The organism is Bradyrhizobium sp. CCBAU 51745, assembly GCF_028128715.1.
Taxonomy (GTDB): Bacteria; Pseudomonadota; Alphaproteobacteria; order Rhizobiales; family Xanthobacteraceae; genus Bradyrhizobium; species Bradyrhizobium manausense.
In genome coordinates, this window is sequence record NZ_LBJP01000079.1 from 1 (window position 1) to 115,343 (window position 115,343).

A 115,343-nucleotide genomic window follows, 5' to 3' on the forward strand; every position below is an offset into this window, starting at 1 on the left:
CTTGACCGGCTCCGCCTGGAGGTCGTGCCGCCCGGCTGAGCGGACCTGATGGCTCCGGTTCTGGAAGTGGCGGATATCTTCCGCCACTACGGCGAAGCATTTCGGCAAGCCCGTGCCGAGCATTTGGGCCGCGTCGAGCGGCGCGTCATGGGCGCGATCACGGCATGCCGGACGGCTGTGCTCGGCGGCCACGTCGAGCAGTGCGATGACTGCGGCGCCACACGGATTGCCTACAACTCCTGCCTTATGGGCAAAGCCGGTAATGGGGAGCTGCCAATCGCGATCACCGTATTTTCCTGTGTATTGCCGCTCTCGAGCTCTCCATTACAAGTCGCCCGTGCGGCCCCGTTGGGTCGGCCACTGATGGCCGGTCACATACGGAGATGGACATGTTGGAGACGTACTTCTCGGCAGCGAAGATGCTGGGGCATCTGCGCAGTGGGCCGAGCGGGCCTTACCTTGACGGGTTTGCAGCGGCACTGGAGCGACAGGGCTATGGCCCCGAGACAGCGGTACGCTATTTGCGAGCGGCGGCTCACATCGGTCATGTTATGGCCGAGCAAGGCGCGGGCCTAACGGACGTTGATCTCGCCGCGTTCGGCGAGCACCTGCGCACCTGCCGGTGTCCACGCGCCAAAGGCGGCCGGCGCAACCACCACACCATCTACGGTGCCAGGCTCTTTCGTCGGCACCTCGTCGAGCGCGGCGTTTGCCGGTCCGCGGCCGTGGGGCCAGCATCCGCCGAGCCGCAGCTGGTCGCCGACTTCAAGACGTGGCTGCGCAAGCATCGCGGCGCATCCGATCCCACCGTCAGGCTCTACGCCCACGTCGCCGCGGGCCTTATGATGGAGCTTCGATCTGACCCGGCCGGCTGGAGGCCGAACGATGTCCGCAGCTACGTCCTGGAGCGCGCGAGCAATAGCGGGAGTGGCACGATCGAGAAGATGACGACGAGCCTGCGGGCTTTCCTGCGGTATCTCGCAGTCGCAGGCCGTTGTCAGGCAGGTCTCGATGGCGCCGTTCCGGCCTACGCTCATTGGCAGCTTGCCGACATGCCCCGGTATCTGTCGACCGAGCAGGTCTACCGGCTGATCGCTGCCTGTGACGGCGACGCCGGCGCGCGCCGGCGTGATCGTGCGATCGTTCTTTTGTTGGTGCGCCTCGGCCTGCGGGCCGGTGACGTGGCGCAACTGCGCCTCACCGATATCGAGTGGCAAACAGGGTCGCTGCGGGTCTGCGGCAAGTCGCGCTACGAGGTCCGGCTGCCGCTGCCGCAAGACGTCGGGGATGCGATCGCCGCCTACCTCGAATGCCGGCCGTCTACCCGCCGGAGCGATCTCTTGTTCCTGCGCACGATCGCGCCGTGCCGGCCATTCCGACGAGGCGACGGCATCTCGTCGGTGGTGAAGCGCATCATGAAGCGGGCCGACATCGTGGCGCCGGTCAAAGGGGCCCACGCTCTGCGGCACACCGCGGCGACCGAGATGCTGCGCCATGGCGTGCCGCTCGACAAGATCGGACTCGTCCTTCGGCATCGCGGCATCGACACGACGGCCTATTACGCAAAGGTCGACGTCGCGCTGCTGAAGCAGGTTGCTCAGACCTGGCCGGAGGCGCTCTGATGCTCGACGCCATCGAGACCTATCTCGCGCTCCGCCGCGCCACGGGCTTCGCGATGTCGACCGCGGAGTACCTGCTGAAGAGCTTTGCCGCCTTCGCGGCCGAGCGCGGACAAACGTACGTCGAGACAAAAACAGCGATCGACTGGGCCGCGCTCGGACCATCCGTCGCGCAACGCGATGCACGGCTCAGAGCCGTCTGTCGCTTCGTACGCCACGTCCGGGTGGAGGACGTGGGGCACGAGCTGCCGCCGGCAAATCACTTCGGCGCCCGCAAGAAGCGTCGCACGCCGCACATCTACACGACAGACGAGATCAGTCGGCTGGTTGAAGCTGCGCTGCGGCTTCGGCCAATGCGCGGCTTGCGCCCGCACACGCAAGCGACCTTGATCGCGCTGCTCTCAGCCACCGGGCTCAGGATCTCCGAAGCCCTGAAGCTGACGATCGCTGACGTGACCCGCGACGGTCTGCTGATCCGCGAGACCAAGTTCCGCAAGACGCGACTGGTGCCGCTGCACGACACGGCAGCCGCCGGCTTGCAGCGATACTTGGCACGTCGCGGGCCCGGCTCGGACGATGATCCGATGTTCATCGACCAGCGCGGTCGGCCGCTGCGCTACATCGCCGTCAAGGAAACCTTCGATAGGCTGGTCGACAAGGCTGGCATCAGATCGAGGTCGGATCACTGTCCTCGCCTGCACGATCTGCGGCACGCGTTTGCGGTGCGCGCGCTGCAAGGCAGTCCTACCGGCCGAGGCCGCTGCGGGGCGCACATGGCGGCACTCGCGACCTACATGGGTCACGTCAACATCTATGCGACCTACTGGTATCTCGAGGCCACGCCCGACCTCTTGCGCGATGTCGCCACGGCCGGCGAAGCGTTCATGTCCGAAGGGAGGTCAGCATGACGCCGATCGCTCCCCTCATCGAGACGTTCCTGCGCGACACACTAGCTTGCCAGCGGGGCGCCAGCCGGCACACGAGCGACTCCTATGCCTCGAGCTTCCAGCTGCTGTTCGTGTTCGCCGCCGACCGGCTCAAGGTCAAACCATCGGCGCTGACGCTCGAGCAGATCGATGCCGGGCTCGTCTGCGCCTTCCTCGAGCATCTTGAGGACCAGCGCAAAAACGCGGCCGTGACGCGCAACGTTCGCCTGGCGGCGATCAAGTCGTTCTTCCGCTTCCTCGAGTACCGGCAGCCGGCAGCGCTCGAGCAGATCCGCCGTGTACTGGCGATCCCGTTCAAGAAAACTGACACGCGCCTGGTGCCCTACCTTCTGCGCGAAGAGCTCCAAGCCGTGCTCGACGCTCCCGATCCGGCGACACGCGATGGCATCCGCGACCGCGCAATGCTGCACGTGGCCGTCTGCGCAGGGCTGCGCGTCTCCGAGCTGACGGGCCTCAAGGTCGATGACATCGACCTGCCTTCGATGAGCATCCTCGTGCTCGGCAAGGGACGCCGGGAGCGGACCCTGCCGTTGTGGAAGCCGGCGGCCGCTGCACTGCGCGCCTGGCTCGCCATCCGTGGGCAGGTCGCGACACCTGAGGTGTTCGTCAATGCCCGTGGTGAGCCGCTGAGCCGATGGGGCTTTGCCTATCTGCTCAGGCAGCACGCCGCGACTGCGGCTCGCAAGCAGCCCGGTCTCGCCAAGAAACGCGTCTCGCCCCATGTGCTCAGGCACACCTGCGCGATGGTCGTCCTGCAAGCGACTGGGGACATCCGGAAGGTGTCGCTATGGCTGGGCCACGCTACGCTGACGACCACCGAGGTCTACACGCGCGGCGATCCGACCGAGAAGCTCGATGCGATGGAGGCGATCGTGCCGCCCCACCTGCGGCGCGGCGTCTTCCAGCCCACCGACAAGCTGATAGAACTCCTCAGGCGTACCTCGTAATGGAGAGCGGGGCTGGCGGTGATTAGTGCAGGAGCGCGATCAAGTTGCCGCCAGCTCCCCATTACCGGCTTTGCCCATAAGGCAGGTAATGGGCGTCGCCCATTACCTGTCGCAATCGGCATTGCCCGAAGTGCCAGGGCGCGGCGCGCGCGCAATGGCTTGCCGAGCGACAAGCCGAACTCCTTCCCGTGCCATACTTCCACGTCGTCTTCACCTTGCCGGCGCCGGCCAGAGAGATTGCTTTCCAGAACAAGGCGGTGGTCTATGCCATTCTGTTCCGCTGCGCGGCCGAGACGCTCACCACCATCGCGGCCGACCCCAAGCATCTCGGCGCTCAGCTCGGTGTGACCTCCGTCCTCCATACCTGGGGCCAGACGCTGCAACACCATCCGCATATCCACTGCGTCGTGCCTGGTGGTGGACCTTCGCTCGACGGCACACACTGGGTCGCTTGCCGGCCCGGCTTCTTCCTGCCGGTGCGCGTCCTCTCCCGGCTGTTCCGCCGTCTGTTTCTGCAAGAGCTGCAAGCTGCCTTCGCGGCTGGCCAGTTGGGCTTCTTTGGCGATCTCGTCCATCTCGCCGATCCCGCCGCATTCGCCGAGCGCCTCGCTCAACTTCGACGGACAGACTGGGTCGTCTATGCCAAGCCGCCATTCGGCGGGCCCGAACAGGTGCTGGCTTATCTCGGCCGCTATACGCATCGCGTCGCCATCGCCAACAGTCGGCTGATCTCGCTTGCCGACGGCAAGGTGAGCTTTGCCTGGAAGGACTATCGGCAGAATCGTAAAGCCAAAGTGATGACGCTTAATGCCGATGAGTTCATTCGTCGCTTTCTCCTGCATACCCTGCCGGACGGCTTCCACCGCATCCGCCACTATGGCTTCCTCGCCAATGGCGGGCGCAACGATAAAATCGTCCTCTGCCGTCAACTCCTTGCCGTCCGCAACGCTCCGACTGATCAAGAAGCCGGCGACGATCCCCTCACCAAATGTGAGATCCCCGTCTGTCCGCATTGTGGCGGCACCATGCGACGCGTCGATGTCGTCCCGCGAGCCTGCGCCCGTGACCATCCGTTTCGTTGTGACACGTCATGACCAGCGCCTGCACCATCCACCCCTTCCGGGATCACCTTCTCGGCGGCAACGTCCGATGTCGCCGTGGCCGCGCTCGTCACCGCTCACCCCGCCAATCGTTCGGCCGCGCATCCCGGCGCAACAAATCCCTCGTGGCATCGCGCCCACTGCCCGATCAATCGGGCCGCTCACACCTGCTCAATGTCTCGTCGGCGCGCGCCGAGCACAGGCGCACCTTCTCCGCAACTGCACCTGCTGCACTATCGCCATAGCACGGCAACTCCGCGGCTTCGTTCAATCCGGCTTCTATGAGGTCGCACGCTACGACAGCGCGCGCGGCTTAAGTCTGCCCCGCGACCTCACAGAACCCTCAAGATTCTCATGTGCTGAAAGAATGGATTCTCGTCTATCAGAACGCACGCCGCGCCGGGCGATGAGCTTTCCCGCTCATGGGTCCGCTCGCCTTCGGACCAAGTCGCCTCCGTATCTACTATTCGGCTCTCGTCGGCATCGGCGCGAGGCTGTACATCGTTTCGTGCGCCGGGTCTTGTGAAGGCGAAGTCGATCGAAATGTGGTCTGCGAAGTACTGCGAATAGAAAGGCCCCCGGCGGGCATGCCGGAGGCCTCTTGGAGGTCTACCTAAATGTATTTGAGCCTCTGTTGTCTCCTTCTGCTAAGATAATGAAACTCACCAGTTACGATGAACACGCAACATCATCTGAAGACTGTGTTGGTCCTTCAGTTCGTACACTGCGCCCGGCTTGGCGACACCCGACTGCAACGGCAAGGTCACTGTGCTTCCGCTCGCGTACTTCTGATCAAGCATGGCGTATGCAACCTCGGTCGAGAAGGTCAGATTCTTAACGGGCGTCCAGCGGGTGGCCACGCCAATCACCGCATAGTTGAAGTCAGGGTTGCAGCCAGCCATGCCACTCGACAATGCAAGAGTTGCGACGAATGCGCCGCAGATGTAGCTCTTCGCCGTGCTGTTGTACCGAACAGCACCCCAACCGCCGAAAATTGACGAATTCCAGTACGGGTTCCAGTTGTGGGTGTAGCCGCCGTTGAAGCCGTAGCTCGTAGTCAGCTGTTGGCTCGCACCTGCAACGAAGACCGAGTCCGAGAGGCCGGAAATACCGACGCTCTGGTAAGCACCAGCGAGCCCCGTACCGCTGTACATCGCGAAGGTATAGGGACTATACGGTTGGAAGTTGTAACCGGTTGCGCCATTTGTATAGACGCCCTGGATGTTGATCGTATCACCGGGACCCGTGGGGATATTCTTAATCGACAACGCGAGCTGGCCAGCCCAGCCCCACTTGTCGCTTGGATGCCCCGTCGTCTCATCGGCTCCGTAATAGCCAGCGTGATTATTATGCGCGGCCACTGACGCCTGGAAAAGTCCCCACGCCTGGTCGACACGCAGCATGGCGACGAGATCGGGAGACCGCGAACCACCGATGTCGCCCGCACCATAGGTGCCAGCGGCAAGGCCCGTGGCCGTCGCTCCGCTCACGTTCCAGATGTTTGTAGTATTTCGAACGACCTGCTCCTCGGCCGAGAAGCTAGCCGTGATGCCTTGCCCAAAGTCCGCCGTATAGGCAAACTGATTGACAGCCTCCCACCCGCCGCCGCCCGGCAAGCCGTCGAAGCCGTTTGCAGGATAGTTGGTCCAAGGTGAAGAGAAATTCGACTGTGCTCTACCGAAGGTGAAGCCGGCGAACTGTATGAATGCGTAGTAGACGGAGAGCGAACCACCGGAGATCATGCCGCTACCGCTTCCTGCGGGATTGCTTCCGCTATAGGCCGTTGAGCCATTGATGGCTGCCGTGCCGGCACCGCCGTAGCCGCCAGCAGTCCAGGTGAACGCGAGCTCAGCGTACGTACGAAGGAGACCATACTCAGTCGCGGTACGGGTATCCATGTTGAGGTCAGCGCGGGATTGGCTTGTGTAGTAATTGCTCAGACGGTTGTGCGCGGCAGCGACGCCGCTGGTCGCGGCTCCCCAGATGCCATTTGAGCCCAGGACGGTTGTGGCACGCACGTAGCCACCGAGCTTGATACAGGTATCGCTACCAGGAATGTAGTAGAAGCCAGCACCATACAGAGAACAGATCTTCACGTATTCGATCGCCTTGGCCTTCATGGGAAGGTCGGCGGCCTGCGCTCCGCCCATTGCGATCACACCCGCCGCCGAACCCAGAAAGAGGCTCTTCGCCATCTTCATAAAAAACCCTCCAGTTGCTTACCCAAGACGGGCTAGTCTCGCTTCAGCGGAGATTAGCCGCCTTTGCCCCCAATCATTCTCGACCTACAGGGCCTTCCTCGAACATCACCGATAAATTGGACCGGCGAGGTCGCGGCGCGGACCATTCCGCCGCTCGCATGAACAAGTTGACAGATTGCGTTAGTCAGCGGCGCGAAAACTTTGTACAAAGCGGACAGAAGCTAGTGTGCTTTGAGCCAACGTGATGTAATCGCCTCAGAAGGGTACGATATGTACCGCGGCGACTCGTAATCGTACTTTTCGTACGCATCAGTCATCTTAGGCGCGGTCAGTGCAATTGCTGTTCGTGAGCCACGCCTCCGGTCCGCCTTAGTGATGAAGCTACTGAATGTGAGAGTCGCTCACTTGACGCGATTACGTGAATGTCGCCGTCCGAGTCTGCGCGTCATCATTGTCGGTTCCGTCTGCTTGGGATACGAACCGTCGAATTGGCAGCTGCCATGCAGACGGAAACGCAGCGAGTCGTTCCTGGATCTCAACTGTAGGGAGCAATGTCCAAGCAATTGGATCAGTTGCACTGATCGTGAGTTGCGGAGCCCGCAACTCACCGCAGCGCGGCCGAAGGACATTCTATTCTTCAATCAGCCGAAGTGTGCTTCAGGTGTACATGAGCAAATGTGCAATGATTAAATCGTTCAAAGAGGCCGTCGCATTCAACACATTCGTGCTCGGAGCGGCCCAGCAGGCTGAACGGGCCCAGCCGTCTTATAAGTATAGCGAGGAGGCAATACATCATGGTCATGCTTGCTGCGGCGCTATTATTATGCATGCAGCTCGCCTTCCCCCAAGGGCGGCCTCATCCATCCCATTCCCGCTTCGATAAAAAGTGGCCTGGCAGCAGACGTGCTCGATCGTCATCTTGACGGGCAGGTGATTGGGACTACCGCACCGCTTCGAGCTTGGACTGGAAGTACTCGAGCAAACGATTGATCTGATGTCGGGCTTCACATCGCGCCTATGGCGTCCGCCTCCACACTGCTAGCCCGGGCCCTGCGTACAAGAGCAACTTGAATTCGGGCTCCGCATGTGGCCGTGCCGCACTATGGTTCCCGTTTAGTAGCCCAAGTGCTCGTTCACGGCCGCCGCTGCAAGGCTCGGAAGTGAGATTCGACGCCGCCCCACGCGCTAGCCATAGCAGACACTGCGGTCTCACTTGGAGCATAAGCTTCTGAAATCAGCTTGTAACAGCTGCATGCCGTTGCCTCGAGGCGCTGCCTGTCCCAGATGTGCAACATGCCGCGTGTCTTTCGAATCAACCCCTGCTGTTCAAATCGAATCAGCGATTCCGTTACACCAGGGCGACGCAATCCCAACATCGAAGAGAGGTAGTCATGTGTAATAGGGAGGACATCAGCATTCAAGGCGTCGCTAGCGAAGCAGAGCCAGCACGCGAGCCGCTTTTCCCGATCGTGTCGAACGCCGCACAATCCGGTCTGAGCGCAATGCAAGTTCTGCGCTTGAGCGTACCGAAAGAAATGCTCCCGAAGCTCGGAGCACTCGGACAGGACGCCTCGCAAATCCTCCACAAGAATTCTGTGCGCACTCCCGGGAACGAGCACAACAGATTGACGGGTGGCAAGATGCCCTCCGGCTAAAAGCGAAGCGCCGACCGCCCCCCGATATCCCATTACCGCTGTTTCAAGGACGCTTCCCGCTGCGACGATCCTCAGCGAGATGAGACCGGACTCTATGAAGTAGATATGGTCAAGGGGCCTTTTGGGCTCTTGCAGTACCGTGCGTTCTCTCAGAACGACCGGCTCAAGGTATTCTCCTATTACCGCGAGTCCTTGAAGAGAAGCGCTTGCGAGAATCGCGTTTCGGACGAAAGGCCGCGTGTTGGAACGCACCGCACCAGGACGGTGCAGCTTTGGACGTGTAGCAGACGCCTGTTTGAGAGCGGCAGCTTCGGAGCTATCGCGCCCGCCGAGAACGGACAGGAATTGATCGGTCATACTGCGGCCCGTCTCTTGAAAACAGAAACTCTTAACGGTCAACCCTTTTTGACCTGCGTCTTCTTAAGTTTAGCAGTGGGCCGTTTGTGGTTCCTGCAATCAGGCGCCAAATGGTGAATGAATCCTGCGTTTAAAGCCGCTGCTATGATGTATTCCACCCCGTAATGTTTTTTTGGAATACCAGCGTCATACATTGTAGGCAGCATTCTATGGAGGGGCGGCTCAGCTCATCAGGTGCCGTCCCGCCCGCGTGCGTTCGGATCGAGAGAGCTCGGATGGCCGGAAGTCTACTACCCGTGCCTAGGTTCGGAAGTGGCGCGCAAGCATGGAGAGACGCTGCGGCACATTTTACGATGATGATCTCCCGCGAATCGACGCTCGCCGAGGAATCTGCTAAGCTCTCAATCACGGCAAGGATTGACCCGCTTCCATCCGAGACGGGCACGTCCAGCTTGACACGAATCCAGTCGAGAAAGTCATCCGTTCAGTTCTGCCCGACCGGAAAGAAATGCTCTCTTCACCGGTTATGAACTCGGCGCTGAAAACTGGGCCCGGCTCGCGTCGATCATCGCGCGCTGCAAGCTCAACGACATCAGATCCGGCTGCCTACATCCTGAAGCGCTCGAGATGATCTTGGGACGGCCATCCCCAATAGCGGTATCGAAGCCCCCCTCCGGAGCGATTCTGCAGAACGTCGACTCAGCACAAATAGGATTACGGCTAAGCGCGTACAATGCTTCTCGTTTCTTGTCGGCAATAGCGTCTGACGCTGTGCTGACCGAAGGCCCTGCTTAGCTGTTCGGTCGCTGCACGTCTGAAGTTGACAGAATCTGGCTACTTGCCTTCAAGCTCCCGACGGCATTCGGAACGCGAGGCTCCGCTCCTTCATCGAATGCTTGATCTCCGGTGCTATGAACTGCAATTAAGCTCACGGATCAGCCGTCGCGCTCTGCTCCGTGCAAGGTGTTTGTTAATGGATTCGGAACGGGTTCGGATGTTCCTGGAAGTCGCGCGTGCCGGGCAGATCCGGAAAGCCTCGAAGCGGTTTGCGGCTCAACCATGCGACGGGTGCCCGCCAACTTACCGCGTTGGAGGAGCGTCTTAGCGCCAAGTTGATAGAACGCCACATCTCAGGTTGCACGCTCACATTCGCTAGCGAGGCCCGGGCGGCTGCAGCAGAACACGCAGAGAGTGAGCTTCTCAAGGTCGGCGCAAACATCAACGGCGCTGCCGAAAAATTACGAGCACGGTGCTCGTTGGAGCACCAGACGCGTCGGCGCACGATGCGCCATCTTCGTTCATTCAGGCGTGAGTGATGAACGCATGGCCGCCATTGCTCGATTGGCGCACAGATGAATCGCGTCGATGGCAACTATGATGATTCTGTAGCCGCGACTACCCGAGTTGCGGCAGGACCGAGTTGGACATTGGTATCTGATACCTCGTGGACCCGGCTAGGAGCGCATCCGGGCCTGGTAATGCAGCGCTACACTGCCCTCCTCAGCGATGCCCTGCGTCAGTTGCCTGAACGTCCCTCATGCTTTCGTTCAGTCAGGTGTAGATGGAATTGCCGCTGCCGTTGCCGGACACCTCTCGATTTTGCTGGACCATGACCGTGCTTTCTTCGTTGTTGTCGACCCCTCGCGTGCAGCGTGTCTTTTTGAAAGCGCACGAGTAGGGCGTCCTGTGAAGGTGGCTCATACGCAATCGACCGTGATGGCAATGCCTCATGTTACGAGCCTTCGCTTATCGCTTGGCGTGTACTTTCGTGTACAGTAGACGCCTTCATGACCGTCGACGACGATGACGCGATCAGCGCGATGAAACGTCTGGCAAATCCGACTGATAGCGATCTGGCAGTTGTCGCAGGCGAAAGTGGTGGTGCTGGTCTCGCAGCGTTACTGAAGGTTGCTTCCAATTCAGACTTGCGTGCCAAAATTGGTCTTGATCCGGATGCACAAGTATTCTTGATCAATACCGACGGTGCGACCGATCCTCCTGGTCGGTGTGACACCAGCGCACGTGACTGCGAACGCTCTGCTCAAAAACAGGTCGAGGAGTGGAGCGAACTCTGGTTGACCAATGATTGTCGCCGCCACAACTGCCCACTTGTCGATCTTGACGCAAAGCTCTTCCTAATGATCTGGGCCGCACGAAGCAATAGCTCACGACATATCTCGCATCCAGTCTCGTCTAGCTGCGCGCGACATCCAACCGCTGCGCGGACAGAGACCACGCATTTATGCCAAGATGGTCTTTGCGATGAAAGCGGCATCTTACGGACGCGCAGACCGTATCGTCATGCGCACCCCGTTCTCGAAGCCCTACGTGTTCTTCAGCGCAACGCGGAATTCGGCTTCGGTCTTGGCCTTGACCTCGTCGAGCGAGACGCCGTCGGCCAGCTCGATCAGCGCCATGCCGCCATTGCCGTGCTTGTCGATGGTGAAGACGGCGAGATCGGTGACGACCATGTCGACGACGCGCTCGCCGGTCAGCGGCAGGTTGCACTTCTTCAACAGCTTCGGGCCGTCCTTGGCCGAATGCTCCATCACCACGACGACGCGCTTGACGCCGGCGACGAGGTCCATCGCGCCGCCCATGCCCTTGACCATCTTGCCGGGGATCATCCAGTTGGCGAGATCGCCGTTCTGGGCCACCTGCATGGCGCCGAGGATCGACAGATCCATGTGGCCGCCGCGGATCATGCCGAAGGAATCCGCGCTCGAGAAATACGAGGTCGACGGCAGCTCGCTCACGGTCTGCTTGCCGGCGTTGATGAGATCGGCGTCCACCTCGTCCTCATAGGGGAACGGGCCCATGCCGAGCATGCCGTTCTCGCTCTGCAGGCTGACGTCGACGCCGTCAGGAATGTAGTTCGAGACCAGCGTCGGGATGCCGATGCCGAGATTGACGTAATAACCGTCGCGCAACTCCTTGGCGGCACGAGCGGCCATCTGTTCACGGGTCCAGGCCATATGACTCTCCTAAAGGGGTTGCGAGTTAAGCCGCGGGCCGCGGACGGGTGTTGCGGAATTCGATGCGCTTCTTGGCCGTGCCGACCTCGACGATGCGCTTCACGAAAATGCCGGGCGTGTGGATGTGATCGGGGTTGAGTTCACCGGCTGGAACCAGGTGCTCGACCTCGGCCACCGTGATCTTCGCGGCGGTCGCCATCATCGGGTTAAAATTGCGCGCGGTCTTGCGATAGATCAGGTTGCCGGCGGTGTCGCCCTTCCAGGCGTGCACGATGGCGAGGTCGGCGAACAGGCCACGCTCCATCAGATACTTCTCGCCGTCGAACTCCTTTACTTCCTTGCCTTCGGCGATCAGGGTGCCGACGCCGGTCTTGGTGTAGAAGGCCGGGATGCCGGCGCCGCCGGCGCGGATGCGCTCGGCCAGCGTGCCCTGGGGGTTGAATTCGAGTTCCAGCTCGCCGGCGAGGAATTGCTGGGCGAACAGCTTGTTCTCGCCGACATAGGACGAGATCATCTTCTTGATCTGGCGGGTCTCCAGCAGACGAGAGAGTCCGATGCCGTCGACGCCGGCATTGTTCGAGACGACCGTCAGACCCTTCACGCCGGAGTCGCGGATCGCATCCGACAGCGATTCGGCGATGCCGCAGAGGCCGAAGCCCCCCGACATGATCATCATGTTGTCTTTCAGAATGCCGTCGAGCGCCGACTTGGCGTCGGGATAGACCTTGTTCATGAATTACCTGACCTTACAGAAGGGCTTGACGGCTCGAACGTGCTGAGCATCTGGTATTTGCGATGGAGCTTGCACACATGGCACAGGCGAACGATTGATAACGCGGATCTTCGCACGCATCCCTAAGTCTAGTGCAACGATGGCGGCGCGCATCACAATTGAACACTTCGGACCGGCACCGTTTGTGTCGCCGTAGCGGCTGGCGCACAGACACAGTTGGCGCCGCCTCGCCCGAAAGGCTCTACGTAGTATGACCGGTCCTGCGCTTTCCATTGCAGGTTGGAGAGGAGACGCTCCCGATGGTTATTTGGTGCGGCCCTTTCATTGCATCCGGCAAGAAGTTTGTTGCTGCGCGAACTCATTCGTTTTGGATCCTTCGTCGCTCCTTCGCGAGGACGCCATCTACAGACGACATTTACGTCAGATTGAGGAGGAAGTCGGCCAGCTCTTGGCTTTGATGTGCATAAATCCGGCGCATTTTCTTCTCTGGTGCAGGAGTTCATCAGAGATGCTTCAAACGCCCGACAATTGAAGCGCCGTATAATCGGGCAGTCGGCCAGGAGCAGCGCGACGCACCGGACGCTGCCCACTCCGTCTCACCGGTAGACGCAGATTAGGAACCAGTTGGCCGGCGTCGTGATGACGACATCGTCCAACAATCGGATTGACCGCAGGTGTGTGCAAAACGTTTGCTAGATCATCGATCCATCTGGGCAAGACGCCACACTAGCGGTCACCTACATAGGTGCGCTGGCCCGTTGCTCCTGTAGAGAAATGCTGCTCCATCGAGAATCGAGGGGAACTGGCCGCGCCCGGCGAAGAACAATCAACGGTTGATTGGAACCCGTCCATTAGCGTCCCAGTGCTGCCGGCAGCAGCTTGGCTTCAGCACGAAGACCACATCACCACGGCGAGCTGCGACTTCGCATGGCGCCATACGCGGTACGAGTCTTGGGACTCCGCTGCTTTGGCGTGTTGACTTGTTTGGTGCAGCGACGGGCGTCGATGTTGAGTGGCAGATCACGATCGGTAGTGGCGCGGTTTTGCACGCGATGGTGATCGTCGAAGTCCTGTGCCTCGTGGTATTGGATCGCGGGACAGTCCCAGATCGCAACGTCGCCCGGCTGCCAACTCCATCGCACCGTGTTTTCCGGCGCGGTGATGTATGACTGGAAGAGGCGCAAGATTTTCTGGCTAGTATATTTCTGAAAGCCAACGAAGCGCTGCACAAAATCGCCGCTAGCGAGCGAGCGCTTGCCTGTCTTGGGGTGGACGCTAACTACCGGATGCTCCGTCTCGAAACTCGGTCTGGTAAACACGTCGTCCAAATGTTGTTTGTCTGCCTCCGCGAGTTCCGCTTTCATCGCATAGCCCTGCGAATTATTGTGAACCGCCCAGAGCTGATCGGCGAACATCCGCAGTGATAGCGGAAGCGCCTGATATGCAGTCGCCATATCCGACCAGACGGTGTCACCGTAATAGGACGGATTTATCACCCTGCGCAGGTGGCAGATCTTCGGATAACCCTCAAGCATGATCACCGTTTGCTGCCGCTGGTCGGCGCGACCACCGCTGCGGACCGAAACCGGCTTCAAGATCGATGGCATCGCCTTGGCGATGCCGACTTGATGATCCGGAACCAAATCGTCTAGCCGCATGGCTAAGCGCTCATGCTCGGCAGCATCGAGTTCCTGCTGATCACGAAAGAAGAGAACCTTATGCTCGAGCAGCAAGTCGTTGATGGCGTGGATGACCTCGTCTGACAACTCATCCGATAGCCTAACATTCCTGATCTCGGCACCAAGTCCGACCGCGCGCCTGACGACGTTTACTTTTGGCACTACATCGTGAATGGTTGTTGTATCGCTCATAATGACTTTCATAGTCTCGATCCTCAACGAAGCTCCGCCATGCGCTCGTCGCGGTAGCGACGTCGGAGATATTCGAGATCTGTCATGGCGCTATGGATGGTAGGAGCGATCGATGTATAGTCAATGACACGAAACCATCTTTGTTTTCGACGACAAGCAATGATCACTTCGTGAAAGACGCAGGCGTTGAAAAATGTTCGTTGATTGTGGTTGGATCGAACAATTCACGCGGCGTAACAGACACAATCGTGAGATCAAAGCGAGAAACGCATTTGAATCGTGGGTTCTTTGATGAGCGCGAGCGCATTGCATTGGCTCGCTCGTTCAAGCAATTTTTACTCGATACCCGATGGCATCCTATCGTCACGAATGTGGCAACGAGCCACCCGCAGAAGTCGGCGACGACTATGCCGCGGCATCGCGAATCTCAAATGAGGAACGCGCGTTCTAGCCCTTGTGGAACAGTCACTCCAAGTTCTAGACAAAACCTGGCGCGTTTTGTCGAGAAGAAGAGTCAAAGTAACCGAGGCGTGACCTTCGCGAATAGCATAGTAGGGGCGCATCCTCTAGATCGCTTGGATGCGATCGCGAGAGTGAGCCGAGTTGAACTTTGAACCTGCACAGCGGTCGATCGACGATTTTGCACTTGGTGACTCGACCACCGATTCTCAGCTTCACCGCAACTGGGAAGCTCTTGACCAATTCCGGGTCCTCATCGCTGCTCAGGGCATTTTTACGGATCGACTCCTGCTGCAGGATGCGCTCTTAGCTAGAGGCGCTCTGGACATCCGACCGCGCAAGTGTCCGTCGTCCGACATCTACCATCTCTCTCCGAAAGCGCCGCTAGGATCGGCTGGATTAGACGCGGTCGCGATTTTGGTGCTCCGGAGGCCGTGGAAGCTTGGATGTGCAACGGCTCTGGCGCTCGGATCGCACACTCTCTCGATCAGCGTGTTTTGAATAGCTGATCCAGCGTCGAGCTGATCGAAGTCTATAGGCCGGCGGATAGGCCCTTTCGTCCGGCGCGCGAGACTCATGCGTTTAGAACGAGCGTATTGCTACATGACCTATTTAGGTATCTCCTAATCAATCACAGACCATCTGAATTTGCCCGATCTACAGCTGCTACGGTTTCGGTTGTCTGTTGGGTCGGTCACTTCGCTTGCGAAGGCGCTATGTTCAATCCCCCGCAGAACAACCAATTAACAGCCGCCAACACAGTCAAAAGTGGCTTTCTCAGGCTGCGCAAGCGACGCGCCTTCAAGGAAACGCATCGGCAGCGTCTCAAATTACGGAATAGATCTCATCTAAGTCTTCATGCGTTACGAATAGGGCGGCATTACGTAGATTGTGTTACCGAGCGTCCTCAGCAGCAGATCTCGGCTCTAAAGAATGCGTGAAGTTTCGGACCAATGCCTGCGAGATAGCCTTGATCGCTCGTCTTCGACTCGGTACTGTGATGGTCCCGGTCCGACGAACGTTCGTAAAACGCGCATCTGCGCGGAATGACTTGATCTCCTGTCTCATCGCTGTCAACTAACGTATGGCTTGCACTTCCATCCAGAATCGATACTTACACAGCAAGGGGGCGTGTTGCCGATGAACTTCTTGCGGCTCGCAGATAGGTCCAGAACATAAGAGCTGGAGACAAGTCGCGCGCCCCGCAGTTTAGATGGCGGAAGCAATCCGAGCTGCTGCGCGTCCTGCGGCTTGAGCCCGAAGCGCCGAACTGAATACGGTCAACCGAAAGAGTCTGCCTCGCGACTTCGCGATCGGGCCAAAGAAGGCGTGTGTGGAACAGGTCCTTCGCTGATAAATAGGGCTTGCTCGCCTCGAGCGGCGGCTCGACGCACGCCGGATAGTCAATCGACACAGTTACGTCGCTTGGCATGCAATCGACGCAAGTAACGGCAGCAAATCCATCGGGCAGGCTGAGAATACCACGATCGCTGCCATCTCTGCCCGGAGTGTGACGTGATCTCCGGGCTTTGAGGCTGGTGGGCGCCAATCGAGCCGATTGCCTTGAATATCGGAACGGGAATATTCGTAAAGAGTTTCAGAGGAGACTCCCTTTCGCACAAGACCTATCCTGCATCGCGACCGCTAGATTATCGGTTCAGTTGCCATGATAGTTGAAGTGGCCGAGCAACTCGCAACGATGGCCGTCGCAGGCAGCAATCAAAGTATCATGAATGCCGACAATAACGTAAGAATCGGGGACAAAGGATTCGCCGCAGCTGGCTTAAGCTTCTTGATAGACGCTCGGGTACGCTCCATCGACGTGAACTCGGACGTCTCGCTTGCATTGAACGCCCTGGTATCGACCACCTGACTGCCACGGCTATTCGTGATACGCACCATTTGGGCCTTGTCGAGGCGAACGGCTATACCGCGCGTGGCGTAATACGAATTTGTTCGACATATTGATTCTCCTGCACGGCACGAACGGCCCCATCCATTAGAGATGAAGATCGGCTGCCGAACCTAAGCGGTGCATACGATATCGCGAATCGCGTCGGCAGAAACCGCGTCAACGCCGCCGCCGGCTAGCTTCTATATCCCGTCTTCTTTAGAAAACAGCACGCCCATTACGTTTGGCTCTTGAACGACTTCATGCGAGCGATGCGCTCGTCGCGCAATTGGGTACGACGTACCTTGCCTGCATCGTCACGCAATGGCTCATCAACTAATTCTATGGTGCGCGGTCTCTTATAACTCACCAGCCTCTCGGCGAGGTGCGCCAGCAGCGCCTCGGCATATAGCCCCGGTCGAGCCTGAACAATGGCGTGAATGGACGAGCCAAGGTCCTCGTGTGGCAGGCCGATGACAGCGCTCGAGAACACCAGCGGATGCTCATCGATCGCTGCCTCGACCTCGGCAGGGTAGACGTTGGCGCCCCCCACGAGGATCATATCGGTACGCCGGTCAGCGAGGTACAGGTATCCGTCCGCGTCGAAATACCCGATGTCGCCGAGGCTCTCCCAACCGCCAGGTAGGGTGCGGGCCATCGCACCACGGTAATGGTAGGAAGGCTGCGAGCTTTCCCCGCGGCGCATGTAAACCTCACCGATCACGCCAGGTGGCAGCTCCTTTCCGTCGGTGTCGCAGACCTTCATTTCACCGACGGCTACGCGGCCGACCGAGCCGCGGTGATCGAGCCACTCGCTTCCGGTAATGGTGGTCCAAGCTTGGCTCTCGGTGCCGGCGTAGAGCTCCATGATTACGTCGGGCCCCAACCAACCGATGAAGGCCTCTTTGAGCCACGGAGGACAGGGCGCAGCCAGGTGCCAGAGAGTCTTCAACGATGAGACGTCATAGCGGGCTCGCACTTCGTTGGGCAGTCGCCAGATCCGATTCATCATAGTTGGAACCAGATAGATCCAGCTCGCCCTGCGCTGCTCAATCTCGGCGAGTACACCTTCCGCGTCGAATCGCGGCATAAGCACCAGATGGCCATCCTGAGTTATCGCATCCAAGGCGCATCCGAAGGGGCCGTTATGGTAGAGCGGTGCCGGAATCAGAGCCGTTTCGCCTGACCGGAAGCGCCAGACACCGGTTGCATCCGTCGGCTCGGCCGATGTGAGACCCGGTAAGCCGGAGAGAATGAGCTTCGGCCTGCCTGTCGAGCCACCCGAGGTCGCAGCCTGCTTCACCGGGGCCACGCGCGGCTCTATCGGTCGGTCATCATCTGACAAGGCGAGCAGGTCGCGGACTGTGACACGCCGCCGGTTCGTCTCCAGACCCGGCAAGGCGATCACCACCGGCGGATTCGCCAGATCAACGATGGCCTGCAGCTCGGCACTCGGCAGGCGGAAGGAAACAGGCTGAGGTGACGCGCCGAGCTTCCAGACCCCCCAGCAGGCCTCGATGAAGTCGACGCTGTTGGGCAAGCCGATGGTGATGAGGTCACCGAGCTTGACGCCCAGCTTCTGCAGCGCGCGCGCGATTCGGTTCGCTCTCCCCTCCAACTGCCAGCACGTGAGGGTGATCTCGCCACAACTAACCGCCGGCGCGTCGGGGGTCGCTTGGGCCCGGCGATATAACTTCTCGCCCAAGGAGATCAAATCTTCAGCCATTATTGGTCCGACCTCGCCTTCACTCGACCGGGCTGCTCGCACTAGCATTCGCCGCTGCTAACCTTAAGATAGATAGAATTAGCTCACCCTTGCGGGAGAAAATCGCCAACTCTGGGGGCAAAGCACTCAGATCAGGCGGATTTTGATGCTTTGACGCAGAAGTTCACCGTCCGTCTAAAGTTCAGGGTTTTTTGGCGTAAGGTGACCCACGCTTTGCAGCATGCCATCCACTATCTCAGACGAGAACGCGCTCGGCGCGAGCGCATTAGCATTCATGTTAGTCGCTAGTTATCCCGTACTCATGCATGTGGCGCGGGCACAAAAGGCGTCGATTTCCAAGAGGCTCTGGCGAAGCCGCTTTCACAACAAACCGGGCTGAGTAATCGGGTTGGAAATGCCTGGTGCGCTTCGCGATCGTCAGCCAGCATTACGAGGGCCCCATTACATTTGCGGGCGCGATAGCTTGAGCCGGGTGAGAAATGTGCTGCAAAGGTGTGGAACCGCCATCAGTGCAGATACAATGGCGCACCTTCAGAATTCAAGAAGTCGACCATTGAGACGGGGCGAAGCGCAGTTCATCACCTGCCCAAAGTAGCCGCCGACATCGTCTGCCTTCACCTCCGGATTGGCGATCGCGCATGCATTCCAAGATGTCGCCGCGGACCGCAGCACTTGGCGCATTCACGGGCGGATAGTCGATGATAGTGGCGATGACATCATGACTTTCGAGCTTCACGACCTGAGCCATGCGATACCACCGCATTTTGTGTGCTATCTTCTTGGGCACTCATCAGTCCTCCGAGCGATGCGAGCCGTCAGAGGTGATGGTCTGCATTTCCAAACAATGTATCGATCATCGTGACGCGCTTGAAGTAATGGCCAACGCTGTACTCCATTGTCATGCCGATGCCGCCACGCAATTGAATCGGACTGGTGGCCAATCGCTTTTCGCTGACTGGCCGATTTGGACTTTTGCCGCCGAGATCGATCGAGCGCGCTTCGTCGCATCCCTGCTGGCTGCCAATACATCGCCATGGAGCGCGACTGCTCCAGTTCGACAAATTTGTCGACGGCTCGATGCTGAAGTACCTGGAACGAACCAATTGTCTTGCCAAATCGCTGAGAGTCTTGAGATAGTTGAAGCGTGATCGATGGCACCTTTCGAAGCTGCCGACGGCTTCGCCGCAAGAGCTGCGACCGCCTCGTCCCGCACCCCTCAGAATGACGCGCCCGCGGGATCTCCCGTTTACATCCCGCCTCAACGCGGACGTTTTCCAACGTGATTTCGGCCGCATGCAGCCCATCCTGCGTTCGATAGCCGCGCAAAATCTCCTGAATGCGGGCCCTGACACCCCCTCGGCCAGCCGCGAACGGGCTTGTCTCGCCTCCTCAACGAATAAAGAACGTCAGAGGCCGAGAATCGCCTTGGCGATGATGTTTTTTTGGATTTCGTCAGAGCCGCCGTAAATGGAGACTTTCCGGACATTGAAATAGGCGGGCGCGATAGCTGCGGCCCAATCCGGGCCAATGGGCGGACTATTATGGGCTTGGATATCTTCGTCCGACTGATAAGGCTGCGCATATGGGCCGACGACGTCCATCATAAGCTGCGCTGTTGTCTGCTGGATCTCCGAAGCCTTAATTTTCAGGATAGCGCTCGCAGAATCGTGGGTGACGCTCCGGCCTTTGGATGCGTTAGCTACCGCTCGAAGCTGTGTCACCTCCAATGCCTTTAGGCGAACCTCAAGGGCCGCGATCTTTTCGCGGAAGGCGATCTGGTCGATCAGCCTCTCGTCTCCGATACGGCACAGAGCCGCAAGTGTTTTGATATGCCGGACACGCTCTTTCGAAGAGCCAATCGTGGCGATGTTGAAGCGCTCATTTCCAAGAAGGAACTTGGCGTAGTCCCAGCCCTTGTTTTCCTCACCAACAATGTTTTCGGCGGGGACGCGCACGTTGTCAAAAAAGACTTCGTTCACTTCGTAGGTGCCATCGATTAGTTTGATTGGGCGCACGGTAATTCCGGGCGACTTCATGTCGACGAGAAGGAAGGAGATACCCAATTGTTTTCTAACGTCCGGATTGGTCCTGACCAGGCAGAAAATCCAGTCGGCATGTTGGGCGAGCGTCGTCCATATCTTCTGGCCATTAACGATGTAGTGGTCGCCATGCCGGACAGCCCGCGTTTTGAGCGAGGCGAGGTCGGACCCCGCGGCAGGCTCTGAGAAGCCTTGGCACCACCAATCATCTCCGTTCGCAATGCGCGGCAAGTAGTACTTCTTTTGCGCCTCAGTGCCGAAGGTATAAATCACAGGGCCCACGAGAGTCGCGCCGAACTCGGGCAACCCCTTCACCGGATACATTTGCAACTCTTCACCGAAGATATAGAGCTGGGTCGGCGTCCAGTTGGTGCCACCATATTCTCTGGGCCAGTGGGGCACACCCCAACCCCTCCTGTGCAGAATGCGCGTGCAAGCGACCATCTCATCTCTGGACAGGCCACGGCCCTCGATGATCTTGCGCCGAATCTCCGGGGGGACGCTCTCGCCCAGAAATTGACGCACTTCTTCGCGGAACTCCCGCTCTTTCTTCGTGAATGCGATATTCATTCAATTTGTCCTGAGAGCATTCTGTTTAGGCCGCTGTTCCTGTGTATTTTTCGAGAGCTGAAGGATTGGCGGCCATAGACACAACGATCAATGGGCGACGTGCGCGAGCTCTTATTCGAGCTCGGTACCCACCCACCAAATTTCCGCTGCCAACCAGCAGCAGTGCGTGAGGAGAAAGGAGAGGTAAACCGAACTGATGCACAAAGGCTGCAAAAGTTGGCTCGTCATCAGAGAAATTCTGCAAGAGGAGTATTTCCGTGATGTCGGCTCCTATCACGGACGAGCATGCCATGGGGCGATTCTTTTGCCTGATCATCACCACTCAAATAACAGCAGCAGTGGACCTACTGCCAACAGGAGAACGAGCGTGCCCAAGCCCTCGACTGCCTCCGCCCGCGCCCTCGTTGAAAAGCCACTGCCGCCGATTATGTTTGGCTCCGCGGGGACTTGATTCGTCGCGCAGCCGTCGACCTGCCTGAGGCTGCAGTGTTTTGCAGGAGCCCCTGGAACTACTCGCGATTCCACTCGTCCGCCGTCGGTTGACACGTGGCAGGCGCGTGACGCGCGGGTGGTCGGTCTTGATAATCGACGAGCCATGGCAGCTCTCTTCGGTAAACGACACCCTCTAGTGCGGCATTCGGTAGGCGACCATTGCGCGACGTGCCTGTCTTCCCGGTTCTCGCCGGCTTTCGAAGATGACGCCGTCTGGCTGGCGAGCACTGACCAGTCGCCTAGGGTAACACGTTAATTTCTTTAGAGCGCCGGGCTGATTCTGCAATAGATCTCGACAATGCCGGCCCTTGCGTTGCGCAGGCGGTGAAGACACCGGTTGTGGCGCGCTACTCGAGATCGGAGCCGCCGCAGACGTGATCTCAACCGGAACAAGCGCCGGCGCGCCATCCCCGCTCAACTTGCCTTCGCGCGCCAACCGGCGCCACGTGAACAATTGGCTTGTCGACAGCCCGTTGCGTCGTGCCGTCACCAACACTAGACGTGGCCCACCATAGCTCTCGGTGACGATCCGCTGCTTTTCTTCCAATGTCCAACGGCGTCGAGCGCCCGTCGAGACGACTTCAAGTCGGGAAACCTTAGGCATAGGCATATGGTCAGTCATACGCCTATGTCTTCATCCTCCATCAAACCGCGCAAGGCGGTCCTCGCCGGAGCGATACTCCGCGCCGAACGTTTGAGCGGCACCTCGGGCAGAGGCCAAAATCTGCTGCTCTGCGAAATCCCGCAGCGCTGGCAGCAGAGTTCTGACGGCCCCCTTTTTGATGCTGAAGTTCCGGACCGGCAGCGAACTTTTGTGATGGAGATCACGGGCCGTGGATCGCGTTAAGCGCAGGATGAGCTTGCCCATACTGGATTTCCCGCAGCCGCTTTCGCGAGCCACGCACAGAGTCTCGCCTCGTGCGACCGAGAAGCTCACACCATCGACGGCCTTCTCGCGAGCAACTTCACGGCGCAGCAGTCCGCGGTACACAAAAGTAGTGTTTTTGGAGGTCGTTGACGTCCAGCACGGGTGTGTTCATGGGTTTTCTCCCCCTGAGCTCGCGTCGGCTGCTCGGCGGCGCCGGTCTCTCAGCAACCCATCGAATGTGCTTCCTGCTGCAGCTCGAAAGCCGGTTCTTCGGCGCGCCCGCGCGCGGTCAACGCGCAGCGCTGTACGAATGCGCAGCCCTGGATCGGTTAGTTTGAGCGTCGGCACAAGCGCGGCGATTTCGGTTAGCTGGCGCGCTCGCGCGATGTTCGCCTGCCGCCTGGACATCCAGGCAAGGAATCCGCTCGTGTGCAATGCAGCGGTCGCTCGAACAGCTCCGTCACCTGGGCCTTCTCGATCTTGCGCGCCGCGTACATCGCCAAATCCCTGGGGCGCCTCGATGGGTAGGTGGCAAAGCCTATGCCGGTCTCAACATTGTATAATTCGACGCGCTCGTTGAGCAACAATCCCGCCGCGTCCATTAGCGCACATGTTAATCGAAATCGAATCTTCGTAGTGCAGATCGGCTTCGGTGACATAGGCGCGGTGCGTTTCATCGAGGTAAGTTGCATTGATCACCTAGCAGGAGTTTGTGTAGGGCACTCGCTGAGCCGCTTCGCTCAGGGAGGCGCGGATCCGATGCCGACCCGCCTGAACAGATTCGGATCACGGTCGCGTTGCCTTTTTTGGAAGTCAACGGTACATCGCCGATGAAAACTGAATTCGCGCCGGCCAAAAAGCATAGCGCCTGCAGTTCGTCTGACATGTGCTTCCTCCCAGCGTACAATCGCACTGCGCTCTCTAGCATGATGATAGGGGCTCCGCCGCTAACCGCGCTAGCGCCATCGGCTCGGCACGCTCTGCGGCTCCGTTGACCGGCACGTCGTTGACTTCGTTAAGGGTTGATCGGCACGCTCTCGGGGTGACTAGGCGATTGGCGAGCAATACGAGCATGCTGAGCCGATCCTCAGGCTGCTCGCCCAAGCCGATAGTGCCGCCGCAGCAGACCTTGATGCCGGCATCGCGCACATCTGCTGGCGCGTCGATGCGGTCCTGCAAAGTGGGGGTTGCTAATATCTTGCCATAGAATTCCGGCGAGGTGTCGACGTTGTGATTGGAAAGTCGAGCCCAGGCGTCGGTGAGCCGTGCGGCCTACATCTGCGTCAGCCATGCCTAGCGTAACGCAGGTTCCATGCCGAGCCCCTTAACCGCGCTGACCATGCCGCAGACCTTATCAAGATCGCGATCTTTTGGAGTGCGCCCAGCCGCGGCCATCGCCAACGCTCTCGACCACCACCGCATGACGTATATTGCGACCAGCAAGGACCGGCAGAGGCACCAGCAGCAACGCGATCGCTGCAATCGTCGGGTCAATTTCGTGACGAATATTCTCCTACATCTTTTGCGCCACACGTCTTATAAAGCGAATAACTATCCAACACAACCACACCGAGCGGCAGTAAATATGTTGCTCCTGTTCCCCATCCTTGAGACGTGTATCCACCGGAAGGAAGCCGATTTGAGGTCTCCTCAAGTTGCTGAACGGATCGATTGGAACCGCCCTAGCGCCTGCTCCGATCCTGGCTGATTCTTTTGGTCCGCAAGCCGCCTTGCAGCTCGCTTACCCCGCTGTCAGCTTAACGAGCTCCTCTTCCGTGCGCAGGCAACGAATTTCAGCCCCTTTTGACAGACGGCGCACGGGTGTCGGCTCGACGTCGCAGCGACCCGGGATACGGACAGGACAGCGCTCGAAGAAGCTACAGGTTTGTTCCCGTCCGGTACGCGCAACACCCGTCGTGGCCTCCTTGAAAAACCTTTCGCTCATTCGGTCTAGCCAGCCCTGCCGTAGCTCAGGCACCGATGAGATAAGGAGATCAGAATAAGGATGCAGGGGGCGTCGGTGCAGTGCTTGGCGGCTACCATGTTCCATTATCTGTCCGGCGTAGAGGATCATCACTTGATCGCACACGGCTTTGACAGTGGAAAGATCGTGGCTGATAAACAGGTAGGCGACGCCGATCTCGCGCTGCAATTCGGCAAGAAGATCGAGAATTGCGGCGCCGACTACCGTGTCGAGCGCGGACGTCACCTCGTCGCAGAGGATCAGCGAGGGCTCGGCGGCGAGCGCCCTTGCGAGATTGACGCGTTGCTTCTGACCGCCCGAGATCTCGCTCGGGTAGCGCTCGGCTATGGTCGCCGGTAGGCGCACCATATCGAGGAGTTCGGTGACCCGGCGCCGTCTCTTGTCGCCAGTCAGGCCGTGATAGAACTCAAGCGGGCGGCCGAGGATACGGCCGATTGGGCGCGCCGGGTTGAGGGCGGTATCAGCACTCTGGAAGACGATCTGGATGCGTCGCAGCTGATCGCGAGTGCGCTCGGCCGCTGCGCGCGGCAGCGGCATACCATCCAGCTGCACCTCGCCCCGCGCCGCCGGCAACAGGCCGGCAACAACACGCGCAAGCGTACTCTTGCCGCAGCCCGATTCGCCGATGATGCCGAGCGTGCTGCCGGGCTTGATCGAGAGGTTGATGTCCCGCAGCACCGGCAGTGCGGGGATGCCGTCCCTGTCGACCTTGCCATAGCCGGCGATGACGCTCCTCACCTCAACGACCGGCGGCGTAGCCCGCCGCTGCGTGGTGGCGGCTGCCGCGGCCCGCACCTGAGGTTCGGCAGCGGCGAGGAGGCTCTTGGTGTAATCGTTCTTGGGCGAGGAGAGGATGCGCCCCGTCGCATCAACCTCGTGGATAGTGCCGTCGCGCAGCACGATGATGCGATCCGCCATTTGCGCAACCACTGCGAGATCGTGCGAGACGTAGACCGCGGTCGTGCCGCGCTCCTTGATCGCCTTCTTGAAGACGCGCAGCACCTCGATCTGGGTCGTCACGTCGAGCGCCGTGGTCGGCTCGTCGAAGATGACGAGCTTCGGCTCGGTGACAAGCGCCATGGCGGCAAGCAGGCGCTGTAGCTGCCCGCCGGAAACTTGGTGCGGATACCGCTCGCCGACCTTCTCCGGATTTGGCAGGACGAGCTCGCGGAACAACGCGACCGCCTTCGCCTCGGCCTCGACTACCGGCATTACACGGTGGATCTGCGAGCTCTCGATCACCTGCTTGAGGAGTGGGCGGGCCGGATTGAAGGAGGCTGCCGCGCTCTGCGGCACATAGGCCATGTCGCGCCCGCGCAGGGACGCCAACTCGCGCTGGCTCATGGCGAGCACCTCGCGCCCGTCGAAGGTGATTTTTCCACCAACGATGCGCGAGCCCGCGCGGGCATAGCCCATCAGCGAGAGTGCAATGGTAGTCTTGCCCGAGCCGGATTCGCCGATGAGGGCAACGACTTCGCCTGGCTCGACCGTGAAGCTGACATCCTTGACGATCACGAGTTCGCGCCCGTAGTCGTCGCGCGCCGTTACGCGCAGCTTCTCGATCTTGACTAGCGGGGCCATTTCAGTGCTCACCGCTCGAGGACCAGCGGCCCGGCAAATTGTCGATAAGCAGGTTGACGCCGATCGTCAAGGTCGCAATGGCAACCGCCGGCATAACCACCGCGAGCGCGCCATCGGCGAGTCCAGCGACATTCTCGCGTACGAGCGAGCCCCAGTCGGCATCCGGCGGCTGCACGCCGAGACCGAGAAAGGAAAGGCTGGACAGAATGAGCACCGCGAACACGAACCGCAGGCCAAAATCGGTCAGTACCGGACCGGCGATGTTCGGCAGGATCTCCTCGCGGATGAGATAGCCGGTCCCCTCCCCGCGGGCGCGCGCTACCTCGACGAAATCGAGCGTGCTTACGTTGACGGCAAGCGAGCGCCAAATGCGGAAGGCGCCGGACGTAAAGATCAAGGCGACTGTGCCGATTAGCACCGGTATCGACGAGCCGAGCGCCGCGATGACAACGAGGGCTGCCATCTTGCTCGGGACCGAAATGAGCGCGTCGAAGAAACGGCTGAGCGCCATGTCGACCGCTCCGCGCGAAACTGCGGCCAACATACCGAGTGCGCCGCCCATCAGGACGGCGAAGAAGGTCGCCACGGCGGCGACGCCGAGTGTGTAGCGCGCGCCAACGAGGATGCGGCTCATCACGTCCCGCCCGAGAAAGTCGCTGCCGAGCGGAACGGCCCAGCTCATCTGGCCGAACACGTCGTCGTCGACCAGCGCGCCTACGTCATGAGGTGCGACGTAGGGCCCGATGATGGCCATCACCACCCAGAAGGCAACGATACTACCGCCAATTATCCCCGCGAGCGGCAGGTGGGGGCGGCGGCGCCGCCGGGCCGGCGATTCGATGGCGGTGACTGTTTGATCAGCGCTCATCGATAGCGAAGCCTTGGATTGGACAGGATGCCCGCAATATCGGCGAGCATCACCAGGAAGAGATACGCCGAGCAAAAGATCATCACACAGGCTTGGACGAGCGGCATGTCCCGGGTCGAGACGGCATCGACGAGAAGGCGCGCGAGGCCAGGATAATTGAAGATTATTTCGACGATAATGGTACCGCCGAGAAGGTACGACAGGCTGAGAGCGACAGCATTCGCGATGGGACCAATCGTGTTCGACAGAGCGTGCGTCAGCACGATCCGCATCGGCCGCGCCCCCTTGAGCACCGCCATTTCGATGTAAGGCGAGCGCAGCGTGTCGATAACGGCTGCGCGCGTCATGCGCATCATCTGCGCAATCATTACGCAACTCAGGGTGAACACCGGCAGCGCGAAGAGGCGGAAGAACTGGTCAAAGGAGACGATCCCGTCCGCATAGGACAGCGCCGGAAACCAGCGCAGGTGTACGGCGAAGACGATCACGCATAGCGTTGCAATCAGGAACTCAGGTACCGCTACGATCGACATTGTGAGGAAGTTCGCGGCACGATCGAAGAGGCTGCCGCGCCAGATCGCCGAGGTGATTCCGAGGACGAGCGCGATCGGCACGCATACGAGCGCCGTCACCCCAGCGAGCATGAGTGAGTTCGGCAGGCGGCTAGCGATCAGCCCCGCCACCGGCAGTTTGTTGACGAGAGAGCGGCCCGGATCGCCCGAGAGCAGCCCGCCGAGCCACAGGAAGTAGCGGATATAGGGGGGCTGATCGAGGTGGAGGGCGTGGCGCAGGCCCGCGACAGCCTCGGCGGTCGCACTTTGCCCGAGCACGGCCTCCGCGACGTCGCCCGGCAGGACTTCCGTGCCGACGAAGACCGCGACTGAGACGAACCCGAGTGTCAGAATCGCAATCGCGATCCTGCTTGCGAGTAGTCGAACCAACGTCGTCCTCATGTTGGCCATCCCGGCGCCACGCTTCGACCCGCACGGCGCCCGTTCGGAGGATGCCGCAACAACGGTCATTGGTCGAGCCAAATATTTTCGGCGAAGTTGAAGCCCATCATGCCACCGGTCGGGATTGGACGCAGCCCTTTCAGCTTATTAACATGGGCGTCGAGATAGCTCGCGAACACCGGAATGCAAACACCGGAGTCCTCGTGCACGAGGCGCTGCATTTCGCTGTACCGCTCGCGCCGTCTCTCGGTGTTGGTCTCCGCGCGAGCTTCGAGCAGTAGCGCGTCGAAGCGCTCGTTTCGCCAAGCGCTCTCGTTGAAGGGCCCCTGCGAGTAGAAGAACTGGGTGAATGTAACATCAGCGCTCGCTTTGGGCGGATTGCTGCTGAAGAATATCGGGTGCTTCGCCCAATGGTTCGACCAAAATCCGTCGGCGGGCACGCGCTGCAATTGAAGGTTGAGTCCGATCTGCTGACCGACCTGCTGCAGGACCTGCCCCATCTCCTCTGAGTTCGGGGCGGCGGGTGACACGACAACGGGGACGGCCTGGTTGGCAAAGCCCGAACGTTGCAGATAGAAGCGCGCCTTATCGAGATCGAAGGGGCGCTGCGGCAGCCTCGCATCGTAGAAGCGGTTGGTCGGGTCAATCGGCTGATCGTTGGCGACTACCGCGAAACCCCGGTAGACCGTCCGGCGGATCTGCTCGCGGTTGAACATGTGCTTCACCGCCAGCACGAAGTCAGGATTTGATCCGGGCGCTCCGTCGAGGCGCAGGACAAGATCATGGTAGGCACCGCCCTTGGTCTCAAATAGGGTGAGGTTCGAGGCGGAGATGATCCGCGGCACCAAGCGCGGGCTGACCGTGCCGATCAACTGCATATCGCCTGCGAGCAGCGCGTTGACGCGCGCCTGCTCGTCCGTGATGCCGAAAACCTCGATCTCGTCGAGATAGGGCTTGCCGGGCTTGAAGTACTCAGTGTTGCGCACCGCGAGCGATCGCACGCCGGGTTGAAATTCCTGGCACTTGTAAGGGCCGGTGCCATTCGCCCTACGGAAATCGGTAACGCCGTCCTTAACGATCGCGCATTGCCAGGTGCCGAACATGGTCGGCAGATCGGCATTTGGGCCACTAAGACGTATGCGCACCTCGTTCGGCCCGGTCGCGGCGATCTCCTCCATAGGTGCGACTAGGGTACGCATGGCCGAGCCAATTGCCGGATCCTTGTGGCGCTGCAAGGAATAGACGACGTCGGCGGAGGTCAGCGGGGAGCCGTCATGAAACCGTACGTCTCGACGCAGCTTGATAGTCCACACTGTCGCGCGCTCACTCGGTGCCATCTCCTCGGCAAGATCGAGTTGCGGGGTCAAACTCTCATCGAGAGTGGTGAGCCCGTTATAGAACATAAACGCGCGTGAAAAGTCTGTCTGGGTCATCCCCTTGGCGGGATCCATCGTCTCTGTAGCCGAACTCCCGTTGGTCGCCGCCTTGATCCTACCGCCACGTCGCGGGGTTTCTGCGTGCGCCGTCTCCGCCAACATCGCAAAGGCGCCAGCGGCCGCGACTGACATGCCAGCCGCAACGAGCAGTTTCATCACATCCCGCCGCGACGCTCCGCGCCTCAACGCCTCACTCAAGCGCAACGCTTCGGCCGCGACCGTTTCGGCCTTCTTCAGTTCCTTCACTCGTGAATCAGACATGGATAACTCCTGTTGGCGTTGCCCGACAGGCTCCTTGAGCCCGCCATGTTCTCGGCCGCGCCCTTTGACTCCTCGACCTGGGCCGACAGAAGGCTCTTCACTTTGGAAATGCTACCAGCCTCCAACGCCGAGTTTCGCTAATGGAAGGCCTAAAGACACCGAAATTATGCGCATAGTTGCAAAAATTCGCAAAAATCATCTCTTAATCGGGTTTGGCTTTGGAAGGCCAGCTCGGCGCCGGGCTGACGCGGACGTTGAGCTTGGTCCCAAGCTAGTTAGGCGGCCTACTCCAAAATTAGTTTTGGTTCACCATGCTTCGTCACCTCGTGTTATTCGCCGCTAAAGACAAAGACCACATTGAGCAAAAGATCGAAGGCCAATCGCTCTAATGCAGACCCACTCGAAATTGTAACCGCAAGACCGGCCAACTCGGCAACGACAGGGTGAGTTCGAGAGAGGCGGAACTCTCAGCTTACGAAAGCGATCAGCTATACTAACTAGCACTACTTTGGCACATTGATTGACTGAGGTTTTTCAAGGATTTGTTTTCGGCAGTACGGACACCACGGAGCCGGGGCCCGGACGCCGGTCGGCTATGCGGACATGGACAGCAGCAAATCGGGCTTTCAGCCTTTCGTCCCGCAACGCCAGCTCACGGTTTTCCACCTGGCGAAGGTCAGCATTTGTTCTGTCCGGGTCGAAAGCCGAACCTTGGTATTCGGCCAAGTCGCAGGCACGAATGTCCATATCCGACTTGCCTAGTCGATGTGCTGGTCCGTGCACCCTACAACGTTCAAGCAGCAGATGCTCGCGCAAGCTTCTGATGTAACCACCTAAAGATGCGGTCGCAGAGGCAACGAAGTTTTCTATCTCGTCCCTTCGAGCGCGATTATGGGAGGCACGACCAACTCGAGATCAATGCGCCGCTTACAACTAGCTGCGATCGATCGCCTCCCAGACGCCGACGATGGCGCGCTCACCACCGACTACAAGAGCTGAGCACCTGAAACTGTCGAGCCAATTGCGAGCGACGCATCAAAGCTAGACGGTCTTGCGCTGGCGGCCGGTGCGACGCTCCTCTAGTTTCCGCCTACGGCCTCAACCCGATCGAGAATGCCTTCGTCACGCTCAAAGAAAATTTTACGAAAGGCTGCCGAACGCACCGTCGGTGGCCTCTGGGATGCTGTCGGGCGCATCATCGACACCTATACTCTACAAACTACTACTTCGTCGCCGCAGGCTAGGCAACCTGATCGGCTAACGCTCTAGCCGATAATCTGTCTCGATAAGCGCCGACCCGAGTTGTGTCGGCCCGAGCCGACAGAAGCAAAAGCAGTACCACAAGAAGATTTTCGATCGACCTTGGTCGAAATGTATCCTTAGCTTGTGCATCGCCACCATCAGTTAATCGCCTGGCGACTTCAAAGGCTGTTAGCCGCAAAGCCAAGGCTCGGTCGCTTCATCAAAGTCGCCATCCTTGATATTCAGGTCGGCAAGACGAGCATTTTTCGATTCAACGAAACGCTGATGGAAGCCTGGGCTTACATCCATGCGAGTACCAGCAACCCGGACAGCAGGCTTTATCCCAAGGCGACCGGACGAGAGGCCAAGCTTTGCTATATGGGCCACGCCTTGGAGAACCGGCATGGCCTGGCGGTTGGTGGCAAAGGTCACGCGTGCCAATGGTACCGCCGAACGCCGAGCTTCGGAGGCGATGCTGAAGGCGAGACGCAAAGCCGCAGGCCGTCGCACCACGGCCGGTGAGGACAACGCGCATGATACGGTCGACCATGTCTCCAATTTTTCGCGCCGTCGGCGTGACGCCACGCGTGAGGCAGAACCAGGCCCTCACTAAGACAGGCCAGAGCCGCAACAGCGCCGTCGACGAGCGAACCGCGCGGCATCAGCGCTACGGCATGCCGCAGCCTGGCGATGGTCAAGTGCATCTTCGCGTGGGGCAAGCAGTACGGCACCATGTGAAAGATCAACCATCGTGGTATTGCTTGGGTCGCCGCCGACTTCCTGCTCAATCTGATTGCATAGAGCCTGCGGACATTCCAAAACTGCTTGCCGCTCAGGCGCCACACGTCAGGCAGGCGCAAACACCAACCTAGAAATTCCGTTCGAATCTGCCGCCTCCAACAACGACCGGCGAAACTCTCGATTTCAAGGTTTTTCAGCAGAATGCTAGATCGATGATACCTTCAGCGCATGAATGCGCTCGCTTGAGTCGCGAGCACGCGGCTATCTCGTTTTGCTCTATCGATCGACAATAGCACGTTCATGCACCTGGTTTCGCCGAGGTGAGTCACCTGCTTTTGGCCGCCATAGGGCCTCAGGCTATACGATTACGACTTCGTCCAACGATCAGCGGGACGGGCCGTTTTCACGGCCGTACGCACGATCCCTCTGGCGGCAGTCTGAGGGTAGTACTGAACTCGTCGTCGCCTTGCACGCTATTGTGCTCGAGATCGGGACAAATTAGTAGGAGCCATCAGTCACCGCGAGATTCGGACGACAACTAAGCAGCCGGTTTCTACTGAGCCCCGAGAACCGCGCGCGTGGCATAGCTGAGTGCGGGGCAAGTGCAAGTGAGATACCTCGCGAATTTCTCTCCGAGGGAGTCTGATTTGCGCCTCATCCAACCTGAGGCCCATTTGATACGAAACGCTCTGCATTATTCGACATACAAGCAGAATTTCGGCCGCTTTTGCTCCTGGATTAAAGGAAACGAGCGTCACATTTGGCTATGGTTTGGGGCATGACATCGCATGCTTCACGGCGTGGTCTAGCAATGCGGATCAACGCATCAACCATTCAAGGCAACGACCGCCCTCGAACTGTGATTGTTTGATTTCTTTTGAGACCTGATCCGACATTCTGGTCGGTCTCAGGATTGACAAAGTAGCGCTAGCGACGGCTCGCCAGCTTGCGTCGGCTGTTTCAAAACTGGAGTAAACGAATGTCGAAATCTGAAAAACCGGGCGCAAGCAAGATTGCCAAGGTTACCTGTATCGGCGGCGGCGTAATCGGAGCTGGTTGGGCCGCGCATTTCATGCGAGCTGGGCTTGATATCGTGGTATATGACCAAGCTGCCGAGCGTGAGGGCTATCTCCGAGAAAGTCTCGCGAGAGCCATGCCTGCCCTCGCGGATCTGGGGATGGCGCCGGGTGCTTCACCTGCACGGGTCTCCTTCACTAGCGATTTCGAAGAGGCGTTAAGAGGTACCGATTTCGTCCAGGAAAGTGCGCCCGAAAATATCGAGGCGAAAATTTGTTTGCTTTCAGAAATTGACGCGCTTGTGGCGCCTGATGTGATTATTGCCTCAAGTTCTTCGGGCTTCCTTGCCTCAGACTTAAGGAGAGGGGCGCGGCATCCCGAGCGCATCCTTGTCGGACATCCCTTCAACCCGCCTTTTCTGATTCCACTTGTTGAGATAGCCGGAGGCGATGCAGCTCGAGAGGCGGCGGACAGGGCTACCGCATTTTATGAATCGACTGGCAGCGAAGTGGTCGAGTTAGACCGCGAGATCGAGGGCTACATCGGCAATCGTATCCAATACGCCGTTCTCAGGGAGGTTCTCTACATGATGTCGCAAGGGGTGGCCAGTCTGGAAGCAATTGATAGAGCCATCGCCGCAGGTCCAGCTATCCGCTGGGCTGTAATGGGGCTGTCTTCTTCTTTGTACCTCGGGAAGAGCGACCCGTCTCAATGGAGCAAACTCGTGGATAGTATCGGTCGTGACATGGACGGTTATCTAGCGCCGGCGAGCTTCAAGCCTGACCCGACGGTGCTGCGGGACTATGCTGAACAGGTCTCCAACGGGATCGGAGCGAATGGGCAGGCGGGGCTGATGGCCTTGCGCAATGCCGGCGTGGTGGGTATCCGCTCTGCTTTAGCGCGTGTGAAAGCAGGTCTTGGTGGGGGCGAAATATGACCTGGATTAAGACTTGGGAAGGGGTCGTAGAGAAGGACTGGTTGGACCAGCTTGATCACGTCAATTTCCTGACCTACCAGCGCATAGCCGATCTCGCCAGTGGCGAAATCTGGCGCCGCGCAGAGGGGAGTGCTGAGTCGTCACCGGATCTTCAGTTCGTAATGACAGAAACACATGTTTGCTATACCCGCGAACTGCGGTTGGGAGCGCCGGTTGAAATCCGTACATCGCTGATCGCGTGGGATACGAAGCGGTTTCATCTTTTTCATCGCCTGGAAAGCGCCAGCAATCTCGTTTGTACGGTCGAGACAATGAACCTATGCTTCGATCCAACCAACCGCAGAGTGGCCCCGTTCCCAGCCGCAATCAGCAGCTATTTCTCGTCATGGGGGAGCTCGCCAGATGATGTCCATGCGCAATTGTCGATTGGCCGAAGGCCATCTCGCAGTTGATTACCATAACTGATTTCTGACCGGCGCCCGCTTGCTCGGGCCGGAAAGAAAAAGTGCTCATTTGGGTTGCGCTCGCACGCAAGCCGCTGGTTTGCCTCAACGCCTAGAGATCGGCACACTGTCCAACCGCGCCATCACTGCCGGCAAGCGTCACATTTCTGGCCGGTCGCTGCGTTGGTATCAAGCGTCCTTTTTGAACTCTCCAGCGGCACGTCGGTAGCGCTGTCGTCGGAGTTGGTCAGGATTGCGGAGACGGCGCGAGTGCCATCGGATTACGCCTACCAAGGGCTCAGCCGTGCAAGCCGGGCGCTGATTCCGACGCAATCCGGCCACCGATCCGGATGGAAGTCGGCCGCCCCGTTGAGACCGGCCTGACGCTCTCGAAGGCGGCGATCGAATCGCCGACCAGCCCTCCTTTGCGGCCAAGCAAGACGAGGTCTGATGGCCCGGCGAGAGAGCGCCGATGGAAAAGGTTCGAGAAGTTTGAGACTGTGGCACGCCCTTGGCGTGAGCGAACGGCAGATCGTGCCGCGACTGGCGCGCATCGGCTGGTCCATGTCTTCGTCGCCGTGCTGGGAGCGTCCAACTACACCTCCGCCGAGGTGCGGTGGTCGGAAAAGGCTGGCCGACTGGATCGGGTTACACGTCAATGCCTTGCGCGCGATCGGAGGCGTGCCGAAGGCGATCGTTTGCGACAATCTTAAGGCCGGTCACCGCCACCTGCCTAGGAGCCGGGCATCAACCGCACCTACCAGGAACTGCTCGAGCATTACGCCACCGCGAAGCCGCGCGATAACGCGAAGGAAGAAGTGGCGTGCAAATCGTCAAGCGGTTCGTACTAGCACGGCTGCGCAATCGGCGCTTCTTCTCGCTTGACGAAATCAACGCGGCGATCCGCGAGAGGGTCACCGACCTCAACGCCAGGATCATGCGCAAGCTCGGTGCGAGTCGGGACGAGCTGCTCATTGAGATCGAGAAGCCGGCGAGCCCTGCCGCCGATGCCGTTTCAGTGTGCCGAGTGGAAGAAATGTCGGGTAATGCCCGACTATCACGTCGAGATCGCCACTACTACTCGGTGCAAGCCTCCGTTAGAACGCCGTCGTCGCGGATATCGACATGAAGGCCCCACGCGGGTTCGACAAGCCGCTGTTCCAAAAGCTCGTCGTCGGCGAGTGGGTCGACCGGGATCAGAACCTGCTCATCATCGATCCGACCGGCGTCAGCAATAGCTGGATTGCTTCCGCACTCGGCCACAAGGCCTGCCGGGACAACCGCTATGCTCGCATCCTCAGGACCCTGCGCGCGTCGGCGGTGATCTCGCGTGCCTCGACCAGCGTTGGTACGGGAGCTTCGATCGCCGCGATCGTGACCTCTCCCCTTTGTGAATAAGTCTCGGCCGATCGTCATCAGGCGCGCGATGGTTCTGGCCCACGGAATCCTCTGAAGGTTTCGCGTGTCGGCCTTTTCACCCCATCGTGCGGGTTCCCCACTCGCTGAGACGCGGAGCGAGGCTCGGAAGCCGTGCGCCGTTGAGCGACGAGAGCTATACGTGCTGCGCCGATCGCTCAGGCCCGAGAATCGATGGAAATATGCATAAACTCGTTAGAAGTCGCTGGTATTATGCCGAGTTGACGTGGATTGAGCCGAAAACCGGTCGTCGGGTAACTTAAGATACGATGGTTTTGACGCGCGGACATGAGGGCGGGCCTTTCCGGAAGATCGGGCGAGCCTGGGCTGCCCTCAACGACGTGCTGGTCGAAATAAAAGCCGGTGCCGGCAGCCCACCGGTCCCGAATTCATAGGAACTGAAAGGAGTCTTTGATGTCTCGGAAGGTCATCATCACGTGCGCAGTAACTGGGGGCAATAGTGCAGTCCTTGCGAAGCATCCGAATATTCCAAAGACGCCGTCACAAATTGCGGATGCAGCGCTGGAGGCCGCGAACGCAGGCGCTGCTGTTGTTCACATCCACGTTCGCGATCCAGACACCGGACTCGGATCGAATCGATACGAGCTCTATGAGCAGGTGGTGAAGAAGCTTCGGGACGCGGCGACTGACGTCATCATCAACTTGACGTGCGGAATGGACGGCGAGCTGGCGATCGATTCCGTTGATCCCATAACGATTGGCAAGGCGTCCACACTTAGGGCTCCTATGGGACGCTGTCTCCACGCCATCAAGCTTCAGCCAGAGCTTTGTACCCTGGATTGCGCCACGCTTTTGTTTGGGGACCGCATTTATGTTGCGCGCATGTCCGATCTGCGCGAGATGGCGACGCTTATGCGCGAAGCAGGAGTAAAGCCTGAACTGGAATGCTTCGATCTAGGCCATATTGAAACCGCAAAGAAACTAATCTCGGAAGGCTCAGTGGATGGTCCTGGCCTGTTTCAATTCTGCCTCAGCACTGGGAATGGCGCTCCCGCTACTCCTATTGTTCTGCAAGCGATGCGGGAGCTTTTGCCTTCAGGTGCGATCTGGGGTGGATTTGGATGTGGCCCGGATGAAATGCCGATGGTCGCACAGGTAGTCTCGATGGGGGGGCATGTGCGAGTAGGATTGGAAGATAACATTTATCTTCGACGTGGTGTATTGGCATCAAACGCCCAACTTGTCGAGAATGCGGTAGGCATCATTGAGCGGATGGGAGATAGCGTAGCAACACCGGCGGAGGCTCGGAAATTTCTTGGGGTTGTGAAACGCGGATAACCGCAGTTTGTTTCCAGCATGGTGTTGAGCCATGCTGGAAGTCGAATTTGACCGCATTGCCTCACTAAAAATTTAAGCTGACGACTTCGCTGTCGAGTGTTGGAGCGGAGCTGCCGAATCAGTTCGGTGGCGGCTATGGCAGGGAAGATCAGCATGCGCGCAACGCTCGAGATCAAATCAGCGCTGGCCAACCGTTATCAGTCGAGCGGGCGGTTCGAGGAGGGACGGATTCTAGACGCGCCATAACGGCTCGCATCGCTAGCAGGCGGTACGTGCACTTCGACCACGCGAGACAGTTGGGGCGGGCAGGTCGAGACACCTCAAAGAGCGGTCAAGGACGCGTTGACCGCGCTGTGAAAGGCATCGGCTCGGGTATGTGGCACGGCTCAACGATCCCGACCTTGCTGCCTGCTCTTGAGCAACATGGCCGATTGGAGCTTGGCCAGTCGGATCGTGATCGTGTTCTGGCCATCAGCGCCCCCACCATCGATCGCGTGCTCGGCCATGACTGGAACGGCCCGGTGCCCGGCTTCTAAGGATATGATCGCCCCCGGCGGCACGGCGGTGACTGACTCGTTCATCCCTGACGTGGTCGCGGTTGAGCGGAGTGTTTGTCACTGCTGACGCGTAAAGGTTGGCTGGTCGTCGAGGCGATTAGACTAGCCGCGCACAGATGCCTGTTCGCGTGGCCGTGAGCGGCGTGGACACTTCGACAACGTCAGCGCCTTCATGAACGATGTTATCGTGAAATGGTGTCGCGGACAGAAGCTTGTTACGTGAACAGAAGCAGCACCAGCGTGGACCGATGGTCTGCTCGCTGCACGCTCGGGAGGCGGAATGCATCGGTGAGGTTAAGGCCCACCGGCCCTACGAGTTCGGGGGCAAGGTCTCCGTTTCCGCCACCCTATCGCACGCCAGAGTGTCCAGTTCGTCGCTCATGTGGGCGCTGCCCGGCAGTCCTCATGACGGACAAACATCGAGACCATCGTCCCGGACGTGCAGGCACTGATCGGCAACATCATCGCCTTGTTCTCGACAAGTGCTATCGCCGCCACAATGCGCCACCCGACTACAAGTTCAAGGTCTTAATCTCAGGGCAGAAGCGGCGGGTCACGTCGAATATGAAGTGCAAGCTGCGTCGGCGTTACGCCGTCGAGCCGGTCACCGGCCAGCTCAAATCCGAGCACCGGATGGGACGCAATTTTCTCTGGCATCACGAGGGCGCCGCCGCCAATGCCATCCTCGCCGCAGTCGGCTACAGCTTCCGCCGTCTGATCCAGTGGCTCGCGCGCCGTCTCAACCCGCGATGACCTTGGGCTCATTGCCACATTGGACGATGCATTACGAGTCGGGTCAGGATCCTGTCTGGTGCTTCAGGCCTCAGGTCCAAGTGCTTGGCCATGCCCCGCGCCCTTAGCTAGGCGGCCCGTCGCGCAACAATAGAGATCTCATATTGCGAACGAGAGCTCGCCCTTGGCGCTCTCGGTGTGGACCCGAGCGCGCGGTGCGGGATGCTCCGAAGAGAGAACGGCCCCCGCCTCCACTAGGTACGCCTCGCCATTGGTCCTTATTTCCGAGCAGGAACGCGCCCGCAGGTTCGCCAAGAACATCGGACGGGTCAGCGCATACGATCTCGAGTACAACTTCGGCCCGCGCGCAGACCATCCTGTATCCGACAGCCGCGGCGCATCAGGCTGGCGCGTCGATACATCATCACTGTGGGCCAGCTGCACTATCTTCCTTTCCAAACAGGGTCGCGTTTTTCGGCGAAAGCCCGCGGGCCCTCCAGCCTGTCCTCCGAGCAGCTGAGCGTTTCGACAGCCGCGAGCTGGCGACGCGAAACTCGGTTCATCGCGTCTTGAAACGTGAGTGTCTCGGCCACGCGCACCGTTTCCTTGATCGCGGCAAAGACCAGCGGTGGTCCGCTGGCGAGCAGCCGCGCAATCTCCCAGACGCGTTCCTCAAGCTTCTCCTTGGGCAGCACCTCATTGACGATACCCCAGCGATGCGCCTCTGCTGCGTCCATCCAACGACCGGTAAGCAGTAATTCCATGGCGATGTGATACGGAATGCGTTTCGGCAACTTGATGCTTGCCGCGTCGGCCAGCACGCCGGCGCGAATCTCCGGTAGCGCGAAGGAGGAATGGTCGGAGGTGTAGATCAAGTCGCAGGAGAGCGCCAGTTCGAAGCCACCTCCGACAGCCATGCCGTTGACGCAGGCAATCACCGGCTTGTTGAGGCCGCGCAGTTCCTGCAACCCACCGAATCCGCCGATGCCGTAGTCGTTGCTGCCGGGTTCATCCGTAGCTGCTACCGACTTGAGATCCCAACCGGCGCAGAAGAACTTGTCACCGGCAGTTTTGACAATCGCGACGCGCAGTTCAGGCTGGTCTCGGAACGCCTTGAATGTGTCACCCATTAGCCGCGACGTTTTGTTATCGATGGCATTGGCTTTCGGCCGATTGAGCGTAACCTCAAGGATCGCCCCTTCGCGGCGAGTGGTGATGACGTCAGGCATTCTATTGTTCTCCTTTATCTCCAAGCACCAGCAGCGCGTCAGCCATCCAGGCGCCCTTGCCTTCTGAACAGACGATCAGCGGGTTAATGTCCAATTCCTCGATCTCGCTGGCATTCTTCTGAACGAATTCAGCAATTGCGGTGATGGCTTCGATAGCGGCCGCGATATCGGCCTTCGGCCGACCCCGATAGCCTTCGAGTAATTGATAGAACTTTAGGCTGCGCACTGCGGTCTCGATTTCACTGCGCGTCGTGGGCAGCATGAGGGTCACGCTGTCGCGGAGCAATTCGACCAGAACGCCGCCGGTGCCAAGCGTCATGATCGGGCCAAACATCGGATCGCGGGTGAAGCCGACGATAAGTTCGGCAACTGCGTTGCGCACCATGCGTTCGACATAGAGGCCAGTGCCGAGCGGCAACAGATCAAGCGCCGCCGCTCTGACAGATTCCTCATCCTTGAGATTCAGCCGCACCGCTCCGACTTCCGATTTGTGTGCGACGCCTAGCGCTTTCAGTGCTACAGGAAATCCGAGCGTCGTCGACACGATCAGCGCCTCCTCGGCACTGCGGGCGCGCCGGCCTTTCGGCACTGGCAGACCGGCTTTGAGCAGTCTTTCCTTGGCTCCGGCTTCGTCAGATGTCACACGCAGGTCGGTTGACGCACCTGCAGCCGTGGTGTCAATTGGCTCCGCCTGTGGCTTGCACCACGCCGAACCAATGAACGCGCCCGCTTCGGCGGCTTCCATCGCTTCAGAAATGCCCAATAGAGGTGCTATGCCCCGCTCAATGAGTCCGGCAGTGTACTCTTCAGGCATGTTCTCGGGCAACGAGGAGACGATCGCGCCCTTCGCCTTGTTGGTCTTGAGCGCCGCTTCGAAGGCGCGTATGTTTGGCCAATAGCTGGCGTTCGAGCAGCGGTCGGGACGCGGGAAGTCGAGCACCATCATGTTAAGGTCAAAGCCACCCGACACCATTGCAGTGAAGGTCTCGGTCAGCGCCGGCTCGTTGTTCCAGATGAAGGTGTGGTAGTCGAGCGGGTTGGCCACCGCGACCAGTGGCCCAAGCGTCGATTTGACACGGGCGCGGTGCTGATCGGTGAGGGGGGGGAAATGTACAAGACGCCCTTCGGCGCTGTCAGCCATGACCGAGGCTTCGCCGCCTGAGCAACTCATCGACGACAGGCGGAAGCCGTGCAGCGGCCCTGTTACGTGCAAAAGCTTCAGCGCTTCGATGAATGTGGGAATGGATTCGACCCGGGCGATACCGAGCCGCTTCAGGAACGCACCGGAAGCGGCGTCCGAGCCGGAAAGCGAAGCGGTGTGTGATAGGGCCGCCTGGCGCGCCTGCTCTGAACGGCCAACTTTGATCGCTGTGATCGGCTTCTTCAACTCGCGCGCCCGTGCGGCCAGCCTTTCAAAACCGGCGACGGAATCGAAGGCCTCCACGTGTAGGCCGAGTGCCGTGACACGATCGTCCTCTACCAGGCCAAGCGCCATTTCGGAAAGACCGGTCTGCGCCTGATTGCCGGCAGTCATCAGAAAAGCGATCGGTAAGCCACGCTTCTGCATCGTCATGCTGATGGCCATGCTTGATGACTGCGTGATAATTGCGACGCCACGGCCGCCTTCGGCTAGCCTGATTCCGCCATGCTGGTCGGGCCATAAGAGTGCACCGTCGGCATAGTTGATCAGGCCGTAGCAGTTCGGGCCGAGAAGTGGCATCTGCCCGGCTGCCGCGACGACCTCGGCCTGCAGCCGTTCACCTTCCTGGTCATAGGCTGCGACTTCGAGAAAACCGGAAGCGTAGCAGACGGCCCCGCCGGCACCGCGCGCGGCCAGAGCTGCGATCACCTCTATGGTGAGGTGCCGGTTCACACCAACGAAAGCGGCGTCAGGTGCATCGGGCAGGTCGGCCACCGACCGGTAGGCCTTGCGGCCGGCAACCTCTTGCTTGGTGGGATGCACCGGCCAGATCTCGCCAGCAAAGCCCATGCTAATGGATTGCGCGACAACGGATGCGGCCTGCCGCCCCCCGAACACGGCGATAGATTTCGGACGTAGAAGGCGTTCCAGCCTATGCATCGATCAGTTCCCAAATTCAGGTAGCGGAGTTCGCCCTGGATGCGTTCCAATGATTGATCGTGTATCAGGCAGTACCGCGGTACGTGGCATCGAAGAGAGAGCTTGCCCCACTGAACGGGATTTCACGGGCGTCCTGGAATTAGGTTGATCGCGCATTGATATTCAAGCCTGGTCGGGACCAAAGAGCCGGTACCCAGTGAAATCGCAATGGGAAGAAGGCTCTACTTTTTTCGAGTCCGGCCACTCCCTTAAATTCCTTCCTCAATTCGATTGCTCACTGAGGAGCCCTCCGAGCCCGGCAAGACGCCTTAAATGGAAGTCTGTATCGCCGAACGAGGCATCTAACATGGTGACATGTTTGAAGTAGTGACCAACGCTGTACTCCATGGTCATTCCGATGCCACCATGGAGTTGGATCGACTGTTGTCCGATCGCCTTCGCCGAGCGACCAATCTGGGCCTTTGCCGCCGAAACTGCGCGCTCGCGGTCGGTAGTATTGGGTTCATCTACCATCATTGCGGCATACATGGCCATCGAACGGGATTGCTCTAGTTCGACGAACATGTCGACCGCCCGATGCTGCAACACCTGAAACGTGCCGATCTTCCTTCCGAACTGCTCGCGCGTCTTGAGATATTCGAGAGTAATGGCGTTCATTTTGGAAAAGGAGCCGACGGCTTCTGCGCAAATTGCTGCAATCGCCTCGTCAGCCACTCGCGAAATAACTGGGAACGCCCTTGCCGGATCACCAATGACATTGGCGGCCTCAACGTGCACGTTCTCAAGCGTGATCTCGGCCGCACGGAGGCCGTCTTGTGTCGGATAGCCGCGGCGTGCAAGACCTGACGCATGGGCGTTGACCAGAAACAGGCCGATCCCATCCTTGTCCCGCGTCTCTCCGGCTGTTCGGGCCGATATGATATACTCGTCAACGGAGTCGCCGTGAAGAACTAGGCTCTTCGTACCGTTCAGGATCCATCCGTCCCCGTCCTTTTTCGCCTGCGTCTTAATGTCGAAAAGGTCATAGCGCGACTGCGGCTCAGCATAGGCGAAGGCCAATTTCGTTCGGCCCCCCGCGATCGCGGGGATGATTTTTGACTTCTGCGCCTCACTCGCCCCGTGCCGGAGGATGCCGCCTGCGAGGACAACGGTCGCGAAATAAGGTTCGAGTATCAGCGCCTCGCCGAAGGCCTCCATAACAATCATGGTGTCGACTGCACTGCCGCCGAAGCCGCCATATTCTTGACCGAAGGGCAATGCAAGAAGCCCGAGGTCGGCATAGCGTGACCACATCGCTTCACTATATCCGCGCTCCTCCGCCTGATACCTGCGGCGGTGCTCGAACCCGTAGCTGTCGAGTAGCAGCCGCTCGACACTCTCTTTGAGAAGCCGCTGCTCCTCGGAAAGATCAAAGTCCAACGTGAATTCTCCTGAACTGGGGGCCGCGCCAGCGGCCATTGAGGTATCAGAGGCCGAGGATCGCCTTCGCAATGATGTTCTTCTGGATCTCGTTGGAGCCCGAGTAGATTGAAGCGGCGCGGCTTCCGAAATATGTGGGCGCGGCGCTTGCGACCCGATCGGGGCCAATCGGTGGCTCATTGCCACTCTCGAGCTCCTCTTCCGAGAGATAGGGAAGCGCCAAAGGACCGGCTACATCCATTAGCAGTTCCGCGGCCATCTGCTCAATTTCCGAGCCTCTGAGCTTAAGGATAGAGCTTGCAGGGTCTTGCGAGCCCTTCTGCTGCTTCGATGCATTAGTGACCACGCGAAGCTGCGTCAGTTCAAACGCCTTCAATTGGACCTCGACTGCAGCGACCCTCTCGCGGAATGCGGCTTGGTCGATTAGTCGCTCATCGCCGAGGTAACACTGCGCGGCAAGTCTCTTGGCGTGCCGGATGCGCTCCTCGGAAATGGCTACCCCGGCGTCGGCGAAGCGTTCATTACCAAGAAGAAACTTGGCATAGTCCCACCCCTTATTTTCTTCGCCGACGAGATTCTCGACCGGAACACGGACGTTGTCGAAAAAGACCTCGTTAACTTCGTGACCGCCGTCGATTAACTGTATCGGACGCACACTGACGCCTGGCGTCGTCATGTCGATCAGAAGGAAGGAGATCCCTTGCTGCTTTTTCACATCAGGATCGGTCCTGACCAAGCAAAAGATCCAATCAGCGTATTGCGCCCACGTGGTCCAGATCTTCTGCCCATTGACGACATAGTGACTTCCATCACGCACTGCTCGTGTCCTGAGTGAAGCGAGATCGGAGCCCGCGCCCGGCTCAGAAAAGCCTTGGCACCACCAGTCCTTCGCGTCGGCAATGCGCGGCAGATAGTATTTCTTCTGCGCCTCATTGCCGAAGGTATAAATGACGGGGCCAACCAAAGACTCGCCGTATCCAAACTTAAACCGCGCGGGAAGCGCTCGCACCTCTTCGGCGAAAATATACTGCTGCAAGGGAGTCCATCCCGCTCCTCCATATTCTTTGGGCCAAGTTGGAACACCCTTCCGATTGAGGATACGCGCTCCCGTAGCCTTCTCGTCTTTTGACAACTGACGGCCTTCGGCTAATTTACGCGGTATCTCCGGCAACATGTTTTCACGCAAGAACCGCCGCACTTCTGCGCGAAAGCCCCGCTCTTCTTCAGTGAATGCGAGATCCATTGATTCTTCCCGTGACTAAATTCGGATTCGAACTGTTGCGATTGAGGACCACTGACAATGCGGCCGCAATTGAGACGTTGATGAGCTAGGGAATACGGTCGAATAAAGTTCGTTCACACAGCGCGAGCGCCTCTCCGACGCCGTAGCGATGTGAGCGTAGCTCCTGTAGTACGACCACCAGGCATCGTCGCGCTTCGCTTCGAGCACCGAGATGGTAAGGTGTTCCGCCTCCACGTGCTGCTCCGGCACAAATTCCTGCACAAGCTCCACGTTGCGAACGGCGTCCGCGAGGTTCTCAACCACTTCCGCAGGCAGCGAACCTTGCGTCAGTCGCTGGTACGCCCGCCGCGCGGCCGGCCGTAGCTGCTGCAGGCGATAGACGGCGTTGGGTGCGGGATCGTACACCCGCACGTCAACCCCGTTTAGAACAAATCGTGCGGCCCACCCTCCACGGATCGTCACGCCCCTTACCAACCCAACCTTTTGCGGCAGTTTCCCTGACAGAAATGTTGAGCTTTCAGACGACGTTGCACTCTCAGGCATGACGCTTCTCGCAAACCTCATTAGGGCGTAAAAGGCCCATTCCGATCCTATCGAGAATATCTCTCCACCAGACGGAACGTGGCCGCCGATCGCCGACGGAAGCTGCTCCGGGCCCGCAGCACACCCGATCCGCGCTTCGCAACGGGGACAGCACCTGTGACAGCGCAGTAATGAACACCTCTGAAACCACTTCCACCACTACGCCAGTCCAACGATACATTTGACCAAATAGTACCGGCCCTAGGCGCACAAATTGACGAATATAGACGGTCCGTAAGCCGAAATCAGGCGCTCGATCGCCCCAAGTTGAACTTTTGCCTCTTCACCATCGACGCTGCTCAAAGAAAGCTGCCGGAAGGCGCCTGACCTTTCGTAAGGGATTAGCCAGGCAATGGTCTTGCTACTTGTGGTTAAACGAACGGCAATTGCAGGCCGGAATCACTTCGTCAGCGCCGTCGGAATCTCCTGCTCCTTAACTGCGGCGCCGATTGCGGGAAGTGACGCCGTCGGCCCTCAAGTGAAGCGGTGCAATGGTCGCCGTAATTAGCCCGAGTTTAATTTTGAAGTAAGTGGTGGGGGAGCTACGTCAAGTAACGGGCGACCAAACAGCTAGGTCCCGTCTTCGCACAACTATCCGCTGCTTGCCATCCCCGCAATCGTGGCGGACGCACTCATCACGCTCGCCAGCGATAAAGCAAGGTATCTAATTCGCCGCCGGCCCAGGATACTCTTCCGTTGGTGCGGCATTGGCGTGAACGTGTGTGTAGGCATAGCGATCGAAGCCGCACGAGAGGGTAACTTGTCGAGCCCGTTGCGAATGGACGTCGATCGACAGCGCCGATCAACGATCAACCTCTGTAATTTGGGTAATTGGCCATCCGATTCAAATTCTTCCTCTTCCTCCCACGATTAGTGCAGGTCGATTTTTGTCGTCGGACGAGCATCACGAGTCTTTCAATCTTATTGTCGACCGTTTAGAGTAACTTGACGAAATTCAAATCTCCCTTGTTTGCTTACCTATCGATCTCCATCCGATAAGTCCTGCGCCTCCCTTCACGCGTTCTGAGCGGGCCGCAGGCTCAAACTGCGCTTCTCAAGTCAGGGTTCAAATGTATCGCGGTGGAACGGGCGACCGGTTCTGCATTGCTCCTCAAACTTGTAGGCTATGGATGATTGATGACCAGGCGCGTCTATCGGCGACGACTGGGCATCTTAACCGGGCAATAACCACGGCCACAATTGGTCCACGATCTCGGTAGGATGTACGCGAGAACTCGCGCTTAACCTCAAGGAGTTCACACCGGGATCGCGAGCAGGCAGCATATAGTACGCGACAATTCAACTTGACCTGTCGCAAAAAACCCGCCGCTATTCACCATGCGATTCAGAGATGATCCGAAGGGCTGAATGCCAGCGTCGATTTTGGTCAACACTTCATCACGAGCCACCTAGCGACTTCAAAGGCGGCTAGTGCGAAAAGCCAAGCGTCAGTAGGTTCATCGATGCCGTCCTTTTTGATATTCACCCGGGCAAGAAGGCAGTGAACAATTCCGATGCTTGCCGATCGTGGCCCTAGTATGCCGACCTGCGTTAGATATCTTTGAGATTGTCAAGGAAGACCGCGGCGCCTCGCCATGTGGACGCCAGGTCGCCCTCACGCGGCGACAGACAGTACACTCCATTCGTTCGCCCGTTAGTGCGATTCTTCACATCCGCTTCACTGTCGACGAACATTGGTCGCCCGATTGCGAATTAGATGTACACTGGCAAGGATTAGAGTTGTTATCAAGACTATGAGCGTCGATACCGCCGCGATCGTTGGATCAATCTGAAAGCGTAGGTCGTCCCACATGCGACGGGGTAAAGTGACGGCGTCAGATCCCGACAAAAACAATGCTACGACCGTTTCGTCGAATGACGTGATAAATGCAAATAACATCCCGACCAGGACGCCTGGTCGAACCAGCGGCAACGTCACCTGCCAAAACGTGCCGGCAGGAGTGGCCCCGAGACTCATTGCTGCCTGTTCAAGCTTCGGATCGATGCCCGCGAGGCTGGCGCTCACGCTGGTCACAACAAATGGCACGGCAAGACAAGTGTGCGCCAGCACGATCGCTACCGGACTGCCGACGAGGCCGTATCGGGCGAAGGCGTAGTAGACGCCGATTGCGATCACGATGACAGGCACCACCAGTGGCGAGAGAATGAGACCTGTCGCAAGCACGCGAATGGCTCGCGGCAGGCGAGCAATCCCAATCGCAGCAAGCGTTCCTAGGCTCGTCGAAAGCATGACGACCGCAACCGCCACCCAAACACTGAGCCAAGTTGCATCGAGCCAATCGGCATTGCCGAAGTACGCCCGGTACCATCTGAGGCCAAATGCCGGCGGCGGAAAGGTCAGGTATGTGGCTGATGAAAACGAAACTGTGCACACGACAACGATCGGAAGCGCGATAAAAATGAGGATCAACATGACGATCAGGTTCGCTAACGGTCGGAGGACGCTCATCGCATATTCATCCGGAATGCATTGCCCACGCCCGGTAACAACTGGGCCAGTGCTATCAGTAAGAGCGCCGTCGCGAGCAGCACGCTCGAAAGAGTGGCTGCGTACCCCCAGTTTAGCTGCTCGACTTGCTGAGCGATCAACATAGAGAGCGTGATATCACGCGAACCGCCTACCATTGCGGGGGTGATGTAGAACCCAAGCGCCAGGACGAAAACCAGTAGCGCGCCTACACCCACGCCTGGCATGGATAGCGGCAGCGTGACTTGACGGAACGTCGCCCACGGTTTGGCGCCAAGGCCAGAAGCGGCGCGCGCCAGCATGGGATCTATCTGCCGAAGCGCATTGGCAATTGGCAGGATCATGTACGGCAGCAAGATGTGTGTCATCGCAATCTCGGTAGCCAAAGTCGTGTTGAGTAGTTGGATCGGTCGATCCAGCAGACCCAGATGCATAAGAAAGTCATTAATCAGGCCATTGCGGCCGAGCAGCACCATCCAAGCGTAGCTGCGCACCAAAATTGATGTCCAAAATGGCAGCAAAACCACGATCAGAATGAGAGGTGCGGTTGAACGGGCCCGGGATAGCGCGAGCGCCACCGGGTATCCTAAGATGAGCGTGGCTAAAGTGACCACAAACGAAGTCTTGAGAGTGAGCCAGAACACTTTCAGAAAGACAAAGTCGAGGGGGAGTGCAGCGTAGTGATTCAGCGACCACGTGGGATCGTTCAGGCTGCGCATCAGCATCGCAATGACGGGAATAGCGTAGACGACTGCCATGAACCCTAACAAGGGCGCGGACAGAAGCAACGGAACGACCCACGAAATCGTGTGTTTCGATGCGCGCCCAAGGGTTGTCCGGGCGATACTAAATGACCGCGCCGACATGAGTTTTTCGGACATGGCTCTAGACAACGATAGTGTCGGCAGGCGACCACGTTATATCTGCGCGCTCGCCGGGAACTCGGCGTCGAGTGGCCGCACTTGAGGGCTCCTTAAGTATCAGCGAGGTGCCTCCGTCCGTTTCAAGCAAATAGCGGCAACGCTCGCCACAAAACACCGCCTCTCTCACAGTTACGCTTGTTCGGTTGCCGACGACTCCAGGCCCAACAAGCCCATCGGCGAAACGTAGACGCTCGGGCCGTATCGCCACGGTTATGTTAGCGCCTATTGGCGGACGCTGCGATGTCATCGCTCGTATCAACGCACCTTCGCACTCAACTACTACGACATCACTTTCCAGCCCGCGTACGAGTGCCGGCAAAAAATTCGATTCGCCAATGAAGCCGGCCACGAATCGGTTAGAAGGTCGGTCATAGAGAGCCTCGGGGTGACCGACCTGCACCACCTTGCCTTCGTGCATAACCGCGACGCGGTCAGACATGGTAAGCGCCTCATCCTGATCGTGCGTCACAAGGATACAGGTAATCCCTAGCTCCGCATGCAATCGGCGCATCTCCAACTGCAGATTCTCGCGCAGCTGCTTGTCGAGAGCACCTAGAGGCTCATCCAAAAGTAATAGCCGCGGCTTGAAGACGACCGCACGGGCGACGGCAACACGCTGTTGCTGCCCGCCGGACATTTGCCGGGGATAGCGGCCGCCATAAGCCCCTAGGTGCACTAGCTCGAGCGCCTCTCCTACAAGTCTCGTCCGTTCCGCTTTGGGTACTCCTCGCTGCTTTAATGGAAAGCCGATGTTCTCTGCCACGGTTAGGTGCGGGAAAAGTGCGTAGTTTTGAAAAACCATTCCAATGTTACGACGATAAGGCGGCATGTCGACCACCGACACGCCGTCGATTGCAATGTCACCAGCCGAAGGAGCCTCAAAACCCGCGATCATCATGAGCGTCGTAGTCTTTCCCGATCCGCTCGGGCCTAACAGTGTGAGGAATTCGCCGGATTGAAGGTCCAGTGACACTCCAGTTACCGCTCCTACTTTGCCATAACTTTTCTGCAGGGTATTGAGCGATACCGAAGCTCCGCGGCTAGGGTGGTGCCCAAGCGAGATCGAAGACCCCGACCGAACACCGTCGTCTTTGGTGAGAGACAAGCCGTTCACATCACGTAACGATGAAAGAGCACGCATTAACTCAATAGCCATTTGTTGAATTTCGCGACCGCAGCTTCTCGATTTGCAATCCACCAGTCGTAATTGTAAGGCACAAGCTGTTTCTTGATCTCGGGTGCACTCGGAAGCATCGCAAGCCGCTGTGGCGGGAGGTACTCGATTGCACCTTCGTTCACCGTTCCAAAGGGACCGGCGAGTGCGAACCGCGCCTGAGGTCGCGCCATTGTCGAATATGCCACGAATTTCATGGCGTTTATCTTATTTTTAGCGCCCTTAGGAACCCCCCATGCATCGCGCTTGGCCAGACCTTGATTCCAGCAGATCGCCACCGGCACGCCGTCCTTTTGGAGCTGTTCCATGCGGCCACTGAAAACCGTCGTCATCACGACTTCGCCGTCAGTGAGCAACTGCACGGGCTGGGCACCAGTGTCCCACCATTTGATAACGTGCTGCTTGATCTTGCTGTAGCTTTCGAGAGCCTTATCGACGTTGATGGGATATACCCTTTCGGCCGGTACTCCGGCTGCCATCAAAGCGAATTCCATTTCCGGGTTGTTTGAGCCTACTGCGCCGGTCAGCGCGCGCCCGCCTGGGAATTTCTCAATGTCCCAGAAATCGGCCCAATTCTTGGGAGAAGCTCCCTTAAAGGCGTCGTTGCGATAAGCGGCTACCTGAGCCCAAAGGTTAAACTCCAGCCCATACTCAAAACCATGCTCCTTCCTTACGCTTTCGTCGACCAGCGAGTAATCAAGCTTCTCGAAATAATCGCCGTTCTTCATCAGATTCATAATCGAGCCGCGGCTAGCATGCATCACGTCCCATTCGACATTTCCCGTGTCAACCATCGCTTTCAGTTTGGCTGCGTCCGCAGTAGGAAAGGCACGAACCTTAATGCCGGTCGCTTTTTCGAACGGGCCGAAAACAGCTTTTTGTAGTGCGTCCTGCGTTGCACCTCCGAAGCTAGCTAGGCGGATCTCCCCCGACCCCTTCAGACCGCTCGGGACCTCGGTATCGTCTGGCCATGCACCTTCCGCGAGACACGATCGCATCACGAAAGGCGCGGCGACAACCCCGGCCGCTAATTTGAGTGCCGATCGGCGGCTCAAACTGGAGATTAAATGTTGGCTCACGAGCGTCTCCTCAGCTGTTTGCTCTCCTCATGAAGGCAAACCTAATTCACGTTCCGCTCCGCAACTTCTTATCTGAAGCTTGGTAAAGCGGTGAATGCATATCAGACCTGCGACCCCTTCGGCGGAAGGACCAGAAGTTTTCAAACTGACCAGACCAGTCCGGATTTAGCGATGTAGGCGCGGCTAATGGCGCGCGAGACAGGCAGCGATAGTACCGACCAGACGACTGGCGGCCTCTGTTTGAACTTGCCCGAACCCAACAATGAATCCTTGTCGCGCTGGATCGGTCAAATAGCACTGCGACAAGGCTTGGACGAAAACTCCGGCCGCACGTGTACGCGAAGCGGCTTCGATATCGCTAATCCGCGCCGCAAGCGACTGAGTGAAAAAGGCGACGAAGTGCAGTCCGATGCCGGATGTGGGTATGTCGAGGTGATCTGCGAGTTGGTGGCGAAATTCGTGCACGACCGCGTCATGCCGTTCGGCATAGACTGCGCGCATCCGACGCACGTGGCGGATGAGCAGGCCGCTTCGTAGAAAATTAGCCAATGCGAGCTGGAGGTGTGTGGACGTGTGGAGGTCGATGCGGGCCCGGCCTCGTGCAAAAATATCCGCAAAGACCTTGTTCGCGACGAGATAGCCGATACGCAAGCTCGGAAACATGATTTTGGAGAAGGTACCAACATAGATCACTCGGCCCGTTTTATCGAGCGACTTCAATGACGCAATCATGTTGCCCGGCTGACGGAATTCGGAATTGTAGTCGTCTTCGATGATCCAAGCATTTTGCTGGTATGCCCATTCAAGCAGTTGAAGGCGGCGCTCCAGACTTAGCATCATGCCAAGCGGATATTGATTTGACGGCGTGACGATGGCGAGTCTCGCGTTTGGCGCGCGCTTGATCGCTTCAGAGACGATCAGACCACTTTCGTCGACGGGAACCGGAACAAGCTGTCCTCCGGCGGCGCTGCAAGCCCAGCGCGCTTCTGAGAAGCCCGGCTCTTCGAGCCACACCGCATCCCCCGGATTAAGGAGCATCCGTGCGAGCAGATCGAGACTGTTGGCCGTGCCAGATGTGATGACGATCTCTTCGGGCCTGCAGAGGAGCCCGCGAACGGAACCGAGGAAATCCGCCACTGCGTCCCGCAGCCTCGGAACTCCCTGCGGCGCTGGTGCGAGCAGGAGCTGCCTTTCTGGTGTGCGCCAAGTTTGCCGCACTATGCGCGCCCAGGCATCGAACGGGAATGATCCGATCTCCGGCGCGCCGGGACTGAATGGAGACATCGGATTGATTTCATAGTCCTCCGAGAGAAGCAGTTTCCAGACGTTCGAAAACTGGTCGACGCGCAAGCGCGGTGTAGTGCGGTAGGGGGAGCGGGTCGAAGGAGGCTGATGGCCGCAAACAGGTGGTTCCAGCGCCACCTTGAAGCCGCTGCGATCTACAGCCTCGAGATATCCTTCGGCGCACAGCAGCTCGAGGGCGTCATTGACGACCGAACGTGAGCAGCCGATCTCGGACGCGATAACGCGAGAGCCGGCGAGGAGTGATCCGTTCGACAACTCACCGCCAAGAATAAGCTCTCGAAGATATTGCGCGATCTGCTGGTGGAGTGGGATCGCTCGGGCTCTCTCAAGTCTCAGCCCGGCTAGCGATTTGCGCATCGACAAGGGTTTCCGCTCCGCCATAACCTGGTATTCCCAAGGATGCGTTTTTTGCAAACCTATCACATCCAAAGTACGAAATGCCAGTTGTTGCGATTGTATGCTGGTCTGTCGAAAACATAATAATCTGGATATTTTGCAGCAGCAACCGATGCCATAACGTCAGCGATACCCTGCGCCGCGGGCTGGCAGCCGCGGGCTCGCATATGCCGCAAGCGCTCCTCCTTTAATCCTCCAGAGTGCCCCATGACGAAAATGAAGATGCAGACAGCTTCGCCCTGTTCGAGTCAAGGATCGATCCGCCGGTTCTATGCACCATCCGATGCCGTTCGCTTGCCGACGGTCGCGCGCGCGGAGGGCGTCTACATGTGGGACGCCGCAGGGCGGAGGTATATCGATGCTTCGTCTGGGCCCGTGGTGAGCAACATCGGGCATGGCAATCACCGTGTGATTAACGCGATGTACGAGCAGGCCAAAAAGGTCACCTATGCCCATCGTACTGTCTTCGAAAATGAACCGAACATCTTGCTCGGTGATCTGGTCACCAAGCTCGCGGGACCAGGGCTTGAGCGTGCTTACTTCGTTTCAGGTGGATCGGAAGCGACCGAGACAGCAATCAAGCTCGCCAGGCAGTATGCTGTTGTGCGTGGCGACGCAGAGCGCTGGAAGGTCATTAGCCTCGACCCTGGCTATCACGGCGCCACCTTGGGCGCCTTTGCGGTCAGCGGCGATCCGCAAACGCAAACGGTATTCGGTGCCTTGGCTAAAGGGATGCCAAAGGCACCGGCGCCGTTTAGATATCGGCTGCCACCGAACCATGATTCGGACGGCTATGCGCGATATTGCGCCGCAGCGCTCGAAGAGCTCATCGTCCGCGAGGGTCCTCAAACCGTCCTCGCCTTTATGATGGAACCAGTCGGCGGGCTAGCCACGGGCGCGTTGGTCGCGCACGATGAATATTACCGGACCGTACGCGAAATCTGCTCGCGGCACGGCGTTTTGCTCATCTATGACGAGGTTATGAGTGGTGCCGGCCGCACCGGCACTTTTCTCGCGGCGCATCATTGGCCTGATGCCAAGCCAGATCTCGTGACCCTCGCGAAAGGCATTGGAGCAGGCTACACCCCTCTCGGCGCGGTGCTCGCCCCTTCTGCCATGGTTGATACTGTGGTTGGCGCTGGCGGATTCCTGCATAGCTACACCTATGCAGCCAACCCTCTCTCGTGTGCGGTTGGGCTCGCCGTCGTGTCGGAGCTGATAGACCACAATCTGATGGCGAATGCGGGCGCGATGGGTTTGCGAATGCGCCAGCGACTTGAGGAGTTGCAGGCGACAAGCGGCATCATTGGGGATATTCGTGGCAACGGCCTCCTGATGGCGATCGAGATAGTCGCGAACAAGGAGACGAAGGAAATGCTGCCGGCGGCGCGGCAGGCCGTCTATCGGATCGTTGAACTCGGCATAGAGCGCGGGCTGCTGCTTTACTCGCGGCGAACGGCGAACGGAAAATTTGGGGAGTGGTTGATGATCTCGCCGCCCCTGACGGTCACGAACGAGGAGGTCGACGAGATAGCGCGCCTGATCGGTGAGACGCTGGCCGCTTATGAGAAAGAGCTCGCGTCATAGAGACCAACTGTTGCACCGAAGGCGGCTCGATGTTCTCCGCGCCGTCACTGGCAGTGTACTACAGAGATCCGAACGCCGTTGCCTCTGAAGCATAATAAGAATCTCGACTTCCAACGTGGTGCGACAGTATCGCCTTTCGCGATCACACTGCCTGGTCAAGTCAATAGATTGCCGCCATCGGCGTGGCAGATGCTGCAGCGCAAGGACAGGGCGCAACGAATGCTCTCAACTGAAAAAGGGCGATCTAAACTCGCCCCCACTTTAGTCGACACCGATGGAGTTGGCCGCACGTCTGTTCCTTCACCATACGCGATGGCCGCCAGCTGCAAGATGACCAAACTCTCGACAACGAGACCTCATGCGCACATGATCGCGCAGGGGAGCTCAGATCATCAAAACCTTTCCGAATTCGGCGATGTTGAGGAGCCCTGAAGTGAGAGACCACGCACCCAATTTTGAGGTTCCACGGCGCTCCACCCAATATGCACGCGATCAGATGGTCGCGACCTCGCATCCGCTTGCCACTCTTGCCGCGCGTGACGTGCTCAAAGCCGGGGGGAATGCGTTCGATGCAGCGGTTGCAGCTAATGCCGTTCTTGCCGTTGTCGAGCCTGCGATGACTGGTATCGGCGGAGATGGTATGGTGATTTTTTCCACGCCTGATCACCCTCGACCGCGAGCCTATAGTGCTTTGGGAACGGGCATCGCTGATCCAGCAAGCGGCGTAGGTGCCGCGAGGACCGCCCTCCCCGGCTGCGTAGACATTTGGGATACCCTGGCGCGGGATTTTTGCTCGTGGTCGTTGGCTGACCTGCTCGCCCCTGCAGCTGCCTTCGCAAAGAACGGCTTCGTCGTCTCGGAGAGAACAGGATCCGACTGGACCCGGTTCGCCAGCACGCTGAGTGCCGATCCAAACGCGGCACGCCATTACCTCAAATCCGACGGACAGCCATTTCTCTGCGGAGATGTATTCGAACATCCCTTCCTTGCGGAGGTCCTGACCAAAATCGGTCGTGAAGGTCGCGCCGCCTTCTACGAGGGGGAAGTCGCGGCAGAATTGATAAGGGCATACAACGCGTTGGGGGCTAACGTAACCGCCAGGCACTTGGCGGACTATCGTGGTGCTTACGTGGAGACAATTTCATTGCCATATCGAGGATTCGACGTTCACGTTTGCCCACCCCCCTCGGCTGGCGTTGTAGCCCTACTCATATTACGCCTGTTCGAAAGATTGGGTTTCGCCGACAAGACAATGCAGCAGCGCACGCGGCTCCATTTGCTGATCCAGGCGGGAAAGCTTGCCTATGCCGCCCGTGATCGTATCCGTTACGACGCTTCGACCGGCCAATATTGTGCCAACGTATTGTTTGACGACAAATTTGTTGACGAGTTAGTGGTCAAAATCGCTACAGGTCCAGTAGATCACGAAAAGGCCTCTCCATTGTTTTCGGGCTCCCACGAGACCACCTATCTCACGGTCGTCGACAAAGCTCGCAATGTCGTGTCGTTCATGTCGACACTGGTCGACTTCTTCGGCTGTCAAAAGGCCACGCCGGATTCTGGTATTCTACTGAATAGTCGAGGCGAATATTTCACAACAAACGCACAGGATCCAAACCTCTACGGGTTCGGCAAGCGTCCGTTATCTTTTTCCATCCCAGCTATGGTCTGCCAGCAGGGCAAACCCTTTATCAGCGGTGGCGTGGTAGGAGGAATGTTCCAGCCGATGGGCCTAGCGACCGTTCTTTCTCGCATAATCGACCAGGATATGTCCGCTCAGCAGGCCGTCAGTGAACCGAGAATCTTCGGCCGCCCCGATCAAGTGGAATACGAGAGTGGATTCTCTTCGGAGACGGTCGCGGCTCTTGCCAACCTTGGGCACAAGTTGGTCCCTCGGTCTCAAGGGCCATTCGCACATGAGGGGCCTCTTGGAGCAGCTCAGGTGATAGTCTTGCGCGGTGGCATTCTGGAAGGCGCGGCAGATCACCGAAAAGACGGGCTGGTCATTTGACGCGATCAGCCCAGGAGGCACACAGACGCGTGTCACAGATCTTCTGTTGTTAGCCATCTGAACGTGCTGCAAGGTGAGACGCGGTCGTGAATGAATATCCATTCAGTATAGAAGAATACCAAGCGCGCCTTTCGCGTGTCAGAGAGCGCATGGCAGAGCTGACGATAGACGCGTTGCTGGTAACGGTACCTGAAAATATATTTTATCTTTCGGGATATCGCACTACGGGGTACTACGTCGCTCAGTGCTTAGTCATTCCGCTTGCAGGAGACCCATATTTCGTTGTTCGAAATATGGAGCTTTCAAACGTAAAAACGCTTTCCTGGTTGAAAGACGGTTACCCAGTTCCTGACATCGCGAACTTTGGTGATGAACTCGCGAGCCGTATACGGGATATCACGGAGAAAGGCTCGCGCATCGGCTTCGAGGAGCAAGGGTTCTTCCTGCCATCTGCTTTGCTTGCGACCATACGCAATAGCTTAGTTGACCGGAAGCTCGTGCCAACCAGTGGCATCGTTGAACAAGCAAGAAAAATAAAATCACTCCAGGAACTCGCCTACATGTCCATGGCTGCGAAGGCCGCTGACGCCGGCATGGAAGCAGGCTTGGAGGCTATCGTGGCCGGGCGAACAGAAAATCATGTAGCTGGGGCCGCTTATCTAGGGATGATGCTGGCAGGAAGCGAATACCCCAGTTCGAGCCCATATGTGGTTACGGGGCCTCGTTCAGCTCTCGGGCACAGCACCTCCGAGCGAGGGGTCGTAAAGCGCGGGGACGTCGTATACCTAGAGATTGGTGGTTGTTGGTTCCGCTATGGTGCGGCCATAATACGCACCGTCTCGGTGGGACGGCCCACGTCGGAACTTCAGAAAGCAGCCGATACGGCTCTCGGGGCCCTCAATGCTATGCTTGATTTTGCCAAGCCGGGCGTAAGCTCTGGAGCGGTCGATGCTGTCGGACGAGGAATCGTAGAGCGAGCCGGCCTCGCGAAATTCTGGCCACATAGGGCGGGATACTCTATCGGCATCGGGTTTCCACCCGGATGGGGTGAGGGTCACATAATAGACCTGAAGCCGCAGGATCCCAGAATACTTGAAGCGGGGATGACGTTTCATTCAGTTCCCGTAATTTACATTCCAGGGCTTGGTGCCGTCGGCTTTAGCGAGACCTGGACTGTAACCAGTGCCGGTGCGCAAGTGCTTACCAACACGGCCAGGAAGCTAATTGCGATTTGAAAGTCTGCTATGCGCGAGAGCGTGAAATTCTGACATGGCGAGTGGGTCGATCCTTATCGGTCTGAAGACGCTGAAGTGATCAACCCGATAGCGACTTCGCTAAGAATGTCGCCAGCGTGGTCAGTGGGCAATTCGCGCCAAACCTGCGGCGAGCCCGAATGCTGCTGCCAAATGACATGACCATCGCCCGCGAAAAGATCATTGGCGACTGCTTGGAGCTGGCTGTTCAGATCTCCAAATTGCGGTATGAAGCGCCGCGCCACCGCCGCCTTTCATGTGATCGCAGAGGATTTCGATTGGCACTCCGCCGATCTGTCACACATCGGCGGGAACGAGCCGTTCCACTTTGACACCTGGTGTTTTGGGGGATGATCCGGCATGCGCCCGAGCTGCAGGCTGCCCCTGACGAGACCTTCAGTGCCTTTTGGGCCTTCCTTGAGACTGTGCTGGAGGTTCAAGGCCGGCGATCGGAGAACGGATTTCGATGCCAGGCCGACGGCCATAGGCGATCCGCGCTCGTCGACGGACTATGGCTCGAGCGTTGCTTCAAACCAAAGTCCTTCAGCTCGAAGGAGGCCGTGCGGCTAAGCCTCGACTTAGTAAAAGGGGCTGGTGCGAACCGGATAGAGATCGGCAGACCCGTGTCGGCCGTTCTGCCGCCCGTAAAGCTGGCGCTAGTGCCTGGGCGAGGAGAAGTGAAGGCCTTGCTCCAGGAGAGCCTGTCGATCGCGGTGAGGACCGACGCGGTCAAGCCGTCGGAGCTGTCGGCAGTCTTCATCGGCGTGCGCGATCAGAAACAGCATAGCGGTGGACCGAAGTAGCGGCAGCGCGCTTAAATAACGGCTTGGGCCCATGACTCTTAGGTCCGCTATTATGACAGTTCACGAGGCAGAGTTCCTGCGATTTATCGGCATAAGTTGAAGCATTCATCTACCGACATTGATTTCAGAGCCAAAACCGGTCACGACAGTGCTCGGCCATGGAAAGGCGTTGCGGTGAGAGCTATCGACATTGGTTGTGAAGGGATTTGAGAACGAAAGGCGCCGGCGCAAGCCAAAACAACTCGGGATCTACTTAGTGTCGGCGGCAGGGGCGGCGGTGCACACAGCGAAAGGAATGGAGTCAGCCGCTATTCCAGGGACCGCTATTTGGACCGCCGAATGCGCGACGTACCAATCATCAGACGATCGACTGTCAGAATGCTTAGAGTTTTTCGTCTCTCTCCGCGTGGCCGACGTACCGAACGTGACAATGCGATCCGCATTTTTGGGCTTCATCGAAGCATGCGCTCGGCGCCAGTGCATTGTCCACGCCTTACAGCTTGACGACGGACGAATTTCCTGCAGCCATGATCATCTGCATTCTGAGTAGTCATCATCCTCTATCGGAAGGTCAAAAATTCACCGCATCTCCCCCCTTGAGCGACAAAAGCTCACGAGCTTCGTCAGGCGAGGCAACCGTTCGGCCAACCCCTTCGATAATTGTCCGAGCGATCCGTACTTGCTCGGCACTACTGGTCGCCAACTTGCCTGGACCGCTCCAGAGCGAATCCTCAAGGCCGACCCTTACATGCCCCCCTATGGCGGCGGCGATGGCCGCCACTTTCATTTGATTGCGGCCGGCTCCCAGCACAGACCAGTGATAATCTGATCCGAACAAGCGGTCAGCCGTTCGCTTCATCATCAGGATATCCTCAGCGTCGGCACCGATTCCGCCCAGGATGCCGAACACGCTTTGCACGAAGAACGGCGGTTCTATTATTTTTCGATCAGCGAAGTGCGCCAAAGTATAGAGATGACCGATATCGTAGCATTCGACTTCGAAACGAGTCCCGGCCTCGGCGCAACTGGTTAATATTTTCTCGATGTCTGCGAATGTATTTCTGAAAATGCGGTCTCTGGACCCTTCGAGATATGGCCGCTCCCAAGCGTGCGCGAATTTCTTAAACCGCTCGAGCATCGGATATAGTCCGAAATTCATCGATCCCATGTTCAGAGACGCAACCTCTGGCCTGAAAGCCGCGGCGGGCCTCAAGCGCTCATCAATCGACATCGTAGCAGCGCCGCCGGTGGTTAGATTGATCACGCAGTTTGATTGCTGCTTGATGACGCTGAGGAACGGCAAGAAGGACTCCGGACGCTGATCCGGAGAGCCGTCGACCGGATTGCGCGCGTGCAGGTGAACTATGGCGGCTCCTGCCTCTGCCGCGGCAATCGCTTCGGCGGCGATTTGCTCCGCGGTCACCGGAAGATGTGGTGACATCGAAGGGGTGTGGATCGATCCAGTCACAGCGCAGGTCAGGATCGTACAATTGGATCGAACCATAGAATCTCCCTAGGCCCCGTATTTCATCTGACCGACGACGCGCGTCAGTCCGCCTCGATTGCCCACACGTTCGCAACCGCCAAGAGCTCGGTGTTAAAGATGCGATGTGCCACAGCTCCTTCAACCGAGTGGTGGGCCTTCAAGATGCAATGGTATACCTTGTATATTTAGTAGAAGTCAACGGCTCCTGATCCATCACAACGAGTTGGCGCGCTGGACTTTTTATTCTGTACGAATATCCGGCACGACGAAGAGACGGAATGCTCGCAGGCTCGACATGGGCGGCCATTCCATGCGCCTGGAGAACAAGGTCGTCTCTACACCGCTTGCGGGGTTGATCCGAATGGCCAAGATCGCGCTCAAGCGGGCGATCTGCTAGCCGATCCCAGGCCGTCTCATTGTGCGGAGGTTGCGCATCGAGACGTGGCCACGACTGGCGCGCAAGCGCTCGAGTCTAGTAAGCGCGGACGGACCAAAGAGCGGCCTTATGGGCACAAAGCTAATTTACCGTGAGATCACTTCTTTCTCTTAGAGGAGTCTGATGGCGACGAGCCCGTGACCGCGTGGCGAAATTGATAAACAAAGTGATCGGCTCGCGAAATGGCGCGCCCGACGAACAGCGATTCACCGCCTCGTCCGATAGCGGAACATTGTGTGGTAAGCACCGGGAAGCCGGGCACCACTTTGAGAAGCGCGGCCTGCTCCTCTGTGGCCGTCGAACCTTCGACCTGGTAGTCCATGTACTCGAAGGCGGCGTGTGCTTCGATCAACGGCGTTACCAGGCGTTCGCGGATCTTAGGTATTAAAACATCGGCAAACTTATTGGGAAACCAAGTCGTATCAAGCACGACCGGCTCATCATCCGCCAGAATAATCTTATCGAGCCGATATCCCATACCTAACTTCTGAAGCTCGACTGGGCCACCATCGCTGACATCGACCAGCGTCAATTGAAGGACTTGGATGCCGAGCGTGAGGCCCGCCTTGCGAAAAGTATCTTCATAGTCCATCCCGATAACGCGGACGATCTTGCGCTTGCTTGCGACGAAAACACCAAGGCCCTGTCGCCCGACGAGACGTCCCTCGAGCGAAAGGTCGCGAATCGCGCGCCTGATGGTGATCGTGCTGACGCCAAACTCTCGGGCGAGTTCTAGGGCACTCGGCAGCTGAGCACCGGGCTTATATGTCCCGGCATCGATAAGATTTCTCAGTTTTCGAGACACCGACCGATAAAGGAAGCCGTCATTCTCTGCCAGACGCTCCGATTCAGATGTCTGCCGCTTAGCCATCATCAAAGCCTATTTCGCACTAGTAAACACCGTCGCAGCAAATGGCCCTCTGCCTGTCACCCCCCCTGCATAATGTCATACCGTCGCCTGGGACTGGTCAGCCGTAAGTATAGTAACAGTTTTAGCGAGCCGATTGACAACGCGCTCTAACCTAGAGCCCCTTATCAACTGTTGGTAGGCCAACTTGGGAAAAGTCGCAACTTCGATGGCAGCACATAGAATTACGCCCACAATTGCGCGTTGGCTGGCGCTATCGATACTCCGTCGTGGCTGAGCACCGGGCGCGGCGGTTGACGCCAGGGGCGAAAGCTCCGCCAAGCCAATCAGCTTGCCATGGTCGCAAAGTAGTTTTGGGCGAGCTGCTTGTCATCAACCTCGAATGGCGACAAGTCACTGGGCCAAGAAGCGAAACTGCAGCCGTCACGCCGGTGCCAAGAGAATAGTCGGTTGGGACCAAGGTGCGTCGCGATCATCTCCGAGGTAGGTTAACGCGTCAAAGACACGAACCGGCGTTGACCGGTCCGGTTTTCATTCGGCCTGCTCGCCCTACCCGATCGCTATCTGGCAGCCATGGCGTACGCAACGGAGACCCCGGCCAGACTCTCTTCAGCCGCCGCTGATCGCCCAGGATATCTGCCGCCGATACGGTCGGCCAGTCCGAGTCTTCCTTTAGCCCGGTCTTTGCCATCAGCCTGCGAGCAGACGCGCAGGCTGATGCGTAAACGACCCGCTCGTCCAAGCGGGTGGAATGGCCACCCCTGACGATGACTTGCCCATCGCAGATCACAGTATCCACCGATTTGGAGTGCGCGACCAGAACGGTCTCGAAGACCGGATCGGTGCCGGGGCAGGGTTCAGGCAAGTCATTGCGCACCAAGTGTGCCCGCTTGCCGGGTTCAAGGGAGCCGATACGATTTTGCCATCCCATGGCCCTGGCACCGCCCAAGGTCGCGTTTTCCAATACGCCGCCGGGCGAGATGTAACCACCTTGTGCGACTCGCGAGATAGGCGACCAAATGTCCAGAGCTTGCAGAGGTCGCGGCCGAAACCAAGATTGGCGCCCCGCGCGTGCAACTCCAGCATACGTTGCCAGGCCGACTCACCGACACCGTTGAACAGACAATGGCCGGGACGCCAGACCACGGACATTCCCGTCCATCTCGTCGTCGCGCAAACTTTTCATGTGTACGAAGCTGACATTTGGCTCGAGGACGCCGATCTCCTCGAAATAGACAAGGGGGTGCTTGCCAATGCGCTTATCTTCGGTCTCAATCACCTGGTGCTGGGTGTAGATCACCCACCCCGTTGTCGTCGGCGCACTTCTCTGTTGCACGCATCAACGTATCCGACGCCGATCCGGAGCCATAGACGGGGATGCGTCCACCGATCAGGGCGTTGGGGGTCCTTGTTTCGAAAGCGCACCAAACGTCGATACACCTCATCAACGCCTTTCGAGTCTCGCAGGGCATTTTTACAGACCAAACTCAGTTTCTACGCACCCTGACGCATCAGTTTAAATTCCACAAGTCGGTCCGAGTTGGCTCAAGTCTCAACTACGACGGTTGTATCTTGACGGCTGAAGAGCACTTGCTGTTCGCCCTGCGCAATGATCCTGACGAACTGTTGCGCGTCAGACAAGGCGGCGCCCGCCGAATCTTACACTTGAGTTGGCAGCATCAATGCGAAACCTCTCAAATCACAAGCTCTCAACGGAACGTGGGACGCGCCTGGGATCCAGAGCCTGCCACTCACCGGGGCACGCAGCACAGCGGACAGTTCAGCACGTTTTCGAAGGACAGGAAGCTGGTCGAGCTCACGCACTGCCGTTTCTGACAATTGGCATCGCGCCGCCGATTGATCGCATCGCGCTAGGGCGAGCTACGCTATCTGCCCTTCCAGATCGGATCGCGCTTTTCGGCGAAAGCCCGTGATCCCTCCAGCCTATCCTCCGAGCAATGGAGAGCTTCGACACTCGCGAGTTGGCGACGCGAAATCCTATTCATGGCGTCTTGGAACGTGAGGACCTCCGCAACGCGCACAGTCTCCTTGATCGCGGCAAATACGAGCGGAGGTCCGCTGGTGAGTAGTCGCGCAATCTCCCAAACGCGCTCCTCTAGCTTTTCCTTAGACAGCACCTCATTGACGATACCCCAGTGATGCGCCTCTGCGACATCCATCCAGCGACCAGTGAGCAGGAGTTCCATGGCGATGTGGTAAGGAATGCGCTTCGGTAACTTAATGCTTGCCGCATCGGCCAGCACGCCGGCGCGAACTTCCGGGAGCGCGAAGGCAGAATGGTCGGCCGCGTAGATCAGGTCGCAGGAGAGCGCCAGCTCGAAGCCACCGCCGACTGCCATGCCGTTGACGCAGGCAATCACCGGTTTGTTGAGGCCGCGCAGCTCCTGCAATCCACCAAACCCGCCGACGCCGTAGTCGTTGCTGCCGGGTTCGTCCGCAACTCCTGCCGATTTGAGATCCCAACCTGCGCAGAAGAATTTGTCACCGGCCGACTTGACAATCCCGACGCGCAGCTCGGGATCGTCTCGAAACGCCTTGAATGTATCGCCCATCAGTCGGGACGTTTTGTTGTCGATGGCATTGGCCTTCGGCCGATCCAGCGTGACCTCTAGGATTGCGCCTTCGCGGCGGGTGGTGATGACGCCAACCATTCTGATTTCTCCATTCCCCAAGCACCAGAGTTTTACTTTCTCGAAGCACCAGCAGCGCGTCTGCAATCCAGGTGCCTTTGCCTTCTGTACAGACAATCAGCGGGTTAATGTCTAGTTCGTCGATCTCGCGGGAATTCTGCTGAACAAATGTTGGGATGCCTGAAATGGCCTCGATGGCTGCCGGTACATCCGCCTTCGGCCGCCCGCGATAGCCTTCCAGGAGCGGATAGAGTTTTAGTCCGCGCAGCGCTGCTGCTATATCGTCGCGTGTTGCCAGCAGCATCAGGGTTACCGTGTCGCGGAACAACTCAATCATTACGCCGCGGGTGCCCAGCGTCATTACTGTGGCTAACATCGGGTCGCGGACAAGGCCGACGATTAGTTCGGTGATGCCGTCACGCACCATACGTTCGACGTAGAGGCCGGTCCCGAGCGCGAGCAGATCATGCGCGGCGGCACTAATTGACTCGGCGTCACAGAGATTCAGCCGCACCGCACCAACTTTTGATTTGTGCGCGACGCCTAGCGCCTTCAGTGCTACAGGAATTCCGAGCCGCGTGGATACGATCACTGCCTCTTCCGCATTGCCGGCGCGCTCGCCCCTCGGCACCGGCAGCCCAGCTTTGAGCAACATTTCCTTGGCTTCGGCCTCCTCAAGTACTAGGCGATCGCCGCCAAGCCTACCTGCGGCCGCGGTATCGATTGGCTCCGCCCGCGGCTCCGACCACGCGGCGCCAATGAAAGCGCCTGCCTCTGCAGCTTGCATCGCTTCCGAAATCCCTTGTAGAGGTGCTATGCCACGCTCAATGATTCCGGGGATGTACCTTTCAGGCATGTTCTCGGGCAGTGACGAGACAGTCGCGCACCGGGCCTTATTGGCCTTCGCCGCTTCGATTGCGCGTATACTCGGCCAATAGGTGGTGTTCGAGCAGCGGTCGGGACGCGGGAAGTCGAGCACCATCATGTTAAGATCAAGGCCACCCGAAACCATTCCCGTGAAGGTTTCGGTCAGCGCCGGCTCGTTGTTCCAGATGAAGGTGTGGTAGTCGAGCGGGTTCGCCACCGCGACCAGCGGCCTAAGCGTCGATTTGACACCGGTGCGGTGCTCGTCGGTGAGGCGGGGAAAATGTACGAGGCGCCCTTCCGCGCCGTCCGCCATGACCGAAGCTTCGCCACCCGAGCAACTGACCGAGGAGAGGCGGGGGCCCGGCAACGGTCCGGTTACGTGCAAAAGCTTCAGCGCCTCGATGAATGCTGGCGTCGATTCGACGCGGGCGATACCAAGCCGCTTCAGGAATGCGCCGGAAGCGAGGTCTGAGCCAGCAAGCGAAGCGGTATGCAATAAGGTTGCCTGACGCGCTTGCTCGGAACGGCCGACTTTCATAGCGATGATCGGCTTCCTCAACTCTCTCGCACGCGCCGCAAGCCTTTCGAAACCGTGTACGGAATCGAAGGCCTCGATGTGGAGCCCGAGTGTGGTGACGCCATCTTCCTCAATCAAACCAAGGGCGATCTCGGAGAGACCGATTTGCGCCTGATTGCCGGCGGTCATCAGAAAAGCCATCGGTAAGGCGCGGCTTTGCATCGTCATGCTGATTGCGATGCTTGAAGACTGCGTGAGAATAGCGACGCCCCGGGTTCCTTCGGCCAGCCTGACGCCACCATGCTGGTCGGGCCACAAAAGTGCACCATCGGCATAGTTGATCGGACCGTAGCAGTTCGGACCAAGCATCGCATGCCCTTGGCAGCCTTGACCACCTCGCTCTGCAGCCTTTCGCCTTCCTGGTTGTAGGCTCCGACTTCGAGAAAACCGGAAGCATAGCAGACGGCGCCCCCAGCACCGCGCTCGGCAAGGGCTGAGATCACGTCTATAGTGCGATGCCGGTTCACGCCGACGAAAGCGGCGTCGGGCGCACCGGGCAGATCGGCCACTGAACGGTACGCCTTTCGGCCGGCAATCTCATCTTTGGGGGGGTGCACCGGCCAGCCGACAAACCCTATCTTAATGGATTGCGCAACAGCAGATGCGGCCTGTCGACCTCCGAATACGGCGATAGATTCCAACTTATGCATCGATCGGGTCCTAAATTCATTATAGCCAAGATCGCGCTGGGCTCGAACGGTGATCCGTCCCCGACTTCTGCGGTGAATTGCGTCAAACAGCAACCCCCCAGAAAAGGCGAGGTCACAGGGATTCTGCGGTCAAATTGATCACCGGATTCAGATCCAAACTGCTCACCCCCGCAGGACGGTACCGGCCACATCCATTAGCAGTTCCGCGGTCATCTGCTCAATTTCCGAGCCTCTGAGCTTTAGGATGGAGCTTGCAGGGTCTTGTGAGCTCTTCTGCTGCTTTCGATGCATTAGTGATCACTCGAAGCTGCCTGAGTTCGAACGCCTTCAGCTGGACCTCGACAGCGGCGACCTTCTCACGGAAGGCGGCCTGGTCGATTAGTCGCTCACCGCCGACGCAAGGCTGGGCGGCAAGTCTTTTGGCATGCCGGATGCGCTCCTCGGAAATGGCTACTCCTGCGTCTGCGAAGCGCTCATTGCCGAGAAGAAACTTGGCATAGTCCCACCCCTTGTTCTCTTCGCCGACGAGATTCTCGGCCCGAACACGGACGTTTTCAAAAAAGACTTGTTAACTTCGTGACTGGCCGTCGATTAACTGTATCGGACGTATGCTGACGCCCGGCGAGTTGATGTCGATCACGAGGAAGGAGATCTCCTGCTGTTTTTTTTTACATTAGGATTGGTCCTGACCAAGCAAAAGATCCAATCAGCGTATTGCGCCCAGGTGGTCCAAACATTGACGACATATAGTGCCCGCCATCGCGTACCGCTCTCCTGAGTGAAGCGAAACCGACCCCGCGCCCGGCTCAGAGCAACCTTGGCACCACCAGTTCCTCTGCATTGGCGATACGCGGCAGATAGTGTCTCGTCTGCGCCTCGTTCCCGAAGGTATAGATGACGGGGCCGACCAAAACTCGCCGTATCCGAACTTTACCGCGCGGGAAGCGCCCTCACCTGTTGCGCAAAATGTACTGTTGCAGCGGAGTCCATACCGCTCCGCCATACTCCTTAGGCCAAGTCAGGACGCCCCTGCGATTGAGGATACGCGCTCCCGCAGCCTTCTCCTCTTTCGACAGCTTACGGCCTTCGGCAAATTGCGCGGAATCTCCGGCAACATGTTTTCACGCAAGAACTGCCGCACTTCTTCGCGAAAGCGCCGTTCTTCTTCCGTGAATGCGAAGGTATTCTAACTTGAACTGCCACAATGGTGTTGCGGAGCACGGCCAAACCTTGAAGAAGGCGGGGGGCCTCAGTCGGAGACGTTGCATCGAGATCATCCTCAGCACGACGCCTCTCGTGAGCTTCATCAGCACGCCTCCCGCGGCCCTCGGGGCCGCTCCGGATCGGCACGTGCGAAACGACCGCGAGGACAGCGCCCATGACCGCGCAGGCAATGAACACATTTGAACCATTTCACCGCTATGCCACGCCGACGATACAATTGAATAAATAGTACCGGTCCTTCACGCGGAAATAAAGAATATGGCAGCTGATAAGCAGAAATCCTGCGCCCCTAGTCACCCGTTGAAGCATTAAAGCGCCAAAGCACCCTATCTCCAGCCCAATTGCTGGTTGGTTTCACAACTCGGCTGTCATCAAGCTCGAGCTGGCCGATGAGCGCACGAGCGCGAAAAGCGGTCGCAGCGCCGAATTCGCATGAGCGAGATCTAGAGCTGCGCATGAAGGCAAGACAAGCATATCCTCGCAATTATTCCGACTCGTTGAGGATAGGGGAATGCGCACGCGTTTCGCGCGGCCTAAGCCTTTCAATGAGATCACCTGATCGAATACGGAGCATATCGAAGAACGGCGCTCAACGCAGTGCGGCCTCACTGTGCCCTCGAAAGGTCTGGCGTCAAAGCGCCTGCGGTCGCCTCGAATGCACCCGACACTGACATGCGAAATTGCCCGATATCAACCAGATTTGGAGCCGCAAATTTCGGTCTATGCTGAAGGGCGGAAGAGCCGTGGGAAGACCTCGCCGCGTTCTTAGTGTACGAAAGCTTCACCTATTTCGTTCGGACGCAGAATTTAGGCCAGACGGGGTACCACATCGAGGGAATACGCCTCGTGAGGCTGCTAGTATCTACGTGGCTAGGTCCAGTGGGCCGTTCCGATTCCTCGACCTTGATGGAGCACCATGTCTGAGATCCTTGTTTTTCCAAAGCAAGAATTCGCTCCTTGTCTCAATCCGTCATATTTTCAGTCACTCCGATGACAGAGCTCTCGCCCGTGCTTTCAGCAATTGATCAGCATCACATCGACCGACGGCGCTACCCCCATGGAGTCGCTTTCATGGATGGGCAATACCTGCCGATGTCCGAGGCCAAGATCTCTGTACTCGATTGGGGTCTCCTGCACTCGGATGCGACCTACGACACTGTGCACGTCTGGAACGGCCGCTTTTTTCGGTTGAATCTGCATCTTGACCGTTTTTTGGCAGGCGTTGAACGCCTTCGAATGAAGCTGCCTTACGACAGAGAGAAAATAGCGTCGATCCTCGAGCAGTGTGTCGCCCTGTCCGGCCATAAATCCGCTTACGTTGAGATGATCTGCACGCGTGGTTCATCGCCGACATTCAGCCGTGATCCTCGCCAAGCAGAGAACCGCTTCATCGCGTTTGCAGTGCCTTATGGCTCGGTCGCCAACAAGGAACAATTGGAAAGAGGCTTGCATGTCGCGATCAGTGAGACCGTCCGCATCCCGCCAAATTCAGTCGATCCCACGATCAAAAATTATCATTGGCTCGATCTGGTTAAAGGTCTTTTCGACGCCTACGACAAAGGCGCCGAGACAGCGCTGATCCTAGATACAAACGGACATGTTGCTGAAGGGCCAGGCTTCAATGTGTTCCTTGTAAAAGATGGATCGTTGAGGACACCCGCTTTTGGGGTACTTCCCGGTATCACACGTCGAACCGTCCTCGATCTTTCCGCTGAGATTGGACTCCCCGCCTCCGCTGGCGAAATCACCCGTGACGATATCAAAACGGCTGATGAGGTGTTCATTACCTCCACAGCCGGCGGTATCATGCCCGTGACCCGCATCGACGACACAAAGATTTCCAAGGGGCAGGTCGGCTCCGTCACGCGCCGGCTGATGGATCTCTACTGGCAAAAGCACGCAGATCCGGCGTGGTCGACCGCCGTAATTTATGCTTAATCGGAAAGGAACCATGCGCTCGCTCTTTGGTCAGCGACTTCGTGACAATCTCGATGAGCTATCATCGCGAAAACTCCTGAAAATCGAGCAAGAGATCGCCTCGCCTCAGTCGACGCATGTTCACCTCCGCGCGCTTGGTGAGCGCGATCTCCTGAACATGTGCGCCAACAACTATCTTGGTCTGGCCAATCACCCTGCCCTGGTGCGAGCCGCGCATGCAGGTCTCGAACAGCATGGCTTTGGAATGTCATCCGTGCGGTTCATTTGTGGGACCCACTCAGTTCATCGATCACTTGAAAACAGGCTTTCCAGCTACCTTCGGACGGAAGACACGATCCTATTCGGTTCCTGCTTCGATGCGAACGCCGGACTTTTTGAGGCTCTGCTCGACGCTGACGATGCGGTAATCAGCGATAGCCTAAATCATGCAAGCATCATAGATGGAATTCGGCTCTGCAAGGCGAAGCGCTTTCGCTATGCCAACAATGATATGAACGAACTAGAGCACGCTCTACGCGAGGCAAGTCACTGCCGAACGGTGCTCGTTGTGACCGATGGCGTATTTTCCATGGATGGCGCTGCCGCGAATCTTCCAGGCATCTGCGAGCTAGCAAAGCGTTACGGCGCCTTGGTCATGGTCGATGACTCTCATGCTGTGGGGTTTATCGGGCCAGAAGGGCGAGGAACACCGGCGCAGTACGGGCTGGAAGATCAAATTGATATTCTTACCGGCACGCTCGGCAAGGCACTTGGCGGCGCATCTGGCGGGTACGTCTCAGGCCGTAGTCAGATCATTTCCTGGTTGCGACAGCGTGCGCGCCCATACCTCTTTTCAAACTCGCTGATGCCCGCAATCTGTGAGGCTTCGTTGGCCGCAATCGACTTGGCAGAAAGCGCAGACGATCTCAGGCAGAATCTCTCTGCTCGCACTGGTCAGCTACGACAAGGATTGAGCGGTCTGGGATTTCAAGTTTTGGGCACCGATCACCCAATTGTACCCGTGATGACCGGGGATGCGGCAGTGGCGGCCCAGATTGCTGAGTTCTTGCGTGCGCATGGCATTCTCGTCGTTCCGTTCTCGTATCCTGTTGTCCCGGAAGGCGCTGCGCGGATCCGCATGCAGGTAAGTGCCGCCCACAGTGCGGACGACATCGAAAGAGTAATTGCAGCATTCCGATCAGCAAGGTCGGACCTTAACAAGCCAACGGTCACACACGAGCTCTAAGCTCCTTGGCTAGGGTTCCAACATCAGTCACTCCGTAAGAGACCAATTCACGGCGGGGGCGCAAGATCGCTTCTCCGGCATGGCCCAAATACATTGAGGCGGGACCATAAGGTCAGCTACGCGTAGAAATCGAGCGCGCGACCTGGATTGCGCTCCGTCATTAAAGCGCAACTTAGTTCACTAATCGACTAATCGAAGTTAGCCGCATTTTATCTGCTGTAGTTCTGGCGCTCGCCAAGCCTTTGGTTGGCGAGATGAAACGAGACAAGCCGGGCGATTCAGATAGCCAGCACAGTCTCAACCAAATTCACCCAATAGCCGATGCCATATGGCAATGCTTCATCATTGAAGTCATATGCCGGGTTGTGCACACCGGCAGTTGGCCCGTTTCCAATGAATATCATTGCGCCCGGCCGCGCCTCGAGCATGTAAGCAAAGTCCTCGGCTCCCATACCTGGTTTGATGTTCTCGTCCACCGAAGTTACCCCGAGCAGGCTGCGTGCCGCCCTGATCGCCAGCTTAGTCTCTTTGGTGTGGTTGAAAGTCACTGGGACCGATCGACGGTATTTAAACTCGATATCTGCGCCGAATCCGCGCGCGATACCTTGGGCTGCCGCCATGATCTGGCGTTCTGCGAAGTCTCGCAGCTCCGGAAGATGAGTTCTAACAGTGCCGGCCATTTCGACGTGATCGGAAATGACGTTGTAGGCGTTGGCGGCATCCAACTTGGTCACTGAGATGACGAGCGAGTTGATCGGATTCGTGTTGCGCGAGACCAACGTTTGCAAGCCGACGATGATCTGAGCGGCAATTACAACTGGATCGATGGTCTCATGCGGCTTGGCCGCATGGCCACCCCGCCCTTTCACGACAATGTCAAAATCGTCTTGCGAGGCCATGATCGGCCCATCGCAGATGCTGAACTTGCCGATCTCGGTGCCGGGCGCGTTGTGCATCCCAAAGACCTTAGAGATGCTGAAACGGTCCATGATTCCTTCCTGGACCATCTTCAGGCCGCCGGAGGGAAGTTCCACTTCTTCTGCCGGCTGAAAAATCAAGGCGACGCAGCCCTTGAAATTGCGCGTCTTGGCAAGATATTTCGCGGCGCCCAACAACATGGCTGTATGACCATCGTGCCCGCATGCGTGCATTTTACCCGGCACTTTCGAGGACCACGCCTTGGTTGAGGCCTCAAGGATCGGCAGCGCATCCATGTCGGCCCTCAACCCAATGGTGGGACCATCTCCACCCTTCCCTTGAATCAATGCAACGATGCCGGTTTCAGCTATCCCCGTTTCGATGTGATTGATACCGAACGAGGCGAGCTTCTCGGCGACGAACCTCGCCGTATTGTGTACCTGAAAGTCGAGCTCGGGATTTTCGTGAAGATAGCGGCGCCATGCGGTTACCTCTGCCTGCAAATCACGAAACTGATCAACAATACGCATGTCAGACCTTAAACTCCGAATCCATTACGATACAGCACCGCTCGAGCGTGCGGCGAAGTCTCGGTGCGCACGCGTGAAGCGGCCACGCGCAATTTGTGCTGCAGTAGCTCGCATTCTGATCTTTTTGCAATGGAGCACGACATAAGCAAAATTTAGAGACGTCATGGCAGGACGTTACATCTATTGGGCGCACACCCTGTCGGCTTCTGCACTCTGCTCGTGAACTCCAATTTGCCATCGTCTCTTAGGCCGGCTTGCTGATATCCACACTATCGTGCGGCCATTGAGACACAGACCTGAAACGCCAATGAGGCGTCATGGCCGCTTCAGGCTTACGGCGAGAGCTCGGCATGCCCTTCCTTTCTGCTATGCTTCGTCTTCTTATTTGTTATCTGGCCACCACAGGCATTTTTCGCGGAGCACGAGAGGTGAGCAACTGCGAGCCAGTGTCGGTCACGACGACCACCTCTTCATGCAGCATCAGCTTCGGTGATCCGTCGAAATATGAGGGATATGAGGTACTGGGTTCAATATTAACGATCATGCCTGGCTTTAGTATCGTCTTATCGTCGGGTTGCACCGAGGGTAACTCCGGCATCCACAAGCCCATGGAGTGTCCCATTCGGCCGATGTTGGTTGCTTTTCCTCGATTGTTTGAGCCATTTAGTACGGCTGACATCGCACTCCAGACATCACAGATCGGAATGCCAGGTTTAGCGGCGGCAATTCCCGCTTCGGTGGCATCCCAAACGACCTGATAAGCATCCTGTGTGTGCGGATCAGGTGCACCGAAAGCGAAGTGCCGATCGAAATCGCTCCAATAAAAGTCGAACAGGCAGCCGGCATCAATAAACAGCACGTCTCCATCGGACAGAAATTTGTCGGTCGGAACACCGTAAGGACGTGTATATCCCCCGCGGCCAGAAACACCCACTATCTTGCTTGTCTTCTCGACACCGCGACTGAAACATTCGAATTCGAACTGGCGACAGGCCTCGCGTTCCGTCATTCCAAGGCGCAGCTTTATTGCCAGCTCTTCAAACGCGTCCGACACAAGGCCGCATACGGTTCGAATTCTGCCGACTTCTAGCGGAGATTTGATCATTCGCAAGGGAGTGAAAATCGGATCCGATGCGTCGACGAACGTTCGAGGCTTGATCGCATCCGCAACACGCAAGAAATCTCCTGCAGGGAAGCCAAGCCTACTCTCCGCGCCAAGCTCTACGCCGATTTTGGCGTCCGCTGGCAGTAGCTCACTCAACGTTCTAGCAAGGGCGGACACACCCTCATCTTTCGGATTCGGGCTAGGCCAGCTCCGGCAATTTTTTAACCAGGTCGTGTCTCTATAAAACTGGTCGATTCCCTCTGGGACAACCGCAACGGGGTCACCTGACGAAAGAATGAGAAGAAATCGCGGCCGGGTTGTTTGCTGCGGGGTCGTGCTAGGTTCACCAATGAAATATCGCAGATTGTGTTCGGACGTCGCCAGAACCGCGTCAATGGCATGCTCCTTCATCAAACGCCGCGCGCGTTCGACCCGGCCCTCGTATTCGATCCGGGGAAACGGATCATACTGAATGGTCCTAATCGAACCCATCGCCATACCGTTCATCGCTCTTCTCCAGACAAACACGTCAATCGTAGGGCGGCCGACAATTTGGATGCTGGTCCGACAGCAGATTGCTGCCTTCGCGCACTCATTCGATAACATCCTGCGGAAAAGCCGTGCGGAGTTTTTTATGCGAAAGCATCGGAACACCGAGCTCCTCTGCGAGCAGGCGAGCAACTCCCTTGAAAGGCGCTTTTAGCTTGTCGTGGTACACGATGCTTTGGATCCCGCCTACAATCGAATGCACGCAAGCTCTTAGGTCGACCAAACGGCTTTCCTGGTCATAGCCATCCGACACGAGCCAATGGTTTGGTAGGACGTGACTAGCCGCGATCGGGGGTCGATCGCGCGACTGCAATACCGCGTTCGTGAAGCTTGGCTCGAAGTGAACGCCTCCGATGCAGAGCACAGAGTGTACCGGTTCTTCAATGCGATCGAAAATTCGCAGTAGCGATCGCGCCAGCACTCGGGCCGCAAGAGGATTTGCCCAATCTTCGGGCGAGCTTCCGATCTCGATATCGACAGCCGACGGTCGCAGGTCAGCGAGACGGGTACCAGCATCACCGGCCTTGACGCCCGACCAATGAGTCGCTTCCAGGTAAGTGCGAAAGGAGTCAAGACCGGAACTGACCCGCTCGGCTTCGACCACTAAAAGAAGCCCCCGCGTAATCCGGGGGTCGATCGCGCTGAAGGTCCCCGTACCCAGATCGCCGGTCGTTTGAACCGAGAAGATCGCGTTTGGCGCATTAGCGCCCTCGTGCCAATTCACGATGCCAATAACGTTGGCATCGCCGAAGCTATCATTAAACATTGGCGCGTAGCGCGCATAGTCGTTACTTACGACCTCGTTCGTGGCCACGATCGAAATTCTAGCGTCATGCAAGCCAGCGACTTCGAGCACGGAGTGCCCATCGACTTCGAAACTCGTTGCAACAAGAGCGCATTCCGCCTTGAGAGCATCCAGAACGTGCCCCGCGACCGGGTCCTTTTCTCGATCGACGCAGAAGACAAAGACGGCATGTCTCATCGAGGTCCTCCGCCGAGTTCAAAGCAGGTCGAGAGCGTAGGACGTCTATCTTCAACTTGGCGCCCTCGTCTTTTCGACCTTCTCGGAAAACACCCTGCTCTTTGCCCGGAACTCCGAGCTTGCACGGCGAGAGCGGGCGGGCGGGTGGCGATTAACTCAAGCCCGAATAGCGTCACGGCGCCCCTCGCGAACTGAGTTCTGTTATGGGCTAGCCTGTTTGGCGTAGCCGCGAGCGGAAATCGCGCGAATTGAGAATGGCGGCAGCGGATCGCCGGACCAGCAGCGAACTTAACCTGGCTGCGCAACGAGCAAGAGCGAATCCTGCCGCCATATGCCAGAGACGTCGACGCAAGTGGTGTGAAGAGCCCCACATCGAGCAGAGCGGCCGCCTCAGACGTGCAGGCCTCCAATGTGGCTCGACTTTGAAAGAGATGCATGCCAGGCACAGCTTTGAAGGGTCCCACACCACCGCATATTTATTAGAGCGTCGCCACGCAAACATTGGGCGTTCTTTTGAGAATCATGCAGTATTTCTGCGCTGGTCTCCAAAAGCTCGCTGGAAACCAATGGAACATCCAGCGAATGCAATCATCGAAAAGAGAGATCAGCATACTATTAGGCAACGAACCACCTGCTAATCTGGGTGGGGAGCTAGAGCAAACATCGAGTTGTCGCTTAAGCCGCCGATTTTGGGATCCGACGATTCATCACGGCTTGACAGGTAGTGAGTACGTCTGAGAGTGTTATCGTGTCTGATGATGGTGTGCGGGAGAGCGCGATAAGCCTGCAAAGGCGTATCACCGCCGACGGAGCAACTCCCCAAGGAAACTCTCAGGCCCAGGACCGCACACTGAGGACGATCTGGAGAGAGGTGCCGGTCAGCACCCACCGAAGGGGACCGTGATCCACGAGGATTTGCGGACAAAGCTCTCAGGTGCACGGACAGATTTGGGGACGGAGACATGGCGAAGCCATTCACCGTTCGTTCAATCCTGTCCTGGAGCATACGATGAGCACGATCATCATAATCGGGTCCGGTATCACCGGAGTTACAACTGCCTATGCCCTAGCCCGCCGCGGCTATTCGGTTACAGTCTTTGATCGCCAGCGCTATCCGGCGATGGACACTTCGTTTGCGAACGGCGGCCAATTATCGGCAAGCAATGCCGAGGTCTGGAATAACGTCGCAACGATCGTAAAAGGCTTGAGGTGGATGCTGCGAAAAGACGCACCATTGTTGCTGAACCCAAGTCCCAGTTTTCACAAATATACTTGGCTGGCAGAGTTCGTAAGCCAGATTCGAAACTACCGCCAAAATACGATCGAAACGACGAAGCTAGCGATAGCCGCTCGCAAGCATCTTTTTGAGCTAGCCGATCGGGAGAGCATCGATTTCGACTTGGAGCGGCGAGGAATTTTGCACGTTTATTCGAGCAAGCCCGACTTCGATGCGGCCTCTCGAGTGAATCAGTTGCTGCTCAAAGGCGGATTGGATCGCCGTCCGGTGACGCCTTCTGAAATGCTTGCAATAGAGCCAGCTCTGCGCGATCAGTATTATGGTGGCTTCTTTACCCCCTCTGACTCAACCGGCGACATTCACAAGTTCACGCGCGGCCTCGCTGCGGCTTGCCAGCGAGGGGGCGTACGCTTCGTCTTCGATGCAGAGATCTGCGGCATGCGGTCCGACCGAGACGGTGTGATCGTACACTGGAAACGAGGTTCGTTGAAGGAAGAACTCAATGCCGAATGCGCAGTGGTTTGCGCGGGGGTCGGCAGCCGCCGCATTGCTTCAATGCTGGGGGACAACATAAACATTTATCCCGTCAAGGGGTACTCCATCACGGTAGAGCTGGGAGACGAAACGAGCCAAAAGGCTGCGCCTCGCGTCAGCTTGCTGGACGAGGCCACCAAGATCGTGACCAGCCGGTTAGGAGAAGATCGCTTCCGGGTTGCGGGGACCGCCGAGTTTAATGGCGAAAACCGCGACATCCGCTGGGACCGAATTCAACCCCTGATACGGTGGGTAGAGCGATCGTTTCCGGATGTGTCCACCGCGCAGGTGGTGCCATGGGCGGGCTTGCGTCCAATGACACCTAGCATGATGCCGAGGGTCGGCCGAGGCAAACGCCGGAATGTTTTCTACAACACCGGCCACGGCCATCTCGGCTGGACATTATCCGCTGTCACAGCTGAAATGATCGCTGATGTCATTATGACAGACCGCAGCAACACTCGGCTGAGCGCATCCGTGCCCTGATCCTGTTGAGTGGGTCCTGGTCCATGCTCCCGCCGATATCGCGGCGGGAGCATGTCGCTTGTGACAGCGCCGAAGCGGATTTGCAATCGCCTTCGAAGGGTGATGCGCCCCTCAGTGCCGGGCGACTTGGTTCCCGCAGTTCATTATTTAGGTAAGACGGACCACTTGACTCGTTGCTTCCGAAAGCCTCGGTACGACTCAGTTGTTGGAACTTTTCCCGAGTTGACGAGCCACAAGTGGGGCTGCATGAGCAATGTCATTTCTTAGCAACTCACGCCGCACACCCAGTGAAGTGCCGTCGCATTAAGGGCAGCTTGCCGGCTTTGCGCGGCTCGAATGAGGCGTACCAAAGCCGTTCCGCGCGCTCACCCCAGCGTAAAGCCGCCCGATTGAACGGCTCTTCATCTCAGACACAGGGATGCATCGCCAAGCTCAACATCTTGTCCACGCGCAACCGCCGCGGAGCGACGCATCGCTGTTCGCCTAGCTGACGCTCATCTTCGTGGAGTCTGCATGGCGGACTGAGGGCGTTTCGAAGGGCATTTTGCAAGCCATGCAGCATATTTCTTGTAATTGCCGTTAGATCGACGATACTGATGTCATAAAGGTGTTTTTCCACGAGATTTATCTGATCTGAGATGTTTTTCTGCGGAAGAAGGCAGACTTTCGCAGGATTTCATCTTTAGCCTGGAGCCTGTTATGAGGTACGACCGAATCGACGCTCACATCCTAGAGATCGTGCAAAAGAATAACCGTCTCACATCCGAGACGATTGGCGAACTGGCCGGGCTTTCCGCTACCGCCTGTCAACGCAGGCTAAAGAGGCTTCGCTCGGACGGCATTATCGAGGCGGACGTTTCGATCGTTTCGGCCAAAGCGGTCGGAAGACCTATTCAGATGCTTGTGCTCGTGACATTGGAGCGGGAGCGCTCGGACATAATCGACAGATTCAAAAAGGCGATCAAATCATCCGTTGAAGTCGTCAATGGGTTTTACGTTACAGGCGATGCTGACTTTGTCCTATACATAACCGCACGCACCATGGACGACTATGAGCAGTTCACGCGACGATTTTTTCGTGAGAACCCCGATATCAAGGGCTTCAAAACTATGGTGGTCATGGATCGGGTAAAAGCCGGATTCGCTATTCCAATTGAGGCTCCATCCGAGGATTGAAGAGAGGGTCTCACCACCAGACCCGGCTTACCTGCTCCATCAGACACCGGTTACGAAACGAGCGTAGGTCTTCGCGCATTGGCGCGCGCAACTTTCGACTGAGTGGCGTCACCTCTAGGTTACCAACACCAACCGCTCATCGGGGGCGCTTCGTGGCGCGAGCGAGCTGAATGGCTCGGTCCGATGAACTTGCAAACGCTCACCAGCGAGCGATGTCGGCTTGGCCAGCATGCCTCGCTAGCGCCCTTTTTCGTCGCTCGGAGCGTGTAAAACGCTGCAAGTTTCCTTCGATTTTATGCTCTAAGCGGCTAGGCGCGATGAAATTTTAGAGCGTTTCAGAGTATGGCCTCACATATATGCGTTCACATCGCTGCTGACCCTTGGGCAGATCTAAGAAGGCCGGCTGCGCTTCAGCTGCGCGCCAAAGAGCCGCGGCTCGCTCGGCGGCGCGTGTCACGAGGAAATCAACTTTTGGAATCAATACACGACGCCGAATGATAAGGCCTCTGGCTGAGGTGAGTGGCATCTGGTCTTTGCCGGAGGCATTTTGCAGGAGTGATTACGGGATGAGCCGTGTCGTTGAGGCGCGCACTACGGGGCAAGAGCAAGGTTCACTCGCCAGGATCGGGATCGTGCGAGGCGGAACTCTTGGCGTGAAGCTGACTATTTTGAGGTTTCTCTCACATCTAAACAGCGCAAGTCGAATGACGCCGGACCTGCCGTTTGCCACCAGCCCCTCTTCGTCCTCATTCGGCGAACCATCCGGGCAAAGGCAGCAAGCTAGATGACTCCTCTCAAGCCTCGAACAATTAGCACTGAAGGTATCACAGCGCCCTTCCGCCACCTCATCTTTCGGCGCATCTGGCTCGCGAGTCTGCTTACCAACCTGGGCGCCCTGATCCGGAGTGTCGGCGCAGCGTGGGCAATGACACAGATGACAACGTCGGCGGATAAAGTTGCGCTCGTTCAGACCGCGCTTTTGCTACCGGTTATGCTGATTTCGATGCCCGCAGGCGCAATTGCGGATATGTATGACCGGCGGATCGTGATGCTTGTCGCGCTCGGCATGTCGCTAGCTGGAGCGACCGCGCTGACGGCACTTACGTGGCTAGGGATGGTCACGCCAGACTCGTTGCTGATCCTGTGTTTTGTAATCGGAAGCGGTGTGGCTCTGATGGATCCTGCCTGGCAATCCTCAGTTAGCGAGCAAGTACCGGCGGAAGCACTTCCAGCTGCGGTCGCGCTGAACAGTATCAGCTACAACATCGCGCGCAGCGTGGGACCGGCGATCGGCGGCATGGTGGTTGCGGCAGCCGGCGCAGTCGCTTCGTTTGCCCTAAATGCATTGCTATATCTGCCATTGCTTGTTGCACTGTTCTTGTGGAAGCGAATTTCCGAACCGTCATATCTTCCGCCCGAAAAACTAAACCGGGCCATCGTTTCGGGGCTCCGCTACATCGCTAACTCGCCCTCAATCAAAATCGTGCTGATTCGTTCCATGATCACCGGCGTGATCGGAGGCGCCATCATCGCGCTAATGCCGCTGGTCGCCCGTGATCTCCTTGGAGGCGGCGCTCAGATCTACGGGATGGCTCTCAGCGCGTTCGGACTTGGCGCGGTAATTGGAGCGCTCTATGTACCCGAAGTACGAAAGCGGCTGAGCGGTGAAGCAGCAATTCGCGCCTGCGCACTGTCAATGAGTGGGGCGCTTCTGGCAGTGGCGTTGAGCCACGAGCTGGTTCTCACATCGGCCGCACTTGTCCTTGCCGGGGCCGTGTGGATGATCTCCTGGGCTCTCTTCAACATTGGCGTACAGCTGTCGGCGCCGCGCTGGGTGGCAGGACGCTCGCTCGCAGCCTACCAAGCAGCAAGCTCGGGAGGCATTGCTGTCGGTAGCTGGGGCTGGGGTCATTTGACCGATGCCGCCGGTGTCGGCACGGCGCTTTTGATATCATCAGTGCTGATGTTAATTTCTCCACTATTGGGGCTTTGGCTGCGTATGCCTCGCATAAACCTGCAAAGCGAAGATGCTGAAGCGCTCGCGCATCCTGAGGTTAGGCTCGCGCTAACCCACCGCAGTGGACCCGTTGTGATCGAAATCGAATACCGCGTGGCACAAGAGAATGCGCGGGCCTTTCACAACGTGATGCAAGATGTGCAGCTGTTCCGAAAGCGGAATGGTGCGTATGGCTGGTCCATTGCTCGCGATATCGCTGATCCTGAACTGTGGACGGAACGCTACCATTGCCCGACGTGGCTTGATTATCTACGTCAACGCAACCGCTCGACGCATTCAGAACGCGCGCTGGATCGTCAAGCTGCGTCCTTTCACGTCGGCCCGCAGCCCGTGCGTATCCGGCGCATGCTAGAGCGTCCGTTTGGCTCCGTTCGGTGGAAGGACAATGTACCCGACCATACCGCCAACGAGTGCTTGCTCGGCGACTATGACCGGAATCGAACGTAGTGACTGTCAAGAATCGCCCAGCTTGATGTCGCAGACGCAGTATCGCGCAGGCTCTCCGACAGCAGAAACGGAGCGCAAGCACTGGACCGAGAGCGGTTCCGATGACGGCACCTGCTGCAGGTACCTTGTTTGCGTCGAGGCTGCTCCGTTGGCACGCCGGGTGTACTCAGCCGCGCCCCGCTTGGTCGGCCCAACATATGGAGCAGGTCGCTTGTGGCAAACGAACTTCCGGTTCGTCACAAGGTGTTGGAGGATAGGAGCAAACGGAGGGCGGATATCAAACCCGATCTACTAGATTGAGTATCGCGTAAATCCTTCTTTGCGGCTTTCGGCCCACCCACCCTGGATTTATGACACTTAAGCATCGAATTCAGCTCAGTGCCTGTTTTGACGCGATCCATCGTCATGAAGCTTTGAGACGCCTAAATATTCCTATTCCCGAAGAGTAGCCTGTAGAGGCTTCGCTGAAGGTGCACTTCGTTTGGTCGTGCATGTGTGCAAGCTCCCAGTCCATCTCGACTTCGGCAAACAAGTGATCTTCCGCCTTCACGCTGGCTGAATCAACTATCGCGCTATATTTCGGACGATCGTTCCAGTTTCCTCAATATACTTGATGCGCCGCTGAACGGCCAACGCCGAAGCCGACAGATTCGACTAGTTCCGGCTGAGGTTCTCCTGCTACAGGAAGTCGAGAATTGCCAGATCAAACGATCAGGTTCGCCAGTGTTCCGCTGAGTCTTCCTGGCGGTCCTACCCCTGTTTCGAGCCGCAGCGATCCACTCTTGCATAAGTGGCCGCAGAATGCATGGATGTTATTGTCGTAAATGATTTTTCTGATAAGCGTCAGCAGAGACGCAAGAGAGTCGAACCATGTTGCTTCTCAACCGGCACACCGATTACCGCGCGCCACTGGAAGCTTCGGATGCCAAGATGCTCAGTGTCGAAGGAGCGCGCGGAGTAGAGCGCTTCCTTTCGCATCGAGACGATTACAAGGCAACGCCGCTCGTCTCGCTGCCAGGCCTTGCTCGTGAGATCGGCGTTGCCTCGATCCACCTGAAGGACGAAGGCCATCGGCTCGGACTTGGTAGCTTCAAAGGTTTGGGTGGTGCCTATGCCGTAATCCGCCTTGTGCTGGAGGAAGCAGGTCGGAGGCTCGGCCGGGTTCTTGACGTGTCCGAGCTCCAATTGCCCGAAGTGAATGCCGTAGCGCGGGGGATGACGGTATCGTGCGCCACCGATGGCAATCACGGCCGATCAGTCGCGCATGGTGCCCAGCTGGCTGGCGCGAAGTGCGTCATATTCGTTCACTCGGGCGTCAGCGACGAGCGGATCGCGGCTATCGCTCGCTTTGGCGCGCGGACGATCCGCGTCAGCGGCAACTATGATGACTCCGTCGCCGAAGCGTCCCGAGTTGCCGCAGATAAGGGGTGGATCACGGTATCTGACACGTCCTGGCCGGGCTACGAGCGTATTCCGGGCATAGTGATGCAGGGATACACGGCTCTCGTGAGCGAAGCGCTGCGTCAGTTATCCGAGCCTCCGACCCACGTGTTCGTTCAAGCCGGCGTGGGTGGGGTCGCTGCTGCAATTGCAGGACATTTCTGGGTTCTGGCAGGTGCCAACAGGCCATTCTTCACCGTTGTCGAGCCTTCGCGCGCGGCGTGCCTGCTTGAAAGCGCTCGAGCTGGCCATCCCGTCAAGGTGAAGCATGGGGCGTCAACAGTGATGGCGATGCTTGAATGCTACGATCCGTCCCTCGTGGCATGGCGCATCCTTTCGCGCGCTGCCGATGCCTTCATGATGGTCGACGACGAGGACGCCATCAGCGTCATGAAGCTCTTGGCAAACCCTGTGGATGGCGATCCCGCTGTCGTTGCTGGGGAAAGTGGCGGCGCAGGTCTGGCAGGACTGCTGAAAGTTGCCTCCAACCAGACATCGCGGTCCATGACCGGACTTGGACAGAATGCGCGGGTCTTCCTGATCAACACCGAAGGCGCGACTGATCCTCGTCTGTATGAAGAACTTGTTGGTGTGACGCCGGCGCAAGTGACCGGGAGAAGTATTGTACCGACTTGGGACGAGAAGACGTCGGTGGCGTGAGCCTCCGGGGCGCATTCAGTCCCCGGACCGGCTTCGCCGCGATCAAGGCGGCCTGCTCTTTCGTCTCGAATTCGCAGCCCGCAGCCTGCTCCTTTAAACCTGTTCAAGGTCTTCCGAAGATGTCGGCCAGGAGAAGACTATCCTACCGGACCACGATGCACCGCATTCATTCCGCAAGAGCGGCGTGTTCGTCCGGCCACCGTGCCCGGCCTCTTGGGAACGAGCGCTCGGCGCTCTGATTGTGTAGGTAGGCGAGGCCGTGCCCGGAGAGTGATAGGCGCAGTGCCCATCGATCTCCTATGCTGAACAATGTTTCGACGATCCGGCGCACTCGACGGGACTCCATGCTTAATCATCCATGGAACTAGCCAACCTCGTTTCCTCCTCCGAGGGGAATGACTTCGGCAACTAGCTCGGAACGGATGACGGCTGGCTGCCCGCGAGGAATGCATCATTGCCCTGATGATGCCTAATCACGTCAAGGAACCCCTCTCGATTCCTGGCTGACTATGCCGGTCCACCTTGCCTGAGCTCGACGAACTGGCGCAAGATGACGAACAGCGCAATCATTCCAGCGCCCAGCTCAGCGATGGCTTGGCTGGCTAAAACTCCACTGAAGCCTGATATGAGAGGGAATAGAAGTACCGCCGGTATGAAAAGATACCCCTGCCCAGCGAAAGACACCACCGCACTAAGGCGGGCTCTCCCCTGTGACTGAAGCATTGTCGTCACGAAACTCTGAATACCGTAAAGCCCAAAAAACAGGTGAAAGACGATGCAGCTCGAGACGGCAATTTCGGTAACCTTGTCGCTATCGCTAAATAACTTGACCAAAGGCCAGACAAAAAGCATGACGGCTGCGGAATACGCAAAGGAAAGTGCAACGGTGATAGAGAGCACAGACTTCGCAACCTTCATTACACGAGCAAAGTCGCGCACGCCCCAACCGAACCCCAGGACGGCTTGAGAGCCGATACAGAATCCGGTGATAGGCGGCGCACCGATTGTCAAGATTCTTACAGCTATTCCCACCGCCGCGATGAAATCGTCACCGAACCGCGCAGCAGCTCGGTACGAGAACATACCGGCAAGCGCGGCGTGCGCCGTGCCTCCGTGATCCCGCTGCCGTCGCCGCGGACCTCGCTTAAGCCGAACGGCCGGCCCGGCTCAACCATATCTGCGAACCACCTCCAGAAGACCTCTTCATCCCCCTTTGCATCAACGCTCACGCGCGCCTCCGTCACCGGATTGCAAAAGGGATGTGGGACTATCAGGCCATGCTCATGTCCCTCCAGTACGGCCAAATAGCACCAGGCCTACGGAGACGGGGCCAGCGATGTTTTAGGCTGGCCTTCCGCCGAGAGCGGACCGAACTCGATGGCCTGCCGCTCGAACAAACTGCGATAGATGCCGCCGGGTTGCACGATCAGTGCCGGATGCGTCCCCTGCTCGACGATCTCGCCGCGATCGAACACCAGGATGCGGTCGAGGCCGCGCACCGTCGACAGGCGGTGCGCGATTACGATCGAGGTGCGGTCCTTCATCAGCCGTTCCATCGCCTCTTGGATCAGCGCTTCCGATTCCGAATCCAGGCTCGACGTCGCCTCGTCCAGGATCAACACTGGCGCATCGGCAAGGAACGCGCGCGCCAGCGCAACGCGCTGCCGCTCGCCGCCTGACAGATTTACGCCGCGCTCACCCACCAGCGTGCCGTAGCCCTTCGGCGATCGAATGATGAAGTCATGCGCATTGGCGAGCCTCGCCGCCTGTTTGACCGCCGCCATGCTGGCGCCAGGTCGGCCATAGGCGATGTTTTCAGCCAGTGAGCGGTGAAACAGGATCGGCTCCTGCTCCACGATCGCGATCTGGCTGCGCAGCGATTGCTGCGTGGCCAGCGCGATGTCCTGCCCGTCGATCAGGATCCGGCCGCCGGAGACGTCGTAGAGCCGCTGAAGCAGCTTGACGAACGTAGTCTTGCCGGAGCCGGAGCGCCCGACCAAACCGATCCGCTCGCCGGCGCCGATGTTGATCGACAAGCCGTCGTAGAGCGGCACGCGATCGCCGTCATAGAGGAAGGTGACGTCCTCGAACGTGATCCTCCCACCGTGAATGTCGATCGGCTTGGCGTCGGGGGCATCGACAATGCCGATCGGCTCGCCATAGATGGTAACTAGTTCTTCCATGTCGTTCACCGAGCGCTGCAAATTGTTGATGTGCATCCCGATATCACGCAAATAGGCGTGGATGATGTAATAGCTTGTCAACACATAGGTGACGTCTCCCGGAGAGGCGCGCCCCGCTATCCACAGCAGGATAGCGCCGCCGATCACCGAAGCACGAAAGCACAAGAGCATCACCAGCTGTACCCCGCTCGTGCCGTTGGACCGCAGCCAGGTGCGCTGCACCCGCGCCCGCCAGCGTCTAACGACACCGTCAAGCCGCGCATCCTCACGCGCCTCAGCACCGAAGGATTTCACCACAGTATTGCAAGTGAGCGCGTCCGCTAGCGTGCCGCTGACTTTGCTGTCCCAGGCGTTGGAGACGCGCGCCGCCGGCGCGATGTAGCCGATCGTGAATGCCGTCGTGATGGCGATATAAATCACTGCGCCGAGGCCGATCACGGCGCCGAGCTCGGGCCAATGCAGGCCGAGCAGGATCGTCGAGCCCCCTAGCACCGCGAGCGACGGCAACAATGCCATTAGGATCGTATAGTTAAGCAGGTCGAGCGCCCACATGCCGCGGGTGATCTTGCGCACGGTCGAGCCGGCGAACGAGTTAGCGTGCCAGTCGGTTGAGAAGCGCTGCACGCGCATGAAGGCCCCACGGGCCACATCCGACATGGTCTTCAGCGTGAACGGCACGATCGCCTGCAAGCCCGTAAGCCGCAATATGATCGAGAGCAGACCAAGCGCGAGGGTACCAGCGAACGCAATCAGTGCCGCATGTCGTGCCGCTTCGTCGGAGGGGACCGACGTCAATGCATCCACCAGACGGCCGGAATAAACCGGCATGAACAGGTCGGTAACCGTCGCCCCTAAGAAGCCGACGAGGATAATCGTAGCACGGACTGGCTGCTTCAGCCAATGCTCCAACGCAAACGGGAGAACCAAGCCGATTGCGGCGGGTCGTTTGTCATCTCGATTGGTCATGGCGCTAGGGATTTGTGGCACACACAGTGTAAATACCGTTCGATCCAGACCCGATGTGCCCAATGCTTGGCGCGCCGTCCGAGGGATGCGATAAATGCCCGGAGTCTGGGGGCTGCGGCCGAAATCTTCTACCCATTACACTCTCTTCGCGTAAGCGCTTAGCTGAAGCGCCTCACGCCTTACGAGCGCCTCGGGCTGAGAGCATCGATCTGAGACATCGGCCAGCCTTGCGCGATCCGAGCTTGTGTGAGCCAGGTAGGCGCGATCGGTGTCACTCATCTTGGCCCGTCTACAGAAGCGTGGGGATGTCCACGTAGCTCCTGCCTCGGCCATGGCTGTACGCAAAGGTGGATTTTGATGAAGGAAGTGTTCAGCATATGACCGCCAGAGACTTTGCGTTATGGAATCGCGGCGCGACTTCACCTGGAAGATCACCTCCGCGTCAATCCGGATGGAGGTCATAGCAATCCGAATTTCCAACGTGCCACAAACGATCCACCGCCGTGCTCACTGATCGTTAATTGCCGATGGTCCTTCCGATAAATGGCCGAATTAACCAGTGAGCAGCTCAGATCGTTATCTTTTTTCATGCTCTCTCCTCCGGCTTGGCACTTTGGTACTTTGCGAGACTCAGGGTTGCGGAGCCGCACAAAGGGACCCATAGCAAGCCTTCTGACCCTTATAGTTGGCCAGCGTTTGGACCAATTCCGACACAACCTGCTGTTTCAGATTGTCCGGAATATGTGCGGGGCCATCCAGCGACTTGAGCGTCACCTCGATCAACTCGATCGCGCGATCCTTGTTGCCGCTCACGTAATAGTACTGAGCGACCGACAGATAGGACGCGAACTTAGGGGCCTCGCCGGGTTGAGGGGGATTTATTGCCAGAATGTGTTTGGATAACTCATTGCCCATCGCAAAGCGCTCGGCCTGCGGCAAATGAGAGTTGTCATTCGCCGGATCAAAGAGTTGGCGCAGCGCCCCGGCCATCCACATCGCGGATTTCTTATTGATCGCGTCACGAACCAATTGCCGCATCACCGGCAGGCCGGCCTGCAAGTCGCGCATTTTGTTAAGCAACAGATCCGCCTGGAGCACGCGGAAGTTCACGTCATCCGGCAGAGCAGCGACGGCTTCTTCGGGCACCGAAAGCGCCTTCGCCCAATCCTGCGCCTTCATCGCGGGTATCAGTTTGGCGAAGATCGGCATTGTTCGTTTGCCATCGGCGATCCGCTCTGCATCGGTGGCTTTCGCCACATCGCTGACGCGTAAGCTGCCGGTCAGAATCTTCGGCAAAACCTCTTCGAGTTGCGTCGGGGAACCGATAAAAGCGATGTGGCCGTCACGGTCGACGACGAACGAGGTGGGAATCCCCACGGAAAAGCTAGGATCCATCCAAAGCTTGTTCATTTCGCGTGTGTAGTCGAACCCGACCCGATAGTTGAGATTCGGCAATTTTTCGGTCAACCATGCGTCCAACTTGCTTCGGGCTTCTTCCGCTGTTTCAGCACGCTCACGAGCTGCTATTCCGAGGACCTCGACTCCGCTATCTCTGTATTTCTCTTGCAGCTGTACCAGATCGGAAAGCGCCGCCACACACGGTGCGCACCAAGTTGCCCAAAATTCGACGATGTACACTTTCCCGGGCTGGAAGCTCGTGAGGGGCTGACCACGGAGCCAGTTCTCCACCTTGATCGGGGGAGCCGGAGATTCTAAACCCAGCGCCATGTTACTCTCCAAAGGGATTGTCAGAGGCTGCGCGACGTTTTGTGCTAGCTGATCTCCGATCACGACCCCGACGGAGAGGGGTGGTGCTTTCGTGTAGACGGGCTGCCGAGCGAGATCCGTAGCGAATGTCGGTGTCGCCGCGCTAAGCGCGACGACACACAAAGTCACAAGGAACAAGCTCGTCCTCTGACAAGCGGGCCACATCGGTTCAAAGAAAGAGAGCATCGCTCGACTCGCGTCTGGGTGCGCTCAGCACTTTCAGTACTGCTGCACCTTAGTAGCAACGTCCGTGCCAGCATCGTCTGCGCGCATTAAGTGCCTAATTGCGTATGAATAGCTCAACAGCACTTCACGGCGACCAGTGTTTTGATCCAGACGGGCTTTGTGCCGCTGTCGGAATTTGAACAAGAATTGCGCACTTCGCGCCGCTAGAAAACTGATTTGATGTTGTGAGCCGCCGAAGGGAAACTTTGTAATCCCTGCCCCCTAGATGTTTAGTCCCGGCATCTCCTGGAGCGGATTGAGGGTGAAGAGTTCTGGCTCTTTTGTTTAGGCACCGCAGATGCACTCGAACGGCGTGAGGCCTTTGAGAGCTCTGAGTCGCTTGGCGAAGTTGTAGGCGTTATCGAAGTCCGAGAGTTGGCTGCGGAGCACGGCGTGAGCCTCGTAGTAGAAACGCTTGACCGTGGCGATCCTTGATGGTTGGGTTCATGCGCTCGACCTGATCGTCGGTCCAGAGATGTTTGGGCTTGGTGAGGCGATATTCGATATCGTTATGGGCGCAGGCCACGACAAAAGCGAGCGCCCAGAAGAGCTCCTTCCGCTCGATCTTCTCCTTGATGTTAGCCGCTATCCAACTGTCGTCGGCCGGATCGGTGAAGTGAGTGCCATTGTCCGTGAGGACGGTGTGAACCTAATAAGCACGACCTTGATGAGATTCTGCAAGACGTCGGCGGCGACGCGCCTGGTGGCTTTCTCGTGCAACTCTGTGTAGGCGAACTTCAGTGCTCGCGATTCTTGTCTTTCAGCTACACCCAGAGCGGCCCAAGCGTCGAGGCTCGACCGATCATCGCAGGAGTGGCAGTTTCGTGGTAGTCCTTGTGCGGCATCGATCAAATGGCGACGGATCACAGATACGGCCAGCCGCTCTCGTCAACGGCGCGTCCAGCCGACCTGCGATCGCGGAAGCGGAGATCCGTCTACCTGCAATAATGAGAGCTCATCACCATTGGATTTCGTTACGCTAGCTCTTTCAGTGGACTCGCAGATCGCCACTTTCTCCTTGATGTCAGCTCTGTTCGGACCGAGCGCACCAAACGACCTCTGCGATGGATTGATCTGACCGAAGGACGGTTGACGCCTCCACCGCCTATGGCACAACGGCGCCGATCGGCTTTATCCCCCGCCGGCTGTGCCGTGATTCCTCGCCAACAAGGAAGTCGCCTGGCTACCAACCTCCGCTGACGCTTCGTCGGGGCGCGCCGTCTATCGCCTCCGGCCTATCGATCACCATCGAGGCCGCAAGGTGCGGGCCCGGAAAACTTCAGATCATGGAGGACGACCATGGCGATCATCGACACCTTCAACAACACCGGCACCAACGATTTCAACGGCGAAATTGTCACCCTCTCGCTGCAGGCGAGGAACGTCCGCATCGTCTCCGAAACCAGCCCCTCGGGCGACAACGCCCCGAGCCACCGGATCTATGTCGGCCGAGTTGAGATCGGGACCGCCTGGTCCGAGCGCTCCAACGAGGCCGCGACTATCTCGGCCTCAAGCTCGGCGACCCGAGCTTCACCGCACCGATCTTCGCGAATCTCTTCGCCGATGAAGAGGGCGAGGGCTTCAGCTTGATCTGGTCTCGTCCTAACCGTCGGAACGACGACTGAGTCGAACCGCAAGCCTCGCCCGCCGGGCCCGGGGCGGGGCATTGCTAAGCACAAGAGCAGACCCTCAGAGCTCGGTGAGCCGGCGCGGATGGCGGATCGATTCCGATCAGTGGCGGCGAACCTGACCGGCCTTGATCGGCCGTCTTTGATTGGTCTCCAATACCGTTTCGACAATGTCCTCCCAGCCGGGGCAAATTGCGAGCGCTGAATCATCACGGTGGGATCGCGCTCGATCTGGCCGAGCGCCTGACCGCGCCATTGGTCGTTGAAGCTAATGCTCATCAGCCCCAAACATTCGACGACCGAACTGTCAGGCCGCAAACGTTCCGAGATTGCCGTCACTATGCCGGTCCATTGTTGAAGTCGACGCCAATGTTCAGCGGCGGGTTCAGTCTCCATCGGCTGACCAAGATCAAGCATCCCTGGGCCAATGGCCAGGTCGATTGCGTGAACCGCACGATCAAGGAAGCGCCTGCCAACGCGATCATCATGACCGGCACGATGAGCTCGAAGCACACCTTGCTGCCTTAATCAACGCCATAACTTCGCTCGGCGGCTCAAGACCCTGAACGTCTCACGCCTAACGAGTATGTCTGCGAATGCTGGACTTCACAGCCAGAACGATTCAAACTCAATCCGCTGCAGCAAATGTCGGGACTAAGCAGTCGCCCGATGCGGATTCTTGAGCTAGTAGGACTGGTAGCTGCCGGGGCCGAGGCCTGCCTCAGCGCCTTCGCCGAGCACAGGCCCTTCGGAGCGTGATCGCAGTCCGACCTCCTAAGGAGCGTGCTTTTCCGGATACGGACTAGCCGCTCAAGATCTGGATCGTCCGCGGCAGGTGATGCATGGGTCGCACCTTGCCAAAATATTTCCAGAGACCGTGAGATAATCTGATTTGAAAGGGACCTTGAACAGCCGCGCCTGAAAAGCACAGCTACTGACGATCGGCTCAACAGGCTTGTTGCTCTCGTTAAACCGCTCGATTGGGAAGCAGCCTCCGATACCCGGGTTGGATCATCGTGTTCAGGTGGATTCCCGATCTAGTGTAGCTGCTGCGTGTCAGAACGTCCGCGTGAACGTCGGCAGGTGGGCCAACATATTTCGGTGTCGTGGTCAGCGCGAGCTGACCGGGATGCAGGACAAAGGTGTCACCGGGTTCACGACGCGTTATGAGCTGCTTGACTTGCGTTTCCATCGCTTCGCGTCGGGTGCGGCATATACCTTTTTCATTCGTCGCCAACATCTCCAGTGCAGTGCGAGCGTCAGCGTTCTTGTCCCGGTTGCCAGGCTTTACCACCCAAGCGGTCCGATTTTGGCGCTCGCCGCTTTCAGCTGGCCTCCCCATCGTTTAACACTGCTGGCCGAGCTCCATGGGAGCATCATCCGCGCAATGAATTTCAGGCTGCTGATACTGGAACGGCGAGCACGCGTTGCGGTCTGCCCGCTGACTTTGCCGGAACCGTTTGTCCAGCCCCTCGACAGGTCATCGGGGCCGGATGAGTTTCGCCTTTGTGGGCTGGGGGAGACTTGAAACCATTGCGTTGAGCGAACACTTTTTCTCGCCAGCCAAACCCGCGACCTGTGGTGGCCTCGAAGGGGCTGCGCTCCGGTCGTATGGAAGGCGGTCGCTGTCACGACGCCTTATTGCTTCAGCGGGAGCTGGACAGCTTGACCGCGGTAAGGCCCAGCATCACGCTGCTGGTGATTCCGAAATGGAGGCGATAGAGCCACCAGATGGCGCAGCACCGGTCGAGATCGGACAGTGCGCGCGCTCGCTTCATTGCTGCAGCCGCCCGCGCTATCGGCTTCATGCCACGTCTTATCTGAAAACATGGACGCCTTCCAGTACTCTCCATTTGGTAAATTTTCGGTCGGTGACGGCCAGCTGTCGCGCGCGTGCATCGGCAAAAGACAACAGATTGGGAGCTGGATTCATGTTTGCAATAGCATTTTTTTGCGCGTTTCGAAGCTGGAGACGCTTCATGAGAACACGTTTATGTGCATCCGACCTGTCCGTAACCTTACGATGCGAGTACCGTTTCGCAACTGCCAGATCTGGTAGCGACGACTTGCCCGACAATACGCGTTGACGCGCGACGGCTGGCAGGCCCCATACTGCGCCAATGAAACGGCACGAGCGCGTGATGCATGTCAACATGGCGTTGGCTGCCCTCGAAAACGGCTCGGGCTCTGACGATGCGAGCCCAGAGCCACGCTATGTCGGCTTCGACGCATGGATCGCAGGTGGTCGACATCCTGAGCTTCATTCGTGCTCCGTGATCAGTCTCGCTCTTCGTGACGGGCCTATCGTGAGCACGCATTGATGCTGCGCGACAATTCACCGCGGAGGGGAGCGCGTCAACGACGTGCATGCCTCAACCTAAGTAGCCCACCACCGGACCGGATGTACACGCGATTAGCCAAGGTACGAAAAGCCTGCCCGCGCCTGACACTGGTCCGGAACGGCCAGCAGCGCGTTGCGCAGCCTGGTATGGCCGTCACGAAGACTGATGACAACAAATACCGGTCCGTTGCGCACGGCCCACTTTCCGAGATCGACGCCTTCAGCGGAGCAGATTAGCGTGTTGCGCGCACATTCATCGTCGAAGATCGATTGTTTCATTCGCCATGATCTCGTTCAGAGAAATCTTCGATTGCGGCGCCGATACTGCAGAGAAGGTCCTTTGTGCCAGGTTTGAGGTTTGCGGTGGTAGTCGCTGATGAGACGGTTCAGCGGCGTCAGTGAGCATCGTCAGCAAGCGGCGAAAGAGCTACTTTCGTTCGTGAATTGCCGCACCGGCTTCGTCAGCTTGTGGAAAGCTAGCTGAGTACAAACCCACTAGGGTTAGCGACGCATTGACAGACCGCCCCTTACCAGAATGGGACAGCGCCGACTTGCATTCCTGCTAACCTCAATGTGCAGCGCAGGCGCGGCAGACATCGCCGATCCAGTCCCAATCGACTGACGCCTGGTCGCTCCCGCGCTGCTTCCGGTGGCGGAGATGCGATTGCTGCTGTCAGCACTGTCATGTTCTTTCCGGCATGGACACCCGGTCGGCTTGTGCCGAGGGGGGCCGATGATGTTAAGGTTTGCGGCGCGGGTGGTCCTTCAAGCGATCGCTTCCATGCCTCCGGTCTTTCCCGCCAATATTTTCAGCTCTCTCGTGAGCGGCAGCGTATGAGCTTTTTTCATTTTGCGGCGCGATCTAGGACGCCGCACATCTCCATCTTCTTCACAAGGCAGCGGCACCGCTTAGAAAGTAGCAAACGATCCGACTAATTCAGCTAGGTGATTGGCGCCCGTTCTGAGCCTGGAAATTGGCAGCGCTCTAGAAGGGGGCGACGTGTCAGTGTTGAACCCGATGGGAAAGGCTGGCACTAAAGTTAGCGATATCGCGGAGACAGCGCTTTCCAGAGACTGAGCGCCGAGACACGGCGCCGCTAACCTTTGACGTCGCTGGCCCGGTAAGGACCGCGTCGTCTTTGAAGGTTTGCCCCCAGCCAGGTAAAGTGCCTTGGGGTACCTCTCACGATACAAGTTGGTAGCACCATGTGGGGCTTGCCTCTCACGAGAGCAAACGGGAGCAGGTTTCGTTGACAACAAATGCTTTCGGCATTTGCCAGTAGCTGCGTTTTCAGCGGGTTCACTGCGAGGGCGCCGAGCTACCACCCGTTATTGCGAGCTAGCAGGATCAGCATCGGATTGCCTCACATTGCGGCAATCGCGTCCGGGCTGCGGCCCCTCTTCTACAACAACTCTTTCCTGACGTCGTCGCCGCGTTTCGCGGCGCATAGGTGGGTAACGATGGAAGTCTCTCAGCCCTAGTCCCGTCCGGCGAACAGCGATTTGATGACACGTAGCGAATAGTCCGACGAACAACTTCCAATTTTTTGTGATGCTTTTATGTTGGTTATAGCCAGTGGTTTGATGACCAGCGAAATGGCTGCCTTCGCGCATGAGAGCTCGTGCGCTTGTGGCTTACAATGTGCGCCGGATCCGCGTCGAGCGCGGTATTCCGCAAGAGCAATTGGCATACGATGCAGGTATCGATCGCTCTTATATGAGCGGACTGGAGCGCCAACAGGCGAACCCGACAATCGATCTTCTCGATCGGCTCGCCGAGACGCTCGGGGTTGCTGTCTCCGAGCTGTTTGTTCGGCCATCCAAGGGTGCGCCGCCACCCGCGACCTTACCTAAAGGTCGCAAGCCGAAGCCGGCATCCCGCAAGAAGACATAGCCTCGCGTTACGGCACCGAGTTGTTGACGCAGATCGTTGCGGTACCAGACCAGTATTAGCAGCTCCGCTGGGATTTTATGCGCAGCCCCCTATACGCGGCAATCCGCTTACGGACATCGAAAAATGTGATGGATTCATTCTGGCGCCGAAGCACACAGTGGCGACTCAAGATGTTGGAGTTCCTTGCCATCCGGCCTTTTGTGACCGTCGCACGCGAAGGCAGCGTCACGCGCGGCCGCCACTTTGGGAACAACAGGAAGCTCGGTCAGCCGCTATTTGTCGGTACTGCGGGACGACCTGGGTGCTGAACTGATCAAGCGGCGTGGACGGCACAGCGATTTAACCGAGTTCAGGAGGCTATTCGCAAGCGAAGTGTCTGATCCGCTCGAAACGGTCGCCTTCAATGCGACGACGTGCGGGTGCAGGAACCAAGCGGATTGTCTCCCGAACGTCACGATCGACTTTTGCTTCCTCATCTCCGATTCCAAATCTGCAGGCGTTCTCTTCTGAAGTGGGCGACGTGATCATGGACGTCGTGAGCTCGCTTTCGGCGCCGACATGTTCGGATGGTTTGATTCTGTGATTACCAGCGATCTTTCCGTCATCGAGCCCGCCGACAGTCGGGAAATCTACAATGAGGAGCTGGTGTGCGTGGGCCCGCCATCTAATTGCAGGCAGCGCGCTATCGGTTGTTCGGCAACGCGGATGCTGAACATCACGTCTCGACCCGACATCCTGCGCAGCTGAGAGCCATGAATCTGTCCACAAGCGACCTACGAGCGCGCCCGCTGTACGATCACAACTATCTCGCTCTGCCGTCACTCATGGCAGGGAAATGCCTTTCTTTGCCGCACCGGAAATCATCGTCACGTCTGGTGCGAGGGGGCGCTTTGCAGATCGTACCCGCTGGCGCGCTCAAAGTGGCACGCAGTATCAGGCCTATGCGATGCATCGCAGCGAGCATGCCCAATCGCTAGTTCTCCTTGCTGGTGGGTCGCCCGCGTTTGCGAGAAAGCGGTGCTAGCGCAGCCTGCCTGAAATGGCTTTCCGGATGTCTCAATCGGCCTGCCAGACTTCCTTGTGCCGCCTCAATTCAAGTCAAGAGCGCTCAACCTGAGGGGTGATCCGACAAAACGGTCAGATTCTTCCAGCGAAGATAATGTCTCTGGTGCAGTGAGCCCGACGACAGAGGACGGAGTGATAGATCGAAACGCAGATACCTTATTCTACAGCCGATCGAGCGAGGCCAGAAGAAGAATTCCTGCACAGAACAGCGACAATGCCTTTTCTCGCGCCTCAGCTCATGAACTGTCATTCCTGCTGATGCCTTTGTCGAACCATGCTCGGCAGCGAAGGCGCATAAGTCGCCGCCCGAGCTTAACAAGTCGAATGGTTCGGCTGCGCAGATCGTCGGTCTTCCAGCCGCGCTCGGCGATACGATGACTTCCAAACAGACCTTGCGCGATTTGGCGATAGCTATTTCCTTGCTGCCATCCATCCACAGCGCGCAGCGCAAGGATCAGCCGACGCTGCTTCAAAGCAGGCAAAGCAAGAGGGGGCATTCCGAGCGGCCGATGCTCGAGGGCGAGCCAAAGTCGCCGCGCGGCCCCCAAGCGAAGCTCGAAACTGGCGTCGAGCGGCAGATCAACGACGACAGCAGATCCATTCGTCGGATGCTCGCACAGCCAAAGGCGATGGCACGTGCCCCCAAGCGGCACGACCGCATGCCATCCATCCGGCGCACGACGAAGCTCGCTGCCTGGCAGATTCTCGAAATCGAGCTGGTAGCTTTTGGGCGCAAGGTAGTTGGCCGACCGCACAGCCAGCACGGTCGACAGCACCTCGGGTGCCCAGAACACAGCTTGCTTGTCGAAGGTCTTTTGCGGGTCAGCAGGAAAACGAGAGCCCCCACTTGCGTCGGAACTGGCCCGCCGCTGCGCTTGAACGTTCGCGGCGAGATAACCGCTTATAGTCCTCCTGGTAGTCGCGATCCCGGCGCAGCCACTCCCATGCCAGGTCAGCAGCGTCTGCTTTCTCGAGGCCGCTGTACGCTTTCTCAGATCTCCAGTCAGTATCCGACATCGCACCTTTCCCGTAAAATGTTCAAACGGGGCTAATTGCATCCAATGATTGTGGCGCTTTCCGGCCGCTTGCGCACCGGGCACGCGTCACGCATGCACTTAATCGATGGAATGATCAACTTTTGCGATCTCAGGAATTCCGGCGATTCCGATATCTGCGCTCTTCATTGTTTTGGCCAACCGCCGCGTAGCAGATCGCGATAACCGTGGCCCGCAAGCCACTTGGCCCGAGCCAGATGACTTTCGAACGTGCGTCGCGTGCGATCCGGTTCAACGGTCGGGTCGAGCCCAAGCACAATGCGCGCGATTTCGCGCCAATCTGCCTTGTCAGCGTCCGCATCAAGAAGCCGCATGTAGGCGACAGCGTGCTCCTTGTCATATGACGTGAGCTCGTTCACGCTGGGCGCCAATTCTGCGATCTTCGGTTCGGCTGCCACGGCTTGGAACTCCTACGCAGCTGAAAACTCTATCGAAATCAGAGCCACGATAACTAACCTGAGTTCGTTTTGGTACCTATCCAATCGTCGCACGCCATCTCCCTTTCGGACCAAGACGGCAATCGCAGATCGGCTCACAATGACCTAGTGGCTCCATCCCGCACCCTTCCTCATCGCAGTCCATACTCGAAGTGGCTGCAGATTTGCCGTGTAACTAGGTTGTCCGTCTGTTCCCGGCGGGAGGACATGGTGGCCCGTGGTGATCGGCCCGCTCGCACACGTGAAAGACAATGGCCAGAACCAGTCAACTGGAGAATATTCATTTCCCTTTCGCGCCCGAGTTGAACGTTCATCCTACCCAGTCGCCGTGCCGGGAAACGCATCAGGTATTGCCGAGCGCGATTTCCCCCTCTGCCGCTAGCGGCATGCTATTGGCACGCGAGAACGCTCGCGATGGTCAACGGGAAGACGCACGCACTACAGGCGTCTGCATCTCACCCTTGCCTGATCGCTCAAAGCAATTGGGTAGGGCAACGACTGCTTGGGTGCGAGCTTATCGTAATAGTCTGGCTATAACCAGTGGTTTGATAATCATCGAAATGGCTGCCTTTGCGCATGAACGCTCGTGCGCTTGTGGCTTGGAATGTGCGCCGGATCCGCGTAGAGCGCGGCATTCCGCAGGAGCAGTTGGCCTATGATGCCGGCATCGACCGTTCATATATGGGGCGCATTGAGCAGAAGAAGGAGAACCCGACGGTTGATCTCCTGGACCGTATCGCCGCAACATTGGGTATTCACTTGTCCGAATTGTTCGCTGAGCCGGCCAAGGGTGCAATGCCCCCAAAGCCGATGTCCCGAGGACGCAAGCCGGTCCGCCTTCGCCGGAACAGGACTTAATTGTCGAGCAGCCATGTTTCAGATAACGAGGTCAGCAGGCGAGCTGGAGCCGCCCACGTGCTCCCTTCAATCGACGGCCGCCGATTCCGGTCTCCTGCTGCAGATGATGTCGCGCCAGTCCGCTTAGTGAACCCCGGAGCCGGCCGAGCATCTTCGAAATGAATCCTTGTGCCGCCCGCGTAAACCTAGGGACAGTAGCTTGAGCCTGAGGTTTTTGAAGAGTCTGTTTGCAGTTGTGGTCGGCTTGTCTGGTGTGGTTCGGGTGATGGTAGTCCCAACACCGGAGACTTCTGGAAGCGCATGGGAGGATTTACCCCGCTGGTGCGCGGAGGATGGCGTGGCGCGCTTGCCGAGACGCAATTGTAACGCTGCTGGAAAGGCTAAACTGGCAGCTTGCTATGACACAGTAAAACACCGGCACGAACGCGCCGGGATAGTTTCTGCCGGCCCTGCGCGATGCTCTACTAGATGAGGCATGACTTCCGTACATGGTCCGCACCAAGTTGCCCAAAATTCGACGATGTACACCTTCCCGGGCTGGAAGCTCGTGAGGGGCTCGCCTCGCAGCCAGTTCTCCACCTTGATGGGAGGAGCTGGGGACTCCATGCGCAGCACCATGCTATTCTCCAAAACTATTGCCACTCGTTGCGCGACTTTGTCCGCTAGCCGGTCTCTCTCAGAAACAGAGCACACGGGGTCAAGAGAAGCAGAGCATCACTCGTTTTGCGCATCTGTGTGCGCTCAGCCCTCACTCCGTGCTTCTGCATACCAATAGCAACAGGCGTGCCATCTCGGTCGGCACGCCTCAAGCGCCTGACTACGCTTTGAAAACTCCAAGGCGCCCCAAACGCAGCCGGTGTCTTGAACCTGACAAACTTTGTCCGGTGTCAGAAGTCGGACACGAAATCTTTGTGGGCGAGCGCTTGGTCATGCTAGCCGATCCGGCAAGACCTCGTGTCGAGGACTGCCGCCGCCCTAACGCATCCTGTAGCAATGGCCGATAGGATCGATTTCGCAAGGGAGGCGCGCTCCCGCTCCAGGGGTGACCAGCACGAACATTTGAATAGGTCTTCCCACCGCTTTCCGCGAGGCGATTGAGACGTCGATTTCGATGATGGCTTCTGAGCGGAGCCTCTTCAGCCGTCGTGACAGGGCGGTAGTAGAAAGCCCGGGCATTTCGCCGAGCACCTCGGAAGTTAGGCGGTGTTCTTTTTCGCAATCTCAACCGATGTGCGCGTCTACTCGATCGTATCGCATGATCAGATCTCGCCAAAGGTGAATGAATTCCGCTGTGGAATTCCTGTGCGATGCAGGAAATCGTCCAAACCTCAGGAAAGTGCGCCGCAAATAGATCCAGGACAAAAGTATGCTGAATCAAGATAACGAGCGTGGGGAAATCAAAACCATGGCAACCACCATGCTTTCAGACCCGCTGGCAATCCTTGCGGAGGACTTCAAGCAAGCCCTCCTGAGGAACTACTCCATCGGGCAGAAGGCCGCGGTTTCCGGTCATAATCGTCTTTCCACGATGGTAATAATCTCCGGTGCCGTTTTCTTCGACATGGCCGGCACCTATGCAGCGCCAGCCAAAATGCGAGTCGCCACTTGCCTGGCTGATCTTCTCTCGCCGCCAACCTTTGAGGCGCTTCGGTCGGCGCGCGGTTCGATCATGTGCAGCGCGGCCACCTGTTCGGCATGCCCGTCGGCCCGCGTCAGACAAGCGTCGGCCAGCAGGCCGTGGGGGCTCTCCATTAGTCAACGCCCGATGAAGCACAGCTTCGTCTCCTTATCCCTTTGCGGTGGAGACTGGCATCCGGCTCGGTGGTCGAAGCATGGGTGCCGTTTGAGTGTTTCTGACCATGGAAGTCCGCTTCAGCAATGCGCCCGCCGCCTTGCGCCGGCGGCTCGCCAGAGCCATCCTTCAGCTTCACGCTCTTGATCGAGGCCCAGGCCTCGATCAGCGTGCCATCGACCGAGAAGTGATCGCTCGACAGCAACTTCTTCGCCTTGGGCTGCGCCAGCACCGACGCCAGAAACCTGGCAGCGATGTCGCCTTCCAGCAACCGGTCGCGGTTCTTCGAGAACACCGAACCTTCCTAGCCTGCTTCGTTAGCGCCGATCCGACGAACCAACGGAACAGCGGGTCGTATTCCAGTCGCTCCATCAGAAGCCGCTCCGAGCAGATCAAGTAAAAAGCCTGCAACAGCATGGTCCGCAGCAGCTTCTTTGGCAGGATCGACGGCCGCCCAATCGGCGAATAGAGTGCGGCACACTCGCGCTCCAGCGTCGACAGCGCCTGGTTCACGATCGTCCGGATCGCTCGCAGCGGATGGTCACGCCGCACCCGCGCCTCCAGATCGACGTAGCTGAACAGCTCACCCGTTCGGTTGTCGCCGCCGCGCACGCATCATCTTCGAATTTCGTCGGAGCGAATGAATCACGGTCGCTGGTCGGCGGCGAGCACCTTTTTCAACGGCCTGCTAGGCACCGACTGCACGGCTCCCTGTCGAGTATTTCCGGTTGTCCCGCTTAGTTGCGCCACGCCTGTTTTGTCAACCTATCGAACCACATCTCCATGACGTAACGAGCATTAGGGACCGCCCGAAACTGTGTGTATGAATAGTGGTTGTTTTGCAGCCAAGTCCAGAACGTGCTGAAGCTGTACTGATGCAAGCCGTCCGGCGGCCGCGGCTCGTTCGCCTGCTCCATCCACTTGTCGAGTAAATGCGGCATGGCCGCTTCTGCTTCACCCTTCTTCACGGCGCTCTCCTGAGATCGGGCGGTTCTCACTCCACGCCCGGGTTATGTCGAATTTCTTCATACTCGCATATTCCCCGGGCGCGCCTGCTAGGAGAAACTCAGCACCGCGCAGCCATCGGCCCTGGAATCACACCAGACCATCGTGGCGTCAAGCTGCTGAACTCAGAGATGCGCCACCAGTCCGCGCGGACATAGTCATGTTCAAATCCCACGTCATACGGACGCGCCGGATTGCACCGATAACTCCCGGCCGTCCCGAATAAAACGCGCCGCCGAGAGGCCATCGTTATAGAGCCGCCCGATCCGGCAGCACGGGCAAGCTATTCCGGAAAACGCACCGTCCCACCCTGATTAGCCATCAAACAGGTGTCTTCGCAATGCAGCCTCCTACAAGCTAATGCTTACCACGAATATTGACCGCCTCTTCGACGGCATTGGCCAGATGCTTTGAAATCCAACCGTATTTGTCTTGGCTCGTCGCGCCTATCGGATTGTAACATTTGACGATAGACGACAACTTCTTCCCAGTATTGCCGAAGCCGATGTAATCAAATGGATTGTTTCCCTGCGTCGAGGTCTCCCCATCGAAGTTCTTCAGTCCGTGAATATGAATTCCCACTACGCCCAATCTGTTATCCCAAGCCTTTACGATCTCGTGATTGATCCATTTTCGATTGGCAGTGGCGCTACCGACTAGGACGATGCAGCACGTTCTGCCCTTCATCTGTTCGGCAATCCATTTCTTGATCGCATCATCACCGCCTTTCTTAACCTTCTCCCAGTCATTATCCGGCGCAGGCCTGTTACCTTCGATCGCACCGATATTGCGCACCTGACTGGCGCGCGCGTTGTCCGGCGCATAGTGAAAGCTGTAAAAACATTTGCGGACCATCGTTCAACCTCTCGTCAGATGCTCAATCAGTTTGATTATCGGTGCGATCAAATCGTTGGGATTCTTGACCATTTTCCCGAGCGGGCGCATCAACGCGCTGATCTTCGATGTGTCTTTGGGAAAATATGACTCGATCTTCCCAGTGACTTCCTTCCACAACTCTTCCGCCACCCAAGCCGAGGAGCCGATGGGTATCAGATGAAGCCCACGCGCCTTCGCTGCTTCGAATTCTAGGCGCACACCGTCCGCGCTTACGATTTCCCCATCGACCGACTTATTGCCCATGACAAAAATGGCAATCCCAGCTTGGGCAACTAGTTCATCCCGGTAGCGCTTGTAAGTCTGCGCCCGCACCGCCTCGTCGCTTATGCCAATGGGAAAGGGCCGCAGCACTAATTGCTCGTCGATGCTGCGGTGGCTCGTCGAATAGATTTGTTGAACCGCACCCTTCACCACAGCGCTGCCAATCCCGAGGCCGAAACCGCTTGTGATTCGCAAATTCTTATTAATCAGTTCCGCTGCCAGCTTGGACATGAATTCCTCGGTCGCGGACTGCCCCCAAGCTCCATAGTCGGCCGCGCTTCCCGATATAAAGACTGTCCTTCTCCTGAAACGGCGATCCATATCCGCGAGCAACCGCGTGACATCGTCGTAATCTTCAATAAAGATCGTCTTGATGTTAAATCGCATCAAATCTTGCGTGACAAGTTTTTGCTTTGTTTCGGCGTATTCAAAGCTGGCCTTGCTTTCCCCCTTGCCCCGGGTCCGCCTCTTCATCACGCAGAAATGCTGCCGCTGATGCTTTTCGAAGCGTGCTCTGATGCGCGAAAGAACGAAATCGAGATTGGGATCGGTGAAGCTAAAGCCCAGAAAAAGGAAGGTCTTTTCCACGAGGTCGCCCGACAAGGCCGTTATGAAAGGACCGTGAGTCAACGAATATCGTTCGTAGTCGTCCTTGCTCAAGATGGCTTCTGTGGGATGCTCAATGTCTCCGTGCATCTTGTAGACGACTGCATCGCGCCCTCGGCGCGTAGTGGCAAGTTGATTGACCGTATACTTGGAATCCACGCGCCGGCCGCCGGCCTCCAACGCCTTCTCTATCAATCGGTCGTAATTTGTCGTCCAGTAGGTTTGAACCGGCAATCTCGCCAGTAGCGAATGATTTTCAGTGGGATTCTTAAGGTCCGAAAACTCATCAATCAGCAGTTGGCTCAATTTGTGCCGATTATTGTTGTTGGCATTGAGATGATACTGGGCGAGAGCGACTAGGTCCGTCTCCTTGCCGACATCTAGACCGAGTCCCTTCGCGACGGGGGACATGAGCCCCAACCAGTCGACGTAACCTGCAGCTTTCGACATGCCGGCGCCGATAAATACGGCTGCATTGTTCTCGTCTAGCTCCTTTAGGTAACTGGCGAGAAAATCGTCCGTGTCTCTATCCGTCATGATTTAGCCTAAAAATCACTACCGCCTAAAGTTACAAGCCAATGCGCTAGTTGCAGTTGCTACAGCACCTGATTTCCTGCGGAGTAAGTCTGCCGAAAATTCAATGCAACCACCGCGTTCGCGCCTGAGGTAGATCATGGTAACGGTTGTCACAAGCCGCATGGCTAGATAGCAGCAGTAGATGGTCATCGATCGGTAAGCGCCACCTTCGCCCCACACGAGCCTACGGGTCCGACGCAACAACAGTAGGATCGTCAGCCCGCACACTTGATTGAAACTGAGCGGGATCAACTTTCTTGCGCCGCGCCCACTCTATGACGTTCGCCGGGCGATACGTTGGATCAGCTCGCCATCGCTTGAACACGTTTGCATCGATCGTCTCATTGACGTTGATGTGGGTGCCGTCTTCCCTAATATCCGGCTCCCTGCCGATGGTGCGATACAGGGGCGAAGTGAGCCACGCATAGAGACCAGAGCCAAAGGAGGCATACGAGTCAGCGATCGGCGCGGTAGCAGCCTCTCCATCGAGGTCGACCTCCGACCGAAACGACAGTCCGTGTAATTCCGCCTTCTTCATCATCCAACGCAACGGCGCCTGGGCGAGAAGATCCGTCCGATAGCCGCCCCCAACGTTGGCATGAGCACCTACAAACCATCGCTGCTCAACACCGGAAAGCGGGCGCGGCTTAGCGATAACCGCGTTAGGATCTTTTGGGTGATGAACATCCCAAAGGGTGGGAGCGAAGTCGTTGCGGTGCTCATCGATTGCACGAGCGTGATAGCCGTTCAAAATATGAATGCGCAATCCTGTCTGGAGATAATCGAATTGAGAACGGCTGATGCCGGGTATGTTCCCTGCCGCTAGGCCGACGGAGCCCACTGTATCCCACACGCCCATCACCTTTACTTGGGCTGGCTCAGAGTATTTGAGGAGCCACTTTTCTTGCTCTGTCAGCTTGCTGGTGTCTCCAGTCGCTGCGCTATCCTTCAATCGCCAAATACTCTCCTCATCGCCCTTCTTGTAGCGATCAAATAGCTCCGTCACCCCGATCGGAGAGCCGGCTTTCAGGACCCCATTGATGGCAACCAATCCAGCCAAAGCTCTGGCCGTGAAAGCGTCGCGGCTAAAGCCGAAAATAAAGATCTCGTCACCTTGGTTGTAGTTCTCGATGAGCCACTCGTAAGCCAGGCGAATATTCTCATCGAGTCCCTTACCGAAAACACCGCCCAAAAACCCATTAACCCCAACCTCATAGTAAACGAGTTGAGGTTTGCCATCCAACCCTTTGGCAGCGCAGAGAGCCCGCATCCGCCAGACGTTGGTATTACTGTTGACGCTGTTCCATGTCCCGTCGAGAAAGATCGCGAGGCGCTTTTGCTGCTGCTCTGCGCCTGCAAAGTTCGGCTGATTGCCACTCTTCTCTGCAGGACGACCGACGATCACTCCGATGGCGACAATGGCCACGATCGCGAGCAACAGCCCGATCGTGTGCCCGATGCGCTCAACCCACCGAAAAAACTTCACGGCAAGACTCCCGACGTCGGCCGCCCTCGGAGAGGAATCCGGCATGGACATGACTCAAAGTAAGGCTGACGCACGTCCAATCGTGATGAGCATCGCCCCTGGAACCGCCGTCATTCGTCAGCGATGGCCTCGGCACGGGGTGCAACACACCGCGCTGGCCGAACTTCGCAGCTCTTCAGACTAGAGCAGCGGCAGCGTCGGCTTTTTGCGTTTTCACAGGGAGTCACGATGAACAAAAGCGTAGGAGCTTGTTTTCAAGCCGCATGACGTCGCTATCCAAGGCCATTCGTTCACAGCTTAGGCGCGGACACTCTCGCACCTGTGCCTTGCAAGCGCTCATTCTCCTGCAGGCCACGGTGCAGTTCGCATTAGCCTTCTCAGCCATCTCAGCGGGGACATGCGTCGCCAACGATTCGGCGAGCGATGCAAAGAAGTCGGAAGTCATTCGGAGGAAAACTCTGCGATCGCCGCCTACAAGATATCGACAAACCCGGAACACTCCTGTAGGGAGGTGCAAATATGAAACGCGCTACCTAAGAGCGTGACCGTAATTCAATCTGTTTCAAGTAGCCCGTATGCTTGGGGCTCAACGCTTTAAATGCGAGCTGGCGCGAATGCCTGGTACCCGAGCCTATTTCAGTGGCTTGCCAGCGACCTCCGTAAATATGTGAGGAGATCACGCGATGACTGTGCGCGAGCAGCTGTTTACTTTGTTGCGCAACCTTCGATGGATAATTGTTCTGTCAGTAGCTATCTCGGTGTTGCTCTACCTGCCAGATCAGATCCAGGAGCTCTACCGGATAGCCGCCGACGACCTTGGTTGGGTGACGTTCAAGGAGTTCGCTGCCTTGGGCGTGATTGCCATAGCGATTTGGACAAGTGCGTTTCAGCTCACAACTGCGTCCCTGCCGCAAATCCCCAGGCCTTCGGGGCGCCTGGCTTTCTATATTAGACTGGCTCCCGTCCTGCTTGGGGCACTACCGATCATTGCCGCCACAGCCGGCCAATTCGCCTCGCGGCCGGCGCAAAAAATTGGCGAGGTTGAGGAAGTCGGAAGTATCTTCCGCATTCAAGACCAGGCGCTCGCGTTTGAGCGGAACATGCTGTTCATCCTCGCAATCGCCATGCTGGTCATGCTGGTCTGTTTCGTTGCATTTACTTGGCGAATAGGATCAAGAGATCGCTCGATTGATTTGGCGAGCCGCGCCAACAACGCTTACTTCATCCGCTATCGGTTTCTCGCACTCTCAATCGGCGGCATCGTGCTGTTGACAGCAGCATTCCTCATGCTGCCGGATAGGCTCGCACAATTTCTCGGATCGTTCGGCGTGATCGCTCTCTTTGCGGTGTGTGTCATTGGTCTCACGGTCCATTTTGCTCTCTTGACGATCCGATTTGCGTTTCCTTTTATTCCGGTTGTCTTTGGCGGGTTGTTTCTGCTTGCCTCCTTGTTGGCAGGTGACGACCACGAACTGCGCACTGTCTCTGAAGCAAATAGCCAGCCGGAAAGGCCGCGCATGTCTGCAGCCGCCGCATTCCGCGAGTGGCTTTTACAAAAACCGCGAGTGGAGGAAGCCAAGAGGCTCGGCGAATATCCCGTCTTCATTGTGGCGGCTCAAGGCGGAGGGATCTATGCCGCCAACAATGCGGCGCGGTTTCTCGCGCGGATGCAGGATCTCTGTCCGGCATTTCGCCAACATCTGTTTGCGATAAGCGGTGTGTCCGGAGGCAGCGTCGGTTCGGCAATTTTCGCCGCTGCGCTCCACGCCGAGAATGCGTCTCTTGATTCGAATGCCCTCGACGCAAAGACCTGCCCCAAAATCGCGGATTTCCTGGCTGGGGTTGGACGGGTCCAAGATATTGATGCTCCTGGGCCGGTCGAGCAGCGCGTTGCAGGCGTCCTGGCAACCGATTTTCTGTCGCCTTTGGTTGCCGGCTTTTTGTTTACTGATTTCACGCAGATGTTTTCACCGTTCGCGATCCCGGCCTTCGATCGCGCGCGCTTTCTCGAATACACTTTGGAGAACGCCGGTGACAGAGCCTTCGGCAGTAACAAGGGCAGCGGCAATCAATCCAATCTGCTAAGGGCTGATTTCCAGTCCCATTGGACGCCCGACAACAACATGCCGGCCCTGCTGTTCAACACGACGGATGCCGGCAGCGGCAAACGGGCGGTCATCTCTCCCTTTGACTTCGATCCGCTGCATCCCAAAGACACGGACCTCTGTGTTCTTGCAGCGCTTGAACGTGCGGGCACTGGGACGGACCAAACGGTCAAGAGCCACTCGCTGCGTATCCCGCTCAGCACGGCCGCTTTTACGAGCGCACGTTTTCCGTGGGTGACGCCGGCGGCGACCGTCTCAGTCAAAAACGACTGCATAACCTCTCATCCGCAGGCTCGCTTGGTGGACGGCGGATATGTGGAGAACTCCGGGATTGAGACTGCGCTCGATTTGGTTGAAAAGCTTAACGCCATCAAGGGCACCTCCGATGCGCCGAAATTCAGGATTTACCTGCTGTCTCTCGTCAGCGGACAGTTCGGTGACCATGGTTCATTCATGTTCGGCGAGCTCATGGAGCCCGTACGCGCGCTTCTGAGCACGCGAACCTCCCGAACCTATGTCGCTCTCAATCATGCAGCGAGCATTGACCGTCGGCCCGACGCCGAAGTGACGCCCAGTGTTCAGCGCTTTCCAACGTTCGGCCGCACGGACATCACGGGTTTGTTTTATAGCCTTCCACTCGGCTGGACGTTGTCCCAGAAAACTGAGGATATCATCTCATTGAGTAGCGGGCGCTTTTGGGACTGCGTGCCGAAGGACGACTTCGATCAGTCCCGAGAAAGGCAGAGCAATGCAGATTGTCTGCAGGTGAAGCTGTTCCATCTTCTGAATGGATCGGTCGTGACCGCATTTGAAACGCTGAAGGATGCTAAACTTGCACGGGCTGCCTACGCCGACGAGCTGGCGAAGGAATATCAACCAACTCCAAAGATCAAGCCGCAGCCATTACTTGCTTGTTATGAGAGCAATTGGTTGCAACAGCGCGGTTATGAGGAATATCAGAAAAACGTCGCCGCCTACGAGCACCAGCTGAATGAATCGAGCAAAGATCATTCGCCGGCGCCTTCACCGGTTCCGCCATATCGCAAGAGCTATATGGCCTACTATCAGGCCGAGCAGGTCAAAGCCTTGTTGCAGGAATGGGATCGCGTCGAGGAAACAGACCCCCGTATCCTCGCCTATATTCTCGGATCCGTCTCTTACGACAGCGCCGATTTTACTCGCAGCAGCGAGAACTTTTCTTACAGCGCGGTTTCTCAACTCCCGCAGAAATGGCGCGATCGCATTGACAAAAATAACTCAAGGCTTCTGGCCGCAAACAAGCCCGCGGTCGACGTGACCTCTTTGCTTAATCATCCCAAGGAACTGGCCAATTTCGTGCTCGCTTACGACGACAACGACTTTGGCAACCAGCCCGGAACGGACGACGGCTGGGTGTTTCGCCCGCGAGGAATGTATCAATTGGTCGGCCGTGAGCAGTACCAGGAAGCGCAGGATCAGATGCAGCAGCTGGGTGAACTGCAAGGTCTTGATCTGCTAACGCTACCCGACGCGCTATGGGATGCGAAGATCTCCGCCAAGGTCACTTTCGCTCACTTCCGGTTGCACCGGTATAAGGACGACCGGTTATCTCCGCCGAACAACCGCCGAACGCTGTTCGAATTGCTCAAGAATCGTACGAGCGACTGGACAGCCGTGCGCGCGTTGCAAACGGATATGGCGCATGCAGCTGACCGCGCGCAGATCAATGCACGCAGTGAGATGTTCCTCGGCTGTATCGGGGAGGCGTTGCATCCGACGAAACTCAAGACCTTGCAAAGCCAATTCTACGGCGAGGAATGAAGGGGTTGATCCGGTCGCCGCATTGCCTTGGCGAGGCGCGCAGCGGCGTGATTGTTCGACAGCAGATGTTTAAAATTTTGGTCTTACAAGGGGATTTCCAATGATTGCGAGGGGTCAAATCAACGGATCATTGTTTCCGCGACGGCTTGCGAGCTTGTTAGCGGCGGGCGTGATGTTCGCCGCAGTTTTGGAGGTAGGAATGGCTCCAACGCAAGCGGCGTCGAGGCCGCTTGCGCCCAATGATGTGTCCATTCTCTTTCCTCCACCGAAGTCGGCGGCCGACCTCGCCAACCTGATCGCCGTGTCCGAGCTTGCCGGCCCTTCGGGATCGCCGCAGCGGCTGTTTTCCGACGCGGATTTCGCGCGCTTTATCGCCAATGCCGAAAGTCCGGAGCATCCGAGCGTGCCGGAGTCGGGTGCACGGCACATTCAGTTTCCCGATGAAGTGAAAAAGATCAACGCCTGGTTTGTGGCAGGCATCCGGATCGATCCGGGCGCACCGGGATTGTCGCCGGAGATCATCGCGAAATTTGGCCGCCAACCGCAAATCCGCCTGATTATTCAGCCAGTAACCAATGGACCAAGCGGCTTCAAGGTTCATGACACTGCGGGTCACCTTATCTTCAGCTTCACGCTCGATGCGGATCCGCCTCTGGACGGCTGCGCGCCGTTCCCGCGATTCAAACCCGACGACGAAGCATTCAAGGCAGTCGTTCGTGACGTCGCGACCTTGCGCGATGAGCTTGGAGCCGGACATTTTGGCAATGTCAAAGTCTCGACTTCCGGTGATCTAAATGTGCATCCGGGTCTTGTAGGGGCATCGGCGAAGGCGTTTCGCAATGCGATCAAGGCCTTGCTTGAGAAGCATCTCTCACCGCAGCGCCTCAACACCATGGCCGTGATGGGCATCGCACCGCCCGAACCGTGGGTTTTCGTATCGATGTTGAGGGTCCCGCAAGCGGGCTTGATAGCAGTCCCCGGTCCGACGCTGGATGGCATGTACGCCGCACAGATGTTCAGCATGATCGGCGAAAGGCACGTGGTCCCGCAACCGGTCACGAACAATCAAAATCCGGTCACCTGTCGACACGCGGCATTGCAGAATCCGCCCTTGCCTCAAGCAGATCGTAAGGGTGTTTCGACCTCCGAGTTCATCGATGGTAACGTGCCCAACAGCCGCGTCATCGAGATCGTCGATACCATTGCCGATCCAAAGAAGAGCCATTTCTTCAATACCGATTGCGTGAGCTGTCACACTGAGACGGCACAGCCACTCGCCAGGAAAATTCAAAATTTCGCAGTGCCTGGCGTGAACCGGGCGGTCTGGCCCAAAGAAGACTGGAATCTCCGCAACTTCGGTTGGTTTCCATCCTTTTTGCACGGCGGCCCGGCCGCAGCGACGATAACCAAGCGCGCGGCTGCCGAGACCGCCGACGTGGTCACCTTCATCAATAGCCAATTGCTGAACAAGTAACAGACGCCGTCGCCGTTTCCGGTAGCCTGCCGGGCCGGCTGGACGCATGAAAAAGATCGATGGAGTCTTTGCTATGGGGAGACCTTCTTTTGGCTCTCGTCTTTATTCCTGGTTGATGCGCTGGCCTCATATCAACAGCCTGGTATTAGCAATCGTCGTTGTCGTGATCGTGGCGGCCGGCCTGGTGTATTTCGCCCCGGAGAAGGTTCGCGACGCAGCCCTTAAAATCAAGAACGATGCCAATCTGGTCGCTCAACTACTGCCTGCGACCCTACCCCAGCCATCAAAAATCGAAAGTGCTTATTGGCTGCCGCAAAATTGGAGCTCCGGCCAGCGTTACTGGTTTCACCACACATCGCAGGGGACAGCGACCATCCCCGTCCCTTATCAGTGGTTTTTGGCCCTGGAACGCCCGGAGCTGTCCTTCTCTTACACGAGCTTAACGGACGAGAACTACCTGCGCCGCCTCGGCTTCATTCCGAGTCCCAGCTCAAAGGACTTCGCCGGCAATGCGGCCGCCTACGGTTATCACGACGATGCGCTGAATGGGGACACATCCGACCCCGATTGGACTCCAAGCGCGCCCGAGAACCCGAATGCTTTGCCGGTCGGCTTTGCCATCCTCAAGGGCGGCGTCGATCCGACGACTGGCGCCCCGTATGAAGATCAGATTGGGCTAACCTGCGCCGCCTGTCATACAGGTCACCTCGAATACAAGAGTGTCAGCATCCGGTTCGACGGCGGGCCGGCGATGATCAATCTGGGCGAGGTAGAAAGAGCCATCGGGCTGTCGATTGGCTACACGCTGATCTTGCCATGGCGTTTCGAGCGTTTCGCCAGCAAGCTGGAGCAGATCAAAGGGCGGAGCGTTGATCGAAAGCAGCTGCGAAGCGATCTTGAGCTAGCACTTCAGAAGATCAAGAACCAAAAGGCAGAGACCGACAGACTTTTGACGGGACAGGGAGTGACGGACCTCGATGAAGGGTTCGGTCGACTTGATGCGCTGAACCGGATCGGAAACCAGGTTTTCTATAGCAATCTACTCGATCCCGTAACCGGCGTACTCAGGGACCCGCTCCTCAAGGGCAACTTTGCGCGCCATGATGCCCCCGTGAGCTTTCCACCGATCTGGGACACGCCGTATTTCCTTTGGGCACAGTATGACGCTTCTGTTCTCAACGAACTCGTTCGGAATGCAGGCGAAGCGCTCGGCGTCAGCGCAAAAATCAATATGACCGCTGCCGCTCCCGAACGACCGCTTTTTGCGTCCTCTGTACATCTCTCCGACATCGCACGGTTCGAAGAGCTTCTGCGCGGCACCGATCCCTTTTCGTCCGAAGATGGAGGAGGCAGAAAATTCACCGGGCTCGTAGCCCCCCGATGGAAGCACGCGCAGGAGAAATTCCGCGGTGACCCGGCCTGGGCGATCGATGAAAAGCTCGTTGAACAAGGTCGCGATCTTTATCGTGCCCACTGCTTTGAATGCCACCGAGGCCCGGTGAACGATGCTGCCTTCGACAAAAAGTGGCCGGAAGACTCGTTCTGGCGCGCAGAGAACCCCGATCGCTCAGCCAAGAGCGAGAAGAATTGGGTAGAGATCGGCGGACGGCATTATTTTAATGTCGTCCAGATGCCGGTCTCGGCGATCGGTACCGACCGCCAACAATCTAACGTCCTCACCACGCGGCGCATTCACTTACCCGAGTCACTCGGATTGAATCCTGCAGATGACCTCAACAAAGTCGGAGGTTGCGGCCTTCTAGCCGATAATGGAGCAGATCCTCTGTTTGTACTCGCGCTCATGGACGTGGTCGGCAAAACGATCGACCAATGGGTCGTTGCGAACGGCGCTTCTGAAGAAACCAAGCGGCAAATGTGGGGGCCGAGGAAGAACTGCCAAAACCAGCGAGTCTATGTCGGGGCGCGTGCGAGCCGCAACGGCAAGGACGAAGTCGTTGTCGCCCTCGAGCCTCAGTACCGGGCACGCCCGTTGGACGGTGTTTGGGCGACGGCTCCTTATCTGCACAATGGGTCCGTTCCGACACTCAGAGACATGTTGATGCCGCAAGCCAAACGGCCGACGTCGTTTTGCGTCGGCAGTCGTGCGTTCGATCCGGTCAATGTTGGGCTTGTCACGAAAGCACAGGTGACCGACAGCTGTGCGGCCGGCCTGACGAACTTCGATGTGTCGCTGCTTGGGAACAGCAATCGGGGGCATTCGTTCGAGGGCAAGGAAACCGACTTGAGGAAGCTGCCGCCTGGCGTCATAGGACCAGAATTGACCAACGCCGAGCGGCGAGCGCTTGTCGAATATCTCAAGACCTTATGAGCGATTATCGCTCAGCCGCCGACCTGTGTGTGTCGGCATTGCTACGTTGGACCTTCTGCCGAATTCGGACGCGCCGCGTCAGAAGACGCGCCATTCGGCAGATCCGTCCATGCTCAGCCGACGGGCATGGCATCGCGCCTGCCGAGGCCTCGTCGATCGTCTTGAAGCCGCCATGAGCTCGCCGGTCCTGAGCAGAACCCTTTGGCGCAAAGCTGGCGATCCGGCCGGACCTCCGCCTGGTGATGCCAGCCGCGGCTTACAATTGTGCCTCGACAAGCTGTGGCCGACCGTCATGCCGTAGAAAACGTGCAACGCACAGACGGTCTGGTTGAGGGCCGGCTTAGAGATCCTGGTCACCACCAGGTGAACCTAGAACGCATGAACATCCTCCAAGCAGGCGATCGGCGAAAATATCGGCTAAATTCGATACTGCGCTGAGATATCATAGGTTGCGTCCTCCGCGACAAATTGCGACCGTCATATCCTCGATCATGCGGCGGCGGAGAGGTCTCTCACCTGGGCCATCAGAAAACCTCCTGTCTGAAGGGTTCGGCTCTGAGAACGTAGATCTCTCGGACGGCGTCAGGCCATTACTACCAAATGCCGCACCAGCAGCATCGTTCAATCACCAATCACCAGATCTCGCTCCAAAGGTCCGCTTCCAGGTAAATACAAGGCGTCGCTTCTGGATTCCAAATCGAGGGCTGGGAGTTTCTTCGCCGAGGCCAGTTCCGCCCTATTCTCGGCGGTTGATCGTTGACCACTCATTGTCGCGGCGGCGTTGCACCGAGGAGGGAATGCCCATGCCTTCGCGGTACTTCGCGACCGTGCGGCGCGCAATATCAATGCCTAAGGCGCGCAACCGTTCCACGATGGTGTCGTCCGACAGGACCGCGGAGGGCTCCTCCGCATCGATCAACTGCTTAATGTGATGACGCACGGCTTCGGCCGAATGCGCCTCGCCGCCGTCGGCCGAAGCGATCGAGGCGGTGAAGAAATATTTCAACTCGAATGTGCCACGATTTGTCGCCATGTACTTGTTGGCGGTGACGCGCGACACCGTGGATTCATGCATCTGGATGGCGTCGGCGACGGCCTTCAGGTTCAGCGGCCGCAAATGCGCGACACCGTGGGTGAAGAAGCCGTCCTGCTGGCGCACGATTTCCGTTGCAACCTTTAGGATGGTGCGGGCTCGCTGGTCGAGCGCGCGCACGAGCCAAGTGGCGTTCTGCAGCGCATCGGTGAAGTAAGACTTTTCGGTCTTGCCGATCTTCTTCGACAGCTCAGAATAGTAGGTCTGGTTGACCAGCACGCGCGGCAAGGTGTCGCTGTTGAGCTCGACATGCCAGCCGCCATCGCGATCCGGGCGGACATAGACGTCGGGCACCATGGTCTGCAAACGAATCGAGCCGAACTTCATGCCGGGCTTCGGATTGAGCCGGCGGATCTCGCCGATCATGTCGGTGATGTCCTCGTCGTCGACGCCGCAAAGCTCGCGCAAGCTGACGATGTCACGCTTGACCAACAGATCGAGATGCTCGACCAGGGCCTGCATCGCCGGATCGTAGCGGTCGAGCTCGCGGAGCTGGATCGCGAGGCACTCGCTTAAGGACCGCGCACAGACGCCGGGCGGATCGAATTTTTGCAGCACGGCGAGAACGTCCTCGACGTCCTTTTGCGTTGCGCCAAGCCGCTCGACGGCCTGGCCGAGATCGGGCGGCAGGTAGCCGGCCTCGTCGACGAGATCGATCAGGTACTGGCCGATCATCCGCTGCGCCGCGCCGGTGAAGGCGACCGAGAGCTGCTCGGCGAGATGGTCCGACAATGTTGTCTCGGCCGCGACAAAAGCTTCAGGATTGTAGTCTTCATCACCCGAGGCGCCGCCGCCCCATTCGGTATAGGTGGTCGGCGCCGCGTCCTGGGCGTCGCGCGCTTGGGAGTCCGCCAGCTGTTGGCCGCTGACCTGATCGACCTCAGTCGGGGCTTCGTCGCCAGCTGCAGCTTCACTGGCTCGCTCGAGCAGCGGATTGCACTCGAGCTCCTCCTCCACGAAGGTCATAAGGTCGAGATTGGATAATTGTAGCAGCTTGATAGCCTGCATCAGCTGCGGCGACATGACCAACGACTGCGATTGCCGAAACTCTAGTCTTTGCGTGAGCGCCATGAAGCAAGAACCGTTACTGAAGTTGGTCCGCGTTTTGCTCATCTAGTCAGGAGTTGATCCACGCGCTTTGATGTCGCGCAAAACAGATGCAAGTTGAGAATTCTGATGAAGGCAGCGGACAACTGGACGGCGACAAACCTGTCGGGATTCCCTCGTCAAGTCCCATTGTGCGCGAGACTAGGAAATAGAGATTAGGATCCTTGAACCCGTCCATCGCGTTGAGCAACCTGTTAACAACACTTGCTCGCAAGAACCTATTGCATCGCGATTCTCGCCAATCAGATTGACATCCTCGATCTGAGACGCAGGTAATTTCGCATCAATCTTGCGAGGATCGCGTGCTTGATATGACAAAGCATGCGATTTAGCGCCGGAGCCGTGCATCGTCCGTAGGTGGAAATCCAACCTCCGAGAGGCGGACTGGTCCTGGCGACGAGACTTGCATGCAACGCGACGCCCCAAGGCTCACACCAGGCACTGCTGAGAGACATCGCATACGCGCGCCTGATGCGCTTGCCCGCCTAGTTATCTGGTCTGAGCCGCTTCCGTTGCGGTGCATCGTTGAACCCAGTCGAGATCGGATGTCCCGCTCCGCGGTAGATGAATGGGAACAGCAGAGCCCGCCCGGGAACGGGGCCTTTCGCTTTTTTAAACGCGCATGGAATTAAATGAGGCGGCGTCGGGTTGCTATAGCGACAGCATTTGTCCGGTTCGCCGCCCCTAGCTTTCTGATGACGTTCTTCATATGAAAATTGACGGTATTCTGGCTGACCTCAACAAGTTGCCCGATTACCCAGGCTGACTTCCCCTCTCCGACCCAGTATAGGCACTCTGTTTCTCGCTCTGTTAGCGGAATGTCTGTCTTGAAATCTTCATCAAGCGGCGGTGTAATCTGTGCGACAGCGTTGTGAAACGCCGACGCCAATGTCGTGAGATGAGCCATGCGATCCCGTGGATCGGCATCATCGAAGGGAGATGCAAACGATACGAAAGCCAATCGGCCTTGCGATCCAAACAATGGCACGCTTATGCCATGCTTAAGACCTGCTTCTCTGGCCTCGTGCAAGACGCGCAGCTCACGGGGCTGCAGTTCATATCGACTGGTTAGCTCATCCCAAAGAAAGGGGCTTGGCAGCATTGCTGTCCGCCGGACCACCGGGTCGATCGCTCGATACTCCTGCTCAGCATAGCGTTGGCACCAATCTGACGGGAAATTTATAGTTGGCGGGGGCGGCAGATACTCCGGCAGACGACGCTCATTCGAGCGGGTGAGTGCTCCGTACGCGACTTTATCGAAGCCTTCATTGCTCGAGCAATTCACAAGAAGATCGAACAGCGCTTTGATTGACTTTGTCTGTATGGCGCATTCGACGAAGCTGAATAGGTCGGGACCGCGGCTTTCCCGGCCCCTTAAAGAGATTGGCATTTTGCCGTGCGATTGGTCATCCATTTCTATTTCCATTTTGCATACACAGTTGGGGTCCGCTTGTTTCAGCTGAACGCTCGCGCGCGAAGGAAAGCGCCGGGCCCGAAATGTTTGACCGGGTCCCTGCTCGCGCAGAGAAGATAGCTGGAGCAAACCGACGTGCGCCCGAAGGTTGAGCCAAGGCGATGCTGATTTGTTCGTCGCTGACCGGGCGGGTTACTATCCAAGAGGCCAAATTGAACGCGAGCGCATCCAGACTCTCGAAAGAATGGCTGGCAGATGACGCCATGTTTGCGGCGGACAAGGTCAGCACTTGTCACAAGAACATACCAGAATCCCGAGCGCCAACCTAAGGACGTGTGCTCGACACAGAACTCTCCGCGCAGCTTGGCACACCTCAGGTCAGGGACCGGTGCAGCGCTTGTGCATGTTGGGCCGCGACTCGCGGACATTGGCACGTAGCTGCTTGATGAGGATGACAGCATGTATGCGATCCTCAGGGCTTTCCAAGAACCATCAGGATGGGCACAGCAATTCTCGCACCACTTTCCGATCGACAAAATGGCCCGTTAAGAGAGGCACTCAGAGGAAAACGACCTCGTCTGAGGTGTTTGAGCGGATGTGGCATACGTCAAACATGCGACAACGTCTCAGGCCCGACATCGAATTGATATGGATCAAGATCAAGGCCGGATGACTCACCCTGCGTTGGCGCGGAACGCGGATGGGCGCTGCCTGTGAGTGTGGTCCTAAGGCGCGAGCCAAATCCAGTACGAGCCTTCCCATCCATGAATTGAGCAGCGGAGCAGCAGTTTAGTCTAGCGGGGTCTTTGAGAGGACCGGCGCTTTCGGAGTTTCGCTGTGGCGCGCCTTTCCGAATTGTCCCATTACATCACGAGGACTTGCCCCCTGCTCGGAAAGCCGAGAAGAGAGCGAAAGAGGAAAGAATCACGGAAGGCTCGTCGTGGTTTGATCTGCGGAAGGCAGTTGATAAAGACTCCGGGTGACTTGGCGAAGATGTTGCCTACGGGCGCAAGGTGGGGGTTTGAAGCGGATTACACGCCAGCTCGGATGCAGCCTCCACACGATCAAGGTCTACGCAGCGGCGGGTGGGGTGAAGCCGTTCAAGTCGTGTCCGGGCTAGCTCTCGCGCACCACGGTCTTCAGGTAATGGTAGGCCTTGATGATCTCGACCAGGCGGTCCTGCTGAGAGCGATCGCCGCCATTGGCATCGGGATGGTGCTGTTTGACCATCGCCTTGTACTTTGCCTTGACATCTCTGAGCGTCGCATCGACATTCAGGCCCATCACCTGCAACGCTTTCCGCTTGGCATTAAAAATCTTGCGCTCCTCAGGCTTGGCCTCCGAGCGAGGGCGGGCACTGGCGCGTCCGCTCAGCTCCGCGAGCATGTCAAATGCATCGCAGGCGTCCTTGGAATCGGCCGCGCTGCCGCTCATTTTACGAGCGCTGATGTTCTCGCCCATCTTCCAGGTTGGACGATGGCCGATCA

76 protein-coding genes, 13 pseudogenes and 2 riboswitches (1 of these 91 running past the window's edge) are annotated in these 115,343 nt (G+C 57.9%); of the genes and pseudogenes, 32 read left to right on the forward strand and 57 right to left on the reverse strand.

What is annotated here, in order from left to right:
• Positions 1 to 48: 48 nt before the first annotated feature.
• The 5 genes and pseudogenes from XH98_RS41175 to XH98_RS21065 form a co-directional block, all read left to right on the forward strand.
• Positions 49 to 243 (forward strand): annotated as a pseudogene (locus XH98_RS41175) (transposase zinc-binding domain-containing protein); the annotation flags it as partial.
• Between the two features lie 308 nt (positions 244 to 551).
• Positions 552 to 1,622 carry a tyrosine-type recombinase/integrase gene (locus tag XH98_RS21050; RefSeq protein WP_271598471.1) on the forward strand — a complete coding sequence of 357 codons (1,071 nt, stop codon included), beginning with the start codon at positions 552 to 554 and terminating at the stop codon, positions 1,620 to 1,622.
• On the forward strand, positions 1,622 to 2,527 hold the full coding sequence (locus tag XH98_RS21055) for a tyrosine-type recombinase/integrase (RefSeq protein ID WP_271619771.1): 906 nt from the start codon (positions 1,622 to 1,624) through the stop codon (positions 2,525 to 2,527). Before XH98_RS21050 ends, XH98_RS21055 begins: the two co-directional genes overlap by 1 nt.
• Positions 2,524 to 3,513, forward strand: a complete 990-nt coding sequence (locus XH98_RS21060; protein WP_271619772.1) for a tyrosine-type recombinase/integrase — start codon at positions 2,524 to 2,526, stop codon at positions 3,511 to 3,513. The genes XH98_RS21055 and XH98_RS21060 overlap by 4 nt, the downstream gene beginning before the upstream one ends.
• Positions 3,514 to 3,617: 104 nt before the next feature.
• Positions 3,618 to 4,607 (forward strand): annotated as a pseudogene (locus tag XH98_RS21065) (IS91 family transposase); the annotation flags it as partial.
• A 668-nt stretch (positions 4,608 to 5,275) separates the two neighbouring features.
• Here the strand turns inward: XH98_RS21065 and XH98_RS21070 are convergent.
• From XH98_RS21070 to XH98_RS41190, 19 genes and pseudogenes are all read right to left on the reverse strand, one after another.
• Positions 5,276 to 6,814 carry a porin gene (locus XH98_RS21070; RefSeq protein WP_271619773.1) on the reverse strand — a complete coding sequence of 513 codons (1,539 nt, stop codon included), beginning with the start codon at positions 6,812 to 6,814 and terminating at the stop codon, positions 5,276 to 5,278.
• A 1,133-nt stretch (positions 6,815 to 7,947) separates the two neighbouring features.
• The gene (locus tag XH98_RS40935) at positions 7,948 to 8,826 is read right to left on the reverse strand and encodes a Crp/Fnr family transcriptional regulator (protein ID WP_333932487.1); all 879 of its coding nucleotides are present in this window, start codon (positions 8,824 to 8,826) and stop codon (positions 7,948 to 7,950) included.
• A gap of 2,324 nt (positions 8,827 to 11,150) precedes the next feature.
• Entirely contained in the window at positions 11,151 to 11,801 is a 651-nt protein-coding gene (locus tag XH98_RS21085; RefSeq protein WP_128917807.1) for a 3-oxoacid CoA-transferase subunit B, read from the reverse strand.
• A 25-nt stretch (positions 11,802 to 11,826) separates the two neighbouring features.
• Positions 11,827 to 12,534 (reverse strand): CoA transferase subunit A, encoded by a 708-nt coding sequence (locus XH98_RS21090; RefSeq protein WP_271619774.1) that lies wholly within the window; start codon positions 12,532 to 12,534, stop codon positions 11,827 to 11,829.
• Between the two features lie 902 nt (positions 12,535 to 13,436).
• Positions 13,437 to 14,417: a TauD/TfdA dioxygenase family protein gene (locus XH98_RS21095; protein ID WP_442868614.1), complete on the reverse strand. Its 981-nt coding sequence runs from the start codon at positions 14,415 to 14,417 to the stop codon at positions 13,437 to 13,439.
• A 1,272-nt stretch (positions 14,418 to 15,689) separates the two neighbouring features.
• Positions 15,690 to 15,926, reverse strand: a pseudogene (locus tag XH98_RS41180) (adenosylmethionine--8-amino-7-oxononanoate transaminase); the annotation flags it as partial.
• A 657-nt stretch (positions 15,927 to 16,583) separates the two neighbouring features.
• Positions 16,584 to 16,766 carry a DUF1989 domain-containing protein gene (locus XH98_RS21105; protein WP_271619775.1) on the reverse strand — a complete coding sequence of 61 codons (183 nt, stop codon included), beginning with the start codon at positions 16,764 to 16,766 and terminating at the stop codon, positions 16,584 to 16,586.
• A 227-nt stretch (positions 16,767 to 16,993) separates the two neighbouring features.
• A complete protein-coding gene (locus XH98_RS21110) occupies positions 16,994 to 18,481 on the reverse strand; it encodes an AMP-binding protein (protein WP_271619776.1) in 1,488 nt (495 codons plus the stop codon).
• Between the two features lie 815 nt (positions 18,482 to 19,296).
• On the reverse strand, positions 19,297 to 19,776 hold the full coding sequence (locus XH98_RS21115; RefSeq protein ID WP_271619777.1) for a hypothetical protein: 480 nt from the start codon (positions 19,774 to 19,776) through the stop codon (positions 19,297 to 19,299).
• Positions 19,777 to 19,887: 111 nt separating this feature from the next.
• Positions 19,888 to 21,090, reverse strand: a complete 1,203-nt coding sequence (locus XH98_RS21120) for an acyl-CoA dehydrogenase family protein (protein WP_271619778.1) — start codon at positions 21,088 to 21,090, stop codon at positions 19,888 to 19,890.
• A gap of 625 nt (positions 21,091 to 21,715) precedes the next feature.
• Positions 21,716 to 22,204, reverse strand: coding sequence for a transposase (locus XH98_RS41185; protein ID WP_442868615.1), 489 nt, complete (start codon positions 22,202 to 22,204; stop codon positions 21,716 to 21,718).
• A 12-nt stretch (positions 22,205 to 22,216) separates the two neighbouring features.
• Positions 22,217 to 22,450 carry a hypothetical protein gene (locus XH98_RS21125; RefSeq protein ID WP_271619779.1) on the reverse strand — a complete coding sequence of 78 codons (234 nt, stop codon included), beginning with the start codon at positions 22,448 to 22,450 and terminating at the stop codon, positions 22,217 to 22,219.
• Between the two features lie 740 nt (positions 22,451 to 23,190).
• A pseudogene (locus tag XH98_RS21135) lies at positions 23,191 to 23,845 on the reverse strand (biotin synthase BioB); the annotation flags it as partial.
• A 346-nt stretch (positions 23,846 to 24,191) separates the two neighbouring features.
• Entirely contained in the window at positions 24,192 to 26,015 is a 1,824-nt protein-coding gene (locus XH98_RS21140) for an ABC transporter ATP-binding protein (protein WP_271619780.1), read from the reverse strand.
• Position 26,016: 1 nt separating this feature from the next.
• Complete coding sequence (locus tag XH98_RS21145; protein ID WP_442868618.1) at positions 26,017 to 26,883, reverse strand: ABC transporter permease; 867 nt, start codon at positions 26,881 to 26,883, stop codon at positions 26,017 to 26,019.
• Positions 26,880 to 27,836 (reverse strand): ABC transporter permease, encoded by a 957-nt coding sequence (locus XH98_RS21150; protein WP_271619782.1) that lies wholly within the window; start codon positions 27,834 to 27,836, stop codon positions 26,880 to 26,882. Before XH98_RS21150 ends, XH98_RS21145 begins: the two co-directional genes overlap by 4 nt.
• A gap of 65 nt (positions 27,837 to 27,901) precedes the next feature.
• Positions 27,902 to 29,533: an ABC transporter substrate-binding protein gene (locus tag XH98_RS21155; protein ID WP_271619783.1), complete on the reverse strand. Its 1,632-nt coding sequence runs from the start codon at positions 29,531 to 29,533 to the stop codon at positions 27,902 to 27,904.
• A 579-nt stretch (positions 29,534 to 30,112) separates the two neighbouring features.
• Positions 30,113 to 30,270: pseudogene (locus XH98_RS21160) on the reverse strand (IS701 family transposase); the annotation flags it as partial.
• Positions 30,271 to 30,964: 694 nt separating this feature from the next.
• Positions 30,965 to 31,216 (reverse strand): hypothetical protein, encoded by a 252-nt coding sequence (locus XH98_RS41190; RefSeq protein ID WP_442868616.1) that lies wholly within the window; start codon positions 31,214 to 31,216, stop codon positions 30,965 to 30,967.
• Positions 31,217 to 32,495: 1,279 nt separating this feature from the next.
• On the opposite strand from XH98_RS41190, the gene XH98_RS21170 reads away from it, so the two are divergent.
• The 7 genes from XH98_RS21170 (at position 32,496) to XH98_RS21200 (ending at position 37,938) form a co-directional block, all read left to right on the forward strand.
• Entirely contained in the window at positions 32,496 to 33,470 is a 975-nt protein-coding gene (locus XH98_RS21170; RefSeq protein ID WP_271619784.1) for a 3-hydroxyacyl-CoA dehydrogenase NAD-binding domain-containing protein, read from the forward strand.
• The gene (locus XH98_RS21175) at positions 33,467 to 33,922 is read left to right on the forward strand and encodes a thioesterase family protein (protein ID WP_271619785.1); all 456 of its coding nucleotides are present in this window, start codon (positions 33,467 to 33,469) and stop codon (positions 33,920 to 33,922) included. The genes XH98_RS21170 and XH98_RS21175 overlap by 4 nt, the downstream gene beginning before the upstream one ends.
• Positions 33,923 to 34,736: 814 nt before the next feature.
• Positions 34,737 to 35,042, forward strand: coding sequence for a hypothetical protein (locus tag XH98_RS21180; protein ID WP_271619786.1), 306 nt, complete (start codon positions 34,737 to 34,739; stop codon positions 35,040 to 35,042).
• On the forward strand, positions 35,039 to 35,311 hold the full coding sequence (locus XH98_RS21185; RefSeq protein ID WP_271619787.1) for an ATP-binding protein: 273 nt from the start codon (positions 35,039 to 35,041) through the stop codon (positions 35,309 to 35,311). Before XH98_RS21180 ends, XH98_RS21185 begins: the two co-directional genes overlap by 4 nt.
• Positions 35,312 to 35,743: 432 nt before the next feature.
• The gene (locus tag XH98_RS21190; protein WP_271619788.1) at positions 35,744 to 36,628 is read left to right on the forward strand and encodes a 3-keto-5-aminohexanoate cleavage protein; all 885 of its coding nucleotides are present in this window, start codon (positions 35,744 to 35,746) and stop codon (positions 36,626 to 36,628) included.
• Positions 36,629 to 36,981: 353 nt separating this feature from the next.
• The gene (locus XH98_RS21195) at positions 36,982 to 37,164 is read left to right on the forward strand and encodes a hypothetical protein (RefSeq protein ID WP_271619789.1); all 183 of its coding nucleotides are present in this window, start codon (positions 36,982 to 36,984) and stop codon (positions 37,162 to 37,164) included.
• A 426-nt stretch (positions 37,165 to 37,590) separates the two neighbouring features.
• A complete protein-coding gene (locus tag XH98_RS21200) occupies positions 37,591 to 37,938 on the forward strand; it encodes a hypothetical protein (RefSeq protein WP_271619840.1) in 348 nt (115 codons plus the stop codon).
• 422 nt (positions 37,939 to 38,360) lie between these two features.
• On the opposite strand, the gene XH98_RS21205 is transcribed toward XH98_RS21200, so the two are convergent.
• The 10 genes from XH98_RS21205 to pdxR form a co-directional block, all read right to left on the reverse strand.
• Complete coding sequence (locus tag XH98_RS21205) at positions 38,361 to 39,146, reverse strand: carnitinyl-CoA dehydratase (protein WP_271619790.1); 786 nt, start codon at positions 39,144 to 39,146, stop codon at positions 38,361 to 38,363.
• 1 nt (position 39,147) lies between these two features.
• The gene (locus XH98_RS21210) at positions 39,148 to 41,226 is read right to left on the reverse strand and encodes an acetate--CoA ligase family protein (protein ID WP_271619791.1); all 2,079 of its coding nucleotides are present in this window, start codon (positions 41,224 to 41,226) and stop codon (positions 39,148 to 39,150) included.
• Between the two features lie 261 nt (positions 41,227 to 41,487).
• The gene (locus XH98_RS21215; RefSeq protein ID WP_271619792.1) at positions 41,488 to 42,645 is read right to left on the reverse strand and encodes an acyl-CoA dehydrogenase family protein; all 1,158 of its coding nucleotides are present in this window, start codon (positions 42,643 to 42,645) and stop codon (positions 41,488 to 41,490) included.
• A 46-nt stretch (positions 42,646 to 42,691) separates the two neighbouring features.
• Positions 42,692 to 43,888 (reverse strand): acyl-CoA dehydrogenase family protein, encoded by a 1,197-nt coding sequence (locus tag XH98_RS21220; protein WP_271619793.1) that lies wholly within the window; start codon positions 43,886 to 43,888, stop codon positions 42,692 to 42,694.
• 15 nt (positions 43,889 to 43,903) lie between these two features.
• Positions 43,904 to 44,431: a hypothetical protein gene (locus XH98_RS21225; RefSeq protein WP_271619794.1), complete on the reverse strand. Its 528-nt coding sequence runs from the start codon at positions 44,429 to 44,431 to the stop codon at positions 43,904 to 43,906.
• Positions 44,432 to 46,148: 1,717 nt separating this feature from the next.
• Positions 46,149 to 46,940 carry an ABC transporter permease gene (locus XH98_RS21230; protein WP_271619795.1) on the reverse strand — a complete coding sequence of 264 codons (792 nt, stop codon included), beginning with the start codon at positions 46,938 to 46,940 and terminating at the stop codon, positions 46,149 to 46,151.
• On the reverse strand, positions 46,937 to 47,716 hold the full coding sequence (locus XH98_RS21235; protein WP_271619796.1) for an ABC transporter permease: 780 nt from the start codon (positions 47,714 to 47,716) through the stop codon (positions 46,937 to 46,939). Before XH98_RS21235 ends, XH98_RS21230 begins: the two co-directional genes overlap by 4 nt.
• Positions 47,717 to 47,843: 127 nt before the next feature.
• Entirely contained in the window at positions 47,844 to 48,944 is a 1,101-nt protein-coding gene (locus XH98_RS21240; protein WP_442868619.1) for an ABC transporter ATP-binding protein, read from the reverse strand.
• A gap of 77 nt (positions 48,945 to 49,021) precedes the next feature.
• Positions 49,022 to 50,134 (reverse strand): ABC transporter substrate-binding protein, encoded by a 1,113-nt coding sequence (locus XH98_RS21245; RefSeq protein ID WP_271619798.1) that lies wholly within the window; start codon positions 50,132 to 50,134, stop codon positions 49,022 to 49,024.
• A 183-nt stretch (positions 50,135 to 50,317) separates the two neighbouring features.
• Entirely contained in the window at positions 50,318 to 51,796 is a 1,479-nt protein-coding gene (gene pdxR, locus XH98_RS21250; RefSeq protein WP_271619837.1) for a MocR-like pyridoxine biosynthesis transcription factor PdxR, read from the reverse strand.
• A 246-nt stretch (positions 51,797 to 52,042) separates the two neighbouring features.
• Between pdxR and XH98_RS21255 the strand changes: the two genes are divergently transcribed.
• The 5 genes and pseudogenes from XH98_RS21255 to XH98_RS21270 all read left to right on the forward strand — a co-directional run bounded on the left by XH98_RS21255 (position 52,043) and on the right by XH98_RS21270 (position 57,489).
• On the forward strand, positions 52,043 to 53,422 hold the full coding sequence (locus XH98_RS21255) for an aminotransferase family protein (RefSeq protein WP_271619799.1): 1,380 nt from the start codon (positions 52,043 to 52,045) through the stop codon (positions 53,420 to 53,422).
• A gap of 433 nt (positions 53,423 to 53,855) precedes the next feature.
• Positions 53,856 to 55,433: a gamma-glutamyltransferase family protein gene (locus tag XH98_RS21260; RefSeq protein ID WP_271619800.1), complete on the forward strand. Its 1,578-nt coding sequence runs from the start codon at positions 53,856 to 53,858 to the stop codon at positions 55,431 to 55,433.
• 86 nt (positions 55,434 to 55,519) lie between these two features.
• Positions 55,520 to 56,668, forward strand: a complete 1,149-nt coding sequence (locus XH98_RS21265) for a M24 family metallopeptidase (protein WP_271619801.1) — start codon at positions 55,520 to 55,522, stop codon at positions 56,666 to 56,668.
• Positions 56,669 to 57,024: 356 nt separating this feature from the next.
• A pseudogene (locus XH98_RS41195) lies at positions 57,025 to 57,258 on the forward strand (TetR family transcriptional regulator C-terminal domain-containing protein); the annotation flags it as partial.
• 105 nt (positions 57,259 to 57,363) lie between these two features.
• Positions 57,364 to 57,489 carry a hypothetical protein gene (locus XH98_RS21270; protein WP_271619802.1) on the forward strand — a complete coding sequence of 42 codons (126 nt, stop codon included), beginning with the start codon at positions 57,364 to 57,366 and terminating at the stop codon, positions 57,487 to 57,489.
• 571 nt (positions 57,490 to 58,060) lie between these two features.
• On the opposite strand, the gene XH98_RS21275 is transcribed toward XH98_RS21270, so the two are convergent.
• From XH98_RS21275 to XH98_RS41210, 7 genes and pseudogenes are all read right to left on the reverse strand, one after another.
• Positions 58,061 to 58,993 (reverse strand): 3-keto-5-aminohexanoate cleavage protein, encoded by a 933-nt coding sequence (locus XH98_RS21275; protein ID WP_271619803.1) that lies wholly within the window; start codon positions 58,991 to 58,993, stop codon positions 58,061 to 58,063.
• Positions 58,994 to 59,508: 515 nt separating this feature from the next.
• Positions 59,509 to 60,282 (reverse strand): GntR family transcriptional regulator, encoded by a 774-nt coding sequence (locus XH98_RS21280; RefSeq protein WP_271619804.1) that lies wholly within the window; start codon positions 60,280 to 60,282, stop codon positions 59,509 to 59,511.
• Between the two features lie 493 nt (positions 60,283 to 60,775).
• A complete protein-coding gene (locus tag XH98_RS41200; RefSeq protein ID WP_442868620.1) occupies positions 60,776 to 61,375 on the reverse strand; it encodes an amidohydrolase family protein in 600 nt (199 codons plus the stop codon).
• Between the two features lie 790 nt (positions 61,376 to 62,165).
• Entirely contained in the window at positions 62,166 to 62,951 is a 786-nt protein-coding gene (locus XH98_RS21285; RefSeq protein WP_271619805.1) for a carnitinyl-CoA dehydratase, read from the reverse strand.
• Between the two features lie 31 nt (positions 62,952 to 62,982).
• Positions 62,983 to 65,024, reverse strand: a pseudogene (locus XH98_RS21290) (acetate--CoA ligase family protein); the annotation flags it as partial.
• A gap of 217 nt (positions 65,025 to 65,241) precedes the next feature.
• Positions 65,242 to 65,478 (reverse strand): annotated as a pseudogene (locus XH98_RS41205) (hypothetical protein); the annotation flags it as partial.
• A gap of 352 nt (positions 65,479 to 65,830) precedes the next feature.
• Positions 65,831 to 65,935, reverse strand: coding sequence for a hypothetical protein (locus XH98_RS41210; RefSeq protein WP_442868617.1), 105 nt, complete (start codon positions 65,933 to 65,935; stop codon positions 65,831 to 65,833).
• Positions 65,936 to 67,238: 1,303 nt separating this feature from the next.
• Between XH98_RS41210 and XH98_RS21295 the strand changes: the two genes are divergently transcribed.
• Complete coding sequence (locus XH98_RS21295) at positions 67,239 to 68,186, forward strand: aminotransferase class IV (protein WP_271619806.1); 948 nt, start codon at positions 67,239 to 67,241, stop codon at positions 68,184 to 68,186.
• 13 nt (positions 68,187 to 68,199) lie between these two features.
• Complete coding sequence (locus XH98_RS21300) at positions 68,200 to 69,411, forward strand: glycine C-acetyltransferase (RefSeq protein ID WP_271619807.1); 1,212 nt, start codon at positions 68,200 to 68,202, stop codon at positions 69,409 to 69,411.
• A 278-nt stretch (positions 69,412 to 69,689) separates the two neighbouring features.
• On the opposite strand, the gene XH98_RS21305 is transcribed toward XH98_RS21300, so the two are convergent.
• The 3 genes from XH98_RS21305 to XH98_RS21315 all read right to left on the reverse strand — a co-directional run bounded on the left by XH98_RS21305 (position 69,690) and on the right by XH98_RS21315 (position 73,495).
• Positions 69,690 to 70,859, reverse strand: coding sequence for a M20 aminoacylase family protein (locus tag XH98_RS21305; protein ID WP_271619808.1), 1,170 nt, complete (start codon positions 70,857 to 70,859; stop codon positions 69,690 to 69,692).
• A 388-nt stretch (positions 70,860 to 71,247) separates the two neighbouring features.
• Positions 71,248 to 72,471, reverse strand: coding sequence for a M24 family metallopeptidase (locus tag XH98_RS21310; protein WP_271619809.1), 1,224 nt, complete (start codon positions 72,469 to 72,471; stop codon positions 71,248 to 71,250).
• An 85-nt stretch (positions 72,472 to 72,556) separates the two neighbouring features.
• Complete coding sequence (locus tag XH98_RS21315) at positions 72,557 to 73,495, reverse strand: D-aminoacyl-tRNA deacylase (protein ID WP_271619810.1); 939 nt, start codon at positions 73,493 to 73,495, stop codon at positions 72,557 to 72,559.
• A gap of 756 nt (positions 73,496 to 74,251) precedes the next feature.
• Positions 74,252 to 74,351, forward strand: a riboswitch (glycine riboswitch).
• Positions 74,352 to 74,354: 3 nt separating this feature from the next.
• Positions 74,355 to 74,443: riboswitch (glycine riboswitch) on the forward strand.
• Positions 74,444 to 74,504: 61 nt separating this feature from the next.
• On the opposite strand from XH98_RS21315, the gene XH98_RS21320 reads away from it, so the two are divergent.
• The 4 genes from XH98_RS21320 to XH98_RS21335 all read left to right on the forward strand — a co-directional run bounded on the left by XH98_RS21320 (position 74,505) and on the right by XH98_RS21335 (position 81,492).
• A complete protein-coding gene (locus tag XH98_RS21320; RefSeq protein WP_271619811.1) occupies positions 74,505 to 75,752 on the forward strand; it encodes a D-amino acid dehydrogenase in 1,248 nt (415 codons plus the stop codon).
• Between the two features lie 699 nt (positions 75,753 to 76,451).
• Positions 76,452 to 76,928 carry an Lrp/AsnC family transcriptional regulator gene (locus XH98_RS21325; RefSeq protein ID WP_036012073.1) on the forward strand — a complete coding sequence of 159 codons (477 nt, stop codon included), beginning with the start codon at positions 76,452 to 76,454 and terminating at the stop codon, positions 76,926 to 76,928.
• A gap of 784 nt (positions 76,929 to 77,712) precedes the next feature.
• Positions 77,713 to 79,392, forward strand: a complete 1,680-nt coding sequence (locus tag XH98_RS21330; RefSeq protein WP_271619812.1) for an MFS transporter — start codon at positions 77,713 to 77,715, stop codon at positions 79,390 to 79,392.
• A gap of 870 nt (positions 79,393 to 80,262) precedes the next feature.
• Positions 80,263 to 81,492, forward strand: coding sequence for a diaminopropionate ammonia-lyase (locus tag XH98_RS21335; RefSeq protein WP_271598502.1), 1,230 nt, complete (start codon positions 80,263 to 80,265; stop codon positions 81,490 to 81,492).
• Between the two features lie 507 nt (positions 81,493 to 81,999).
• Here XH98_RS21335 and XH98_RS21340 read toward each other — a convergent pair.
• The 4 genes and pseudogenes from XH98_RS21340 to XH98_RS41215 all read right to left on the reverse strand — a co-directional run.
• Positions 82,000 to 82,575 (reverse strand): MATE family efflux transporter, encoded by a 576-nt coding sequence (locus tag XH98_RS21340; RefSeq protein WP_271619813.1) that lies wholly within the window; start codon positions 82,573 to 82,575, stop codon positions 82,000 to 82,002.
• 233 nt (positions 82,576 to 82,808) lie between these two features.
• Entirely contained in the window at positions 82,809 to 84,641 is a 1,833-nt protein-coding gene (locus XH98_RS21345) for an ABC transporter ATP-binding protein (protein ID WP_271619814.1), read from the reverse strand.
• 630 nt (positions 84,642 to 85,271) lie between these two features.
• On the reverse strand, positions 85,272 to 86,369 hold the full coding sequence (locus XH98_RS21350; protein ID WP_271619815.1) for a TlpA disulfide reductase family protein: 1,098 nt from the start codon (positions 86,367 to 86,369) through the stop codon (positions 85,272 to 85,274).
• Positions 86,370 to 87,234: 865 nt separating this feature from the next.
• Positions 87,235 to 87,380, reverse strand: a pseudogene (locus XH98_RS41215) (IS481 family transposase); the annotation flags it as partial.
• A gap of 552 nt (positions 87,381 to 87,932) precedes the next feature.
• Between XH98_RS41215 and XH98_RS21360 the strand changes: the two are divergent.
• Together XH98_RS21360 and XH98_RS21365 are read left to right on the forward strand one after the other, a co-directional pair.
• Positions 87,933 to 88,258 (forward strand): annotated as a pseudogene (locus tag XH98_RS21360) (DUF736 domain-containing protein).
• A gap of 396 nt (positions 88,259 to 88,654) precedes the next feature.
• A pseudogene (locus XH98_RS21365) lies at positions 88,655 to 88,924 on the forward strand (IS481 family transposase); the annotation flags it as partial.
• 304 nt (positions 88,925 to 89,228) lie between these two features.
• Here the strand turns inward: XH98_RS21365 and XH98_RS41220 are convergent.
• Positions 89,229 to 89,501: a dCTP deaminase domain-containing protein gene (locus tag XH98_RS41220; protein ID WP_442868621.1), complete on the reverse strand. Its 273-nt coding sequence runs from the start codon at positions 89,499 to 89,501 to the stop codon at positions 89,229 to 89,231.
• Here XH98_RS41220 and XH98_RS21370 point away from each other — a divergent pair.
• Positions 89,391 to 89,789 (forward strand): hypothetical protein, encoded by a 399-nt coding sequence (locus tag XH98_RS21370; protein WP_271619816.1) that lies wholly within the window; start codon positions 89,391 to 89,393, stop codon positions 89,787 to 89,789. The two genes, XH98_RS41220 and XH98_RS21370, sit on opposite strands and share 111 nt — an antisense overlap.
• 885 nt (positions 89,790 to 90,674) lie before the next feature.
• Here the strand turns inward: XH98_RS21370 and XH98_RS21375 are convergent.
• Positions 90,675 to 90,881 carry a hypothetical protein gene (locus tag XH98_RS21375; protein WP_271619817.1) on the reverse strand — a complete coding sequence of 69 codons (207 nt, stop codon included), beginning with the start codon at positions 90,879 to 90,881 and terminating at the stop codon, positions 90,675 to 90,677.
• Positions 90,882 to 92,214: 1,333 nt separating this feature from the next.
• Here XH98_RS21375 and XH98_RS21380 point away from each other — a divergent pair.
• Both XH98_RS21380 and XH98_RS21385 read left to right on the forward strand, forming a co-directional pair.
• Positions 92,215 to 92,496, forward strand: coding sequence for a helix-turn-helix domain-containing protein (locus XH98_RS21380; protein WP_271619818.1), 282 nt, complete (start codon positions 92,215 to 92,217; stop codon positions 92,494 to 92,496).
• A 276-nt stretch (positions 92,497 to 92,772) separates the two neighbouring features.
• On the forward strand, positions 92,773 to 93,006 hold the full coding sequence (locus XH98_RS21385) for a hypothetical protein (protein ID WP_271619838.1): 234 nt from the start codon (positions 92,773 to 92,775) through the stop codon (positions 93,004 to 93,006).
• A 791-nt stretch (positions 93,007 to 93,797) separates the two neighbouring features.
• Here the strand turns inward: XH98_RS21385 and XH98_RS21390 are convergent.
• The 3 genes from XH98_RS21390 to XH98_RS21400 all read right to left on the reverse strand — a co-directional run bounded on the left by XH98_RS21390 (position 93,798) and on the right by XH98_RS21400 (position 95,014).
• A complete protein-coding gene (locus XH98_RS21390; protein WP_271619819.1) occupies positions 93,798 to 94,337 on the reverse strand; it encodes a DUF2285 domain-containing protein in 540 nt (179 codons plus the stop codon).
• Positions 94,338 to 94,383: 46 nt separating this feature from the next.
• Positions 94,384 to 94,578 (reverse strand): transcriptional regulator domain-containing protein, encoded by a 195-nt coding sequence (locus XH98_RS21395; protein ID WP_271598510.1) that lies wholly within the window; start codon positions 94,576 to 94,578, stop codon positions 94,384 to 94,386.
• A gap of 163 nt (positions 94,579 to 94,741) precedes the next feature.
• The gene (locus XH98_RS21400) at positions 94,742 to 95,014 is read right to left on the reverse strand and encodes a DNA -binding domain-containing protein (protein ID WP_271598511.1); all 273 of its coding nucleotides are present in this window, start codon (positions 95,012 to 95,014) and stop codon (positions 94,742 to 94,744) included.
• 615 nt (positions 95,015 to 95,629) lie between these two features.
• Between XH98_RS21400 and XH98_RS21405 the strand changes: the two genes are divergently transcribed.
• Positions 95,630 to 95,911, forward strand: a complete 282-nt coding sequence (locus XH98_RS21405; RefSeq protein WP_271598512.1) for a helix-turn-helix domain-containing protein — start codon at positions 95,630 to 95,632, stop codon at positions 95,909 to 95,911.
• A gap of 459 nt (positions 95,912 to 96,370) precedes the next feature.
• On the opposite strand, the pseudogene XH98_RS21410 reads toward XH98_RS21405, so the two are convergent.
• The 6 genes and pseudogenes from XH98_RS21410 to XH98_RS21440 all read right to left on the reverse strand — a co-directional run.
• Positions 96,371 to 96,529: pseudogene (locus XH98_RS21410) on the reverse strand (TlpA family protein disulfide reductase); the annotation flags it as partial.
• Positions 96,530 to 97,558: 1,029 nt separating this feature from the next.
• Positions 97,559 to 98,315: pseudogene (locus tag XH98_RS21420) on the reverse strand (transposase); the annotation flags it as partial.
• Between the two features lie 125 nt (positions 98,316 to 98,440).
• The gene (locus tag XH98_RS21425; protein ID WP_271619820.1) at positions 98,441 to 98,671 is read right to left on the reverse strand and encodes a hypothetical protein; all 231 of its coding nucleotides are present in this window, start codon (positions 98,669 to 98,671) and stop codon (positions 98,441 to 98,443) included.
• Between the two features lie 394 nt (positions 98,672 to 99,065).
• Positions 99,066 to 99,563 carry a TIR domain-containing protein gene (locus tag XH98_RS21430; protein WP_271619821.1) on the reverse strand — a complete coding sequence of 166 codons (498 nt, stop codon included), beginning with the start codon at positions 99,561 to 99,563 and terminating at the stop codon, positions 99,066 to 99,068.
• Between the two features lie 3 nt (positions 99,564 to 99,566).
• Complete coding sequence (locus tag XH98_RS21435; RefSeq protein ID WP_271619822.1) at positions 99,567 to 101,009, reverse strand: SIR2 family protein; 1,443 nt, start codon at positions 101,007 to 101,009, stop codon at positions 99,567 to 99,569.
• A gap of 223 nt (positions 101,010 to 101,232) precedes the next feature.
• A complete protein-coding gene (locus XH98_RS21440; protein WP_271619823.1) occupies positions 101,233 to 102,534 on the reverse strand; it encodes a DUF2235 domain-containing protein in 1,302 nt (433 codons plus the stop codon).
• A 683-nt stretch (positions 102,535 to 103,217) separates the two neighbouring features.
• On the opposite strand from XH98_RS21440, the gene XH98_RS21445 reads away from it, so the two are divergent.
• The 3 genes from XH98_RS21445 to XH98_RS21455 all read left to right on the forward strand — a co-directional run bounded on the left by XH98_RS21445 (position 103,218) and on the right by XH98_RS21455 (position 110,242).
• Entirely contained in the window at positions 103,218 to 106,439 is a 3,222-nt protein-coding gene (locus tag XH98_RS21445) for a hypothetical protein (protein WP_271619824.1), read from the forward strand.
• Positions 106,440 to 106,638: 199 nt separating this feature from the next.
• A complete protein-coding gene (locus XH98_RS21450) occupies positions 106,639 to 107,913 on the forward strand; it encodes a hypothetical protein (RefSeq protein WP_271619825.1) in 1,275 nt (424 codons plus the stop codon).
• Between the two features lie 46 nt (positions 107,914 to 107,959).
• Positions 107,960 to 110,242 (forward strand): di-heme-cytochrome C peroxidase, encoded by a 2,283-nt coding sequence (locus tag XH98_RS21455; protein WP_271619826.1) that lies wholly within the window; start codon positions 107,960 to 107,962, stop codon positions 110,240 to 110,242.
• A gap of 736 nt (positions 110,243 to 110,978) precedes the next feature.
• On the opposite strand, the gene rpoN is transcribed toward XH98_RS21455, so the two are convergent.
• The 3 genes from rpoN to XH98_RS21475 form a co-directional block, all read right to left on the reverse strand.
• Positions 110,979 to 112,406, reverse strand: coding sequence for an RNA polymerase factor sigma-54 (gene rpoN, locus XH98_RS21465; protein WP_271619827.1), 1,428 nt, complete (start codon positions 112,404 to 112,406; stop codon positions 110,979 to 110,981).
• Between the two features lie 664 nt (positions 112,407 to 113,070).
• The gene (locus tag XH98_RS21470; protein WP_271619828.1) at positions 113,071 to 113,856 is read right to left on the reverse strand and encodes a LuxR family transcriptional regulator; all 786 of its coding nucleotides are present in this window, start codon (positions 113,854 to 113,856) and stop codon (positions 113,071 to 113,073) included.
• A 1,116-nt stretch (positions 113,857 to 114,972) separates the two neighbouring features.
• Positions 114,973 to 115,343, reverse strand: partial view of a J domain-containing protein gene (locus XH98_RS21475; protein ID WP_271619829.1) — the 3' portion only. 253 nt of this gene lie beyond the right edge of the window; the window shows 371 of its 624 coding nt (coding positions 254-624); its start codon lies off the right edge, out of view; the stop codon is at positions 114,973 to 114,975.

What these genes read in the sequence shown, in the direction of transcription:
- XH98_RS21050 (WP_271598471.1), top strand. Translation starts at nt 552, where the DNA reads ATGGCCGAGCAAGGCGCGGGCCTAACGGACGTTGATCTCGCCGCGTTC.
- XH98_RS21055 (WP_271619771.1), top strand. Translation starts at nt 1,622, where the DNA reads ATGCTCGACGCCATCGAGACCTATCTCGCGCTCCGCCGCGCCACGGGC.
- XH98_RS21060 (WP_271619772.1), top strand. Translation starts at nt 2,524, where the DNA reads ATGACGCCGATCGCTCCCCTCATCGAGACGTTCCTGCGCGACACACTA.
- XH98_RS21070 (WP_271619773.1), bottom strand. Translation starts at nt 6,814, where the DNA reads ATGAAGATGGCGAAGAGCCTCTTTCTGGGTTCGGCGGCGGGTGTGATC.
- XH98_RS40935 (WP_333932487.1), bottom strand. Translation starts at nt 8,826, where the DNA reads ATGACCGATCAATTCCTGTCCGTTCTCGGCGGGCGCGATAGCTCCGAA.
- XH98_RS21085 (WP_128917807.1), bottom strand. Translation starts at nt 11,801, where the DNA reads ATGGCCTGGACCCGTGAACAGATGGCCGCTCGTGCCGCCAAGGAGTTG.
- XH98_RS21090 (WP_271619774.1), bottom strand. Translation starts at nt 12,534, where the DNA reads ATGAACAAGGTCTATCCCGACGCCAAGTCGGCGCTCGACGGCATTCTG.
- XH98_RS21095 (WP_442868614.1), bottom strand. Translation starts at nt 14,417, where the DNA reads ATGAAAGTCATTATGAGCGATACAACAACCATTCACGATGTAGTGCCA.
- XH98_RS21105 (WP_271619775.1), bottom strand. Translation starts at nt 16,766, where the DNA reads ATGGTGCGTATCACGAATAGCCGTGGCAGTCAGGTGGTCGATACCAGG.
- XH98_RS21110 (WP_271619776.1), bottom strand. Translation starts at nt 18,481, where the DNA reads ATGGCTGAAGATTTGATCTCCTTGGGCGAGAAGTTATATCGCCGGGCC.
- XH98_RS21115 (WP_271619777.1), bottom strand. Translation starts at nt 19,776, where the DNA reads ATGCGGCCGAAATCACGTTGGAAAACGTCCGCGTTGAGGCGGGATGTA.
- XH98_RS21120 (WP_271619778.1), bottom strand. Translation starts at nt 21,090, where the DNA reads ATGAATATCGCATTCACGAAGAAAGAGCGGGAGTTCCGCGAAGAAGTG.
- XH98_RS41185 (WP_442868615.1), bottom strand. Translation starts at nt 22,204, where the DNA reads ATGACTGACCATATGCCTATGCCTAAGGTTTCCCGACTTGAAGTCGTC.
- XH98_RS21125 (WP_271619779.1), bottom strand. Translation starts at nt 22,450, where the DNA reads ATGGGCAAGCTCATCCTGCGCTTAACGCGATCCACGGCCCGTGATCTC.
- XH98_RS21140 (WP_271619780.1), bottom strand. Translation starts at nt 26,015, where the DNA reads ATGGCCCCGCTAGTCAAGATCGAGAAGCTGCGCGTAACGGCGCGCGAC.
- XH98_RS21145 (WP_442868618.1), bottom strand. Translation starts at nt 26,883, where the DNA reads ATGAGCGCTGATCAAACAGTCACCGCCATCGAATCGCCGGCCCGGCGG.
- XH98_RS21150 (WP_271619782.1), bottom strand. Translation starts at nt 27,836, where the DNA reads ATGAGGACGACGTTGGTTCGACTACTCGCAAGCAGGATCGCGATTGCG.
- XH98_RS21155 (WP_271619783.1), bottom strand. Translation starts at nt 29,533, where the DNA reads ATGTCTGATTCACGAGTGAAGGAACTGAAGAAGGCCGAAACGGTCGCG.
- XH98_RS21170 (WP_271619784.1), top strand. Translation starts at nt 32,496, where the DNA reads ATGTCGAAATCTGAAAAACCGGGCGCAAGCAAGATTGCCAAGGTTACC.
- XH98_RS21175 (WP_271619785.1), top strand. Translation starts at nt 33,467, where the DNA reads ATGACCTGGATTAAGACTTGGGAAGGGGTCGTAGAGAAGGACTGGTTG.
- XH98_RS21185 (WP_271619787.1), top strand. Translation starts at nt 35,039, where the DNA reads ATGAAGGCCCCACGCGGGTTCGACAAGCCGCTGTTCCAAAAGCTCGTC.
- XH98_RS21190 (WP_271619788.1), top strand. Translation starts at nt 35,744, where the DNA reads ATGTCTCGGAAGGTCATCATCACGTGCGCAGTAACTGGGGGCAATAGT.
- XH98_RS21200 (WP_271619840.1), top strand. Translation starts at nt 37,591, where the DNA reads ATGACGGACAAACATCGAGACCATCGTCCCGGACGTGCAGGCACTGAT.
- XH98_RS21205 (WP_271619790.1), bottom strand. Translation starts at nt 39,146, where the DNA reads ATGCCTGACGTCATCACCACTCGCCGCGAAGGGGCGATCCTTGAGGTT.
- XH98_RS21210 (WP_271619791.1), bottom strand. Translation starts at nt 41,226, where the DNA reads ATGCATAGGCTGGAACGCCTTCTACGTCCGAAATCTATCGCCGTGTTC.
- XH98_RS21220 (WP_271619793.1), bottom strand. Translation starts at nt 43,888, where the DNA reads ATGGATCTCGCATTCACTGAAGAAGAGCGGGGCTTTCGCGCAGAAGTG.
- XH98_RS21225 (WP_271619794.1), bottom strand. Translation starts at nt 44,431, where the DNA reads ATGCCTGAGAGTGCAACGTCGTCTGAAAGCTCAACATTTCTGTCAGGG.
- XH98_RS21230 (WP_271619795.1), bottom strand. Translation starts at nt 46,940, where the DNA reads ATGAGCGTCCTCCGACCGTTAGCGAACCTGATCGTCATGTTGATCCTC.
- XH98_RS21235 (WP_271619796.1), bottom strand. Translation starts at nt 47,716, where the DNA reads ATGGCAGTCGTCTACGCTATTCCCGTCATTGCGATGCTGATGCGCAGC.
- pdxR (WP_271619837.1), bottom strand. Translation starts at nt 51,796, where the DNA reads ATGCGCAAATCGCTAGCCGGGCTGAGACTTGAGAGAGCCCGAGCGATC.
- XH98_RS21255 (WP_271619799.1), top strand. Translation starts at nt 52,043, where the DNA reads ATGACGAAAATGAAGATGCAGACAGCTTCGCCCTGTTCGAGTCAAGGA.
- XH98_RS21275 (WP_271619803.1), bottom strand. Translation starts at nt 58,993, where the DNA reads ATGGTTCGATCCAATTGTACGATCCTGACCTGCGCTGTGACTGGATCG.
- XH98_RS21280 (WP_271619804.1), bottom strand. Translation starts at nt 60,282, where the DNA reads ATGGCTAAGCGGCAGACATCTGAATCGGAGCGTCTGGCAGAGAATGAC.
- XH98_RS21285 (WP_271619805.1), bottom strand. Translation starts at nt 62,951, where the DNA reads ATGGTTGGCGTCATCACCACCCGCCGCGAAGGCGCAATCCTAGAGGTC.
- XH98_RS21295 (WP_271619806.1), top strand. Translation starts at nt 67,239, where the DNA reads ATGACAGAGCTCTCGCCCGTGCTTTCAGCAATTGATCAGCATCACATC.
- XH98_RS21300 (WP_271619807.1), top strand. Translation starts at nt 68,200, where the DNA reads ATGCGCTCGCTCTTTGGTCAGCGACTTCGTGACAATCTCGATGAGCTA.
- XH98_RS21305 (WP_271619808.1), bottom strand. Translation starts at nt 70,859, where the DNA reads ATGCGTATTGTTGATCAGTTTCGTGATTTGCAGGCAGAGGTAACCGCA.
- XH98_RS21310 (WP_271619809.1), bottom strand. Translation starts at nt 72,471, where the DNA reads ATGAACGGTATGGCGATGGGTTCGATTAGGACCATTCAGTATGATCCG.
- XH98_RS21315 (WP_271619810.1), bottom strand. Translation starts at nt 73,495, where the DNA reads ATGAGACATGCCGTCTTTGTCTTCTGCGTCGATCGAGAAAAGGACCCG.
- XH98_RS21320 (WP_271619811.1), top strand. Translation starts at nt 74,505, where the DNA reads ATGAGCACGATCATCATAATCGGGTCCGGTATCACCGGAGTTACAACT.
- XH98_RS21325 (WP_036012073.1), top strand. Translation starts at nt 76,452, where the DNA reads ATGAGGTACGACCGAATCGACGCTCACATCCTAGAGATCGTGCAAAAG.
- XH98_RS21330 (WP_271619812.1), top strand. Translation starts at nt 77,713, where the DNA reads ATGACTCCTCTCAAGCCTCGAACAATTAGCACTGAAGGTATCACAGCG.
- XH98_RS21335 (WP_271598502.1), top strand. Translation starts at nt 80,263, where the DNA reads ATGTTGCTTCTCAACCGGCACACCGATTACCGCGCGCCACTGGAAGCT.
- XH98_RS21340 (WP_271619813.1), bottom strand. Translation starts at nt 82,575, where the DNA reads ATGTTCTCGTACCGAGCTGCTGCGCGGTTCGGTGACGATTTCATCGCG.
- XH98_RS21345 (WP_271619814.1), bottom strand. Translation starts at nt 84,641, where the DNA reads ATGACCAATCGAGATGACAAACGACCCGCCGCAATCGGCTTGGTTCTC.
- XH98_RS21350 (WP_271619815.1), bottom strand. Translation starts at nt 86,369, where the DNA reads ATGGCGCTGGGTTTAGAATCTCCGGCTCCCCCGATCAAGGTGGAGAAC.
- XH98_RS21370 (WP_271619816.1), top strand. Translation starts at nt 89,391, where the DNA reads ATGCAGGACAAAGGTGTCACCGGGTTCACGACGCGTTATGAGCTGCTT.
- XH98_RS41220 (WP_442868621.1), bottom strand. Translation starts at nt 89,501, where the DNA reads ATGTTGGCGACGAATGAAAAAGGTATATGCCGCACCCGACGCGAAGCG.
- XH98_RS21375 (WP_271619817.1), bottom strand. Translation starts at nt 90,881, where the DNA reads ATGAAACAATCGATCTTCGACGATGAATGTGCGCGCAACACGCTAATC.
- XH98_RS21380 (WP_271619818.1), top strand. Translation starts at nt 92,215, where the DNA reads ATGAGAGCTCGTGCGCTTGTGGCTTACAATGTGCGCCGGATCCGCGTC.
- XH98_RS21395 (WP_271598510.1), bottom strand. Translation starts at nt 94,578, where the DNA reads ATGTCGGATACTGACTGGAGATCTGAGAAAGCGTACAGCGGCCTCGAG.
- XH98_RS21405 (WP_271598512.1), top strand. Translation starts at nt 95,630, where the DNA reads ATGAACGCTCGTGCGCTTGTGGCTTGGAATGTGCGCCGGATCCGCGTA.
- XH98_RS21430 (WP_271619821.1), bottom strand. Translation starts at nt 99,563, where the DNA reads ATGGTCCGCAAATGTTTTTACAGCTTTCACTATGCGCCGGACAACGCG.
- XH98_RS21435 (WP_271619822.1), bottom strand. Translation starts at nt 101,009, where the DNA reads ATGACGGATAGAGACACGGACGATTTTCTCGCCAGTTACCTAAAGGAG.
- XH98_RS21445 (WP_271619824.1), top strand. Translation starts at nt 103,218, where the DNA reads ATGACTGTGCGCGAGCAGCTGTTTACTTTGTTGCGCAACCTTCGATGG.
- XH98_RS21450 (WP_271619825.1), top strand. Translation starts at nt 106,639, where the DNA reads ATGGCTCCAACGCAAGCGGCGTCGAGGCCGCTTGCGCCCAATGATGTG.
- XH98_RS21455 (WP_271619826.1), top strand. Translation starts at nt 107,960, where the DNA reads ATGAAAAAGATCGATGGAGTCTTTGCTATGGGGAGACCTTCTTTTGGC.
- rpoN (WP_271619827.1), bottom strand. Translation starts at nt 112,406, where the DNA reads ATGGCGCTCACGCAAAGACTAGAGTTTCGGCAATCGCAGTCGTTGGTC.
- XH98_RS21470 (WP_271619828.1), bottom strand. Translation starts at nt 113,856, where the DNA reads ATGGATGACCAATCGCACGGCAAAATGCCAATCTCTTTAAGGGGCCGG.